Origin of the sequence: Rhizobium sp. Leaf311, assembly GCF_001423445.1 — a bacterium.
Lineage (GTDB): Bacteria > Pseudomonadota > Alphaproteobacteria > Rhizobiales > Rhizobiaceae > Agrobacterium.
Genome location: NZ_LMNZ01000024.1, coordinates 131562 through 246661 on the forward strand (window position 1 = coordinate 131562; position 115100 = coordinate 246661).

General features: G+C 55.5%; 107 protein-coding genes and 5 pseudogenes (1 of these 112 only partly in view). 57 read left to right on the forward strand and 55 right to left on the reverse strand.

Annotated elements, in window-relative coordinates:
* On the forward strand, positions 1-224 hold a 224-nt coding region (locus tag ASF69_RS22955; RefSeq protein WP_244475562.1), incomplete at its 5' end, for a LysR substrate-binding domain-containing protein.
* A 44-nt stretch (positions 225-268) separates the two neighbouring features.
* Here ASF69_RS22955 and ASF69_RS21975 read toward each other — a convergent pair.
* The 8 genes and pseudogenes from ASF69_RS21975 to ASF69_RS22010 form a co-directional block, all read right to left on the reverse strand.
* The gene (locus tag ASF69_RS21975) at positions 269-688 is read right to left on the reverse strand and encodes a type II toxin-antitoxin system VapC family toxin (protein ID WP_062590661.1); all 420 of its coding nucleotides are present in this window, start codon (positions 686-688) and stop codon (positions 269-271) included.
* A complete protein-coding gene (locus ASF69_RS21980; RefSeq protein WP_062590663.1) occupies positions 685-939 on the reverse strand; it encodes a hypothetical protein in 255 nt (84 codons plus the stop codon). Before ASF69_RS21980 ends, ASF69_RS21975 begins: the two co-directional genes overlap by 4 nt.
* 355 nt (positions 940-1294) lie before the next feature.
* Positions 1295-2209, reverse strand: coding sequence for a fructose bisphosphate aldolase (locus ASF69_RS21985; RefSeq protein WP_062590665.1), 915 nt, complete (start codon positions 2207-2209; stop codon positions 1295-1297).
* 107 nt (positions 2210-2316) lie between these two features.
* Entirely contained in the window at positions 2317-3132 is an 816-nt protein-coding gene (locus ASF69_RS21990) for a GNAT family N-acetyltransferase (RefSeq protein WP_082469831.1), read from the reverse strand.
* 39 nt (positions 3133-3171) lie between these two features.
* Positions 3172-3634, reverse strand: a pseudogene (locus tag ASF69_RS21995) (DUF1348 family protein).
* The gene (locus tag ASF69_RS22000) at positions 3631-4254 is read right to left on the reverse strand and encodes a pyridoxamine 5'-phosphate oxidase family protein (RefSeq protein ID WP_062590667.1); all 624 of its coding nucleotides are present in this window, start codon (positions 4252-4254) and stop codon (positions 3631-3633) included. The pseudogene ASF69_RS21995 and the gene ASF69_RS22000 overlap by 4 nt, the downstream one beginning before the upstream one ends.
* Positions 4255-4340: 86 nt before the next feature.
* Complete coding sequence (locus ASF69_RS22005; protein WP_062590668.1) at positions 4341-5327, reverse strand: MBL fold metallo-hydrolase; 987 nt, start codon at positions 5325-5327, stop codon at positions 4341-4343.
* Positions 5328-5449: 122 nt separating this feature from the next.
* Complete coding sequence (locus ASF69_RS22010) at positions 5450-6169, reverse strand: alpha/beta hydrolase (protein WP_062590670.1); 720 nt, start codon at positions 6167-6169, stop codon at positions 5450-5452.
* A 324-nt stretch (positions 6170-6493) separates the two neighbouring features.
* Between ASF69_RS22010 and ASF69_RS22015 the strand changes: the two genes are divergently transcribed.
* Both ASF69_RS22015 and ASF69_RS22020 read left to right on the forward strand, forming a co-directional pair.
* Positions 6494-8386, forward strand: a complete 1893-nt coding sequence (locus ASF69_RS22015) for a PAS domain S-box protein (RefSeq protein ID WP_280136394.1) — start codon at positions 6494-6496, stop codon at positions 8384-8386.
* Positions 8383-9021, forward strand: a complete 639-nt coding sequence (locus ASF69_RS22020; RefSeq protein WP_062590673.1) for a response regulator — start codon at positions 8383-8385, stop codon at positions 9019-9021. Before ASF69_RS22015 ends, ASF69_RS22020 begins: the two co-directional genes overlap by 4 nt.
* A 111-nt stretch (positions 9022-9132) precedes the next feature.
* On the opposite strand, the gene ASF69_RS22025 is transcribed toward ASF69_RS22020, so the two are convergent.
* The 3 genes from ASF69_RS22025 to ASF69_RS22035 form a co-directional block, all read right to left on the reverse strand.
* Positions 9133-10395 carry a type II toxin-antitoxin system HipA family toxin gene (locus tag ASF69_RS22025; RefSeq protein WP_062590675.1) on the reverse strand — a complete coding sequence of 421 codons (1263 nt, stop codon included), beginning with the start codon at positions 10393-10395 and terminating at the stop codon, positions 9133-9135.
* Positions 10392-10619, reverse strand: coding sequence for a helix-turn-helix domain-containing protein (locus ASF69_RS22030; RefSeq protein ID WP_062590678.1), 228 nt, complete (start codon positions 10617-10619; stop codon positions 10392-10394). The genes ASF69_RS22025 and ASF69_RS22030 overlap by 4 nt, the downstream gene beginning before the upstream one ends.
* A gap of 149 nt (positions 10620-10768) precedes the next feature.
* Positions 10769-11680 (reverse strand): HNH endonuclease, encoded by a 912-nt coding sequence (locus tag ASF69_RS22035; RefSeq protein WP_062590680.1) that lies wholly within the window; start codon positions 11678-11680, stop codon positions 10769-10771.
* A 159-nt stretch (positions 11681-11839) separates the two neighbouring features.
* Here ASF69_RS22035 and ASF69_RS22040 point away from each other — a divergent pair, with 159 nt between their 5' ends.
* Complete coding sequence (locus ASF69_RS22040; RefSeq protein ID WP_062590682.1) at positions 11840-14188, forward strand: hypothetical protein; 2349 nt, start codon at positions 11840-11842, stop codon at positions 14186-14188.
* A gap of 151 nt (positions 14189-14339) precedes the next feature.
* On the opposite strand, the gene ASF69_RS22045 is transcribed toward ASF69_RS22040, so the two are convergent.
* On the reverse strand, positions 14340-15275 hold the full coding sequence (locus ASF69_RS22045; RefSeq protein ID WP_062590683.1) for a LysR family transcriptional regulator: 936 nt from the start codon (positions 15273-15275) through the stop codon (positions 14340-14342).
* Between the two features lie 107 nt (positions 15276-15382).
* On the opposite strand from ASF69_RS22045, the gene ASF69_RS22050 reads away from it, so the two are divergent.
* The 3 genes from ASF69_RS22050 (at position 15383) to ASF69_RS22060 (ending at position 18161) form a co-directional block, all read left to right on the forward strand.
* Complete coding sequence (locus ASF69_RS22050; RefSeq protein ID WP_113260194.1) at positions 15383-15805, forward strand: hypothetical protein; 423 nt, start codon at positions 15383-15385, stop codon at positions 15803-15805.
* 43 nt (positions 15806-15848) lie between these two features.
* Positions 15849-16871 (forward strand): alpha/beta hydrolase, encoded by a 1023-nt coding sequence (locus ASF69_RS22055; RefSeq protein WP_062590687.1) that lies wholly within the window; start codon positions 15849-15851, stop codon positions 16869-16871.
* Between the two features lie 480 nt (positions 16872-17351).
* Positions 17352-18161: a LysR substrate-binding domain-containing protein gene (locus ASF69_RS22060; protein ID WP_156462154.1), complete on the forward strand. Its 810-nt coding sequence runs from the start codon at positions 17352-17354 to the stop codon at positions 18159-18161.
* Here the strand turns inward: ASF69_RS22060 and ASF69_RS22065 are convergent.
* Positions 18050-18978 (reverse strand): annotated as a pseudogene (locus ASF69_RS22065) (XdhC family protein). The gene ASF69_RS22060 and the pseudogene ASF69_RS22065 overlap by 112 nt on opposite strands.
* A 136-nt stretch (positions 18979-19114) precedes the next feature.
* The gene (locus ASF69_RS22070) at positions 19115-19972 is read right to left on the reverse strand and encodes an enoyl-CoA hydratase/isomerase family protein (protein ID WP_062590689.1); all 858 of its coding nucleotides are present in this window, start codon (positions 19970-19972) and stop codon (positions 19115-19117) included.
* 173 nt (positions 19973-20145) lie between these two features.
* Between ASF69_RS22070 and ASF69_RS22075 the strand changes: the two genes are divergently transcribed.
* The 15 genes from ASF69_RS22075 to ASF69_RS22145 all read left to right on the forward strand — a co-directional run bounded on the left by ASF69_RS22075 (position 20146) and on the right by ASF69_RS22145 (position 36766).
* The gene (locus tag ASF69_RS22075) at positions 20146-20466 is read left to right on the forward strand and encodes a helix-turn-helix domain-containing protein (RefSeq protein ID WP_280136395.1); all 321 of its coding nucleotides are present in this window, start codon (positions 20146-20148) and stop codon (positions 20464-20466) included.
* A gap of 155 nt (positions 20467-20621) precedes the next feature.
* The gene (locus tag ASF69_RS22080) at positions 20622-21536 is read left to right on the forward strand and encodes a LysR family transcriptional regulator (RefSeq protein ID WP_062590693.1); all 915 of its coding nucleotides are present in this window, start codon (positions 20622-20624) and stop codon (positions 21534-21536) included.
* Between the two features lie 289 nt (positions 21537-21825).
* Positions 21826-24039, forward strand: coding sequence for a xanthine dehydrogenase family protein molybdopterin-binding subunit (locus tag ASF69_RS22085; protein ID WP_082469832.1), 2214 nt, complete (start codon positions 21826-21828; stop codon positions 24037-24039).
* A gap of 3 nt (positions 24040-24042) precedes the next feature.
* The gene (locus tag ASF69_RS22090) at positions 24043-24351 is read left to right on the forward strand and encodes a YciI-like protein (RefSeq protein WP_062590696.1); all 309 of its coding nucleotides are present in this window, start codon (positions 24043-24045) and stop codon (positions 24349-24351) included.
* Between the two features lie 8 nt (positions 24352-24359).
* Positions 24360-24896, forward strand: coding sequence for a 2Fe-2S iron-sulfur cluster-binding protein (locus ASF69_RS22095; RefSeq protein WP_082469833.1), 537 nt, complete (start codon positions 24360-24362; stop codon positions 24894-24896).
* Positions 24893-25879, forward strand: coding sequence for a xanthine dehydrogenase family protein subunit M (locus tag ASF69_RS22100; protein ID WP_062590698.1), 987 nt, complete (start codon positions 24893-24895; stop codon positions 25877-25879). The genes ASF69_RS22095 and ASF69_RS22100 overlap by 4 nt, the downstream gene beginning before the upstream one ends.
* Before the next feature lie 183 nt (positions 25880-26062).
* Positions 26063-26833, forward strand: coding sequence for an alpha/beta hydrolase (locus tag ASF69_RS22105; RefSeq protein WP_062590700.1), 771 nt, complete (start codon positions 26063-26065; stop codon positions 26831-26833).
* A 100-nt stretch (positions 26834-26933) separates the two neighbouring features.
* The gene (locus tag ASF69_RS22110) at positions 26934-27626 is read left to right on the forward strand and encodes a DJ-1/PfpI family protein (protein WP_062590701.1); all 693 of its coding nucleotides are present in this window, start codon (positions 26934-26936) and stop codon (positions 27624-27626) included.
* A gap of 156 nt (positions 27627-27782) precedes the next feature.
* Positions 27783-28637 (forward strand): helix-turn-helix domain-containing protein, encoded by an 855-nt coding sequence (locus ASF69_RS22115; protein WP_162238106.1) that lies wholly within the window; start codon positions 27783-27785, stop codon positions 28635-28637.
* A 210-nt stretch (positions 28638-28847) separates the two neighbouring features.
* Positions 28848-29792, forward strand: a complete 945-nt coding sequence (locus ASF69_RS23695) for an alpha/beta hydrolase (protein WP_062590856.1) — start codon at positions 28848-28850, stop codon at positions 29790-29792.
* A gap of 120 nt (positions 29793-29912) precedes the next feature.
* On the forward strand, positions 29913-30542 hold the full coding sequence (locus tag ASF69_RS22125) for a (2Fe-2S)-binding protein (RefSeq protein ID WP_244475564.1): 630 nt from the start codon (positions 29913-29915) through the stop codon (positions 30540-30542).
* 2 nt (positions 30543-30544) lie between these two features.
* Positions 30545-31528, forward strand: coding sequence for a xanthine dehydrogenase family protein subunit M (locus ASF69_RS22130; protein WP_062590704.1), 984 nt, complete (start codon positions 30545-30547; stop codon positions 31526-31528).
* Between the two features lie 3 nt (positions 31529-31531).
* The gene (locus ASF69_RS22135; RefSeq protein WP_062590705.1) at positions 31532-33709 is read left to right on the forward strand and encodes a xanthine dehydrogenase family protein molybdopterin-binding subunit; all 2178 of its coding nucleotides are present in this window, start codon (positions 31532-31534) and stop codon (positions 33707-33709) included.
* A 197-nt stretch (positions 33710-33906) separates the two neighbouring features.
* The gene (locus ASF69_RS22140) at positions 33907-35562 is read left to right on the forward strand and encodes a thiamine pyrophosphate-dependent enzyme (RefSeq protein ID WP_062590707.1); all 1656 of its coding nucleotides are present in this window, start codon (positions 33907-33909) and stop codon (positions 35560-35562) included.
* A 64-nt stretch (positions 35563-35626) separates the two neighbouring features.
* A complete protein-coding gene (locus ASF69_RS22145) occupies positions 35627-36766 on the forward strand; it encodes an FAD-dependent monooxygenase (RefSeq protein ID WP_062590708.1) in 1140 nt (379 codons plus the stop codon).
* Positions 36767-36779: 13 nt separating this feature from the next.
* On the opposite strand, the gene ASF69_RS22150 is transcribed toward ASF69_RS22145, so the two are convergent.
* A complete protein-coding gene (locus ASF69_RS22150) occupies positions 36780-38321 on the reverse strand; it encodes a cation:proton antiporter (RefSeq protein ID WP_062590860.1) in 1542 nt (513 codons plus the stop codon).
* Positions 38322-38420: 99 nt separating this feature from the next.
* Between ASF69_RS22150 and ASF69_RS22155 the strand changes: the two genes are divergently transcribed.
* Positions 38421-39650, forward strand: coding sequence for an NAD(P)/FAD-dependent oxidoreductase (locus ASF69_RS22155; protein WP_062590862.1), 1230 nt, complete (start codon positions 38421-38423; stop codon positions 39648-39650).
* Between the two features lie 31 nt (positions 39651-39681).
* Positions 39682-40566 (forward strand): AraC family transcriptional regulator, encoded by an 885-nt coding sequence (locus ASF69_RS22160; protein WP_062590710.1) that lies wholly within the window; start codon positions 39682-39684, stop codon positions 40564-40566.
* 8 nt (positions 40567-40574) lie between these two features.
* On the opposite strand, the gene ASF69_RS22165 is transcribed toward ASF69_RS22160, so the two are convergent.
* Positions 40575-41558, reverse strand: coding sequence for a LysR family transcriptional regulator (locus ASF69_RS22165; protein WP_082469834.1), 984 nt, complete (start codon positions 41556-41558; stop codon positions 40575-40577).
* Positions 41559-41962: 404 nt separating this feature from the next.
* On the opposite strand from ASF69_RS22165, the gene ASF69_RS22170 reads away from it, so the two are divergent.
* The 5 genes from ASF69_RS22170 to ASF69_RS23785 all read left to right on the forward strand — a co-directional run bounded on the left by ASF69_RS22170 (position 41963) and on the right by ASF69_RS23785 (position 47251).
* Positions 41963-42526 (forward strand): 2Fe-2S iron-sulfur cluster-binding protein, encoded by a 564-nt coding sequence (locus ASF69_RS22170; protein WP_062590712.1) that lies wholly within the window; start codon positions 41963-41965, stop codon positions 42524-42526.
* A complete protein-coding gene (locus tag ASF69_RS22175) occupies positions 42523-43500 on the forward strand; it encodes a xanthine dehydrogenase family protein subunit M (RefSeq protein ID WP_062590713.1) in 978 nt (325 codons plus the stop codon). Before ASF69_RS22170 ends, ASF69_RS22175 begins: the two co-directional genes overlap by 4 nt.
* Positions 43500-45665 (forward strand): xanthine dehydrogenase family protein molybdopterin-binding subunit, encoded by a 2166-nt coding sequence (locus tag ASF69_RS22180; RefSeq protein ID WP_062590714.1) that lies wholly within the window; start codon positions 43500-43502, stop codon positions 45663-45665. The genes ASF69_RS22175 and ASF69_RS22180 overlap by 1 nt, the downstream gene beginning before the upstream one ends.
* A 46-nt stretch (positions 45666-45711) precedes the next feature.
* Positions 45712-46434 (forward strand): hypothetical protein, encoded by a 723-nt coding sequence (locus ASF69_RS22185; protein ID WP_156462155.1) that lies wholly within the window; start codon positions 45712-45714, stop codon positions 46432-46434.
* Positions 46435-46675: 241 nt separating this feature from the next.
* A complete protein-coding gene (locus ASF69_RS23785) occupies positions 46676-47251 on the forward strand; it encodes an acyltransferase (RefSeq protein ID WP_082469835.1) in 576 nt (191 codons plus the stop codon).
* Positions 47252-47328: 77 nt separating this feature from the next.
* On the opposite strand, the gene ASF69_RS22195 is transcribed toward ASF69_RS23785, so the two are convergent.
* Positions 47329-48156, reverse strand: coding sequence for an oxidoreductase (locus ASF69_RS22195; protein ID WP_062590717.1), 828 nt, complete (start codon positions 48154-48156; stop codon positions 47329-47331).
* Positions 48157-48235: 79 nt separating this feature from the next.
* Between ASF69_RS22195 and ASF69_RS22200 the strand changes: the two genes are divergently transcribed.
* Positions 48236-49162, forward strand: a complete 927-nt coding sequence (locus tag ASF69_RS22200; RefSeq protein ID WP_062590866.1) for an AraC family transcriptional regulator — start codon at positions 48236-48238, stop codon at positions 49160-49162.
* Between the two features lie 140 nt (positions 49163-49302).
* On the opposite strand, the gene ASF69_RS22205 is transcribed toward ASF69_RS22200, so the two are convergent.
* Together ASF69_RS22205 and ASF69_RS22210 are read right to left on the reverse strand one after the other, a co-directional pair.
* Entirely contained in the window at positions 49303-49719 is a 417-nt protein-coding gene (locus ASF69_RS22205; RefSeq protein WP_162238107.1) for a nuclear transport factor 2 family protein, read from the reverse strand.
* A gap of 243 nt (positions 49720-49962) precedes the next feature.
* The gene (locus ASF69_RS22210; protein WP_062590721.1) at positions 49963-50373 is read right to left on the reverse strand and encodes a hypothetical protein; all 411 of its coding nucleotides are present in this window, start codon (positions 50371-50373) and stop codon (positions 49963-49965) included.
* A 73-nt stretch (positions 50374-50446) separates the two neighbouring features.
* Here ASF69_RS22210 and ASF69_RS22215 point away from each other — a divergent pair, with 73 nt between their 5' ends.
* From ASF69_RS22215 to ASF69_RS22235, 3 genes and pseudogenes are all read left to right on the forward strand, one after another.
* Positions 50447-51007, forward strand: a complete 561-nt coding sequence (locus ASF69_RS22215; protein ID WP_062590723.1) for a TetR/AcrR family transcriptional regulator — start codon at positions 50447-50449, stop codon at positions 51005-51007.
* Positions 51008-51470: 463 nt separating this feature from the next.
* Complete coding sequence (locus ASF69_RS22220) at positions 51471-51800, forward strand: putative quinol monooxygenase (protein WP_062590867.1); 330 nt, start codon at positions 51471-51473, stop codon at positions 51798-51800.
* Between the two features lie 803 nt (positions 51801-52603).
* A pseudogene (locus ASF69_RS22235) lies at positions 52604-53440 on the forward strand (Abi family protein).
* Between the two features lie 575 nt (positions 53441-54015).
* Here the strand turns inward: ASF69_RS22235 and ASF69_RS22240 are convergent.
* The 7 genes from ASF69_RS22240 to ASF69_RS22270 all read right to left on the reverse strand — a co-directional run bounded on the left by ASF69_RS22240 (position 54016) and on the right by ASF69_RS22270 (position 59394).
* Entirely contained in the window at positions 54016-54351 is a 336-nt protein-coding gene (locus ASF69_RS22240; protein WP_062590729.1) for a hypothetical protein, read from the reverse strand.
* A gap of 118 nt (positions 54352-54469) precedes the next feature.
* Positions 54470-54685: a hypothetical protein gene (locus ASF69_RS22245; protein ID WP_062590730.1), complete on the reverse strand. Its 216-nt coding sequence runs from the start codon at positions 54683-54685 to the stop codon at positions 54470-54472.
* 317 nt (positions 54686-55002) lie between these two features.
* Positions 55003-55392, reverse strand: coding sequence for a BBE domain-containing protein (locus ASF69_RS22250; RefSeq protein WP_156462156.1), 390 nt, complete (start codon positions 55390-55392; stop codon positions 55003-55005).
* 860 nt (positions 55393-56252) lie between these two features.
* Entirely contained in the window at positions 56253-56777 is a 525-nt protein-coding gene (locus tag ASF69_RS23705; protein WP_062590734.1) for an isoprenylcysteine carboxylmethyltransferase family protein, read from the reverse strand.
* 183 nt (positions 56778-56960) lie between these two features.
* Positions 56961-57803 carry an alpha/beta hydrolase gene (locus tag ASF69_RS22260; RefSeq protein WP_062590736.1) on the reverse strand — a complete coding sequence of 281 codons (843 nt, stop codon included), beginning with the start codon at positions 57801-57803 and terminating at the stop codon, positions 56961-56963.
* Positions 57804-58070: 267 nt separating this feature from the next.
* Complete coding sequence (locus ASF69_RS22265) at positions 58071-58844, reverse strand: alpha/beta hydrolase (RefSeq protein ID WP_062590738.1); 774 nt, start codon at positions 58842-58844, stop codon at positions 58071-58073.
* Positions 58845-58959: 115 nt separating this feature from the next.
* A complete protein-coding gene (locus tag ASF69_RS22270; protein WP_062590739.1) occupies positions 58960-59394 on the reverse strand; it encodes a RidA family protein in 435 nt (144 codons plus the stop codon).
* 156 nt (positions 59395-59550) lie between these two features.
* Here ASF69_RS22270 and ASF69_RS22275 point away from each other — a divergent pair, with 156 nt between their 5' ends.
* The gene (locus tag ASF69_RS22275; protein WP_062590741.1) at positions 59551-60468 is read left to right on the forward strand and encodes a LysR substrate-binding domain-containing protein; all 918 of its coding nucleotides are present in this window, start codon (positions 59551-59553) and stop codon (positions 60466-60468) included.
* 113 nt (positions 60469-60581) lie between these two features.
* On the opposite strand, the gene ASF69_RS22280 is transcribed toward ASF69_RS22275, so the two are convergent.
* The 3 genes from ASF69_RS22280 to ASF69_RS22290 form a co-directional block, all read right to left on the reverse strand.
* Positions 60582-60950, reverse strand: coding sequence for a DUF1330 domain-containing protein (locus ASF69_RS22280; protein ID WP_062590743.1), 369 nt, complete (start codon positions 60948-60950; stop codon positions 60582-60584).
* A gap of 46 nt (positions 60951-60996) precedes the next feature.
* Entirely contained in the window at positions 60997-61716 is a 720-nt protein-coding gene (locus ASF69_RS22285; protein ID WP_062590745.1) for a YafY family protein, read from the reverse strand.
* 68 nt (positions 61717-61784) lie between these two features.
* A complete protein-coding gene (locus ASF69_RS22290) occupies positions 61785-62198 on the reverse strand; it encodes a helix-turn-helix domain-containing protein (protein WP_062590747.1) in 414 nt (137 codons plus the stop codon).
* Positions 62199-62325: 127 nt separating this feature from the next.
* On the opposite strand from ASF69_RS22290, the gene ASF69_RS22295 reads away from it, so the two are divergent.
* Entirely contained in the window at positions 62326-63237 is a 912-nt protein-coding gene (locus tag ASF69_RS22295; protein ID WP_062590749.1) for an NmrA/HSCARG family protein, read from the forward strand.
* A 362-nt stretch (positions 63238-63599) separates the two neighbouring features.
* Here ASF69_RS22295 and ASF69_RS22300 read toward each other — a convergent pair whose 3' ends face one another.
* The 9 genes from ASF69_RS22300 to ASF69_RS22340 form a co-directional block, all read right to left on the reverse strand.
* Positions 63600-64361: an SDR family oxidoreductase gene (locus ASF69_RS22300; RefSeq protein ID WP_062451861.1), complete on the reverse strand. Its 762-nt coding sequence runs from the start codon at positions 64359-64361 to the stop codon at positions 63600-63602.
* A gap of 4 nt (positions 64362-64365) precedes the next feature.
* Positions 64366-66048 carry an SMP-30/gluconolactonase/LRE family protein gene (locus ASF69_RS22305; RefSeq protein ID WP_062590869.1) on the reverse strand — a complete coding sequence of 561 codons (1683 nt, stop codon included), beginning with the start codon at positions 66046-66048 and terminating at the stop codon, positions 64366-64368.
* Complete coding sequence (locus tag ASF69_RS22310; RefSeq protein ID WP_062590751.1) at positions 66045-67028, reverse strand: NAD(P)-dependent oxidoreductase; 984 nt, start codon at positions 67026-67028, stop codon at positions 66045-66047. Before ASF69_RS22310 ends, ASF69_RS22305 begins: the two co-directional genes overlap by 4 nt.
* On the reverse strand, positions 67025-68107 hold the full coding sequence (gene ugpC / locus ASF69_RS22315) for a sn-glycerol-3-phosphate ABC transporter ATP-binding protein UgpC (RefSeq protein WP_062451858.1): 1083 nt from the start codon (positions 68105-68107) through the stop codon (positions 67025-67027). The genes ASF69_RS22310 and ugpC overlap by 4 nt, the downstream gene beginning before the upstream one ends.
* Positions 68108-68109: 2 nt before the next feature.
* A complete protein-coding gene (locus ASF69_RS22320) occupies positions 68110-68940 on the reverse strand; it encodes a carbohydrate ABC transporter permease (RefSeq protein WP_062451857.1) in 831 nt (276 codons plus the stop codon).
* A gap of 10 nt (positions 68941-68950) precedes the next feature.
* Positions 68951-69877 carry a sugar ABC transporter permease gene (locus ASF69_RS22325; RefSeq protein WP_062590753.1) on the reverse strand — a complete coding sequence of 309 codons (927 nt, stop codon included), beginning with the start codon at positions 69875-69877 and terminating at the stop codon, positions 68951-68953.
* A 69-nt stretch (positions 69878-69946) separates the two neighbouring features.
* Positions 69947-71218 (reverse strand): sugar ABC transporter substrate-binding protein, encoded by a 1272-nt coding sequence (locus ASF69_RS22330; RefSeq protein ID WP_062451855.1) that lies wholly within the window; start codon positions 71216-71218, stop codon positions 69947-69949.
* Positions 71219-71242: 24 nt separating this feature from the next.
* Positions 71243-72409, reverse strand: a complete 1167-nt coding sequence (locus tag ASF69_RS22335; RefSeq protein ID WP_062590754.1) for a mandelate racemase/muconate lactonizing enzyme family protein — start codon at positions 72407-72409, stop codon at positions 71243-71245.
* Positions 72406-73314 (reverse strand): dihydrodipicolinate synthase family protein, encoded by a 909-nt coding sequence (locus tag ASF69_RS22340; protein ID WP_062451853.1) that lies wholly within the window; start codon positions 73312-73314, stop codon positions 72406-72408. The genes ASF69_RS22335 and ASF69_RS22340 overlap by 4 nt, the downstream gene beginning before the upstream one ends.
* Positions 73315-73427: 113 nt before the next feature.
* Between ASF69_RS22340 and ASF69_RS22345 the strand changes: the two genes are divergently transcribed.
* From ASF69_RS22345 to ASF69_RS22965, 3 genes are all read left to right on the forward strand, one after another.
* Positions 73428-74339, forward strand: a complete 912-nt coding sequence (locus tag ASF69_RS22345; protein WP_062590756.1) for a 2-dehydro-3-deoxygalactonokinase — start codon at positions 73428-73430, stop codon at positions 74337-74339.
* A gap of 66 nt (positions 74340-74405) precedes the next feature.
* Positions 74406-75032, forward strand: a complete 627-nt coding sequence (locus ASF69_RS22350; protein ID WP_062451851.1) for a GDSL-type esterase/lipase family protein — start codon at positions 74406-74408, stop codon at positions 75030-75032.
* A 304-nt stretch (positions 75033-75336) separates the two neighbouring features.
* A protein-coding gene (locus ASF69_RS22965; protein ID WP_156462157.1) for an IS5 family transposase occupies positions 75337-76091 on the forward strand; the annotation gives its coding sequence in 2 pieces (ribosomal slippage) (positions 75337-75670 and positions 75670-76091; 756 coding nt in all).
* Positions 76092-76197: 106 nt separating this feature from the next.
* On the opposite strand, the gene ASF69_RS22365 is transcribed toward ASF69_RS22965, so the two are convergent.
* A complete protein-coding gene (locus tag ASF69_RS22365) occupies positions 76198-77031 on the reverse strand; it encodes a universal stress protein (protein WP_062590760.1) in 834 nt (277 codons plus the stop codon).
* A 229-nt stretch (positions 77032-77260) separates the two neighbouring features.
* On the opposite strand from ASF69_RS22365, the gene ASF69_RS22370 reads away from it, so the two are divergent.
* Together ASF69_RS22370 and ASF69_RS22375 are read left to right on the forward strand one after the other, a co-directional pair.
* Positions 77261-77584, forward strand: a complete 324-nt coding sequence (locus tag ASF69_RS22370; protein WP_062590762.1) for a TraR/DksA family transcriptional regulator — start codon at positions 77261-77263, stop codon at positions 77582-77584.
* Positions 77585-77596: 12 nt separating this feature from the next.
* Positions 77597-79453, forward strand: a complete 1857-nt coding sequence (locus tag ASF69_RS22375; protein WP_082469837.1) for a heavy metal translocating P-type ATPase — start codon at positions 77597-77599, stop codon at positions 79451-79453.
* On the opposite strand, the gene ASF69_RS22380 is transcribed toward ASF69_RS22375, so the two are convergent.
* Positions 79450-80271: a universal stress protein gene (locus ASF69_RS22380; RefSeq protein WP_062590875.1), complete on the reverse strand. Its 822-nt coding sequence runs from the start codon at positions 80269-80271 to the stop codon at positions 79450-79452. The genes ASF69_RS22375 and ASF69_RS22380 overlap by 4 nt on opposite strands.
* 123 nt (positions 80272-80394) lie before the next feature.
* Between ASF69_RS22380 and ASF69_RS22385 the strand changes: the two genes are divergently transcribed.
* Positions 80395-80853, forward strand: a complete 459-nt coding sequence (locus ASF69_RS22385; RefSeq protein ID WP_062590763.1) for a pyridoxamine 5'-phosphate oxidase family protein — start codon at positions 80395-80397, stop codon at positions 80851-80853.
* A gap of 612 nt (positions 80854-81465) precedes the next feature.
* Positions 81466-81705 (forward strand): annotated as a pseudogene (locus ASF69_RS23710) (redoxin domain-containing protein); the annotation flags it as partial.
* Positions 81706-82161: 456 nt separating this feature from the next.
* Here ASF69_RS23710 and ASF69_RS22390 read toward each other — a convergent pair.
* From ASF69_RS22390 to ASF69_RS22420, 7 genes are all read right to left on the reverse strand, one after another.
* Entirely contained in the window at positions 82162-84186 is a 2025-nt protein-coding gene (locus ASF69_RS22390; protein WP_062590765.1) for an SUMF1/EgtB/PvdO family nonheme iron enzyme, read from the reverse strand.
* A complete protein-coding gene (locus tag ASF69_RS22395) occupies positions 84183-84566 on the reverse strand; it encodes a glyoxalase/bleomycin resistance/extradiol dioxygenase family protein (RefSeq protein ID WP_062590767.1) in 384 nt (127 codons plus the stop codon). The genes ASF69_RS22390 and ASF69_RS22395 overlap by 4 nt, the downstream gene beginning before the upstream one ends.
* A 17-nt stretch (positions 84567-84583) precedes the next feature.
* Positions 84584-85969 carry an ABC transporter substrate-binding protein gene (locus ASF69_RS22400; RefSeq protein ID WP_062590769.1) on the reverse strand — a complete coding sequence of 462 codons (1386 nt, stop codon included), beginning with the start codon at positions 85967-85969 and terminating at the stop codon, positions 84584-84586.
* 8 nt (positions 85970-85977) lie between these two features.
* Positions 85978-86817, reverse strand: a complete 840-nt coding sequence (locus tag ASF69_RS22405; RefSeq protein ID WP_062590771.1) for an ABC transporter permease — start codon at positions 86815-86817, stop codon at positions 85978-85980.
* Between the two features lie 5 nt (positions 86818-86822).
* Complete coding sequence (locus tag ASF69_RS22410; RefSeq protein WP_062590772.1) at positions 86823-87833, reverse strand: ABC transporter permease; 1011 nt, start codon at positions 87831-87833, stop codon at positions 86823-86825.
* 93 nt (positions 87834-87926) lie between these two features.
* On the reverse strand, positions 87927-89492 hold the full coding sequence (locus ASF69_RS22415; protein WP_062590774.1) for an ABC transporter substrate-binding protein: 1566 nt from the start codon (positions 89490-89492) through the stop codon (positions 87927-87929).
* Positions 89493-89733: 241 nt separating this feature from the next.
* On the reverse strand, positions 89734-90591 hold the full coding sequence (locus tag ASF69_RS22420; RefSeq protein ID WP_162238108.1) for a rhodanese-like domain-containing protein: 858 nt from the start codon (positions 90589-90591) through the stop codon (positions 89734-89736).
* Between the two features lie 179 nt (positions 90592-90770).
* On the opposite strand from ASF69_RS22420, the gene ASF69_RS22425 reads away from it, so the two are divergent.
* A complete protein-coding gene (locus tag ASF69_RS22425; RefSeq protein ID WP_062590778.1) occupies positions 90771-92573 on the forward strand; it encodes an ABC transporter ATP-binding protein in 1803 nt (600 codons plus the stop codon).
* A gap of 41 nt (positions 92574-92614) precedes the next feature.
* Here ASF69_RS22425 and ASF69_RS22430 read toward each other — a convergent pair whose 3' ends face one another.
* Positions 92615-93307, reverse strand: coding sequence for a GntR family transcriptional regulator (locus ASF69_RS22430; protein ID WP_062590877.1), 693 nt, complete (start codon positions 93305-93307; stop codon positions 92615-92617).
* 201 nt (positions 93308-93508) lie between these two features.
* Here ASF69_RS22430 and ASF69_RS22435 point away from each other — a divergent pair, with 201 nt between their 5' ends.
* Genes ASF69_RS22435 through ASF69_RS22455 form a run of 5 tightly spaced genes read left to right on the forward strand, consistent with a single transcriptional unit; the run spans position 93509 to position 98388 of the window.
* A complete protein-coding gene (locus ASF69_RS22435) occupies positions 93509-94171 on the forward strand; it encodes an aspartate/glutamate racemase family protein (RefSeq protein WP_062590879.1) in 663 nt (220 codons plus the stop codon).
* On the forward strand, positions 94168-95535 hold the full coding sequence (locus ASF69_RS22440) for an amidohydrolase family protein (protein WP_062590780.1): 1368 nt from the start codon (positions 94168-94170) through the stop codon (positions 95533-95535). Before ASF69_RS22435 ends, ASF69_RS22440 begins: the two co-directional genes overlap by 4 nt.
* Before the next feature lie 11 nt (positions 95536-95546).
* A complete protein-coding gene (locus ASF69_RS22445; RefSeq protein WP_062590782.1) occupies positions 95547-96473 on the forward strand; it encodes a dihydrodipicolinate synthase family protein in 927 nt (308 codons plus the stop codon).
* The gene (locus ASF69_RS22450; RefSeq protein ID WP_062590784.1) at positions 96473-97231 is read left to right on the forward strand and encodes an SDR family oxidoreductase; all 759 of its coding nucleotides are present in this window, start codon (positions 96473-96475) and stop codon (positions 97229-97231) included. Before ASF69_RS22445 ends, ASF69_RS22450 begins: the two co-directional genes overlap by 1 nt.
* Before the next feature lie 5 nt (positions 97232-97236).
* Positions 97237-98388, forward strand: a complete 1152-nt coding sequence (locus ASF69_RS22455) for a MalY/PatB family protein (protein WP_062590786.1) — start codon at positions 97237-97239, stop codon at positions 98386-98388.
* 197 nt (positions 98389-98585) lie between these two features.
* Here the strand turns inward: ASF69_RS22455 and ASF69_RS22460 are convergent, their stop codons facing one another.
* Positions 98586-99482 carry a LysR family transcriptional regulator gene (locus ASF69_RS22460; protein WP_062590787.1) on the reverse strand — a complete coding sequence of 299 codons (897 nt, stop codon included), beginning with the start codon at positions 99480-99482 and terminating at the stop codon, positions 98586-98588.
* Between the two features lie 104 nt (positions 99483-99586).
* On the opposite strand from ASF69_RS22460, the gene ASF69_RS22465 reads away from it, so the two are divergent.
* The 7 genes from ASF69_RS22465 (at position 99587) to ASF69_RS22495 (ending at position 107498) form a co-directional block, all read left to right on the forward strand.
* Positions 99587-100669, forward strand: a complete 1083-nt coding sequence (locus tag ASF69_RS22465; protein WP_062590789.1) for a 4-oxalomesaconate tautomerase — start codon at positions 99587-99589, stop codon at positions 100667-100669.
* 48 nt (positions 100670-100717) lie between these two features.
* A complete protein-coding gene (locus ASF69_RS22470) occupies positions 100718-101719 on the forward strand; it encodes an ABC transporter substrate-binding protein (RefSeq protein WP_062590791.1) in 1002 nt (333 codons plus the stop codon).
* A gap of 64 nt (positions 101720-101783) precedes the next feature.
* Positions 101784-102551 carry an ABC transporter ATP-binding protein gene (locus ASF69_RS22475; RefSeq protein ID WP_062590881.1) on the forward strand — a complete coding sequence of 256 codons (768 nt, stop codon included), beginning with the start codon at positions 101784-101786 and terminating at the stop codon, positions 102549-102551.
* Complete coding sequence (locus ASF69_RS22480) at positions 102538-103314, forward strand: ABC transporter permease (protein WP_062590792.1); 777 nt, start codon at positions 102538-102540, stop codon at positions 103312-103314. The genes ASF69_RS22475 and ASF69_RS22480 overlap by 14 nt, the downstream gene beginning before the upstream one ends.
* A gap of 246 nt (positions 103315-103560) precedes the next feature.
* Positions 103561-105210 (forward strand): tannase/feruloyl esterase family alpha/beta hydrolase, encoded by a 1650-nt coding sequence (locus ASF69_RS22485; protein ID WP_062590883.1) that lies wholly within the window; start codon positions 103561-103563, stop codon positions 105208-105210.
* A gap of 31 nt (positions 105211-105241) precedes the next feature.
* Positions 105242-106369 (forward strand): serine hydrolase, encoded by a 1128-nt coding sequence (locus ASF69_RS22490; protein WP_062590794.1) that lies wholly within the window; start codon positions 105242-105244, stop codon positions 106367-106369.
* Positions 106370-106562: 193 nt separating this feature from the next.
* Positions 106563-107498: a LysR family transcriptional regulator gene (locus ASF69_RS22495; RefSeq protein ID WP_082469847.1), complete on the forward strand. Its 936-nt coding sequence runs from the start codon at positions 106563-106565 to the stop codon at positions 107496-107498.
* A gap of 42 nt (positions 107499-107540) precedes the next feature.
* Here the strand turns inward: ASF69_RS22495 and ASF69_RS22500 are convergent, their stop codons facing one another.
* The 6 genes from ASF69_RS22500 to ASF69_RS22525 form a co-directional block, all read right to left on the reverse strand.
* Complete coding sequence (locus tag ASF69_RS22500; protein ID WP_062590799.1) at positions 107541-108620, reverse strand: serine hydrolase; 1080 nt, start codon at positions 108618-108620, stop codon at positions 107541-107543.
* Between the two features lie 41 nt (positions 108621-108661).
* Positions 108662-109651, reverse strand: coding sequence for an ABC transporter ATP-binding protein (locus ASF69_RS22505; RefSeq protein WP_082469840.1), 990 nt, complete (start codon positions 109649-109651; stop codon positions 108662-108664).
* Positions 109648-110622, reverse strand: coding sequence for an ABC transporter ATP-binding protein (locus ASF69_RS22510; protein ID WP_062590802.1), 975 nt, complete (start codon positions 110620-110622; stop codon positions 109648-109650). Before ASF69_RS22510 ends, ASF69_RS22505 begins: the two co-directional genes overlap by 4 nt.
* Positions 110619-111506: an ABC transporter permease gene (locus tag ASF69_RS22515; protein ID WP_062590885.1), complete on the reverse strand. Its 888-nt coding sequence runs from the start codon at positions 111504-111506 to the stop codon at positions 110619-110621. The genes ASF69_RS22510 and ASF69_RS22515 overlap by 4 nt, the downstream gene beginning before the upstream one ends.
* A gap of 13 nt (positions 111507-111519) precedes the next feature.
* On the reverse strand, positions 111520-112491 hold the full coding sequence (locus tag ASF69_RS22520; protein WP_062590804.1) for an ABC transporter permease: 972 nt from the start codon (positions 112489-112491) through the stop codon (positions 111520-111522).
* Between the two features lie 157 nt (positions 112492-112648).
* On the reverse strand, positions 112649-114205 hold the full coding sequence (locus ASF69_RS22525; RefSeq protein WP_062590806.1) for an ABC transporter substrate-binding protein: 1557 nt from the start codon (positions 114203-114205) through the stop codon (positions 112649-112651).
* A gap of 447 nt (positions 114206-114652) precedes the next feature.
* Between ASF69_RS22525 and ASF69_RS22530 the strand changes: the two are divergent.
* Both ASF69_RS22530 and ASF69_RS22535 read left to right on the forward strand, forming a co-directional pair.
* A pseudogene (locus ASF69_RS22530) lies at positions 114653-114949 on the forward strand (ABC transporter ATP-binding protein); the annotation flags it as partial.
* A gap of 59 nt (positions 114950-115008) precedes the next feature.
* Positions 115009-115100, forward strand: partial view of a DMT family transporter gene (locus tag ASF69_RS22535; RefSeq protein ID WP_244475566.1) — the beginning only. It continues 379 nt past the right edge of the window; the window shows 92 of its 471 coding nt (coding positions 1-92); the start codon lies at positions 115009-115011; its stop codon lies off the right edge, out of view.

Genomic DNA, 115100 nt, shown 5'->3' on the forward strand with positions numbered 1-115100 from the left:
ACCAGTCCCGGCTTGTTCTTGCGGCCGCGCTCGACGGTCGCGGCCTTGCGTACGTGACGCGGTGGATGGCGGCTGACGCACTTGCCGACGGGAGACTCCGGCAGGTGCTAGCCGAATGGACGCCGCCCTATCCTGGCCTCTGCCTTTACTATCCGAGACACCGTCACATAGGGGCGGGAATGCGCGCGTTTCTCGACTTTCTGAGATCGCAGCCGTCGAATTAGAACCCTTGTAGAGATATGAACCGGCGACCTGTAATTCTAAAGACTTAGGCCGACCAGGGATTGATGACTACCAATCCGGCTGCTTCGAATGGGCTTGTATCTCGCGTTGCGACCACGAGATGGTTTTCTGCAGCCGTAGCAGCAATGTATCCATCAGCCTTCCCGATCGCCTTTCCAGATGTTCGGCTGCTGGCCATCAGGTCCGCATAGAATTGGGAGGTACCTACATCAAAGGGCAGGATGCGCCCGTCGAAAATTGGTAGAACTTCACCTTCAAGGCGATCGTGGAGAATTGTCTTACGCTTCCCCGATGGCATTGAGGCAATCCCGAAACGTAGTTCGGCAATTGAGATAGCAGAAATGAATAGCGTCTCGATGGCCTGTGCATCCAACCAAGTCAGCACAGCACTATCAGGAGCTGGCTTCCAAGGCTCAGATATTACATTAGTGTCTAGCAAGATCATTCGAAAGTCATCGGTACTGCCGGGGTCCCGTCGCGCTGTTGTTGCAGCGCTTCGACATCATTGTTTGACATTTCGGCGTCACGACCAATGGCCGCGAGAAGCGAGCCGAGCTTCACGCGCCCAGAAGGACGAACAGCGGCTTCGAGAATGTCACGAATTTCGGCCTCGGTACTACGACCGTGGCAAGCTGCTCTCGCGCGTAACGCCCGATGAGTTTCATCAGAGAGGTTTCGTATGGTCACCGCCGCCATTTATTCCATCCTATATATATTTTGGTTGTGATATCATTAGCACATAAATGATAGCACTTTCAAGTCGTACTATGAGCCGGAAATGGGCAATGGCCGCGTTCTTTCGCCTTGGACGGATTCGAACGCTCGGCACGTTCTTTGTCTTTACAATCGTGAATTCGTTCAGCTCCTTGGCCCTATAAGCTGAACTGATTGTACTGCCTGGTAAGCAAACCCGCCGACGTTTACCATATTTGAACTCACTTCTCGCCCTTCTGGTGACGGGCGTTGCATCACGGCAAGATGTCGTGGATGCAACAGTGAAGGGACTCCGCAGTTTGCCTTTGTTTTCAATCGCGCTCTCGGGTGCACCGCATCACGCGCTCTCGCCTGTCTGCTTACTAGCTACATATATCTCTCCGATGTTTTTCGAGAGTTTGCGGTTGAATTCGGCGTCTGGCATGGAAACACGTAAATTCTCAACCAGAGCTCGCGAGAAGCTTCCAATCACCCTGGGGTTCTCTTTGAGTTTCTCGCAGGCGACCTTTAGTCTGTAGCCTCCGGACAAGGCAAAAACTCGAGCAACTCTGGGATGCTCTACAAGTCCTGCGTAGAGATCCGGCTGATTTGGCAGGATAAGCTTCAATATGACCTGCGTTCCATGCGCAAGCTCCGAAAGATTCCTCAGGATTTCCTTGACCAAAGTGGTTTCGGCCATTGCCTTATCCGGGCTCCTGACGAGAACCTCAGGCTCGATAATCGGGATCAATCCGTTCTTTAGGATAGTCGATGCCACCTCAAATTGCTGCGCGACAGCGGCAGAAATCCCATTTTCAGACGCTGAATTTATAACCGAGCGCATTTTTGTCCCAAGGACGCCTTTCTCTAATGCGCGCTCGAGCAAATTGCTGAGATTTGGTATGGGCTTCATCAACTGAACGCCGTCGTGGTCGGCTTCTCGACCGCTGTCGACCTTGAGAAAGGAGAAGATTCCGCGATCTTCCCAAAGGTATGCCGGTATTGATTTTGTGCCGATGGAATGATCCATAGTTTGCTCGAATAAGATGGTGCCAATCACTCTCTCGCTCGAAAATCCGGGTGCAGTCATTATCCTCATGCGCATTTCATGGATAAGCTTCAACATCTCCGCGTCACCCTGATAGGCGGTATCGGATATGCCGTATGAGCGTAAGGCGTCTGGGGTGGACCCTCCGCTTTGATCTAGTGCCGCAATGATTCCCGATGCTGAAGTCAGCCGGGCGGCCATTTCTATGCGGGTTTCCGTATTCATTCGTACTTCCCTTCTTTAGATCATTCAGAGATTTCGAGGAGTGACTCAAGCGAGGAGGGATCCTACGTCCTTCCACCAGGGCTCACCCGCGGGGGCAGATCGCTATCTCACAACTTAAAGTTCTTGCGGTGATACGCGTGCCGGAAGCCTACTTTCCTAAGGTTATCAAAAGAAATATTGGGTTCTCCGACTGCAGGTGCCAATGTCTCGACGGCAAATGTCGACACGTTGTTGCCGAGCCCATGTTCGATACGACTTTTGATGAGCGCCTTTTGAATACCGCGATTTCGAAATTCTGGAAGTGTGGTGCCGCCGCCTAGCCATGCGTAGGTTCCAGACTGGTACATGGTGGCAGTGCCGACGGGATTTTCACCATCCAAGGCGAAAAAACACGACCAGCCTACCTTTCCGACGATCGCTGACCACAACCTCGTCAGGGTCGATGGAAAGTTAAAGCCTTTGCACACCATCGTCCCAAAGAGCACGGCTTCCTCGACATGAACGAGTCGCGTTCGGATCGAGTTGGGCTCCGAAAGGTTCGCTGATGGGCCGTCGTAGACAAGCTTCGCCCAGCCGACACCATATTCAAGCAGACCCTTGGCGAGGATCCAGTCTTTAGTTCCGGCTGGAGCGCGGTCCATATTTACCTGAAGAAACCGGTTTCCGCTCTTCCCGTTCATCCACCCATAGGCTTCCTCAAGATCGTTCACAGAGTTTAGCCCGAGTACACGGTTCAGACCCATGGCTGGCGCGCTTGGCAGCCATATTGCGCATCCACCGTTGATGGGCAGGCATTCAAAATGCTCTTCAGATTTGAGCGTTGCCGGTGAGACATTGTAAAGATCCACGAAGGCTTTGACCTCGATAGCCTCTTCGTCTGTCGGAGATGAACGTTGTGAAAAGTGCGAATTCAAAATGACCATGTGGCTGTCTTCGACTGATGGAAATGGAAACGAGGCCGATCAGAAACCAAATTCGCTGAGCCCCGGGTGATCGTCGGACCAACGACCGAGCGGCCAGTGAAAGCGACGGTCTTCAACGCGGATGGGCAGGTCGTTAATGCAGGCATATCAGGCCACTATCGTTGAACTCCCAGTTCTCGTTGCCGAAAGAGCGGAACCAATTGCCGATGTCGTCATGCCACTCATACGCAAACCTGACGGCAATCCTGTCGCCGCCGAACGTCCACAGCTCCTTGATCAGACGGTAGTCGAGCTCCCGCCGCCACTTTCCTGCAAGGAGAGCGATGAAAGCCTCCCGGCAACTAACGAACTCGGCGCGGTTACGCCACTGACTATCAGCCGCGTACGCCAACGCAACCTTGCCCGGGTCCCGGCTGTTCCGGCCATCTTCGGCAAGCCGCACCGTGTCGGCAGTAGTCTGCGATTTAAACGGTGGTAGAGGCGGTCTTTGAGCGTTGGTCATTCGGATTTACCTTCTAATCTTGCCCGCAACGCTGCATTTTCAGCTTCGAGCTGTTGCAGCTTCTGACGTAGTGGCGCGACTGCTTGCTCAACTTGCTGTTCGGTGTAGCGGGGGATGATGTGCTGGGGGCAGTTCCAGTCGTATGCTTCGAGCCGAAGCTTGAATATCCGCTCTGCACGCCCCCTATACGTCGGATCGGATACGAGGTCCGTTAGCGATGGATTGGCGTCGAGCGTCAGCCGCTCGACGTGTGCATAGACTTTGAGCCGGGTCCGTCGGACATAGTCCATGAGAAACAGACAGGCGCGGTCGTTGGCTGCGAAATTCCCTGCGCTGATGTATTGGCGGTTCCCGCGATAGTCGGCAAATGCCATTGTTTGGGGATCAACGACCTTGAGGAAACCGGTTTTCCCTCCGCGATGTTGAACATATGGCCAACCGGTCTCTGACACAGATGCGATATAGAAGCTGTCGCGCGTGGCGATGAAAGCGATCTCGTTCTCCGTCAAAGTATCCGATGGCCGATCGTTCTCGCCCAGCCATATCTGGTCCACCCCCATATCCGCCTGCGCGGCTCGGACGCTTGGCGTGACGGCGACTTCCAGAAAGTGGTACGGCATACCTCGTCTCCATACTTGAGTAGGCCCGCATCAGCGAACAATGCTGGCCTTGATCTATCGCAGCTACCTAAATCCCGGCTACAGCATCAGTCTTGCAAAGCCCAGTCGGCGACTTCCCAGCGCATTTGACCACGATCGGACACCACACGACCAAGACCTGGGAACGGCATGTGTGTCGCAGCAATCAGGGCGCCCTCCGAGGCGGCTTGTGGGAAGAAGCGATCGCGCATTGCTTTCGCAGCAGCTTGATCCTGTTCGAACAGGAAGAAGACGTCTGTTGCAGCAGGATGGACGACCGGGAAAATCATGTCGGATACCATGATCAGGCTCTTGCCGCCGCCCTCGATTCGAACTCCTATATGGCCAGGTGTATGGCCGGTTAGGTCGACAATCGAAACCCCGGGAACGATTTCACGCTCTCCGTCAATCGATTGCAGCTTCGGATAGAGACGCACCACCTCTTCCGCCATCTTGAAGCTGGGCTGTAGGAAATCAGGCGCGCCATTGCTCTTGGCCCGGTCAGTCCAGTGCTTGACGTCGCGACGGTCTACATAGACCTCGGCATTCGGATAATTCTCCTTACCGCCGAGAACCAGACCGCCCATATGGTCCTGGTGCATATGCGTCACGATAACCGCATCGATATCGCTTGGCTTCAGACCGAGCGTGGCCAGCGCCTGCGGGAGATGTCCGGTTTCCCCGATAGAACCTGCAGCGCCGGCATCGATCAGGATGCGTTGCTTACCGTCTTCAACGAGGTATTGATTGAACAGAAAACGAACCCCGCCGGATCTGCCCGTAAATTGGGCGTTTGCGGCCTTTTCCACCTCGGGAGCCGAGCGTCCCGGGAAGTAGTTGTAGGGCATATCAGCATAGCCATCCGTCAGGGCAGTTACCGTGAAACGGCCGATATGTATCTGTGCAAACGGCGTTGTTACGACCGGTGTCCCAGTAGCTTTGGATGTAGCAGCCTGGGCGGTCAAGTCGCCGAGCAGGCTTCCGCCGAAAAGAGTTCCTCCAACGAGACCAAGAGGCAGAGCGCTCGCAAAAGCGCGGCGTGACAGCTGAGGCATGCCACTCTCCTCAAGTTTAGTCAGTGATATTTGTGATGTCCGTGAGCGTTTCGGCATAAGAAAGTTGCGCATAGTATTCCCCCAGTCGGTGATTGATGTTGGACAGCAGCTGACGCTCAGCATCAGTTAGACTGGTTTTGCTTAGCTGCGGTTCTGATGAGCGCTGCGACTTCTTCAGGCTGGGACAGCATTACTGCATGGCTGCTGCTGACCTCTACGACCATGGCTCCTGCGCGTTCGGCCATCGCTGCCTGCGCTTGAGCGGGTATCATTCGATCTTGCGTTGCGAGGAGGTAAAAAGATGGCTTGGATTTCCATGCCGCAGAGGTGATATTGCCCTGGACGGCTTCAAGGCCCCACGGCCTTTGGGCGTCAGCCATAAACTTCGCTTCGGCGGGATCTATGTCTGCCGAGAATGCGTCAACAAACTTCCGTGGATCAATTTTGATGAAGCCATCCTTCGGCGGAAGGAGTGGGGCTTTCTCCGCACCAGGAACCTCTTGCGAGGCCAAGTCGAATACGGATTCCCCTGTATCCGGAACGAAAGCTGCCAGATAAACGAGACCCCGAACCTTTTCGTCGGTCCCGGCTTCCGTGATCACGGCACCACCGTACGAATGCCCGACGAGCACAACAGGGTGGGCAGCTTCTGCGATAATGCCTTTTGTGCGCTCTACATCTTGGCCAAACGTGACTGCAGAATTTTGCACGACAAGAACTTCATATCCGTCTCGCGACAGCATCTCGTAAACTTTCCGCCATCCGGAAGCGTCGACAAATGCCCCATGGACGAGCACAACGGACATTGGTTCGGATGAAAGGTTGTTAGGCTTCAGAGTCATTACGCGAGCTCCAAGGTGGCCACCATTTGACTGCACTGCCCGTGATAAGCTGAACAACGTCAAACTCTGTGACGGACATAGCATTGCCATCGGTGAGTGTGCTGTTGCACTGCCAAGGCAGCGATAGCCCCACTCGATTAATTGATTAACTGATCGGTAGGTTTAGGCCTGATGAGGCCAACCCTCAATTGAGACATTGGTCCGCTCCGACTAGACCAAGGGACTGCGGAAATAGACCTTAGTCGATAAATCTCAGCTAACGTAAACGCGCGTACCGGAGTATTCTCAAACACATGCTAACGTTACGAGCATCCGGGGATCGAATTGGAACACCATATAAATACTGACGAGATCATTGACATGATCCCGGCGATGGCTTGGTCCACGACAGCTGACGGAATGCTGGACTTCGCCAATCAGCACTTTTTGGAATATGTCGGCTTGCCGCTTTCGGACATCGCCGGCGAAAACTTTTACCGCCTTTTCCACCCCGAAGACCTCGAACGACTGGGCACTGAGTGGCGGAACATTATGACCTCGAGAACGGCCAAGGAAGTCGAGGGACGGCTCAGACGCGCGGATGGGGATTTTAGATGGTGTAGTCTCCGGCAAAAGCCACGACACGATTCAGAAGGAAAGGTCGTCAGATGGTATGGCGTGGTTCTCGATATCGAGGACCGCAAACAAGCCGAGGATGCGCTCAAGGAGACCAAAGCCGCGCTCGCAGCAAGCGAGCACAATCTCCGGCTTATTATCGACTCACTTCCTGTCCTCGTATGGTCAGCGCGACCTGATGGCAGCGCGGACTTTGTCAACAAAAGCTGGTTGGATTATGCCGGGCTAACGCCTGAGCGCATCCTGGATTGGGGCTTCCTGGATCTGTACCACCCCGATGACATCCCCGAAATGGTCGAGATCTGGAAGAGAGACCTTGAGAATTCGGACCATACTCAGTTGAAGGGACGCATCCGGGGGGGAGATGGAAAGTACCGTTGGTTTTACTTTTCCGGCCGCAAGCTCACAGACGCAAACGGTGTAGTCCGCTGGTTTGGTGTCAACATCGATATCGATAATTTGCAATGTGCAGAGACCGCCCTACGCAAAAGTGAAGCCGCCCTCAGGGAAAGCGAGCACAAGCTCAGCCTCATCATAAATACCATCCCTGCCATGGCCTGGTCTTGCACGCCCGACGGACAGCTGGAGTACTGGAACAAGAACCTTATTGATTTTGTCGGCCTTCCCTTTCAGGAAATCGTCGGATTGGGCTTCTATCGCATGTTTCATCCAGAAGATGTCGAACGCATGCGTCTCAGTTGGGACGAGGTCGTTGCGACAAAGCAGCCTAAACCGGTCGACGCGCGCATCAGAAGGTTCGACGGCGAGTACCGGTGGTTTAATCTTCGGCAAAATCCACTGCTTGATGCGCAGGGCGAGGTCGTTCGGTGGTACGGCGTCGTGGTCGATATCGAGGACCGCAAACGAGCAGAGGAGTCCCTTCGTCAAAGCCAAAGCGACCTTGCTCACGTGACGCGTCTGACGACGATTGGGGAGTTGGCAGTCTCGATCGCACATGAAGTCAATCAACCGCTTATGGCCATCGTCACCAATGCTGGAACTTGCGTTCGCTGGCTTCAGCCTGGTCAGACAGATCTGGAACAGGCCCGGTTCGCCGCGGAGCGGGTTGTGCGTGATGGGCACCGTGCAGGCGACATCGTTTCCAGCATCCGTGCCATGGCTCAGAGGTCTCAGGTACGTATGGAAAGAACAGACATCAACCAAGCACTTCGTGATGTGCTGTTTCTTTTGGAGGGCGAGCTGCAGTCCAGGGGCCTCCAAACCGTCACAAATCTCCCACCTGATCCGTACTACTTCATTGGTGACCCCACCCAGGTGCAACAGGTCCTTCTAAATCTTATAATGAATAGCGCCGAGGCTAGCTCTAGCGATGGAGAGGGAACTATTTACGTTGGGTGTTCGCAAAACGCGAATAGTGAAATCGAGGTCACCGTGTCCGACACGGGAAAAGGTATCCCTCCTGAATTGGTCGACCGGGTATTTGATGCATTCTACACGACAAAACCAGACGGGATCGGCATGGGACTCACGATTTGCTGCTCCATCGTTGAAGCGCACGGCGGACGTATCTGGGCCGCTACCAATCAGCCGCGAGGCACGTCGTTCAGCTTCACTCTACCACTTCAAGGAACCAACCGTTGATCGAAGAGAAAAAGAACAGGCGTCCAACAGTTATCGTCATCGACGATGACGAAAGCGTCCGCGAGGCACTCAAAGGTCTCTTCGAATCTGTAGGACTTATCGCTGAAACACATGGATCCGTTAAGGAATTTGTAGCCGCCGACGATCCCGAAAAGGCTGGCTGTATTGTGTTAGATATTCGTCTTCCAGGCCAAAGCGGGCTGGAGTTTCAGGAAGCGTTGGCTCAAAGCGACCTGCCCAGGTCTGTCGTGTTGATAAGCGCTCACGTTGATGTGGCAATGGCTGTGCGTGCAATGAAAGCTGGTGCTATCGACGTGCTGACCAAACCTGTTCGTGAACAGGATTTGCTTGAAGCTGTAAACCGCGCGATCGCGAATGATGCAATCCGCAGGCTGGAAAGAACGACAAAGGCAACCATCCAAACCAGCTACACGTCGCTAACCGAACGCGAGCGCCAAATAATGGCATTGGTCATAGCTGGAAAGCTTAATAAGCAAATCGCGGCAGAGCTACAGCTTGCCGAACCCACCGTGAAGCTCCATCGAGGCCATATGATGCAAAAGATGAAGGCTACCTCTGTCGCTCATCTGGTTAAAATGGCTGAAGGTCTGAAGGGCTGTCGAGGTCTCAGCTAACAGTGAATATAAGGAAAGCTGCAGTTTGTCTTATACGCTCTTGAAGGGATACGAACCGCCGGCCCGTTGGTCGAAGGACAAAGCGCTAGATATCCGCGACCATTCAAACACTTAAGATACCTGCTGCGTGACTCTCTGCAATGAACCAGCCCGGCTTGAGATGACCTTGCGAATTCCGCTCAGGATGGGATGATTGATCCCCTCGTCTGCCAACTCTGCAAGAAGGATATCAGCCTCGCTCACAATCCTTTCCGCCATTTGGGCAAGGTCGCGAACAAGGATGCGCTGAGAAGATTTGGTTTCGGGCACAAGTGTCGCCCAATGCTTCAGCTGGATCGTGTCGGGCACATCGCGGCCGCCAATCTTCATGGCGAGCCTCTTTGACAAGCGAGGATAAACGGCCGTGCAAACGACATCGTAGATCGGTGCCAGATCCGGTTCATCGGAGCCATAAAGCAGGGCGTAGTTCTTGCCGTGGGCATCGGCGTTGCCGACGAGATAATGGAAGATCAGCATGCGGATGAATTGCAACCGATCCGCGACAGGTCTAGCGCAGGCCTGGTCGATCAGCCCGAGAGCATGTCCTGTCCCCGGTCCGCCCTCGGCCTCATACTTCAGCTCCGGCGGGACGCTAAGGGCCTGGCAAAAGTCTTCCTGGTGTAAGCGCTCAATGATACCGTCTGCAGCTTTCGTCCGATCATAACGCTCAACCAGGAGAAAGGCAGTCGCCCGGGCTAGGCGTATCTCGACATGGGGTACCGGCAGCTTGAGGCGAGCCGCCAGCCGCATACAAAAATACTCGTTCTCCACCGTGCCTTCCAAAGCCTGGATGACTGGTTTCAAGATATGGGTCGTTGGTCTGCCGTCTTTTGCCAAGGCAATGGAATCTCCATCGACAATGACCGCCAGTTTATCCTGCGCGCCGGCGAGCGATAGGCGAATGCCCTCGTCTCCGCCAAGCAAAGGCCGGGTCCGCAGCCTGCTGAGAATTTCATCCAGGCGTTCCGAAGTGAGAATTTCGGCTTGGGACTGGCCGGGAGGTTCGGGCACCGTGCCGGTCGGATAGAGTGACAAGGCACCTGCGCATTCGCCCCCGATAACTTCCAGTAGTCCGAAGGCATTGCCTGCCGAAAGGCCGAGCGCCCCAGCGAGGCGTTGCCGCGCGCCTTCGTCAGGCAAGAGACCGGAGAAAAACGGGCGCACCACCTGATCACCGAAGGCTTCTTCCTGCAGGGGCATCGAGAACGAGATCGCACGCGATCGTTGGTCCAGGAGATACGCGCCATCGTAGGCAAAAGTCAGCAGGCCGTCGTCAAGCCGGCCGAGTACGCCCGCCTTGGTGTCGCGAAAATAGACGTCCAATACCCGGGTCATGATCGCGGGCCCTGGCGACGCCCGACCGAAACAAGAAGGCCAAGACCGGCCAAGACTTGCATCGCACGGCCAATCTGGCAGCTCTCTTTGCCGGCCTCGAGTTCACGCAGAAAACGTACCCCCACACCAATCACCCCGGCGAGTTGCTCCTGGGTTAACCCTTGCTGTTTGCGCTCCTGACGGATTAGCATGCCGAGGCTTTTCGTATCTTTGATCTTTTCCATAATCACCCCTATCGGGATGATTATATCATCAGATGGTGCAAAAGGAAGACAAAAGAACCGATCGGGATGATTTTAGGATTACTGGCGCCAACTGACTGAAATAGAACCGATCGGGATGAATCCACATCACCGCAGGACTACCCAAATGTTTACTGCTTGAAACAGTTCTCACGGTGCCATCTCAGGAACTGGGGATGTGGCCTCTCGAAAACCCTGCTAGGCACGATCGCCTTCCCGGTCTTGTTGAGGAGTCCTTGAATGCTGTCAGGATCATTCGCCTGACGCGATATCAGGATATCAAGATCGTCCGAAAGGCCAATCAGACCGCGGTCAAACATCCAGTGTGCGGTGCCCGAAAGAGCAATTCCGTTGGAAAGAATGTCAGGCCCGCTCGCTTCCACCGGCCGGATATGTGCGGCGTCGACCTCTGCCCGGCCACCACCGTTGATGAGCTTCAATCCCGTGATGGCGCATCGTTTGTCATAAGCGTGAAGAACGAGGCGGCGAAACAGCCGATTTCGAACGATCCGCGACGAGAGTTGCGTAACCCGGTCGCGCTCCTGCTCGAACATGAACGGCGCTTGAGCTTCATCTGCAAATCCATCGACCGCATGCGTCACCCCCGGCTCATCCAGCCGAGGCAGTTCAGGCTCATGCTCGTCTATGCCAATAGATACGATGCGGTTGAAATCTGCTGCGGATATCGGCCGGACTGCGGCCTGTGCTCTGCCCGAAATGCGGCCCTCTTCATTCAGCACGCCTCGCTCTATGACACCGTCTGGTCCGCTGAACGGAACGGGATTGATGAAGTCGAGACAGCTGCCTTGTTCGATCAGCGCCAGATACATGCCGGGGGCCTTCGGATCAGGAATAACCCGTTCAACCTTGGCGACAGCAAAATAGCCGCGGGTCGCTGCGACTTTCCGAGGCTCGTAGTAGACGATCCAGTCACCTACACAGGCCTGGACACGACCGAGATACTGACCCGGGAACTGGTATTGTTCAGCCGGGCTATCGTCGTAAATCGAATCTGACCGGTGAATGAAAACCCCGAATCCCATCTGCAACCTTTAGCATGAGGCTCATGATGCTTCATTTGAAATCTGGGAACCTGAGCCTAGCCCCAAAAGCTCGCCGCTGCGGCAATACCATTTGTTAAACGTCCACTCCTATTCCCGCCCGCCCTCGACACCGGTATTCGAGAGATATGGAATAAGAGCATGGCAACACACGATCTTTCAATTCATCACTTTCAACGAAAAATCTCGGATTTCTGCGAGGTGCGCATCGCGCCAATCGCCTCACAGCGAGTTCTGGAAAGCATTCGGCCCTATCTCGTTGGTCTTGTCATCCACCGCCGGCCACCACCGATCGTTAGTGGCCGTATGGATTGGACGGCCATTGGCGAGGCATGCGGGATCGAAAACCAATTGACAGCCGATTTGAAGAAGGCGCTCCGTCCGGGACTGGACGCGATTATCCGCTGGCTCGGAGAACCGCCTGCCGCCGATGACATACAGTCGACGAAAACACGCACGAAATCGCGCAATACCGTTCGGCGCAAGGTGGAAACTGCGACGCGTTTCAGACCGCGACAGATCCTCTCCGACAAGACCCCGGCTACCTCTTCGTCAGTGCAGAGGGGACCACAACCGAAACCAATTAGTCCATTCCCTGAGCCATTGTTCGAGGCGACCGATGATCCGGCGAGCTTTAACGATGCGCTCGTTTATCACATGCGCCGGTTCGGCGAGAGCTACTGGCAACTCTACCGCGCCGTCGTTCGCCTGGGCGAGACGTTCGATGACAAGACTTTGCTGTCGTGGGTTCAGGGCGAGCGCGTGCCGCGATCTTTGACGAGCTTCGAGATCCTGTCCCGTATAGAGCGGCGCTACCGACTGGGACAGGGGTATTTCAAAGGGAAGCTGCCGCACCAATCCCGCTCCCTATACGGCCATGATATGGGCGACATCAGCGCTGCGGAGCGGCGACGACTTGCATGGCATCTTCCGGATAATTTCAGCAGCTTGCCGTTCTCCAAGCGGGAGGAAATCATCGAATGGGTGCGCCGGTTCATCATCTCGGGCTCAACCGACTATCGTCGCTACCAGGCGGCGGCAATCAAACAGCGTTATGCAATTCGGTTTCCAGGCATCACCTATGGCGTAGGCACCCTGTCTCCACGACCACAAATAAACCCGGACAGCACGAGTCACAATCCCGAGGCCTTTGAAGATCCTGATCTCCTGTCCGGCGTCGTCGATGCGCCGCCGCGGTTGGCTATGGAGATGGCCGATCTGATCCGCTTCAAGACATCGACGCTGACCGCAATCGGCTTCCAACGAAATGGAGTTTGGGGAGAGGAAACCGCATCCCAGAAGGTCGAGCATCTCGGCCTCATGTTCGGTGCCCTCGCTGCCTCACCCGCCAGCGTCGTCAAAGGGCGCGGTGTGCCGCTCCGCCAACTAACCTTTGGCCTGTTGATCTTCCCGGGCGTCTGGGACTGGTACCTCCAATGGCGGGAGCAGCGCCGCGGCTTCTACACCAAGTGGGAAGAAGACATGCTGATGGTGGCGCAAGCTCTCACGCGGGCGGAGGCGGGCTGGATCCGCCAGCATCCGGAGCTCCTGAAGAAGGTTCAGCCAATCGAAGGGCTGATCGCGCCGGAGGAGATAGAATTTGCGAGGCGTGACTGGCACGGCGCCTGCGATGCGTTCCACCGGCACGCTGCCAATCGCTCGAAGGAAATCCAGCGTGTCATGCGCGTGCATCGCGATCCGTTCGAGCCGATCATGGTGATCCTTGAGGCAGACAGCCCATTGTCGGAGTACCGCAAGATTACAGATGAAATCCTAAAGCGCATGCCGGATGAAGATCGCTATCCTCGAGCAGCAGCCGAAGCGGTCCGCTCTTTCCTTTTGCTTCGCCTGGGTCTTCATCTTGGGCTTCGACAAAAGAACCTTCGCCAGCTTCGTTTGTGCCCGCGTGGGCATTTTCCGACATCAGAGCGGCGGCTGGAGGATATGAAATGCGGTGAATTGCGCTGGAGCGATCGGGAAAACGGATGGGAGGTCCTCATCCCATCAATCGCCTTCAAGAACTCAGGCTCATCATTCTTCGGACAAAAGCCGTTTCGCCTGATCCTGCCGGATTTGCTCGACCTCTACAAATATCTTGAGGCCTATATCGATTGCCATCGCGGTGTGCTGCTCGGTTCAGCGAAAGATCCCGGCACCTTTTTCGTCAAGACGGTGAAGACGACCAGTCTGGACGCGGCATACGATTCCACCAAATTCTATGAAGCATGGCGGACAGTGATCCAACGCTACGGCATCTACAATCCCTATACCGGCCGCGGAGCCATCAAGGGCCTGCTGCCGCACGGACCGCATAATCTTCGGGATATTCTGGCAACCCATATCCTAAAGCAGACCGGGTCATACGAGCAGGCGAGTTATGCCATCCAGGACACACCGGATGTCGTTCAGCAACACTACGGTCGCTTCCTGCCGCAGGACAAAGCGGCACTTGCGGCGAAAATCCTCAATCAGGTTTGGGAAGCTGCATAGCCACTCGGATGAATGGCTGATCCACATCGCCCATGCAGATGCAAACCAAGCCCCGCATCTGCATGGGCCCTGCCGGTCGTCTCTGCCTTGAATGGAATCGAACCGCCGACCTGTACCCTTACGCTTTAAGCCATTTAAAATGTTTATGATGTCATGAGTAATCCCAGCTCTTCGCCCGCAGAGCTAGCAAGTCGATCAGATCTCGTGTTCTCTGCGGTACCTGCTTGCGGTCCAATTGTACTGCGTAGACAGGCGTCTCCGGTAAACGCCAATCTTTCAAAACCTCAACTGCGCGACCCGAACTGATGTCCTTAGAGCCACACCAAGCCGGCAACCAGCTCACCCCAAGCCCTCTTAGCGTCATAGCCCAGGCGACGGTCATGTCCTCAACCACAAACCGGTTTCGCGGAACCATCCTTGTCACAGCGCCTGTTCCGGAATTGTCGCAAAACAGCCACGGTGACAGTTGCCCGTTTGACGCATCGCGATATCCGATCTGATGGTGACTTTCGAGATCGGCAGGTGATTTAGGCCTGCCCATGAACTCGAGATATTTTGGTGTTGCAGCAATAATATATGGAAACGCCCCCAAGCGCTTTGCGATCAGCCCCGGCTGTCCAGAGAGGTCTCCAAAGCGGATGGCAACATCAATCCCCTCTGCGGCAAGGTCTAGACCAGTATCATCAACCTTGATCTCAAGTTCAAGGTTCGGGTTCGCCTTCAATATAGCTGGAAGCATGGGTGCGATGCAGGCTCTTAAAAATGGTCCGGGAGCGGCAAGCCGGACCCGTCCTGCAGAGCTGCCTGCTGCGGTTTCTCCGATGTATGCCTCAAGTCGTTCGGCCTGCCTTAACAGGTTGCGCGCACCATCGAGTAGCTTTTCGCCGTCGTGCGTCAGCGAGATGGAATGGGTTGTTCGATGCAGCAGCTTTACGCCGTGAAGCGCCTCAAACCTGCTTACGGCTTTCGACATTGCGGACGTAGACGTCCCGGCACGCCTTGCCGCCTCCGCGAATGATCCCGCATCTACAATCCGGACGAACTGTAAAAGGTTCAGAAGGCTGCTTTGTGCGCTTGGTATTGCCATGGTGGCATTATAGCAATGACATTTCCATTACTACAATGCCTTGCAATATCGCGATATCTCGAAGGCCACCGGGCAAAAGGATTATGTCTCAAAAAGGAGTTATCGTCATGACTGCGACCGACAATCTGCTAGCAATACTTGACAGGGCAGAAAGCCAACTTCCCGCAGCCGAGCCAATCTTTATGCTCAATCTGCTGCGCTACAGGAACGAAGCGATTTATGAAAGCGACGAGACATATGCACCGTGTACCGGCCGGGAAGCTTATTTCACACGCTACATACCTGCCTTCGCCAATGCCACGGAGGGATATGGAATTGAGCCATTCTGGATCGGAAAGGTCGGCAGCCTGCTTGTCGCGCCGGCCGACGAGCTTTGGGACGATATTGCACTCATTCGATACCCGGACTTCGCGACATTCAGACACATGGTGGACAGCAAAGAATATCATCGTGACGCTGAGCCTCATCGGCTCGCGGCATTGGCGGACTGGCGACTGGTTGCATTGACGCGGATGCCCAACCCGCACTGATCGGCGATTCTTACCGCCGCCCCAATGAAGTGGAGATTAGCCAATGCAAGACCCTAAAAGCTTCCGGACGAGCTCTCATATAACCGCGCGACATCGCACAGCCTGGATCGAATCGGGTCCGGTCGATGGCCCATTGATCTTTTTCCTCCACGGCTGGCCGGAACTCGGAGTAATCTGGCATCGGCAGCTCGAACATTTTGCGCGCCTTGGCTGGCGCACGGTCGCGCCCGACATGCGTGGCTATGGCCGCTCGTCCGTGCCGACAGATATCTGCAGCTACACGATACGAGAGATCGTCATCGACATGGTCGAGCTTCATGATAATCTCGGTGGAGCGCCAGCCATATGGGTAGGACACGATTGGGGCGCGCCGATTGCATGGAGCATGGCGAGCCATCACGAGTACCGCTGCCGCGGCGTCGTCGGTCTCTCTGTCCCATACATGGCACGAGGTCATGCATTTGCCAATCTTGTCAGTCTCGTCGACCGTGACATTTATCCGCGGGCTCGTTATCCGGTCGGGCAATGGGACTACTGGCTGTTCTACCGTGAGCAGTTTGGCAAAGCAGCTGCGCAAATGGACGCAGACGTCGCCCGGACCCTTTCGGCGCTGTATAAACCATCACGGAAGGAGGCTTTCGGAAAGCCCGCGATCACTGCCGACGTCCGCTCCAGGGGCGGCTGGTTCTCAGAGCCGCTTCCGCCTCCCGATCCGTCGTCGTCGATCCTGACAGATTACGAATTTTCGGCTTTTGTTTCCGCGTTCACTGCCACCGGATTTTCCGGTGCGAATGCCTGGTATATGAATGACACGGCAAATATGATTTTCGCCGACGAGGCACCACACTTCGGACGAATTTCGCTGCCCGCGCTGTTCCTTCACGGTGAGTGGGACGCTGTCTGTCAGACCGTAAGCGGCCATTTTGCTGATCCGATGAGAAGCGACTGCGCTGATCTGACTGAGGAAATCATCAAGGCGGGACACATGCTAATGGTTGAGCAGCCAGAAGCCGTGAGTGGCGCCATCGAACGTTGGTTATCAGCGAACCGTCTCTTTCACCAATAATCTCATACCTGCGTGCCATCCTACAGTCGCATGGCAAGAGATTAGGCATTGTTTCTGGTATTCCGGGTGACAATGGACAGGTTACCATATAAATTTTGTTGTCGTCCCGATCTCCGAAGACAATGGAACATCGCCGATGCCCGACTGACATCTTCGTAGACTTGAAGGTAACATTACTTGCGAGCGTCAACGGCGGTTTTTGAAAAAGAGTAACGGGATGTACTCACGGCGTAGCGACGTATGTTGCGACCATTGGGGCCGTGCAAATGGCCTGGAGTTGAACGGAGTCAGACATCTAATTGACTTCAACGTCCCATCGAATGGTGCAAATTTATTCCCCTTTTGCAAAAATCTGTATTTGCTCCTCGCTGACGAGGTATAGATGAAAATACCTCCAACTGCCTGCCGGGTTCCCTGTGGATCAAATTCTCGCCATACGTCAGGGTCGCAGAAGCTGGCTCCTTCGCCAAGGCTGCTGATATGATGAACTTGCCCCGGTCCTCCGTCAGCAAGCTAGTAAAGGATCTTGAGGCGCATCTGGGGACAAAGCTGGTGGAGCGCACCACGCGGTCTGTCACAATTACCACCGAGGGCGTCTCCTATCATGAGCGAGCGCTGAAGCTCCTTGCCGACCTCGGAGACATGGACGGCACTGTTAGCGGCTCACGGAGCGCGCCCAAGGGAAAGCTGCGCGTGGACATCGGCTCCGTACTGGCAAATCAGATCCTCATTCCTGCGCTCTCAGACTTCCAGCACCAATACCCGGACATCGAGCTCATGCTCGGCATCAGCGATCGCGCTGCCGATCTCATCAGTGAGGGAATCGATTGCGTCATCCGCGGTGGAGCGCTGATTGACTCTTCTATGAAGGCGCGCAAGCTGTGCGAACTGGATTACGTCATATGTGCATCGCCTGCCTATCTGGAGGGACTGCGATTACCGGAACAGCCGGAAGATATACGGGCTCATCGGATCGTCAGCTACTTCTCCGCGTCATCTGGAAAGAGGTTTCCTCTGCAGTCCCACCGCGGCGATGAGCGGAGCGGTTATCTTCCGATCTCCATCGGCATTTCGGTCAACGAGAGCACCGCACACCTAAACGCGCTGCTATCGGGACTGGGGATCGGCCAGAGCTTCGGCTTCCTCGCAAGACCTCATTTCGAGAGCGGCGCACTACGTTATCCGAAAATCGTAAGACGAGTTGCCGCGATATCGGCCAGAATGGACAGCGAAAGTGAGATAGAATCACGCGTGGGACCAAAGATGCCGATGGGTGCTTTGATTCTTTGAATGTCCCCCGGTCCAAAACCTCGCCCCGTCAGATAATCGACCCGCCTTTTATGCGTGCGACTGCTCCCGAGTGCTCCGATATAAAAAGCCTCGGAATGAAGGGCCTGCTCAAGCACAGGCGCCTCGGCGTCGAGGTCGTGATGGACGAGGACGACTGCTGTAAAGCGGTCTATAATTTCTTTATTTCTTGCGGCGTCTGCAGAACAGACGAGTTGAACGACATCATAGGAAGAAGCTTCTGCCAGTCGAGCAACCGCTTGAGACTCGCCCGTTTGACCGAAAACGACGACCCGGGTCCGCGGGCGATAAGCGGTCGAGAACTCATCTGTAATCCACCCGGACCGTTCAACCTCTTCTGTTAGTCGAAGTGCTTGAGCACGCGGCGAGTAGCACAGGGAACGGGAGTCCTGCCTTCAATACGGTTCAGGAGAGTGTGCAGAGTGCGCCGGTCCCGTAAAAGATGGATAGCGACCGTGATTCCGCCTCCACACGGCAAAACAATATCCAGGAACGGCGAACCATCCCCGAATTTGACCACACGATCACGCCCCTCGGCTATAGCGAGTAAGGCTTCAGCTGCGATCGCCGATTCTACGCACCCGCCAGATACGTAACCATAGAAGCGTCCGTCAGCCGTCACCACAAGGTTAGAGCCGAGACTTCTCGCTGCGCCGCCGCGAATTTCGACAAGCGTAGCGAGCGCCACAGGTCCCACAGTCGATGCCTCGATGGCGAAAAGTAGGAGTTTCTGAGGATCGTCGGTTGTCGACGCCCGCATGGGAGCTTGCTGCAAGGCAGAATCAGGCATTTCCAACATTCCAAATCTCCTCCGGAAAAATGGCCGTTACCACAAATGACATCAGGCGGGTCGTGGCAAGGGATAAACAAACAAACGCGGCATCATGGAATCAAGCTCTAAAATGTCCGCCTTCGAACTGGCTTCCAGTTGCCTGTCAATTGTTACGGACGGTCGCATCAACAGAGCTATAGCCATTGAGACCTCTTAGCAACGCCTCCAAATCTAGCTCCCCATCACGTGTTTGCGCCCCGGCTGCGAGGCCACCCCGAATGAGCGTTGCAGCCGCTGGCTTTGCGAACAGACCTGCCCAGGCCTCGTGCTCCCGAAGGAAGCCAGCACCAAGATCAGGCACAGGCATTGCCAACTTCGCAGCAGCAATCACACCTTTGGGCAAGGCCGCGATATTGTTCGCCAACCGACTGATAAAGCTGTCTAGCTGCTCCAAAGGTATGGCTCGGTTTATCCAGCCATACCTTTCTGCGGTTTCGGCATCAATCAGATCTGCTCCAAGAATAATTTCAAGCGCGCGAGCCCTTGTCATGCAGCTTGCCAGATACTGTGTGCCGCCGCCTCCTGGAATGATACCCATGAGCGCCTCGCATTGCGCGAGACCCGCCTTGCCTTCCGCCGCAAATACCATATCGGCGGCAGTAACGAATTCCGCGCCGCCGCCCCGCGCTATTCCTGCGAGCTTTGCGATGGTGACCTGAGGCTGTTCCCGGATCAACTCACCAAGCGCCTGGAATGGATTCAGTCCTTCGGGTGCTTCGCGAGCAATATCGTCGAATGCATGCGGCTCATCGATGAGTGTCATATCGACATGCGCAATGAAAAAATCAGGATTGGCGTTCTCGAACACCAGCACGCGAATGTCGGAGCGATCGCGCATCGTCAAAAGCACATGGCGCAGTTCTTTCATCAACGCGACATCGAGAACGTTCACCGGTGGATTGTGAATCGTGATCGTTGCCACACCTTTTTCAGAGAACAAATTGAGACGTTCTAACTTCATTTTTCCATCCCTGGCTGTACTGAAAATGAGCCCGCGCAGCGGACTTGCCTGCTCGATACAAGATGGTATTCGTTATATTAGTCGTCAATTACGCACTTGAAACATACCTAGGATGATGGAGAATACCGATTAGCGACGTAGAGATTGTTTATCGAGCGGACTGTCCAAGCCGCGTGATTCTTGATCAAATTGCTGATAAATGGTCGATGATGGTGCGGGAGGTTTTAAACGAGCCGAAACGCTTCAACGCCATCAAGCGGCAGTTGGACGGCGTCACACAAAGGGTTTTGACACAGACGTTACGCAAGCTGGAACGCAATGGCATGATCACGCGTCGGGTTTTGCCCGGACGCGTGCTTGGTGTAGAATATGCCTTGAGTCCGCTTGGTCAGTCACTGAAAGAGCCCTTTTCGACGCTCTTTCAGTGGACTTTGGCCAACATCGACACCATAGAAGACTGCCAGCGGAAGTTTGACACGCAGCATTCTCACTGACCAAAAGTCGCAGGCGGCCAGACATTTACGGTTCGCGTTCTAGCAAATCAGCTAGGAAAAAAATCTACAGCGTCTGAAACTTAAATGAGCATGTGCGTCTGACCGTTACCGCTTATTTTCTTTCCGAACCATGACCCTGCAAACGGAGGACGCCCTTGATATTCGACGGCAGAATAATCGCGGGCATTACTGTGTTCGTTGCTGTTGCCAAAACAGGCAGCTATGCGAAGGCAGGCGAACAGCTTGGCTTGTCGAGGTCGGGGATTGGAAAAGCGATCGGCCGGCTCGAAGACCGAACCGGCATGCGGCTGTTCGACCGCAACTCACGCGCGATCAAACTGACCGATCAGGGACGAACTTTTCTGGATGAGACAACTCCGTTGCTCGAGGCACTGGGACGGACTGCAAGACCCGCTTCGGCAACGAATGTCAGGGGGCGATTGCGCGTATCGACAGACGGTGCGTTGGGTCCCTATCTCCTGATCCCGATCCTGCCTGATTTTCTCGCGGACAACCCTCAGGTAAAGGTCGATTTGTTTGTACGAGACCGGATCGACAATCTACTTTCAGAAGGTGTCGATGCCGCAATCCGGTTCGGAGAGCCCAAATCCAACGATCTCGACAAGCAGCTCCTGCTGACAAGCCGCGTGGTCACCTGCGCAAGTTCGGCCTATATTGAGCGGTTCGGCAGACCGTCTGCTCCTGGCGACATTCTGGGCAATCATCGCTGTATTCGTATGATCGACGCGACAACCGGCAAGCCTTACGCATGGGATTTTGTCAATGCGACAGGGGAACGGCAGTCGATTTCCCCAGATTGTGGCCTAACCCTGAATGATGCGCCGTCGCTTGTCGCGGCGGCTCTGAATGGTTACGGCATCGTTCGCCTGCTCGACTTCGTTGCGAAAGAACTCATTCTCAAAGGGGAATTGGTAGAGGTGATGCCGGAGTGGAACCATTTTTACTGGCCCGCTTTCATTTACACGTCTGTCGATGAATACAAATCTCCAGCAGTCGAGGCTTTTAAGCAGTTTGCGCTGTCGCGCTTAAAGCGGCCAGCCGCTAAGTGAGCCGGACCAGCACCAAGAACGTCTGATTCCGCTGCCACAGGGCACGACCGCCCCCTGTTGGCCAAGACTGTCCATGCCACTTGCTAGGGCGAGGCGGCGCGAAAACGCGACGCACCAAGCGTCCCATGTTTGGTGCTTCGATACTGGCCGTCCGCAATCTTTCTCGCCTTTCTGTCCGCGTTGCAGCGACAAATTGGCGCGAAACATTCCAAGCCGTTGAGCTATTTCTATCCCCGCACGGCAAGACCTTCGATCCGCATGCCGACGGAGCGAACTACGGAGTTATTGGATGGGATCAAACTTTTCGCACGCATCGTTACCCGAGAGTTCAGCAGCGCCGCACTTCTCGTCATTGGTACGCACTGATGCGCCTTTCAAAGTGGTCGGTGCGGCAAAATATACCGCCGACCACAAGGTGGACAATCTCACCCATGCCGCCCTCGTATGTAGCCCGATCGCCCGCGGACGCGTCGTCTCAATTGATCTCGACACTGCAATGCAATGCCAAGGTGTCCTGGGTGTTGTCTCACATCTGAACGCAGCGGAACTGCGCGGTGATGCTGCACCCACTTGGCCAACGACGCCTGAAGAAATACTGCGCCGACCAGATCATGGCGCAAGCCTCACGCTGGCGGATTCGACCATTCGCTATGCAGGCCAGCCAGTCGCAGCCGTCATCGCAGATTCGCTTGAAAACGCAGTCTATGCCGCACACGCGCTCAAGATCGAATATTTTGAAGATCATCTCCAGGTGGGGTTGGAGGCGCATGCGCACCAAGCACGCGAACCGCAGACCGGACAAATTCCAGGCGGTGAACCGGCGACGTCCCAGCGGGGCAACGTGGATGATGCGCTCAAAGCCGCATCTGTCATCGTAAGCGAGACTTATAGATCACCTGCCGCCCATCATAATCCAATAGAAGCGCCCGCAACGCTTGCCATGTGGGAAGATAGAAAACTGATCGTCTATGACGCCAATCAGGGTCCTCACATCGTCGCCGCTGCCCTCGCAAGCGCATTCGGCCTGGAAAAAGAAAAAGTGCGGGTTGTTTCAAAATTTGTAGGCGGCGCCTTCGGCTGCAAGCTTCAGCTTTGGCCTCACGGATATATCGCGGCGCTGGCATCGCGCCTCGTAGAGCGACCCGTAAAATTGGTTCTGACCCGACCGCAGATGTTCACGGGTGTTGGGCACCGTCCGGAACTGGTTCAGCACGTCACATTAGGGGCCGATGAGAAAGGCCAGCTTCTGGCCATAAAACACGAGGCTTTCGTTCAAAGCGGAATGGTCGATGAATATGTCGAAGGCTGTGTCGGCAGGACGCGTAGCCGCTATGCCTGTACCAATGTTTCCGTCACGACGAAATTGGTACACCTTAATTTCCCCGCTGGCACCTCCATGCGCGCACCGGGAAAAAGTACCGGGTCGTTCGCACTCGAAACCGCTATGGACGAGCTTGCTGTCAGACTGCAGATCGACCCTGTCGATCTTCGCCTGCGAAACTTCGCGTCCGAAGACCCGGATTCGGGTAAACCCTGGTCAAGCACGGCATTGAAGCAGTGCTACGAGGTCGGAGCATCGCGGTTTGGTTGGCGAGCAGGCGCAGAACGTCGCGGTAGACGTGAGGGGCGGCTTCTCATTGGCCATGGAATGGCATGCGGAAGTTACCCACGATACGCGTCTGCCGCAACCGCGCGGGTTGTGCTTTATCCCTCCGGGCATGCCGTCATTGCCACCGGACTTTCGGAGATTGGCACGGGAAATACGACGGTGATGCCGCGGATTGTCTCGGAGGCACTAGGGATACCAGCCGAAAACGTGGAACTACAGTTTGGGGATACCGACCTGCCCTTCGCCCCGCAAGCCGGGGGGTCACGTATCGTCGCAAGCGTTGGACGAGCAATTTTGCTGGCGTGTGAAGACCTGAAGGCAAAGCTACGGTCTCTCACATCATCCTCGCCGGATGTCGGTAACGACCAACTTCTGGGGGCTCTGTCGAAAACCGACACCGGATCCATTGAAGGATTTGGAAGTTTTTCCCCTGATGGCGCTCTGCCGGTGAGCGTCGAAAGCAATGCGGCACATTTTTGCGAGGTGGTTGTCGATCCGGATTTCGGCTCTATTCGGGTCCGACGTTTTGTCAGCGCAATTGATGTCGGTCAGGTCCTCAGCCCGGTGACGGCGAAATCCCAGATCATAGGGGCGGCCACGATGGGGATCGGTCAGGCACTTTGGGAAGCAACGCATATCGACGACCGGTTCGGCCGATACATCAACACTGACCTTGGCGAATATCTTGTTCCTGTAAACGCCGACATTCCCGACATCGATGTCGCATTTGTTGGGCTCCCCGATCCCGGCACCGGCGTTCTGGGCGCAAAAAGCGCCGGTGAGATCGGGATCGTCGGCGTTGCCGCTGCCATTGCAAATGCCGTTTACGACGCAACGGGCTGCCGGGCGCGCGCCCTTCCTATTCAGTTCGATAAGCTCAACTACGAGGGATGATCAATGAAGCATTATATTCTCTTTATGGAATTCGGTGAGAGCTATGAAGCACGCAGACCCGAGTTTCGGAACGCTCATCTTGAAAAGGCCTGGGCCGCTGTCGACAGGGGCGAACTCATTCTTGCGGGTGCTCTCACGGATCCGCTCGATACCGGCGTCATCCTTTTCAAGGCAGACAGCATCGACGTCGTTGAGAAATTCGCCAAGAAAGACCCCTACATCAACAATGGACTTGTACGCAGCTGGCGCATACGGGAATGGGCGACAGTTGTCGGACCCGAAGCATCGTCCATCATTCGGCCTGATGAGTGAGGTTCCGCATGAACCAGGGTTCAAAGTCTGCATCGGATAAGATGGATGTAAGCCTTACCGTGAATGGTGTCGACGTTCTACTGCACGTCGATCCTCGAATGACGTTGCTGGACGCGCTGCGAGATATTGTTGGTTTGACCGGCACAAAGAAGGGTTGCGATCAGGGGCAGTGCGGAGCCTGCACCGTACTTGTCGGAGGCCGACGCATAAACAGTTGTCTATCCTTCGTCGTGATGCATGAGGGCGATGACATTACGACGATCGAGGGACTGGGCTCCTTGAATGACCTGCATCCGATGCAGGCGGCATTCGTGAAGCACGATGGTCTTCAATGCGGCTATTGCACACCCGGTCAAATCTGTTCGGCGGTCGGGGCACTCAAAGAACTGCAGCGAGGCGTCCCGAGCCATGTCACGCAGGACATCAACCATCCTGACGGCTCTGACGAGGAAATCCGTGAGCGTATGAGCGGCAACATCTGTCGATGCGCCGCCTACCCCAACATCGTCGCAGCGATCCGGGAAGTTTTGGAGACGGAACCATGAAATATTTCACCTATGAGCGGGTGTCGAATCCTGCTCAAGCAGTCGAGGCGTTCGCGCGAACACCCGGAGCAAGATATATTGCGGGAGGCACAAATCTCATCGATTTGATGAAGCTCAATATAGAAGCGCCTCCACACCTGATCGATGTAAACCGCGTCGGTCTTGAACGTATAGAGGATACGGAAGAAGGCGGATTGCGGATTGGCGCTCTTGTTCGCAATACCGATGTCGCCACCGACGAGCGCGTCCGCACTGGCTATCCCGTTCTAGCGCGCGCTCTGGTATCGGGCGCATCGGGCCAATTGCGAAACAAGGCAACTGTTGGCGGAAATCTGCTCCAACGCACACGATGCATGTATTTCTATTCCGCCGATCTTCCTTGCAACAAGCGGCAGCCAGGGTCCGGATGCGCCGCGCTGGAAGGACTTTCGCGTAATCTTGCCGTCATTGGTGGGAGCGATTCCTGTATTGCGACACATCCTTCCGATATGGCGGTCGCTCTCAGAGCACTGGATGCGGTTGTCGAGACTTTGAACCCCGACGGTAACGCAAGGGAAATACCCATTGCGGAGCTGCATGTTCTTCCGGGGCAGACACCTCACATTGAGACCGGATTGCGGCCAGGTGAACTGATCACCGCCGTGAAGCTTCCGAAGCCTGTTGGAGGAACTCAGCGTTATCTCAAGCTTCGAGATCGGGCGTCATACGCATTCGCAAATGTGTCGATCGCATTGGTTGCGCATTTCGAAGGATCGAAGCTCACGGCGAGCCGTGTCGCTTTCGGAGGCGTGGCCCCCAAACCGTGGCGCGTTGAAATGGCAGAAAACGATATCTCAGCAAGCCCGAACCCAGCCGATCATGTCGCCGATATCGCGTTTAACGGGGCCATGCCGACGAAACACAACGCATTCAAGTTGCCGCTCGCACGTCGCGCTCTCTCAGTTCTTTTCAGAGAAATGCAGCCTCATCCTGACGGGGTTTAAAAAGGCGTTACTGAACACCGCATGTCGCGGCGCCTGTAGGATTGCTTACACCAGCTGAAACCATACCGGCAGTTGTTGTATGATGAATATGCCTCGATAAGACGGGTATCGCCGTACGCGAATACTGTCCGCCTTCACGTTCACTTTTTCATGACTCTATGATTCCAAAACGTAGGAGAGACTATGTATAAGATTGCTTTGGCTTGGATCGCCGCTGCCCTTGTATTTTCTTCACCCGTTCAGGCAGCAGACACCGACAAACCGACCATTGTTCTCGTTCACGGCGCTTTCGCCGATGGCGGCAGTTGGAATGGTGTCATCAAGTCTTTGACGAAAGACGGTTTTCGCACAGTGGCCGTCGCAAACCCCTTGCGCGGTGTGAAATCTGACGCCGGATACCTTTCCTCGATTATCGACAGCATCAAAACGCCTGTGGTGCTGGTCGGCCATTCCTACGGCGGCTCGGTCATTTCCGTAGCGGCCGCAGGTCATACAAATGTAAAATCTCTCGTATTTGTTTCGGCCTTTGCACCCGACACCGGCGAGTCAGCCGCAACACTTTCCGGCAAGTACCCCGGGAGTTCCCTGGCATCGGCTCTGGCCGAGCCTGTTGGATTGGCCGGGGGAGGATCGGATCTTTATATCGATCAGAAGAAGTTTCATCAGCAGTTCGCACACGACGTTTCCCGCAACGAAGCGGCGCTGATGGCCGCAACGCAGCGACCTGTAACGAACGCCGCTCTCGACGAGCCATCAGGCGAGCCTGCCTGGAAAACAATTCCCTCATGGTTCATCTATGGAAGTGGCGACAAGAACATTCCACCAGCGAGCATGAAGTTCATGGCTGATCGCGCCGGTTCCAAACAGACGGTTGTCATCCCCGACGCATCCCACGTTGTGATGGTTTCTCATCCGAAAGCGGTTGCAGACCTGATCAAAAAAGCTGCGAAGTAACAATTGCATCGGGACGCGCGAGGCAATCGTGTGTCCCGATATCTCTAAGAACCAGCGTCGTACGCATGCACGAAGCGCGAATTATTGGAAGGTTCTTTACATGACCACAAAAAACGCACTCTCGGTTGGATTTCTTCTTTTCCCGCAATTGACCCAGCTCGACCTTACCGGACCTTACGAGGTCTTTGCGCGAGCTCCAGATATGACCGTTCATCTCATTTGGAAAAATCGTGAACCCGTTTTGTCGGACTCAAATTTGGCGATTGTGCCCACCACGACATTTGCCGAATGCCCACCCATCGACATCATATGCGTGCCCGGTGGACCGGGCCAGGTCGATCTGATGGAAGACCAGGAAACATTGGCTTTCCTGAAGCGCGTTGCGAGCACCGCAAAACTCGTAACGTCCGTCTGCACAGGCTCACTGATCCTTGGCGCTGCCGGGCTGTTGAAAGGCTATCGTGCAACATCGCACTGGTCTTCGATTGATCAGCTATCGCTGCTGGGTGCGGAGCCTGTACACGAGCGCGTCGTATGGGACAGAAACCGCGTCACTGGCGCCGGGGTTACGTCAGGCATAGATTTCGCCTTGACCGTCGTCGCGGATCTTTACGGCAGCGATATTGCACAGGGGATTCAGCTCGCGCTCGAGTATGATCCAAAGCCGCCATTCAAGACAGGATCGCCTGCCGAGGCACCCGAAGCTTTGGTAGAGGCCGCCAGAAGCGCCATGGTGGCGCCGCTTGCCAGAAGACGCGCTGTCACAGAACGGGCAGCAAAAGGCCTGCTTTGAGCAGGTGAGCGAAAACCCGAAAAACCAGCAAGTGCTTTGCAAAGCAAACACCTGGAATTTGGCACATCTGCGAAAGAGTTGAATCTGATGGAAACCCGGCAGCCTCGCTTCGATCCAGAGAGTTTGCTCTCATCCGAGTCCCAGCCATGTAGCCTGATGCAGTCCAGCAGAACACTGGATTGGTCCGACCTGTTGCTCGATGTCCAGCGAGGGTATGGGCAGTCGAGCATCTTCGAGACACACAGCACCGGCGACATCTCACTGGTGGTCAAGCTTAAAGGTTGCTCGTCCGTGAAGGTTCTGACGAATGGACGATGGCAGCATGCATTTTACGAGGTCGGATGCGGCGGTCTCACGGCCAGACACCAGACCAATCGGCTACAATTTGAGGTTCAAAAAAGTGACCCTTTCGCGGAAACGGCTCACCTCTATCTCGCTCAAGTGGTCCTTGACGAGGTTGCAGAAGATTATCGCCGCATCGGTGCTCGCGACATCGATAGACACCTGAATGCATTGGTGTTCTCCGACGAAACGATTTTTCATACGACCTTGGCACTCACGCGCGCCCTTACCGCTGGTGCGCCAAGCCTTTATGCCGAACAAACCGTCAGTTTTCTGAGTGCCCATCTGCTTTCGCAGCATGCCGCGTGGTGGAACCCTGACAATGATGGCCGTACGAGCCACCAGCTTACGGACCGTCGTCTAAGACGGGCAGTGGAATACATGTCCGTCTCATTGGACTTGCCACTAACGCTTCACGACATCGCGGCCGAGGCGGGTCTGAGTAAACATCACTTCCTGCGTGAGTTCCGCGCGGTGACAGGTTCGACACCGTTCAAATACCTCCAAAAATTGCGACTGGAGACGGCGCGACGGCTGCTGCGGACGTCGCAGCTTCCTGTCGCCGAAATCGGTTATCGATGCGGGTTCACGCGTGCCAGCAATTTCTCAACGGTCTTCACCAATCATTTTGGAGCGACGCCGACCGTCTACAGATCGACCGCAGGATAGACCGTGAGAAGCGCCTCTCCGGTGCGCGGCAAACACTGACCGGATTGTAAGTTTGCGCAATCCAACAACCTTAAACCCACAGCAGTTGGGGACTTTCGTCATATTGCTAATTGATTTCGCAGGATCGGCAAATAGCAGAAACAGACTGGAAGACCAGACGGTCGCAGATAATGATGGGAAGTTCGCAGTCATATTCTTTGGAGCTCAATGATGGCCCGTGCACAACACCAGCTAAAGCCCGATGAAGACGCTTCGCAAAATGCTCTTCAGGGAATAGCGGACAGTTTCATTGAATGGCCACGGGCGCCGACTCTTCGGTATCCGGATGCGTGTGGACTTGAATTCGAGCATATTTGGTTTCCGTCCGAGGACGGACTTCCGCTTCAAGGTTGGTTCATTCCCGCCTCAGGATCCAGAAAGATCATTATCGCCAACCATCCACGTTGGCTGGACCGCGCTGACTTACCGCCTCATTTGATACCCTTGTTCGGCAGCCGGACGGCTAAAGGCCCTGAGAGCGATTTCATTGCGGACTATAAAATTCTGACCGACGCCGGATACAATATCCTTGCCTACGATTTGCGAAATTTCGGGCCAGTCGGTGCAGTCAATGGCAGCGTCTTTTCTGGTGGCCGCCATGAATCGCGAGACGTGATCGGAGCGCTACGTTATGTCCGCAGCCACCACGATTTGCGTCACATGTCGATCGGACTGTTCAGTCGCTGTGTCGGTGCAAACGCAACACTCTTTGCTATGACGCGCAGACCCGATGTGTTTGTGGACGTTCGTTTTATGGTTTGCGCTCAGCCATTTTTCGTCGAGGCGGTGCTGAACCGGGCGTTCGAGAGGCTAGGCATTCCGCATTGCTGTCTCGATGATCTTGATAACCGGGTCTTTCTGAATACCGGTTTTAAAATTGCGCAATTCAGCCCAATCCCGTGGGCGAAAAGCGTGGCTATTCCCACATTACTCTATCAGGCAACGCGCGATTGCAGCAGAAACCCGGACGACATCCACACTGCTTACGACGCCATACCCTGCCCCCAAAAAAAGCTGGTCCGCATTGATGGCAAGAACGGCTCTTCGGACGGATACGCCTACTTCCAAAGACAGCCAAACGAGATTCTGTCGTGGTGTGAGGAACACATGACCTGACGTCACCTGAGGAGATCGTCACCAGATGCCCACTCGAAGTTCCGGGTCGGATCTGAAGATACGACGATCGCAAGCAATTTATTCGCTGAGTTCGTCAAGACACATCAGGAGAAGCCAATCGTGCCACAGAATATAGAAGCAGACGGAAATCAGGAGTTTGGTTTCACCCGCAGGGAAGTTGTGATCGGGGCGGTTGGCTTCGGCGTTTCCGAATTCACATGGGGATCGATTTCTACAGCGGCGGCGCAACAACCGACCACTGGAACAATCGATTATCTTGATCGGGTGCCGGTTTCAATGAGGGTCAACGGTCAGGAGGTGGCCGAAACACTCGATCCCCGGACCTCGTTGCTGGATTTTCTGCGCGAAACAAGAGGTCTCTTTGGCACAAAGAAAGGCTGCGACCACGGCCAGTGCGGGGCCTGTACGGTTCACGTCGATGGCGCACGCGTCGCATCTTGCCTCACACCCGTCGTGCAATGCGAGAAACGCTTGGTTGAGACAATCGAAAGCATCGCACGCGAGGGCCAATTGCATGCGATGCAGCAGGCTTTCATCGATCATGACGCCATGCAGTGCGGCTATTGTACACCGGGTCAGATCATGGCTGCCATAGCATGTGTGCGGGAGGGCCACGCCGCATCTCGCGCGGAAATCAAGGAATTCATGAGCGGCAATCTCTGTCGATGCGGTGCGTATGAAAACATCGTGAGCGCAATCGAAGATGCTCGCACGAAGATGGAGAGCTGAACATGCATCCTTTCTCCTATTTTCGGGCCAGCGGTGCTGATGATGTCAATAAGGCGCTTCGCGATGAGGGAACACGCATCCTCGCAGGCGGCACCACCCTCTACGACTTGATGAAATTGGATGTCGAAAATCCTGTGAGGGTTGTCGATATCAGCGGACTTGCCCCCCAGCCGATCCGCGTCGAAAACGACACGCTGATACTGGATTCACTGCTCCGTATGAGCCAGGCCGCCGAAAACGAGACGCTTCGTCTGCGGTCCCCTGCCCTGCGAGAAGCACTCATGCTGGCAGCCTCGCAGCAGCTGCGGAATATGGCAACCCTCGGCGGCAATCTGCTCCAAAGAACCCGCTGTAGCTACTTTCGCCATGGTGAACCTTATGCGTGCAACAAGCGCCAGCCAGCATCTGGTTGCGCAGCGCTTGAGGGTCTGAATAGAAACCACGCGCTTTTCGGTGGATCGAATGCATGTATAGCCGTTTATCCCGGTGACTTCGCAACGGCACTGGCCGCTTTCGACGCGAGGGTCGAAATTACAGGTCCATCTGGCGCAAGGGAGCTGGATCTTGTCGATCTTCACCGGGAGCCCGGCGAAACTCCCCATCTGGAGACCCATCTGCGCCCGGACGAATTCATCAAGGCCATACATATACCGCTGACGAAAGCCGCCCGCTCGTCCACTTACGTCAAAATCCGTGATCGCGAGTCCTATGCCTTCGCCCTCGTTTCGGCAGCGGTAGGCATCGAAATGGAGGGAGAGATTGTTCGGGATGTGCGCATAGCGCTGGGAGGCGTGGCTACCCGACCATGGCGATCGGCAGCCGCGGAACAAGCACTCATCGGTCGTCCCCTGAATGACGATACAGCACAGGCAGCCGGTCGTGCAGCATTCGTCGGCGCCTCAACCACCCGCCACAACGCCTTCAAGACCGAGCTTGGGGCGCGGGTCGTTGCCGATGCCCTCATGATTGCAAAGACAAGGATCTGAAACATGGCAGACACGCAGTTTCCCAATATCGTTCGCGTCGATGCACATGCCAAAGTCATGGGCGCTCCGATCTACGCTGCCGACATGCGAAGCGAGGGGCAGCTGCATGCCGTCTTCGCAGTTGCAACCGTTGCCAAGGGTAAGATCTCCGAGATCGACGTTTCAGCGGCCCGCGCTCTGGCACGCGTGAAGATGGTGGTCACGCACGAGGATGTTCAGGGCCTGAAGCCCGCTGGCTTTCTCCTGGGTGGTGGCTATGCCTTCCAGAGCCTCAATCCCTTGGCGAGCGAAGTGATCGCGCATCGTGGCCAGCCGATCGCCATGGTGGTAGCCGAAACGCTGGAGGTTGCTCTGCATGCACGCACTCTGATCCGCGTCGTGTACGAGAAGGAGCCGTTCGCTGCGTCAATCTCGAGCAGTGGAACAAACACCATTGCGCAGGCAGAGTCTCCGCTGCCGCAACAACTCTTTGCCGATACTGTTGCCGGAGATGCCGTGACCGCCCTGGCAAGCGCTGTTGAAGTTGTCGATGCGAGCTTCTACAGCCCCCCTCAACATCAAAATCCCATAGAGCTGGTTGCAACTGTTGCGACCTGGGAAGATGACAAGCTCATCATTCATGAAGGCACGCAAAATGCTGGCGCGATAAAATTCGGCGTGGCGCAAAGCCTCGGGATTCCTCCGGAGAACGTAACGGTCATTTCTCCACATGCCGGCGGAGGATTTGGACAGAAGAACTCCATGCAGATGCAGACGACCCTTGTGGCATGGGCCGCACGGCAGCTTGGCGCATCGGTGAAAATGGTGGTTCCCCGTGCCCAGCTTTTTACCAATGCGAGCTTCCGTCCTGAATCACGTCACAGAGTTCGGCTCGGTGCGGATAAGGATGGCCGCATTACATCGGCTCTCTACGATGTCGATGCCCAAAGCTCACGGCATGACCTTTTTCCGTTGGACTATACGAGCGCAGCGGCACGGCTCTACGGGATACCGAATTTCAAGGGCTTCCAGAGGATCGTGCAGACGGATGTGCAAACGCCGGGATATATGCGGGCACCATATGAGCACTTCGCATCCTTTGCTCTCGACACAGCCGTCGATGAGATGGCGGCGCGGTTCGAACGTGATCCGGTGGAATACAGGCTATCGCTGGATACGGACAAAGATCCGGTTTCCGGCCTGCCTCTCTCCTCACGTTTCCTCAACGAATGCCTTACACGTGGAGCACAACGGTTCGGATGGTCATCGCGCAACCCGAAGCCAGGCTCCATGAAAGCGGAAAACGGTGATCTGATCGGCATGGGTGTGGGGTGCGGGTGTTATAAGGCCGCCACCGCGGCTGCGGTGGCAACACTGAAAATGTCGCGGGATGGCGACGTCACAGTCTCGGTCGGTGTGCACGAGATGGGTCAGGGCATTCGAACCGCCTTGGCAAATGCAGTTGCCCGGAAACTTGGCATCGATCCTGCCAAGGTGGATGCCGTCATTGGCGACACGCGTGGCGCGCCCCAGCATCTGACCGCAGGTTCGTGGGGAACGGCGACGGCAGTTCCAGCGGCTGAGCAAGCAGCCGAAAAGCTTCTTGTGGAACTCGGACCCAATCCGCAATCGGCCATCGCAAAACAGGGCTTGGACAGCTATGAAGTCCGCATCGAAAGGCGCGCACCGGGGCAGCCCGCACAACTCGCCGAAGCGCTTCACTCCGGACGTCCTGCACCATGGGGGCCGATCTACCGTGAGTTCATAAGCTATAGTTACATCGCCCATTTCGTTGAAGTTCGCGTCGAGCCGACAACGCGGCGGATCCGCGTTGCGCGTGTCGTAAGCGTGGCCGATTGCGGTCGCGTGATAAGCCCGCGCACTGCCGAGAGCCAGGTCAAAGGGGGCGTTGTCTGGGGCATCGGAGCCGCGTTACGGGAAGCAACTGAAGTTGATCCGCGTTATGGCGGTTTCCTTAACACCGATATCGCCGAATACATCGTTCCCGTAAACGCTGACATCGGTCGCACGGAAGTCGAGTTCATTGACCGCCCAGATCCCCTTATCAACAGCACTGGTATCAAAGGTCTCGGCGAGGTCGTCATGACAGGCGTGGCTGCTGCAATTGCCAACGCGGTCTGGCACGCAACGGGACGTCGGCTCCGCACATTACCGATCAGAGTGGAAGACGTCCTTGCATAGCAGCGCCTGTGAAAGCATGGCCTGCCATATGGGATAACTGATCAAAACCCCTCCAGGGCGCACGATGCTCTTTCATTGGATGCGCCCAATACCCGAAAATCTATCGCCAAGAAAATTTGGTGACAACAGGTCAGAGCATGGACGCCAGCCCACAGGCCGACGCCATGCTGCTGAAGTAAGACTGTCCAGGAGTGAATATGACTACAGGTGCAGAGCGCCTTTTACAGGTGCTTTCAGACTCAGGCGTCAAATATATATTTGGCAATCCTGGAACGACAGAAATGCCCATCATGAATGCCCTTCGGCAGTTTCCCGAAATGACATATGTTCTTGGGCTTCAAGAAACGGCGGTCGTTGCCATGGCGGACGGATACGCCAAATCGAGTGGTAGCGCAGCATTCGTCAATCTTCATACGGCGGGTGGCCTCGGGCATGCCATGGGCGCTCTTCTTCATTCTCAAATCGCCAAGACGCCTATGGTCGTCACGGTTGGCCAGCAGGATACCAGACACAGCTTCAGCGATCCCCTTCTCTATGGCAACGCGGTCGGGATGGCGGCTCCCGTCGTGAAATGGGCACGGGAAGTGCTCCATCCGCATCAAATTGCGCCTCTTCTCCGGCGAGGGCTGGAAGCGACAATGACGCCGCCTCTTGGCCCCGTATTTCTCTCTCTACCTATTGACGTGCTGACGGGAGAGACGACTGATCTTGTAGAAAAGCCTTCCACCGTAAACCGAACCGCGGCTGCCGGTGGCTTGAAAGATCTGGCTCTTGCTTTGATGGAGATACAGCCGGAACGCCTGGGGATTATTGCGACAGACGAAGTGAATGCCGGTGACGCGATCGCGGAACTTGTCAACGTCGTCGATCTTCTTGGCGCGCGAGTCCATGGCCCGTCATGGCCAGGTGGAATGTCATTTCCTGCCTCACACCCCTTATGGAAGGGCAACCTTCCAACGACGGCTTCGGAAATGCGCTCCGTGCTCTCCGACCTAGACGCCGTTTTTGTTATCGGCGACAATCCGTTCATATCCTATCTCTACAGCGATGGTCCGGCCCTGCCGCAGCGCTGCCGTCTCTATCAGATCACCCATGATGGAAACGAGGCGGGTCGCACGTACCCGACGGAACTTGCATGTGTCGGTAACCTGAAAACATCGCTGCACGCTCTCGGTCTTCTGCTTGTCGATGCAAACGGCCATCATGAGCAAGCCCGTGCAACCCACCGATCGCTTGCTTCGGCCGAGAGAGAAGTGCGATTGTCTTGTCTGGAGGCACAGCTTGAAGAGCAAAAGCAACGAACGCCGATCAGTCCCTTCGTGGCCGCTGGCGAGGTGTTAAACGCGCTGAACACGGACGTGATCGTCGTCGATGAAGCGCCAGCGACCATGCTGCACGTGAGGTCGTTTCTCGAAAAAATCAATGTGCGCCGATACTTGTTCATGCGAAGTGCCATTCTCGGATGGGGTCTTCCAGCCGCCGTGGGAGCGGCTCTGGGATCGCCCGGCTCGCCTGTCGTTGCCCTCCTGGGAGACGGTTCGGCTCTCTATGCGCCACAGGCTCTGTGGACTGCAGCCAGACTGGGCGTGCCCGTCACATTCGTCATTATGAACAACGCGGAATACAATATTCTCAAACGATACTCTGTCGCTCAAGGCTATGAGACAGGAGGAAATTCCACGATCGCAGGCATGGAGCTTGATACGCCATACATAGACTTTCAAGCGCTTGCGACGGCTTTCGGCATCACTGCCCGCCGGGTGTATCGAGCAGATGAAATTCACTCAGCAATCCAAGAGGGCGTGTCATCGGGTCGACCGAACCTGATTGAAATCGTGATTTCGACATCTTGATCGAACCTCATTACCAACCTTCAACCAGTGTTCGAACCGGACTGACAATAAAAAGATCGATACCATGATGAAAAATGAAAATGACGCGCCGGATCCGTTTGACGTAATCGTCGTCGGTGCTGGCATTGCCGGGCTCGCACTGACCCGTGAACTGTATCGGCGCGATATCAAAGTCGTAGCGCTTGAACGCCGTATGGATCTGGTCGACTCCGGACTAGCCATTAATCTTCCCGGCAACGCTATCGCTGCGCTCAACAGGCTTGGTCTCGGGAATGACCTGAAGCAGGTTGGAAATCCCATTACGCGTCGCGAGTATCGATCTTCCGGCGGACGCCTGCTCTTCAAAGTAGACGAAGTCGACTTCTGGGGATCTGATAATGCCCCACGCTGCATGCGACGGTCAGACCTAGCCGCGCTGTTGATGAAAGACGTTCCGGCATATCTGACCCGTTATCAAAGCGCCGTTACATCAGCGACTGCCTCCGGCAACTCCGCGACAGTCACAACATCGGACGGTCAAAGGCTCGAAGCCAGTTACCTTGTAGGAGCAGATGGCGTTCACTCCATTGTTCGCAAGTTATGTTTTCAAGGGGGTTCAGCCTCATTCTCGCAACTGGCACAAAGGAGCTGGCGGTTCATCGGCCCTAACCCTGGCGTAGATTGCTGGACCGTGTGGATGGGACAGCACGCGATCGTGTTGCTCATTCCGCTCGGGCCTGATGAAGTTTATGGCTGGGCGACTGTCACACATGATAAGAGTTCTGCCCAAGATCCCAGGATTTTGCTGCAGCATATGGCCGGCTTCGCTAGCGAACCGCGGCGGGCCGTCGAAGAAGCACTGTCGACGCCGGATCGACTGTTCACATCACCTTTGCACGAAATCCGCCTTTCGGATTGGAGTTGCAACCGGGCGATCCTCATCGGCGATGCTGCGCATGCGACTGCTCCCGTTTGGGCGCAGGGTGCGGCCTTGGCACTGGAAGATAGTATCGTGCTTGCGGATCTCATATCAGGCAATGCCGATCCGCAAAGCCTGGGAGAACAGTTTACGCGTCAAAGACGCGATCGAGTGCGGCACGTGCAAGCCATGACAGACCGTGCCGCCAAAGTATCTCGGTTGCCAGCACCTTTCCGAAATCTTCTCATGCCGCTACTCGGACCTTTGAGCTACAAGAACACGTACGGGCCTCTCAGGACGACATAACGCAGCAAACGTATCATCCTTCCATGATGCGTTTGCTTTCGTCAGAGCCTACAGAAAGCTGTTTCCAGTCAAGGTCTTCTTGCAATTCAAGATATTGCGTTGGGCCGATCTGGTCCGTCTTGTGCAACTCGGCAAGGTGCTCTCGTTGCGCGATGATCGCAGCTTTGATCATTTTTCGCCGTCTCGACAACGGCGAACCCTCTAGCAAATCTGGCGTTGCTTTCCGGTGCTCGAGATAAATAGCGCGAATGGCTTCTGCCTCTGGCCCCTTTTCATTCTCCAAGCGACGGAATGCCGCTTCCGCCAGCGACCTTCGGGCAGTTTCGAGTTCCTCTCGGGCCTCCTTCTCCCTGCCAAGCTTAAGAAGGGAAATCATCGGTGCCAAGGTTGCGCCCTGAATGACAAGTGTTGAGAGGACCACAGCGAAGGCTGTGAGCACCAGCAAATCACGCTCGGGAAAATCTGCCGGTAGCGCAAATGCAGTCGCCAGCGTGACCAGTCCACGCATGCCCGACCAGCCGACCAATAGGGTTTCGCCTGCCGTAAACGGTGCCGAACGCTTCCCCTGCCGGTTAGGGAAGGCAGAAGCAGCATGCAGCAGGAAGGCGATAGCAAGACGCGTTACGATAACGGCGGCAACAACGACTGCGGCAAAATACACGGCGCGTTCCAGTTGCTCGGATGGCATTGCCTGGACGATGCGGCGAGCCTGCAGGCCCATCAAAAGAAAAGCGACCACATTCAAAAGAAAGACGACTGTCGTCCAGACTGCGAAGGAATGAACGCGCATGCGCGGCGAGTTATCGACCTTCTCAAGCGCGGCAATCGTCATGGCGCTCGCCACCGTTGCCAGAACGGCAGACAGATGTAGATGCTCGGCAATGAGCCAGGTCGAGAAGGCATAAACAAACTGTAACAGAGTGCCGCCCACAGTGTTCTCCGTCAGTGGCCTGAGCCGGGATACCAGAAGCCCGAAGACGATGCCGAAGACAATTCCGCCCGGCACCGCCAGACCAAGTTGAACCGCGACTGCGCCATTTATCCCTCCCTGTGCTTGCATCGTCAGCGCCGCGCCAAAGAGCAAGAGAGCCGTCGCATCATTGAAAAGGCTTTCGCCTTTCAGGAGCGTGTCGACGCGTCTAGACACCGGAAGGCTGGAAAGAACCGCCGTTGCTGCCGCTGCATCCGGCGGAGCGACGATGGCACCCAGCGTGAATGCCACCGCCAATGGAAGACCGCCCATTTCAACGCCGACCAACGTTACGACGCAGGTGGTAATGAGAACAGCGAAGATCGCGTAGAAGATCAGCGGTAGCAGCATTCGGCGCGCCGCGCCCACGGGAAAATCATAGGCTGAATCGATCAAGACAGGCGCGATGAAGAGAGCCAGTGCCGTGGGCGGGTCGATGGGGATCGTAGGCGCTCCGGGCAGGAGAGCCACAGCCACACCGGCAGCGGCGAGAATGCCGGGATAAGGCAAGTGCATTCGCCGCGTGACTTGAAGAAGCAACATAGCAATCGCCAGCAATGCAATAATGGTCTCAAAGAAAGTCATCGCCATGACACTCCAATGCTTTCGAGCGCGTTGAAAGAGCTAGATGCTGCATGTAAAGGTGTTTAACATGAAGGATAAGCGTGAGAAATAATCATGGCGCTGGATTATGACGTTGCTGTTATCGGTGCGGGAGCGGCCGGTATCGCAGCGGCTCGAAAACTGACGAGCGCCGGACGTTCTGTCGTTATTCTCGAAGCCAGCAATCGCATTGGTGGGCGCGCATGGACGATCGGCCTGTGCGGAATGCCGCTGGATCTCGGTTGTGGCTGGCTCCATTCCGCGAAACGCAATCCGTTTTCACAGCTCGGTCGCGAGGCAGGATTTTCCATCGAACGCACGATATCCGCCTGGCAGAGCCAATGGCACGAACTTGGCTTCTCCAAGGCTGAACGATCTGCCGCGCGATCAGTGTGGGAAGCGTTCAATGAGCGGATCAGACGCGATCCCCCTGAGACGGACCGGGCTTCGGATGCACTCGATCCTGACGGCGAGTGGAACCAATATTGCCAGTCGCTCAGTGCTTATCTCAACGGCGCGCCTTTAGAGCAACTCTCGATCCGCGATTTTCTCGCTTATGACGACGCAGCCACTGATGATAACTGGCGTGTGAAGGAAGGATATGGGAGCCTGATTACAAGCTGCCTCCCAACGGATGCCGCCGTGCAATTGTCGACGCCAATTCGACGCGTGGCGCTGACTGGGGACGGTGTGCGTGTCGAGACAGATCGCAACGCGTTGTTGGCAAGCGCGGTGATTGTCACGGCATCCACCAATGTGCTCGCGCGAGGCATGATCTCATTTGATCGAGAAGTGGATGACCATTTGCAGGCGGCGACCCAATTGCCGCTTGGGCTTGCAGACAAATTGTTCATCAGGCTTGAGGGTCACCATGGTCTGGAACCGGAGACCCATCTGCTGGGCAACCCTCGCGACTCGTCAACTGGCAGCTATTATATCAGGCCAATGGGTCGACAGCTGATTGAAGGCTTTTATGGGGGCGAAGGCGCTGCGCGTCTGGAGACCGCAGGTCTCATGGATGCTTTTGCATTCGCATCAGACGAGCTTGCATCGCTCATCGGAAATCGCATCAGATCTCATTTGAAGCCTTTGATCGCCTCCACCTGGTGCGCGATGGACTGGATACACGGCTCCTACAGCCATGCAGTTCCCGGTGCCTCGCAAGCGCGTATTTTACTTGCGCAACCAGTGGAAGACCGGTTGTTTTTCGCCGGCGAAGCGACACATCCTCAGGACTTCTCCACGGCTCATGGTGCGTGGGACAGTGGACTGCGTGCCGCCGGTGAGGTTCTTGCGGTCATGACATCTTAGCAAATAAAGGGCAAACGGCAGTATTTTGGTAATGACAGACAAGCAACATATCGAAGCAATCATTAAACGACATGCTCCATGCGACGGCACGTTCGAAACCAAGCTGCCGGGTCTGAGGCTGATACGCTGTTCCACGCCGACGCTTCCAATGCCTGTCATTTATGAACCGGCACTTTGCCTCGTCGCACAGGGACGAAAGCGGGCAACACTTGGAACAAGAAGCTTCGTCTATGACAGCGCCAATTATCTTATCGCTTCGGTCGATCTTCCAGTCATGGGAGCGGTTATAGAGGCTTCTCCGGAAAAACCTTATCTTTCAATGCAGCTTGACCTCGATACCGCTGAACTGGCTGACCTGGCGGTTCGGTATCCTTCGAATGAGCGACCGTCAGGACGCAACCCGGCGGGACTTCTGCTCAATGAGGTTGATCCAGGCATCATTGATGCCGCAACGCGTCTTTTGAAGTTACTAGACACTCCTCAGGACATTGACGCCCTTGCACCGCTGGCAAAACGCGAAATTCTCTATCGGCTTATCACAGGCGCTTCAGGTCATGACGTGCGCCGGATCGCGCATGCGGGCACGCATCTTACGCAGATAGCGAGAGCGATCCTGTGGATCCGCGAACACTACCGGGAGCAATGTCCGGTGGAAACCGCCGCTGAAGTCGCCGGGATGAGTCGCTCGACCTTTTATACCCACTTTAAAGCGATCACCAATATGAGCCCACTGGAATTCAGAACCCAGTTGCGGCTCCAGGAAGCGCGCCGACTTATGCTCAGTGACGGGCTCGACGCAGCGACTGCTGGATTTCAGGTTGGTTATGGCAGCCCATCGCAATTCTCCAGAGAATATACGAGGGTCTTCGGCACGCCGCCCGCAACACACATCAATAGTCTGCGGCAGTTGCCTTAACCCCAGTTTTACAATTCCTCTGGAACACTGAGCGACGCAGCGGCATCGTGACCTATCATATCTGCCGCAATGAATGGATTGGCGGATGGTCTGGATGCTGGCCGTCCAAGAAGTTGGTAACGCTGAAACGACTTCACGAAATGGTCGAAGGCGGCTCGGATGCGGCCAACCTTCAGAAGATTCTCGTGTGCGACGATCCAGACGTCAAGTTTGTGAATATCGACATCCGGCAATATTCTGATCAAGTTGGAATCCGTTTCTCCCAGAGGCGTCTGCAGCACTCCAATTCCGATCCCCTGTCTAAGTGCGGCGACTTGCGCGGGATGGCTGTCGCTCTTGAAGACGAAGTTGCTGGAGGTTGACGTCAGACCAAGAGACACCGCGAGAGCCCAATCTGCGCGGTTTCGGTCTGGACCGATAAGGTCGTGATCTCCAAGTTCCATAAGGTTCTTTGGCACGCCGTGTCTGTGGACATAAGACGTGGATGCGTAGAGCCCAAGAGGAATATTCGCCGCCTTACGTGCAACCAGAGCGCCTTGCGTTGGAGTATAGGTGCGAATTGCGAGATCAACTTCTCGTGTCAACAAATCGGCAGACACGTCGCTCAGTACCAGCTCGATCCGGAGATCTGGATGTTCGATCCTTAGATCAGCGAGCATCTTCGGAAGCACTTCAGTACCCATGATTTCCGGTACGCTCATCCGGACGACGCCGGAAACCCCGCCGCTCGAAGCTGCCTCCCGACGGAAGGAGTGAGACGCATGGGCCATCGCCGTGACCGGTCTTCTAAGGCTTTCTGCCAGTTCCGTGGGGATTAGGCCCGTCGTAGAGCGAACAAACAAGACCGCACCAAGAGCGCTCTCCAGCACCTCTATTCTGGACCGAACCGTTGGATGAGAAACCGCCAGTTTACGCGCGGCCGCTGCAAAGCTGCCAGCCTCCAGAACAGCCAGAAAAACGCGTTGATCATCCCAGGAAATTTCATCGCTCATAAAGTTTTCTACAGCTCCTGAAGGAAAAACGGAATTCTCATCCGCCCCGGTATCTTTAGATTTTTGCTGTGATCCACACACAGCATCACGGTTTGCCACCTACGCCACCGACCTGGTCCGTGAAAGTCATCGTTGGAAATTTCGGAGGATTCGCCAAGTTTCCCGGACAATCATTTTATCGATCGGCTCGGGGTTGTGACTACTGTTGATTGCGGGAAGGTGAACATTGCAAGCACTAACCAAAAGTTGTGCTTGATGCATATGCAACATTTTAGTTGGCCGGCTTAGATCGCCGGATGCAATCATGAAGGGAGATACATGTGACAGATACTGAGGACCAGGCACCCGGCCTTACTCGTCGGCAATTTCATCAAGTTGTCGGGACAGGCGTGGCGGCAACATGGATGACGTTTGTCACCCCCTTGGAGTCGGACGCTGCACAACCGGCATCAAAAACCCGGAATTTGGTGAGCCTGACTGTCAACGGTCAGAAGCATGATCTCCAGCTTGATCCTCGTACAACGCTTCTCGATATGCTTCGAGAGCACCTCGCATTGACCGGGACGAAGAAGGGTTGCGATCATGGCCAGTGTGGCGCCTGCACAGCGATTGTGGATGGTCGGCGCATCAATTCGTGCCTGAGCCTGGCAGCTATGCACGACGGCAGTGAGATAGTCACGATTGAAGGCCTGGCATCGGCAGACAGTCTGCATCCAATGCAGAGCGCATTCATCGAGCATGATGGCTTCCAGTGCGGCTACTGTACGCCCGGCCAGATATTGTCAGCCGTTGGAGTGCTCAACGAACTGGCTGCCGGTTTCCCCAGCGCGGTCACGGCGGATCTGAATGCCGCACCCGATGGAAGCGCGATGGAAATCCGTGAGCGGATGAGCGGCAATATCTGTCGTTGCGCGGCTTACCCCAACATCATTGCGGCAATTCTCGATGCAAAAGGAACACGCGCATGAGGGACTTCATCTATCACCGTGCCCGTTCAATCGATGATGCCATGTCTCTTCTAGGCACAAATCCAGACGCAAAATTACTGGCGGGCGGCACAAATTTGCTGGACCTCATGAAGCTTCAGATCGAAACGCCGCCCCACCTCATTGACGTCAATCACCTTGGTCTGGATGAAATCGAGGTCACCGAGGCTGGTGGACTCTCGATCGGTGCGACAGTCCGTAATGCCGACCTTGCCTCTCATCCCGCTGTACGGAGTGATTACGGTGTCCTGACGCGGGCACTGGTTTCAGGGGCCTCGGGCCAACTGCGCAATCGAGCGACGACAGCAGGTAATTTGATGCAGCGTACACGCTGTCCCTATTTCTACGGCACGACCATGGCCTGCAACAAGAGAGAACCCGGCTCAGGATGTGATGCGATCAACGGACTGTCAGCCAACCTTGCCATTCTCGGCACGAGTGCATCATGCATCGCAACGCACCCCTCGGACATGGCCGTTGCCTTGCGCGCGCTGGATGCGTCAGTCGTCGTGACGGGACCAGACGGCGAACGCAAAATTGCGATCAGCGAGTTTCACAGACTGCCCGATGAGACACCACATATTGAGACAAATCTGAAGGCCAGGGAGATCATAACCAAAGTCGAGCTTCCCGCCCCCATCGGCGGCAAACACGTCTATCGCAAGGTACGCGAGCGAGCCAGTTACGCATTTGCGACCGTATCCGTCGCACTGATCGCGCAGATCAACGGCAAAGAAGTTGCCATCGAACGTCTGGCATTCGGCGGCCTGGCTGCAAAGCCATGGCGTGTAGAAGCCGCCGAAAACCAAGGGTTCGGCCGCCCTGAAGATGTCGCCCGGGACGCCGCGTCCGCGGCTCTCGAAGGGGCAAATCCAACGGAGCATAACAGATACAAGATTGAGCTGGCGCAGCGTGCTCTGCACTCCGCCTTGATTGATGCACAGGAGCAGAAATAATGATCCGTCTCGATACTGATAGCACGGACACGCGCATCGTCGGCAAACCCGTCAGCCGATTGGACGGCGTAAAAAAGGTAACAGGCGCTGCAACTTACGCTTATGAGCACGCCCCGGCCCTAAAGGCTTTGGTTGGCGTCTTTGCGACTTCCAGCATAGGACAAGGCGAAATCCTGGACATTGACGTGACGGCGGCTGAAAAGATGGAAGGGGTTCGCCGGATCATCACCTATAAAAACTGTATACCACAGGGTAAGCTGGATACATCAAACGCCAATTTTACGACCCGGGCACGGCCCATCCTTTCGAGCACCACGATAAACCATTATGGTGAACCCGTCGCTCTGGTGGTTGCAGACACCTTCGAACAGGCGAGAGATGCGGCCCGCGCCGTAAAGCCCTTGTATAAGCCTGGCCAAGGGAATTTCGCCTACTCTCCAGAGAGCGAAATTGTCGATGAGGAAATGGCTGCGGCCGGCTTTGTCGGCACGACCAGAGTTGGTGATTTCGACACCGGCTTCGCAGGGTCCACTGTACAGGTCGATGCGAGCTTTGAAACCGCGATGCAACTGTCGCAACCCATGGAGCCGCATGCGACGCTGGCGTGGTGGGACGGCGAGACTCTCAATCTCGTCACCAGTCATCAGACGATAACCAATATTCAGACATCCCTGGAGGCTGCTTTCGGATTGTCGAAAGAGCGGCTGGTCATCTCCGCGCCGTTCGTCGGGGGTGGGTTTGGTTCGAAACTTGCCGTACACGCTGACCTGATGGGTGCTGCCGTTGCCGCCAAAATGTCAGGACACCCGGTGAAGGTTTCGTTGACCCGGCAACAGATGTTCGGCCTCACAGGTCTTCGCCCGTGGCAACAGCAACGGGTTCGGCTGGGTGCGAGCGCCGATGGTCGCCTCGCGGCAATAGGCCATGAGGCACTGATTTACTCCAATCGTAACGATCCGTTTGTCGAGCAGACCGCGACCGTGACACGATCTCTCTATGCTGCCCCTCATCGCTTGACACGTCATCAATCGTTTCATCTCGATCTGCCGAATGGCGAGGCTGTTCGCGCGCCCGGCGAAATGACAGGTTTGCTCGCTGTTGAAATAGCGATGGATGAGCTTGCCGAAAAACTGTCGATCGATCCGGTCGAATTGCGCGTTCTGAACGATACGACATCCGATCCGGAGACGGGCGTCCCACTGACCGGGCGCGACCTTGGCGAATGTCTCCGTACCGGCGCGGAACGGTTTGGTTGGTCGGAGCGTGGCGCGAAACCGGGTGAGCGGCGTGATGGCCAGTGGCTGATTGGAATGGGCGTCGCTTCGGCCATTCGCTTTCACTTTCAGGGGTCAGCAGAAGTCGAGGTCGCCATAAGGCCAAACGGCAGGATAGAGGTCAGGTCAGACCTGACCGACATCGGCACGGGCAGCTACACGATTCTTGCCCAGATCGCTGCCGAACTTCTTGGGCAGCAGGTTGAGGACATTGACGTTACCTTGGCACATTCGAGCCTGCCACCCGGCGGAGGTTCGGGAGGATCATGGGGTGCACCAAACACGGCGACAGCCCTGCATCGTGCATGTCTCTCCCTTCTGGAGCGCGCAGGGGTTTCACCAAGCCCGAATTTTATAGCAGATGTTTTGAAGGCAAATCCTTCAGGACTGATGGCAACAGGCACAATTGCATCTTCTGCCAACACCGCAGACTGGGAAGCAAAGTCGCGTCACACATACGGTGCCCACTTTATCGAGGTCGGCGTTCATTCTTTAACAGGCGAAGTCCGGATTCGACGTATGCTCGGTGTGTTCTCCGCTGGCCGTATTCTTAATCCTAAAACAGCCAAATCTCAGCTTTTGGGAGGGATGATATGGGGCGTTTCGGCAGCCATTCGTGAAGCTGCCGAAATTGATGCACGTTACGGAAACATCGTGAATGGAGATTTGGCGGAATATCTGGTGCCGGTCCACGCGGATATTCCCGACATTGATGTCATCCTGATCGACAGACCGGACCTGGACGCAAATCCGGTGGGCGTTAAAGGCGTAGGAGAACTGGGGAATTGCGGCTCATCCGCTGCCCTTGCCAACGCTATTTATAACGCCTGTGGCGCCAGAGTTCACAAATTTCCAATCCGGCTGGCAAGCCTGCTGCCCGCGCTTCATTAGCATTGATATCGCCGTAGGGAATATAGCCATGGCATGACAGCATGCCATGGCTAGAAGAAACTCGTTTTACATTTTGTACAAAGGGCACGCCGCGACTCCATCAGATGCCGTGGGCGACTTCATGAAACGACGGATGAAAGAGTGCATTTTGCGGAAAACACCCACACTGTTTGAAATTCTAAAATACCATCGGGAAACCGCTTTCGTGCTGGCAGCGAGCTTTGTGGCACTTTTCATAGCTGGCATCGCTTCGACGCTCGTCATACCGGAACTCCGACCAGGTGGGCTCGGAGCACTTCGAAATGGCGGCGAATCCGGCAGTCTCGGTTGGCTCATATCGTCGGCATATTCCGAAGGGAATATTCCGTATGCCATGGCTGTAACATTCCTCGTCAATCTGATGTGGGCCGGCTTCTTACAGACGACTTTACCGACCTTTGTCGTGCCCTATCTCGGTGTCGTGGTCACGGGCCTTCGCTTTCTGCTTTGGGGAATTCTCTTCACGCTTGTCGGTGCGAATGATCAATCAATCTTCATTCATTACATCACGCTTTTTCTGGAAGGATTTGCGTACGCACTCGCGGCTTTGGCGGCCTGGATCCATAGCAGAATGTTTCTCAGACCCGGTCTCTATGGACTGCGAAGTCGTATTCAGGGTTACAAAGCGGGCTTAGTGGCAACCGCCAAGATTTACATCATCATTATTCCCGCCTTGATCATGGCAGCAGCATACGAGGCGATATCTGTTATCGGGTTCATAGCGCAATGATGGCTCAGTCTGCCGCAGCTAACCGCAATCTACCACAGCTACATCCCGCAGTCGCGGTGTCGCAGGCGATACAAAATGATAGGAGCGCAATCTGACATAAGCTTTAGGCTTTAAACCATAACTGCATTCCTTCGCTTTGTGCTAAACAAGCACTCGAACGGATAACGGCAGATGGGACTTCCCCTTTTATCCCTCGCTGCGTTCCCCGAAATGTGCGTCTCTCCCAGAGTTCGGATTTCACATGGCAAATCTATTTCGCATCATCACAAGGCGCGGCGCAAACAAGTCAATCAGACTGGTCAATCGGGGTACAGCCCATGTTGAAGGACAAGTAACAGGCGCTGGCGAGATATGCCTTGGTCAAGCTTGGAAAGGTCTTCCGGCCGAGCCTACGCAGCTCATTATAAAACCCGACGGACAGCTCCATCTCAATGGTCGCTTTGATGTCTATAGCGGCTGCACGATCGGCATTCAAAGCGGGGCGAAGCTTACACTGGGAAGTGGTTTTGCTAATCGTAGCAGCTGGATATCCTGCGGCCATGAAATAACGATTGGCGAGCAGGTCTTCATCGCCGATCAGGTTATAATCCGCGATTGGGATGGCCACACAATCGTTGGACGCCCTAACGCCGCACCCATTACAATCGGAAATCACGTCTGGATCGGGATGCGCTCCATGATCCTCAAAGGGGTCACCATCGGCGACGGCGCTGTGATAGCTGCCGGAGCGGTCGTGGTGAAAGATGTTCCGGCGGGTTCCGTCGTTGCAGGCAACCCCGCGAAAGTCGTCAAAAACGATGTCTCTTGGGTACCGTAAGGGCCAGCGGGCACATCCGCACCACTGTTCAATATCCGACGCCGTGCGACGATCGCGGCGTGGCTTATTCCGATTCATCACCCGTCAGTCGAAACAGTGAGAGCTTTCCAGTCCTCAATTTCCTGCTGCAACCGGTCGATCCGCGCCGTTACGTGCTTGAGAGCATCGCTTCCCAGAAGAAGTTGCGGCGGAGGGCTGTCGGCTTCGATGAGGGTGAGTAGGGCGGCGGCCAGCTTTTCAGGATCACCAAGTTGGTTACCACTCACGGCCTGTCTGGCCTCGCGGATCGGATCAAATAGACTGTCGTAATCTGCAATCGACCTCTCCGTTCGTATCATCGAGCGCCCTGCCCAGTCCGTTCGGAAGGAACCGGGGCAAAGTGTCGTAACGTGAACACCAAAAGGTGCCATTTCAGAGCGCATGACTTCGGAAATACCTTGGAGTGCGAATTTGCTGCCGCAGTAATACGCGATGCCCGGCATGGTGATCATGCCGCCCATCGATGTGACGTTGACGATAAAGCCACGGCGGCGCTCCCGGAACCTGGGAAGAAACGCTTTGGCCACCGCAACCGCCCCAAAAACATTGACGTCAAACTGACGTCGCATCTCATCGATCGGCGACTCTTCGAGGACACCCTCGTGACCGTAACCGGCATTGTTTATCAGCACGTCGACGGGTCCGTACTTGTCCTCGGCTTGCCTGACGACCTCTGGAATACGATCGAATTCGGTCACGTCGCAAATGACCGTGTGCAGTGCCGGAAGGGACTTTGCCATCGCTTCACGAGAGCTTTGGGAGCGGACTGTCCCAATGACTTCGTGACCGGCCTGGACTGCGGCGGTAGCGATCGCCAATCCGAAGCCTGAATTTGCTCCAGTGATGAAGAATGTCCTGGCTATCATTGTTTGAAACTCCTTGATTGCTTGTGGACGTGACAGATAATATGAGAACCTTGGAAGAACGATCTTGGAAACTATCAAGTTGTTGCCAAATCCTATTTATGACGACAGAAGAGCGTCCATGAAGAACCAGCTTGTCGAATTGGCCGGACAACTTGCTCCTCGCCACGGGTACAACCCGACATCTCTTCCTACGGTCCGTATTCTGAGAACCGAGACTGTGCTTCGCGACATTTCGGTGCTCTATAATCCAGGGGCCGTATTCGTCTTACAGGGAAGCAAGCAAGGCCTCCTTGAAGGAGATATCTACCTCTATGATGAGGACCACTATCTTGCCGTATCGGTGCCAGTTCCCTTTCGGATGACGTCGACTGCCAGTCCGCAGCGGCCTTTGCTGGCGATCTATCTGGAGTTCGATATGCAAATGGCGGCCGAAATCGCCATGCAGATTGAAAAACACGCAGGTCCGGCAACGACACTGCCCAATGGCCTCACATCGAGCAGAATGGGCGATGACATCGAGGATGTCCTGTTACGCCTGTTAATTGCACTCGGCAGCGCGGTTGATATCGCAGTGCTTGGAGCCTCAATCCTGCGCGAACTGCATTATCGGGTCATGGTTGGACCGCAAGGCGCTGCAGTCGTTGCAGCCCTTCAGCGAAAAGGCACGCCTGGAAAATTGGTCCAGAGCCTTGTGTGGATACGCGCGAACTACGGTTCCGACATCGCTGTAGCGGACCTGGCAAAAGACGTGGGTATGAGCGTTCCCTCCTATCACATGCATTTCAAGAAGCTGACCGGATCGAGCCCGATTCAATATTTGAAAGCATTGCGGCTTCATGAGGCAAGACTGATGATCGCTCGTCAAAGCGGGACAATCGCGCAAGTGGCTATATCGGTCGGTTACGTAAGTCCGGCGCAGTTCAGCCGTGACTTCAAACGGCATTTCGGGCGAACAGCATCGGAAGAGGTGAAGTGGGTTCGGCATCACCTCGGAGAGCAGCCCTGAAGACGCTGAGACAAGATATAGGTGGCGCAGCGTCATCAACCGGTCAGTACGGATCGTTTCAAGGTCATTACGCCACAGGCGACTTCGGAGTTCCCTACAGAGCCAGCTTTCGCACAACTTGCAGCGCAGCTATTCCCTATTCAGAGTTTGACGCGGTCTATGATTTCGTAATAAGCGTGGAAATCGAGCCATTCGATGCCAGAAACAACCCGGCCGTCGCGCATGTCCATGATGTACATGTATTCGTTGCGGTAAGGAACGCCATCAATAGCGGTTGTGGCACTCTTGATGCGGGCAAACACCTTGTCGCCATCTGCCCACGTTCCTACGACCGTGATGGTTAGCGGTGACGCAAACCGCGCAAAAAGTGCCTCTTCCGCTTTCGAGAAAAGTTCTTCTTTGCTGTGATACGTTCCTGCGATCGGACCGTGGCCTGCCAGTGTCCACTCTACGTCGTCTACAAAAATCTCGAAAAATTTCGCAAAGTCATGAGACGAACCCGCAAGAGCGTTGTTCACGATGTTCAAGTTCGATTGCTCGGTCTGTGAATAAGGCATGTTCATCCTTTCTTGACTTAGGATCATGGAGCGCCTTGAAGGACAACCGTCCAAAATGGCGTCATGTGTGGGCTGCTTAGGCTGGAAACATTTCATTTCCTCGTTTGCATCAATGCAAGCCTGCTTCGGCGGTCTCGAATAAACTTTGGTTGATCAAAAGGGCGCTAAACCGTGCGGATCGCTAAAAATACTTAAATGTTCAAACCGGATACGCGTGCTAGCGTGTTGAGGTCGACAAGGTCTTCAAGGCCGAGTGGCAATAAACCGCCAGTCTGAAACAGCAGCCAGACGATGAGGCTCTGCGCGTATTGAGTAATCTCGACTGTCTACGATTGATCGCAGATCGGCAAAGCTTCTATACCGAACGGCTACGATGTCGTCCCATTGCTCTTGTTCTCGTGGAAACACTGTCTTGAGCTGCTTGCCGGCATAGACAAGTTCCACGGGTATATCCAAGCTGGCTGCGATGTCGCGGAATGCACCCGCGTAGCCTTCATAATATGCGGCCCGGGCCGTTGCCCTCTTGTCTTGGAAGTCATCGGGATAAGAAGGGTGAGCCCTGAAAGAAAGCAGATTTATCATCACAACGGGTTCATCTCCGATCACGCGACTAGCCTCAGCCAAGCCATCAGGCGAAAATTCAAGCTCATTCATAATTCAAACTTTCTGACATTATTTGTAATTTTGTCAGATTTTGACATTTTTTGTCGAGATGTCAAGATACGTTATGCGTAACAGAATCGATAAGACAGATGACATTCTGCGAGGGGCAGAAGACGTATTCGTTCGGTATGGCTTCGCTCGCACCACAATGAGCGACATCGCCATAGCCGCCGGTATCTCCCGGCCCGCACTCTACCTTTTGTTTCCAGACAAGGAGGCAATATTCGGCAGGGTTATCGAACAAATGGATGAGCGTTCGCTGGGCCGGATAAGAGCTGCCGTGGCCGAGATTGAGCCCATAGACCAGAAGCTGTTACACGCCTGTCTGGTGTGGGGAGCGCATGGTGTCGAACTCGCGGAAGCATTTCCCGACGCCGCGGATCTCTTTGACCTTCGCTTCCCTGCCGTGCGTCTAGTCTACTCACGATTCCAGATGTTGATTGTTGATATCCTCAGCGCGAGCGCGGACCCATGGCGGTTGCCTATCAGCCGCCAAGACTACGCATTGACACTCACCTACGGAATGCGAGGCCTCCGCTACGCTGCTGAAGATGTCGAGGACATGAGGCGTCTTATTGAAGCACACGTCACGATCTATAGCATGCCGCTCAGGGATTATACCTAGGGCCGAGACAACTTTGCACATCAAAGCAAAATATCCGACATCAGCTTCAATGAATGACCCATATCCAGTGTGAATCGATTTCAACTGGTGCACCATTTTGCAGACCTGACGACGCTCTGTTCGCACGCGATACTGTTTTACAAAATTGTGACGTGGAACATACTATGAGTTGTTTTCCAAACAACTGCTGAAAGAAAATCGATATTGTTATTTTAGAACAGTGATTTAGAGCTTTTCGTCTAAAAACGACAGTCCCATCTTCCATCTTAAAAATAGTTGAGGCGCAATTTCTAGGCACTTACCTCCTCTCTGCTCGGTCACCGGTCTGGCTTTTACTCAGCGTACGAAGTGAATCGTGATCGGTGATCTATAACTGCAATCTGCTGGCAGGACAGTCGTAGTCAGAATTTCCATTAATACTGTGTCTCTCATTAAGGTAATACGAGACCAACAGGAGGACATCATGTTCAACCGCGAAAATATCACGAATACCACTGTGGTTCTCTGGGAGGGTCGCGCGAAACCGGGGCGCGAAGAAGACTTGAGAAACTTTATACGAAGCGCTGTAACCGCCTCGAGAAATGATACTGGCTGCGTCGACTACGAAGCTCATGAAGTTGAGGGACAAGTGGGTACCTTTATCATCTATGAACGCTGGACCAGCAAAGAAGCGCTTGATGCACATCTGAACGCTGCAAGGATGCGAGAACTTGCCCCGCAATTTTCAGAGATGATTGAAGGTTCGATTGAGACAGGTATTAGATTCCTAAGTCCGCTTAGACCATCAAATTAAATGCATCTGCGAACGATAAAAGTAGGCAGTATGCGCGCCAAAAGTTTCCACTCGACGAGAGTAACATGGCTTTTGGCAATTATGATCTGCTTTAGAACACGCAATCGCCCATACTGATTCAGGCCGTTTACAATCAGTATTAGAATTCTAATAAAGGTACAGGCTCCAACCGCGCTCATTTTGAGCGTCTTCGGCGTCTAGGCGTTTGAGAGGATGCCCGTGGCTTCTCAACGCGCATTTCCTCACACTCAAAGGCCCACGCCTTGAGGGGACTCGAACCGCAGACCTCGTTGATGCAACCTTCGCTCATCGAGAACGAGTGCTTGAAAAAAAGATAATTGCCGGGATTGTCCTGATTGTCGGCTTTCACCTCACACAGCTTTGTCTTGCCGATGATGATGGCGCCAACCGCCCTAAGGTGTGCCAGGCAGACCGCTTCTCGCCTACAACTGTACATCGAACGATTGGCAGCCACCTGTCGTCGGCCAGCCCTTGAGGATACGCTCGATTTTTAGTCTTCGCTCTTTGAAAGAAATCTTGATTCCGCATCAATAACTTGGCCTGCAACTCACATAGATGGGTGCATTTTTTACCCTTCCATTGTTGCTTTCTTAATAGGATTGCTCCGTATCATTGCTCAACAACACCCGCCACGCCTCGGACGGAACCTCGGTTCCGAAACTGCGCACCCCGGCGGGTTTTTTTGTTTTATAGGTATCCGAATCCCCGTATGAGATGGCATGAAGTTTGAAAAGCCCTCCGTCTCCATCCCCGACCAAATCGCCCTGCTGGAAGCACGGGGAATGGCTGTCCCAGATCATTCCCACGCTGCCCATTGCCTCCAGCATATAAGCTATTATCGGCTACGGGCCTACTGGTTGCCATTCGAGAACGCGCTACAGGCTAGTGGTAAGCATGGGTTTCAAGATGGAACCTCCTTCGACCAAGTCTTGGAGCTATACATTTTTGATAGGAAGCTGCGCCTCCTCGTGATGGATGCGATCGAAAGGATTGAAGTATCCTTGCGAGGTAGCTAGGCACATTACCTTGCCATGAAATACGGGCCACACGGCTATCTCGATCCTGGTCTCTATCACCGGCCAGATCGATATGCCCAAGCCTTCGCCAAATTGATCGAGGATCTGGCAAGGTCGAAAGATACCTTCATACTTCACTACAGGAATAAATACGACGATCCAGAGCACCCACCTATCTGGATGACCGCCGAAGTGATATCGTTAGGGCAACTCTCAATGTGGTATAATAATCTCAAGAGTCGGCCCGATCGACAGGCAATAGCCAAGGTTTACGGATTGGATGAATCGGTTTTGGTATCGCTCGCTCATCACCTGACATATATCCGCAACATCTGTGCCCATCACGGCCGACTTTGGAACAAGCAAGTGACGGTAAAGATGATCGTGCCGACGTCTCCTGCGAGCTTAAAGCTGGCTATGAATGGAAATGCGCAGGGGCGAGTCTATAACACCATTGCAGCTCTCGGCTATCTTATGGATATAGTTGCACCTAACAACCAATGGCGCGAACAGATTGTATGTCTGACGGATTCATGCCCGCTGGCAGACCAGTCCGCAATGGGCTTCCCGGCCAACTGGAAGAATCTTCCTGCCTGGAATTGACTAGCTAGGAGTGTCGGATGGACTTTTACCATTTGATCTCTGAGCATGCTCTTGAACGTATGGGACCTGTTAATTAGACCCTCTAAGTCACTAAGGCGTCGGTTACTAACCTAATACGGATCGAACCCCCCGGGTTTGCGGGAGGTTATTCGTTTAGGTCATATGGAGCGTCGCGAGGACACCGACGGCGAGATTCTGAAAATAGTTATTGCCGGCAAACTGCTTGGTTTGGTTTAAGAGTTATACTACGGGCCTGAGTTCCATTAACTTCAGGTACCTTCAAGCCAATACTTGCCTCATTCCCTCCAAAAACGCCCGATCCATCTCGACTTGACGATGGGAATCACAAATGCTCCTTCCACGGTGTGTCATCCGGCTTCCAAGGTTAACCCCTTTCGGCGCGGAAAGGTGACCCATATGCTACGCAGTATGATCGTGAAGTGTATCAATTTTTACTGTCCAGCGGGGGTCATCCTTCGGTGCCCGTGCCAGGTCAAACGGCTCACCGAAACACACGGCCAGGCTCAAAAAAGCCGCGCGGATATCACTATCTGCGCGGCATTCCTATTTGACAATCAAGTGAGATCGTCAGACTTTTTCAGTGGTTGCAAGACGATATCGACGAGCGCTGATTTCCCAACCTGGAACGCGATCTGATACTCAGAATCTTCAACCAGGAGCACGGCGTCCCACATCTGTGCCATGCCATCGGTCAGGATGGGTAGACCATCACCGCGGAATAGTATCTTCGCGCCGAAGCGAGCCAGTATTGGTTCAGCCATTTTCAGATATTCAAGATGCCTTTCGCGGCCACCATTGGGATCGAACCGCAGGAGGTTCAACATAACGATGTCTGTGTCGTCGTTTGCGGCTAAAAACTCGGCAAATGCGGTCGGTGAAAACGCAACCATTAGATTTTCCTCTTATGTGGTGCGGGGGAAAAGCCGTCAGATAGGACGGTGCGAGCCACGGCGCTGAAATCAGCACCGTGAAATGTGATGTGTTCTATGCGTTCTATGTGCTCGATGTTCAGGCTACGCTTTGCAGCGGCTCCAGGGCTTCAACGTCGGTTGAGACAGCGATTGCCTTTTGAGCATCCAGGGCGGCGAGGCGACTGACGAGCACACCACGGATAGTAGAATAGGCATCGCTTCCCAGAGCTAGCCGCAGGGGTGCAGGGTTTGCGTAGACAGAGTCGATCATGGCGTTCGTCATCTTGATGGGATCGCCATTGTTCGGAACCATACAGATCCCACAAAATGGCCCGATCACTCTTGAGGTAATATTGTGGTTTTGCCGCATCGGAGACGTTAGCAAGCTCGGTCAGGTCGACATAGAGATTAGAGCTTTCCGAAGAGACGTTCTCCAGAATCATATCGACGGCGATAGCTTTTTTGCGTGGTGGCATTTTCCCGCTATTCGGCATGGTCGTAACAATGGAGCTGGCGGTGGCCGCGCGCCAAGCCCATCTGGTTTCTAAGAGTTCGTGTTAGATTCCCGCGTCGTTAATCGCTGATCCTTGGAAGTCAAAGCTACAAGGATCAGCGCGAGGCTCCGATAATTCAGGTTGCGATCCGTCCTGTTCCCAACCGGAACAGATCGTGAGGATCAACCCTGCTTTTGATCGCCTTCAGGCGCTCCGCAGAGCCTCCGAAAAACTGCCGCGCCCGTTCACCTTCCTGTGGGGAAAGGAGGTTCGAATAGCCGCCGGTGAGAGCGATGGCTCCCAAAGATGTAGATACGGTGTCTGACCAAGCAACGTGACCTGACGCCTGTTCGTTCGTCGCTCCATCCCACGCGGAAATAATCTCGATAACAAAATGCGGCGTTCGAAGAGCAAAGGCCGTTGCCATTGGATAGGTATTCGTGGCCACTCCGTGAAAATCATGAACCACCATTGCCGAAAACGGCGACGTAAAATTGTGAGCGGCAGAGATGAATATGTCGGCCACGTCTCGATCAAGTCGCTCGACCGTTTGGGTGAGCAAGCTGTAGTTGCGCCCTTTTGGCCAGACATTGGCGTACCGTTTTCTGCAGCGGTCCGTACGACGGAGGACAGGTGTCTCTTGTCTCGAATTTTGACAATCGCCATCGCCTGTGCGTCGACGGCGGCGTTGAAGAGCAGCCCGTTCGTGTCGAAACTTAAGTCTTCGCCGCGCGCTGCTAGCTCCCGCAGTAGCGGATTCTGGTATGTAAGCATTTTATTCTCGTTGTTGTTTGACGACCCGATTGCCCCTCGCCCAGCGGCCGAATGCATAGGCGTTTAATCGAGAATAGGATTGTAGATTTATGCACGCCCTTCAGCGGCCAGCCCGTTCGGAGGACCATGTTTGCGGGTGCCGACCTCGGCTCAAACTGAGTTGCCGCTTCCGGGATGCTTAGCGTTAGTGACCTCTTAGAAATATTCCATAATCGCGTTAAGGCGGGGCGTTTAGCCAATTTGCAAGAACTTCTCTGAGATGGCCGGATTGGAGTCCGGTGGAGACCTGCGAGCGAACTAGAATGCGAGACCCAGCCCGTCGATGAAGGCTGACCGGATCGCTTTTCCATCAATGTCAAACTTCTAAGACTGTTCTCACGAAGTTATATGAGCGCAATCTCTGCGTGCACAAGCGCGCGTTGTGTTTTTCATCTAAGGGGAATTAGGCCTGATGATTTCTCCCGAGCTTCGATAAAATTTCATGGGTCAGTCCGTAGGTCCTACGCATCCAGCTCGACATGTGACTTTGATCCACAAAGCCCGCAGCGAAAGCTGCCTCAGCTAATGAGCATCCATACTCCGGTGAATATGGAAAGGGTAGGATTTCTATGCTCACCGATAGCCCGTTACAATAGCTCTCATTACGCGCTCTTCCTCACGGATCCGTAGGAAGAGTGGAATTGCATACATCGGAAGCCCGATGCACATCGTCCAGTAAGCGCTTGTCGCAAGTGCTAGCCCCAAAAGCTCAGGGACAATGCTGACGAAGTAGTTAGGGTGTCGCACGAAACTAAACAGGCCGGTGCGAACGACCTGATGGTGTGGAGCGATAATGGGTTTGATTGTCCATAGGGAGCCAAGCGACCGGATTACAGATATGAGAGCCAGAGCTGAAAATACGTACACGGCTATGCCGACATATGAAGTCGTCGTCTCGACTGTTTGGCGCATGCTCGCCTCAGCCACAGCAGCGATGTAGAACACTACGTGAAACCCGGCCAGCAGCATGCTCACAGGGGTGCTGTACTCTCGAGCTCCATTAGCCTTTAGCGCTCGTTCATTTCGGGCTGAAATCGCAACTGTGGTCAGACGCCATGCGAATGCCGCCAGTAGGAATACAATAAGGTAAGTCGGCATTGATGGCTCCAGCTGTGGTCAACAGTTGAGAGTAATCAGGCGCGCGGTCTAGATCAGCGCAATAATTACATCTCAATTGGGGGCAGGCTGCCCCGGAGGCGGCGCTACAGTTCGGTTACGATTTTGTAGATTTGTAAGCAGGAACGGCAGGCCGAAAGTTTCGCCCTGCCCTGCATCCCAAGATCAACTCTTTACGAAGGCTAACAAATCAGCGTTCAGCACGTCTGCGTTCACGGTGAGCATTCCATGCGATAGCCCTGGGTAAGTCTTGAGCTTGCTGTGCTGAAGAAGTTTCGCCGACTTAAGGGCTGATTGTGCAATCGGAACAAGTTGGTCATCTTCGCCATGCAAAACCAGAGTCGGTACAGTAATAGCCTTGAGATCTTCCGTTTGGTCAGTTTCTGAAAAGGCCTTGATGCCATCGTAGTGAGCCTTTGCGCTACCCATCATGCCCTGGCGCCACCAATTCTGGATCACGCCTTCGTTGGCCGTGACGCCCTCGCGGTTGAAGCCGTAGAATGGCCCGGATGGGACATCATGGAAGAACTGCGCGCGGTTCGCGGCAAGAGAGGTGCGGAACCCGTCGAACAGGTCGATCGGCAAGCCGTCAGGGTTTGCGTCCGTCTTCAGCATCAGCGGCGGTACGGCAGAAACGAGAACGGCCTTCGCCACACGACCTGCCGGCTGACCATGCTTGGAGACATAGCGGGCAACCTCGCCGCCACCTGTTGAATGACCGATATGGACCGCGTTCCTGAGATTAAGGGTTTCCACAACTGCGAACGCGTCTGCGGCGTATTGGTCCATAGTGTGACCATCGGCAACTTGTGAAGAGCGGCCATGGCCGCGACGGTCGTGGGCAACGACGCGGTAACCGTTTGCGAGGAAGAACAGCATCTGAGCGTCCCAGTCATCCGAAGACAGCGGCCACCCGTGATGGAACACGATCGGTTGCGCGTCCTTTGGACCCCAGTCCTTAAAGAAGATTTCAACGCCATCCTTGGTGGTGACAAAGCTGCTAGTCATGTCAAAATTTCCCTGTGTCATGTTTGGGGGTGAAGCTCGGGGTATAGTCGGCAGGTTGAGCGCCGCTACTGATGGCGGCGCCACTAGTGATCAAAATACCTCTTCGGGTGGTCTGGAGAGCGCTCGCCATTGAAGTTAATGTCGTTTCAAATCCATTCGCAGATTGGCCATTTGGATGGTTGCGTCATCGGCTTCTGCGTCTGTTTCGGAGGCAGGGTCGTGCCGTCCACGATGTTGAGAAGCGGCGGCTAGGCGCTGTGTTGAAGGTCAATTTGCAGCTTTCTCAATGATCTCGGTCACCTTATCTGGGTTTGAGACCATCACAACATGGGAGGCGCCTTTGACAACAACGGTGTCTTTTGCATTAGCGCGCTTTGCCATCCATGCGAGTGCTTCTGGGGGGATGTTCTTGTCGGCGTCACCATAGATTGCCCAGGATGGAATGCTCTTCCATCCGGCATTGGACGTCGGTTCGCTGAGAGCGAAATCCGTAACGGGCCTCTGGGTGGCTGCCATGACCTTCGCATCATCTGCCGATACGTCGGCTGCGAATTGGTTGTGGAACTTGTCCTGCTGGATATAGAGGTCCTTCACACCGTCCTTCAATTCCACCGGTTGTGCGAGCGTAGGCGGAAGTGTGCTTCCCGGGAACTTGCCGGTCAGCGACAAAGCTGTTTCGCCGACATCAGGAACGAAGGCCGCGACATAGACGAGTGACCTGATGTTTTCGCCGGTCTTGGCTGCTTCAGTGATGACGGAGCCACCGTAGGAGTGCCCAACAAGAACCACCTCGGTCTTCAGACCGGCAACAATGCGACGGACATACTCGCCATCGCTCTTGACACTGCGCAAAGGGTTGGCAACCGCGACAACAGAATAGCCGTCTTTTTCGAGCCTAGTTAAAACACCGCTCCAACTCGACGCATCGGCGAATGCGCCGTGAACAAGCACAATCGTCGGTTTCTCACCACTAGCAGCATACCCCGTGCTGATTCCAAGGGATGCGGCTAGCAAAGTTAGACCAAAAGCTGACTTCAACATGATCTACTTCCTTTCTTTCGTTATCGAAACTTCAATGCTGAGTGAAGGGAGAATGCTTGCGGGCCTGCGGACGCTGGCGAGGCTAATGCGCGTCTTTAGAGCCAATACCACCTAATTAAACAGGATCACGCCGACGGTCCGTAATTCGTGAAGAAGGATTGTCGGTTCCGCTTGGGATGGCCGCGATCGCTTCGATTTCGATCATGGCCTCCGGATCATAGAGCGCTTTGATCTCGGCGATCGTGTCCGCCGGATAGGGTTCTGAGAAATACTTGCGGCGCAGATCGACTACGTCCTGAAAGTAACCCAAATCTGTGACAAAAATGGTCACTTTAAGGATATCTTTCAGACTTGATCCACCAGCTTCAAGCGCCCTACGTAAGTTGGAGAATGCCTGTTCACCCTGGGCGCGGAACCCCCCAGCGACAATCTTTCCATTGTCGTCAGCCCCGGCTTGACCAGAAATGAAAACCAAATCGCCGAACTTTATGCCTTGCGACAGCAAAAACGGGACATAGTTGTCGGGCTCGGTAAAGACACGTTCGCGCATAATCTCTACTCCTTATTCATAACATCACTTTAGCAGATGACCAAAATGAACTCATATTGGTCATTGCGTTGAGGCCGGGATAGTGCCTATTACTCAAGGCCTCGACAAACTCAGAATCATCACCTATCAGATGAATTAAACTCATGTATTGAGCCCATGCGCCGTCTTCCGCCCCTATCCGCCCTTCGCGCGTTCGAAGCTGCCGCTCGTTACCAAAGCTTCAAAGAGGCCGCGGGGGAATTGAACGTGACGCCCACAGCGATCAGCCACCATATCAAGTCGCTGGAAAGCTACTTGGGCTTGGTACTGTTCGACCGGCAAGTGCGGAAGGTAACCCTGACCGATGTCGGTATGCAGCTCTATCCCGTTTTACGCGATGGCTTTGATGGTTTCGCAGCGGCGCTTGACCGGTTGGATTGCAACAAAAAGCGAGCTCGATTGACTATTTCAGCGACAAGCGCCTTCACCTCGAAGTGGCTCGTGCCGCGCGTAGCCAACTTCCATATCCTGCATCCCGAAATCGATCTGCAACTGCATGCGTCTGACGACGCCGTCCGTCTTGACGAAAACAATGTCGACATCGCCATCCGATACGGCCGCGGCCCTTATCCGGGCCTGGACGTTGAAATCATGTTCGCTGACGACTTTGCACCGGTTATGAATCCAAAGCTGGGCCCTGTGGAATTAAAGGATCTGGAGACTGTCCCACAGATACAGTTCACATGGAGGCGGAGACATCCGCTCAATCCCACCTGGGAGCGCTGGTACGAGGCTGCAGGGCTGACTTCATATCTGCCGATGGGGCAACTGCTCTTCACGGATGAGGCACACGCTATCCAGGCAGCGGTGGCAGGACAGGGTATCGCCTTAGTGAGTCTGGCTCTTGTCCACGACGAAATCGCAGCAGGGCACCTGATCCAGCCTTTCGGTCCGAGCATACCCGGTCACACTTATCATCTGGTAATGACTGCAGGAAAGTCGCGTGACCGAAGCGTGGAGGCGGCCACCCAATGGTTGCGTTCTGAGGTTCGACTATTGGGAACGAGTTTCGCAGGCGTTGAAAAGACCAGGTGAGGCCGAGGTGGCTTATTGAAGGTGGATGGCATTCTCCAGAGGTTTGACACTCCAGCCGACAAATGCGACGCGTAGCGAAGCGGCTTGGACAGCCACGCGCCGCCGTTTGAGCGTCAGAGGTCCTTCGAAATCTTGAGAGGCTGCAGGACTATATCCGCAAGCGCTGACTTACCAATCTGAAATGCGGCTTGATAATTCGGATCGTCCACCATTTCCTTAAAATTAGTTCTTCGCGGGTACTGCACCAACAGGACAGCGTCCCATGTCTTAACATCTCCTGTCGTCAGGATATCTAGACCATCGCCTCGGAAAAGAATCTTCGCGCCGAAACGAGTAAGGATCGGCTCTGCCATCCGTAAGTACTCAAGATGTCGTTCCCGGCCGCCGTCTGGGACGAACTGAAGAAGGTTCAACATAACAACGGGATCATCGTCCTCCGCGGCCAGAAAGTTGGCGAAGACGTCAGGTGAAAAAGCGACCATAAAGTTATCCTTTCCTGAGGGCGCTTCGATGCGCCTACGTAAAACTTTAACATCGTTCTCTGTCAGAAACTGTCAGGAACGAGCGCCAGTCTCGATCCTGCTCGCGCCACCGCTTTATCAACACCGCCCGTCGTTCCGCGTAGCGTTCGTCAAGTACGGTCGCCGTCCGAACGCGATCGACTCGGAAATGCCGAAATGCTGACCTGCTTTCGCACCAAGCAGCCAAAACCCGCACGTCGTCGAAATATACGATGGTGATCGGCCAGATGATCCTCTCCGAAAGAGAGCCAGCTGAATCTTGGTACTCGATCGCCACCTTTCGCAACCTGCGTATTGCATCCCGCAGTGGTGCGACCTGCGTTGAATCAGATCGTTCGGAAATCGAGGCAGCGGTCACGAGAGCCGGCGTGTCGTCACTTCCAGCCGTGAGGTTGTTACGGCTCGAACGTATCTTCGCCAATGCGCTTTCGCTGCTCTGCGCCAGTGCTGGATCAGCTCGTTGCTGCACCCAATTGAGGCCGAGGATCAAAGCGTCCATTTCCTCGCTCGAGAACGCAAGGTTGGGAAGAAAGAAGCCGTCCCTAAGAATGAAGCCAACGCCCGCCTGTCCATCGAGCGGTGCTCCCAACAGACGAAGGGTCTCGACGTCGCGGTAGACGCTTCTCTCGGAGATGCCGAGGATCTGGGCCAGCTCGATTGCAGTCACTGGCTGTCTTCGAGCCCGTAGCACACTCAGCATTTCGAAGAGACGGCTTACTCTCGACATTTGCAATGTCTTCCTGTCATTCGGCTTAACTCAACTGCAGGGCGGCTACACATCGACACCGTGACGGTTTACTTCCCCACTTGCTGCTCTGCGTCAAATTTGTTTCTAGATGCTTCAATGTCCTGCCAGGTATCCCGTATCCAATTGGTGAAACCAGCCAGCGGTTTCAGCATCGACCGTCCGCGGTCCGTCAGCTCGTATTCCACACGGGGCGGCAGCTCAGTGTAATAATGCCGTGCCACAAGGCCATCCCTTTCAAGATTGCGAAGAGTGAGCGTCAGCATTCTCTGCGAGATGTCGGGAATACCTCGTCTAAGCGCTCCGAATCGCATTGGCGCGTCGGGTGAAAGCGAAAGCATCGAAATCACGAGAATCGTCCATTTGTCCCCCAGCCGAGTCAGTACACTTCCTGGAGCGCAGGGTGTCAGTACGGGGCCAGCGGCCGTTTCGATCACAGGTCGACCATTGATTTCGCGCGACATGTATCCCTCTCTGTAACGATTGCTGATGGTTCTCTTTGTGTGACTGAGGACCAAAAATGTGCCGTCTTGCACGGCCTACATAATAGTTCCATATCATAACTGCAAACGGTTACTTTGGAGAACTATCATGTCAAATTCACCTGAATTTCTTGTGTTCGGAGCGACGGGTCAGCAAGGCGGTGTCGTCGCAAGCTCGCTGCGGAAAGCAAGACGGGAGGTTCGTGCCTTCGTTCGCGATCCCAAAAGCGAAAGGGCCAAGGCGCTGGTCAGACAGGGAATAACACTCGCGGTCGGCGATCTGTTTGACCGGGCATCGATTGATCGTGCAATGACCGGGATACAGGGCGTTTTCAGCGTGCAGACCAGCTCACCTTCTGGACTTGTCACGGATGATCAAGAAGTTGCGCAAGGCAAAGCTATTGCCAATAGCGCTGTGGCTGCCGGTGTGGCTCACCTTGTATATTCTTCCGGAGCGGCAGCAGGAAAAGGCCAAACCGGCATGGGTCATTTCGATAGCAAGTCTCGGATCGAAGAACACATTCGCTGTTTGCCAATTGCCACAACAATAACTCGTCCGGCCAGTTTTATGGAGATGATGATGCTCCCTGGAATGGGGTTGAATACCGGCGTCTTCACGTTTTTCATGAAGAGGGATCAGTCGATGCAGATGATAGCGCTTGATGACCTTGGGCGCATTAATGCACGGATACTTTGCAAACCTGAACGCTATGCCGGCCAAGTGCTGGAATTGTCGGGACAGGATCTCACCGGGAAATCTCTAGAAGAGGCGTTCTCGCGAGCGGCAGGCCGCCCTATTCGTTATCAGCGGTTTTCCGAAGAGATGCTGGCAGGGAACGATTTTCTGCGACAGCTTACCATGCTTGTCGATAACGGCGTCGTATCTGGCGTTGCGGACATACCGTCGTTGGAGCATGAGTTCGGACCGATGCTTAAACTGGAAGAATGGCTTCGCGGCACGGCAAAAACCCTATTTGAAAAAGCGCTCAATGCCTCTGAAGCTGATATAGTATTACGGTAATGCCAAATGGCCGGGAAGGACGTGTGCCTCCCGGCAGATACCATCCGTCTTCGCTCCGAGCAAAGCGTCGCCTTGATGTGAATCGAACCGTCGACGACCACAAAACAACCTCTGCAAGCTTAGATCACTGATTGTTTGGCAGGATTTGACTCACTGGTGGTCCAAGTTATCGTCCGCACCCCCACTTTGCCAATCGCGCTGAACCGCGTAAAGCAGCTCAAGCTATTGGTCCGATGAATTACAATGTCGCGCCGAGATAATGATAAGAGCTGCGGCATTTCCTATTCAGGCAATCAAGGCTGGAGCGTCAGCACCCCAATTCCAATAAAACCTCGTGCTTGCTAAGCGTTCGCAGCAACCCTTCAATATCCACCGGTCAAGAGAATGTTCTCTCCTGTCATGAAACTGCACGCCTGAGATGAAAGGAAGATGGCGGCCCCCACCATTTCTTCCGGCTGCCCGGCACGGCCCATCCAGTTTAGCGTACGGACGTAGTTGTCCCAGCCCTCGGGATCCTCGTCACGACGGTGGGCGTTGCGGTCGGTGTCTATGAGGCCGGGAGCGAGCGTATTGAGCAAGACATTGTCACGCGCATAATCCCGCGCCTGGCTCTGAATCAGATTATGCTGGGCAGCCTTGGTCGCGGCATAGGCGGTGACGATGCCCTTCGGTCGCAACTGATTGACCGAGCCGATAGAAACCACCCTGCCCCACTTGCGGGCCGCCATGCGCGGAAGAGCCGCTTGAAGCATATCCACGGTCGAGCCAAGATTGACCGCCAGCTGAAACGCCAGATCGTTCGGCGTCAGTTCTGACAGCACAGCGTTGATCTGTGCGCTGGCATTGATGACAAGAATATCGACCGGGGCAATTGTCTCGGCGCGCTCGATGAGATCGCGGCCGGCACCGGGCTCTGAAAGATCGCCCGCCAGTTCTTGCACTTTGCCACCGCTTGCGACGATCTGGCGCTGAACGGCTGCAGCGGCTCCAGGCTTCACGCCATGCAGAATAACACGGGCCCCTGCGCCCGCTAGCCCCTGCGCGATGGCGGCACCTATGCCGCGGCTGGAACCTGTGACGAGCGCAGTGCGGCCCGTCAGTCCAAACACACTTTCGAGACGCATGCGTTTATCCTTCAAACACAGAAATCCGCGCCCCGCCGGTTCCGGGACGGCAGGAAAACAGGCCGCCCGAGAGCGGCGCCTCGGCAAGCGTGGACGCCGGCAGGCGCGTCCGGGCGCTGGTGATGAACAGCGTCGAAAGATCCGGCCCGCCAAAGGCAATGCTGGACGGGCGCGGCACCGGCATGTCGATGACCTGGTCTAGCTTGCCGTCCGGAAGATAACGGCGCACGCACCAGCCGTCCCAGATTGCACACCAGACCCCTCCCTCCACATCCACGGCTAGGCCATCAGGCCGACCGTCAGCGACGGGAATGCGTGCGAACTCGCGCCGATTGGACAGCGTTCCATTGACAGTGTTGCAATCATAGGCGTGGATGAGACCGGGAACCGTGTCAACGAAGTAGAATGTTTTCCCATCGGGGCTCCAGCCGAGTCCATTGGAAACGATGATGCCACCCTCCTTGCGCTCGAAAGCGCCATTGGCATTGATCCGATAAAGCGCGCCTGTTGGCTTGGATGCATCAATTCTCATCGATCCAACCCATATCGCCCCGTCGGGCCCACATTTGGCATCGTTAAGGCGATTATCGGCGATGCCTGCCTCCGGGCTCACAAAGGGGGTGAGGCGTCCGGACGAAAAATCAAGCCATTCGATCCCATCCTGAGACGCGACGAGCAGACGTCCACCGCGAACCGGAATGACCGCACTGACCAACTTGCCGGTCTCGCAGGTCTCGTTACGCCCTGTCGCCGGATCAAAGCGATGAACGGCGGGGTGAAGGATGTCCACCCAGTAGAGAGCGTTCTCGCCGTCATGCCACACGGGGCTCTCGCCGAGCTGTGCACCCCATGGAAGGATACACGTCAAATCGGCGCTTGGTCGGCCCGTTGCCGATCGCGGCCTTGGTCTGGAACTGATAGCGACGGCCCCGGCGGCACCAGTGATGCGACGCGCGGCGGCAATCAGTTCACGTCCGGCAGGATGAATGATGGAGGTATCAAGCCGTGATGAGGGTCCAAGCGCGACCAGCACGCCCATCGGCGTATTATCACGGCCTATTACAGGGGCCGCAACCGAATTCACGCCCGGCAGATGCTCCTCATAAGATATCGAATAACCACGCGCTCGCGTCAATGTAAGGTCAGCCTGGAGCGCATCGAGCGTCGTGATGGTTTTGGCTGTCTGCGGGTCGAGCGGCAGGCGATCCAGCAGGGCCCGACCGACGGCCGGGTCCTGAAAGGCGAGCAGCGCCTTGCCAGGTGCCGTGCAATGCAGGGGGACGCGGCGCCCTACCTCGACGCGCACGGAAAGACCATTCGGCGAACGCTCGGCCAGATATTGCGTCATCGTGCCGTCAAGCCGACACAGCGCAACTGTCTCGCCCAGCTCGGCCGCCAGCCGCTCGAGCTCCGGGGTCGCCGCCGAGAGGAGATCAAAACTCTCCCAGACCTTGTGGGACATTTCCAGAAAACGCTGGCCAAGAACATAAGTGCCACGGGCCGCATCCTGCCGGACAAGGCCGTAGGCGATAAGGGTGCGCAGGATGCGTGCAAAGGTCGGCTTCGGCAGTCCGGAAGCGCGCAATAACTCAGCAAAACGTGGCGGTTCGGGCGCATCGGCAACCATGTCGAGCAGGGTTAGCCCCTTGGCCAGCGCCGCCGTGCCGCCAGGCGTCTCAGGCTTCATCGCCTCTGCTCCTTCGCGCACCGCCCCCGCCTTGCGGCCGCCGCGTCGTTCAGCATCCGGTCCATCGTCCATTCTGCTTCAAACCCCAATTTGTTTCTGATCCGCTCGTTGGACGTATGGTAATAAACGCCATCGCCGGGAAAATCGACCGTGACGATGGGAAGGCCGGTCAGCGCTGCAATCTTCGGCAGAAGTGCGGCGAAATCGACTGGTTCGTCGGCACCTAGATTGAAGGTACCTCCAGCCGCCTCGGGGTGATCGAGAGCGAGCAGAATGCCTGCCACCATGTCGCGCGTATCGGTGATGTGCATACGGAACGGTCGGCCGTTTTCATTGCGCGCCAGAATGTGCGAGGGCTCATCAATGTCTTTGGACTGAAGCAGTTCGGCGATAGCCGTGTTTCCGAAATTCTGCTGCTGGCGAATGCGCGGCCGTAGGAAAAAGCGAGGACCGGAAAAGAAACTGTCTTCATCCAGAAGTTCCGCCGCATCCTGCGTATGTGAGAACCTCAGGATCACCGTTTCCATGGAGCTAGTCCGTTGATAAAATCCTACCAGCTCTTCGCCCAGCAGCTTCGTCAAACCATAGGGCGAATTGGGACGAAGCGGATGGTCTTCGGTGACCGGCAGGAACTCCGGGCGGTTTTCAGGATACACTTCACCAGAAGATGCAAAGACGAACCGGCGAACTCCAGCCGCCGAGGCCGCGTCCAAAAGCCGACGCGTGCCCTCGACATTGGTAGCGAACATGCGGTCGCGATCAGCGGGTACCCAGGACATGAAGGCTCCCAGATGCAGGACCGCACTCACGCCGACCATGGCTTTGGAAATGGCCTGGGCATCCTCCAGCGACCCGACAGTTTCCTCGCCACCGGTTCCTGACGGCTTCAGATCGAGGCCACTAACGGTGCGGCCACCAGCGCGCAACGCGGCAACCACGGCGCGGCCGACACGGCCTGCCGATCCGGTGACCAGGATCATAGCCGTGCTCCGGTCTTTGCATCAAAGAGATAGAGCTGAGCTGGATCGAAACCGAGCCGCAGCGCCTCATCGCCAGCAAGGCTGCCGGTATGGGAGACGCGGGCGATCAGCCCCTTGGACTTGCCCTCTTCGCCATCGGCCACCCTTGCGCCGCCATCATCGAAATAGACGTATTTCTCCGATCCCAGACTTTCCACCAGCGTCGGACGGACGTTGAACATCACGGGCGCATCGCCCAGCGTCAGATGCTCCGGTCGCAGGCCGACAACGAAATTTCCTTCATGGGCTCGGGCTTTAGGCATCGTTACCGTTTGGCCAAACAGTGTCAGCGCACCGTTGCGCAGTTCCGCATTGAGGAAATTCATGCCCGGCGAGCCGATGAAACCAGCAACGAAAAGATTGGCCGGATTATTGAAGAGCTCGTCCGGTGCAGCGATTTGCTGGATGACGCCACCCTGCATGATAACCACCCGGTCCGCCATGGTCATGGCTTCCACCTGGTCATGCGTTACATAAACGGTGGTGACACCGATACGTTTGTGCAGGGCGCCGATTTCGGCGCGCATATGGACACGCAGCTTGGCGTCGAGGTTGGAAAGCGGCTCATCCATCAGGAAGGCCTGCGGCTGGCGCACGATGGCGCGGCCCAGCGCGACGCGCTGCCGCTGGCCGCCCGACAGATCCTTGGGCTTGCGGTCGAGATAGGGTGTCACTTCTAGGATGCGCGCCGCATCGTTGACCCGGCGGTCGAGCTCGGCCTTGTCGGTGCCGCGCATCTTTAGGCCGAAGCCGATATTCTGGCGAACGGTCAGGTGCGGATAAAGCGCATAGTTCTGGAAGACCATGGCGATGTCGCGGTCACCCGGTGCCAGATCCGTGACCTCATTGTCGCCGATGAATATCTGCCCGTCGCTTGCCGGTTCGAGACCGGCAAGGATTTTCAACATCGTCGACTTGCCGCAGCCGGAAGGCCCGACCAGAACCACGAACTCGCCGTTCTCGATCTCAAGCGAAAAGGGCCTGAGTACATTGAGCGCGCCATAAGATTTGCTGACATTGCGAATGGATATATTGGCCATGCTTATTTCTCCGCGCCAGCGGTGAGGCCGCCGACCAAATAACGTTCCAGGAACAGGTAGATTGCGATGATCGGCAGCGCGATGAACACCGATGCGGCGGATATGTCATTCCAGTAGGTGACGTATTCGCCCTGCATCGTGGTGATGCCGAGATTGGCCGTCCAATTGTCCGGCGAGTTGACGAGGAAGGTGCGCGCATAGGCATAATCTGCCCAGCTGAGCACAAAGGCATAAAGGGCTGTGGCTGCAAGACCGGGTGTGGCGATCGGAAGCACGACGCGCACCATCGCGCCGATCGGCGAGCAACCGTCCACCATGGCGGCCTGTTCCAGTTCTTTGGGAATGGTGTCGAAATAGCCCTTTAGCATCCACGTGGCGAACGGAATGATCATCGTCGAATGCGCCAGCACCAGCGTCCACAGGCTGCCGATCAGGCCGAAGCTGGAAAAGATGGAAAACAGTGGAATGACCAGCAGCGTCGCAGGCAGCATCTTCGCCGTCAGTACGAAGAGACCCATGGTCGCGCCGCCCCTCATGGAGTAGCGCGAGAGCGCATAACCGGCGCTGACCGAAACCAGCATCGACAGCGCCACAGAACCGATGGCCGCCAGCATCGAATTCCAGAGCCAGAGCAGGATCGGTTTTGCCGCCCAGACGCGGGCGAAAATATCCCACTGCGCGTCTTCCGGCCAGAAGGTCGGCGGCAGCCGGTACAGCTCATCGGTGGTGGAAAGTGCTGTGACAAGAAGCCAGTAAACCGGGAAGAGGATCATCACCAGCGTGAAGATGACGGTCGCGTAAAGAGCAAGGCTCTGCAAAAATGTTCGCTTCATCAAAGCCTCCTCAATAGATCGATTTAGAACGCCGGCCGAGCATCAACAGGCTCGCGACGATGCAGATCGCCAGTGTCAGCACGCCGACGGCGGCGGCACGGCCGAAATTGTGGTACTGGAAGGCCTGGTCATAGGTCATGATCGACAATGTCTGGGTCGAACGCAGCGGCCCGCCGCCGGTCAAAACCTTGATGATCGAAAAGTCGCGGAACACCCAAAGCAGCGTCAGCACCAGCGTCACGCCCAGAACCGGCATCAACAGCGGCATAGTGATCCAGCGGAAACGCTGCCAGACACTTGCGCCATCCACCTTTGCGGCCGCGTAATAATCGGCGGGAATGGACTGCAGGCCGGCGAGACACATGATCGACACGAATGGAAAGCCCTTCCACACCATGGTGATGGCAACGGCCCAGAAGGCGGCCGTGGAACTGCTGACCCAGGGTATCATCTGGTCAGTGAAACCGAGCTGGATCGCCAGCCAGCCGAACAGGCCAAAGGAGGTGTCAAACATCCATGCAAAAATGACGACCGCGATGATTTCCGGGACAGCCCAGGGCAGCGCCATTCCCAGCCGCGCGACGGTGCGGCCCTTAAAGCGGTTGTTGGCGAGAAGCGCCGTGCTCAGACCAACGGCAACACTGCCGACGGTGACAACTATAACCAGCTTCAACGTCACCCAGCAGGCCAGCCAGAATTCCGGTGACGAAAACAGCCAGTTGTAATTGGCCAATGAGAATGGTCGGCTGGCGCCACCGAGCCTTGGAATCTTAACCTGCTGGAACGACAGGTCGATGGCCAAAACGAGCGGCCAGACGATGATGGCGGCAACCATCAGGACCGCGGGTGCGATCAGAATATAGCCGAGAAGATGTTGCCGGCTGGGACGCGCAAGATCGAAAAACCTGCGACGCCCAGCCCGAACGGATTCGGTCATGGATAGTCCTCCTGCCGGATGCGGATGATGGCCATGGCCCTTTAAGAGGGCCATGGCGAGACATTGGGATTAACCCTTGATGGCTTCCGCCTTTGCCTGCATGGTCTTCGCCACCTCTGCCGGATCGAGATCCTGTATGATCATCCGCTGGCTTTCTTCCATCACCATCTTGCTGAACTCATTGTAGAAGAGCTCAAGTCCGGTCGGAACGCGGTCGATACCCGCCTCGGATGCCGCCTTCATCGTGGCGATGAGTACGGGAAAATGCGGGATGGTCTTTTCGACACCCGAGACGTCGGCCTTCGGGCTTGGCGGAGTGTTGCCGCCAAGGGTGGCATAGCTGCGCTGGAATTCCGGCGACATCGTCAGCTTGATGAAATCCCAGACCAATGCCTTCTGGTCGTCGGGAATATCAGCCGGCATGGCCAGCACGTTGGACGATCCACCGAGCGGCGGATGAAACGGCGGTGCTGCGTAAACAATGTCATTCTTGGCCGAACCCTTTTCGGTCGTGCCGTACAGCCAGGGCCCATCGAAGCGCATCGCCATTTTGCCGTCGGCAAAGAGCTTGCGTACGTCGCTGGCGCTCATGTCAACCGGGCTAATGCCGCTTTTCATGACGGTTTTCCACCGGCTCAAGCCTTCCGCCATCTGCGGCGTATCGATGGTGATGTTGCCGTCCTTGTCGGTCCAGTAGGCGCCTGCATCAAGGATGTAGTTCAGCATTTCCGTCAGATATTGCCCCGGACCGCCTTTGGTTTCATGGCCGGTGCCAAACTGGTCGATGATGCCATCACCATTGAGATCCTTGGTCGTCGCCTTTGCTGCGGCCAAAAACTCGTCGTAGGTCTTCGGAACCGCGACGCCCGCTTCTTCCAAAATCTTCTTGTTATAGGCCATGACGAAGCCGAAATAGTTGGTCATGATGCAGACAGTTTCGCCGTTCCACTCGCATTTCTGCTGGCCGGCCCAACCGGTCATGTCGATGGTGTCTTTCTTGAGCCACGGGTCGAGAGGTTCGAGCCAGCCGCTATCTGCAAACATCTGAAATTCGAATGACGCCAAATGCACGATCTGCGGCGGCTGGTTGGCCGCGAAAAGCGTTGTCATCGTGTCGGCATAGGAACTACGCTCCGCTTTGGTGAATTCGATTTTCACGCCCGGATGCTGTTTTTCAAAGGTAGCAATGGCAGAGCGCCACCATTCGCCCGTGCCGGCATCGTCCGTTTGCCAGGAGATGAACTTCAGCACAGTATCGGCCATGGCGGGAGCAAACCCGCCCAGCGTCATCAACAATGCGGTCGCTGTGCCAAGCGCCAGAGTTCTCATTCTTTTGGTCATGGGTTCCTCCTCCAAAAAACCAATTCAGATACGTTCAAGAAGGGCGAGCGCCGCCTCCGACGGCTTGACGCCAAGTCCCGGGCCGGCCGGCAGGTAATATCTTCCTTCCCGGCAATCCATGTCACCGGTAAGCAGGCGACGGTTGGGCTCGAAAATCGAGTGCTGGAACTCGTGGCTGTTTAAAGTCGGCAATGTCGATGATGCCTGCAGGCTGGCGGCAAGGAAGATGCCGGCACCGACTGTCGCGTGCGGAATGACGTCAATGCCATGCTCGGCAGCAAGAACGCCGATGCGGATAAAATTGGTGATGCCCTTGTGCCCCATTTCCGGCTGCACGATCGCGATGCGGCAGCGCTCGACGCGGGCGCGCATGTCCCAATGGGTGCGCCACTCCTCGCCAACGGCGATCGGTACATCTGTTCCTTTCGATACCTTTTCCAATCCGGCAATATCCTCCGTCCAGACCGGCGCCTCAGCGAACCACGGATCGAACAATTTCATCTCGGCAATCAGTTCCAGCGCGCGTTCAGGCGTCTGGTTCCAGTGCATGTCGGCGGCAATTTTTGCCTGTGGGCCAAGGACGTGCCGAAGATTGGCGATTTCCGCCGCCGGGCCATCGTCAGCCACCGGCGTTGCGAATTTGAAGGCGTTGAAACCACGGTCCTGCCAGTATTTAGCCAACTCCCCCCGCTCTCTCAACGTCTTTTCCGGCAGCCCGGAAACATAGGCCGAGAAGCTGTCCAGGCCGCCGCCGAGAAGGTCGCGAACCGATTTTCCGGCTTCCTGGCCGGCGATATCCCAGAGCGCAATATCGAGTGCGGCGAGCGCATCAACGTAAAAGCCCCCGGTGTAACCGCGCACGCGCATCATGTCGTAAAGATCGTCATAGATCGCAGAGGGATCGGAGGCGTCGCGGCCGATCACGAAACCGGCCAGCAGATCGTTGATGATTGCCGCCACCGCACCGGGCGCGACGATACCATAGGTCTCGCCCCAGCCGACAACGCCGGCCTTGGTCGTCATCCGCACCAGCACGCTGCGGTCAAAGGTAGGATAGACCGTTCGATTGCCCTTGCGCACGATATAACCGTTTGGATTGACGACCTCGCCTTCCCTGAGTGCGCCAAGATACGGAACCTTACGTGGCTGTGTCAGCGTAAAGACCTCGACGGTTGCGACAGGGCTGTTCATGCGGCCTCCGGGGCCGCAAGGCCCAGCTCAACCAGATTGGCGTCGATATCGGCAATGGCCGCCGCATCAAGCTCGGGTGTCGGCGCACGCACACTCACGCCTTCGATTACGCCACGACGCGCCAGCACATATTTGGTCAACCGCATGCGATAAACCGCCTGTAACACCAGAAGCGGCAAGGTGCGGACATAGATCTTGCGAGCCTCCTCCCGTCGCCCCGCGACAAGTGCCCGGTCGATGGCCACATGTTGCTCAGCGATCTCCAGCGCCGGCATGGCCGCCGTGGCACCACGTGCATATTCGTCGAGAATGTAGCGCGCGCCACCACCGCCGATGACGCCCTTCAGCGTCGCGGGCGCTTGGGCAATGATGTGGCTGATGGCGGGGCCAGCGGGGAGCGTCTCTTCCTTTACATAGGTGACCTTAGGCAAGGCACGCACGATCTCCACGATCGCCTGCGGCGAGAGGTCGGAGCCGCGCGGCGCAGGCGCGTTCTGCAGGATGATTTCAACTTCGGGAAGTGCTTCGACAACCCTGCCAAGGAATTCGGTCAGCGCCGGTACATCCGTGCCGACCGATTTGGGCGGCTGGACCATCAGGTGATGAATGCCAAGCGCCGATGCCGCCCGTCCATGCTCGACCACGTCACGCCAGTCGGCAGCACTGGCACCGGCGACGACCGGCACCCGCCCAGCCGCAGCATCCACGACGATCTTCAGCAGGGTTGCGCGCTCGGCGGCGCTCAAAGTCTCCACTTCGCTAGCGAAACCGGGAAAGACGATTCCATCCACGCCCTTGTCGAGCGCAAAGACCACAAGCCGCTTCATGCCTGCTTCGTCAATGCCGCCATCAGCCAGAAACGGCGTGGGCAGAACCGGCAAAATCCCCCTGAGGTCAACCACCATCTTATCCTCCAAAATTAGTATCATATATTGGCACCTTGAATTCACTAATTGACACTATCTAGTCTTCCGACTTATGACAAGCCCACAAATGAAATGAATGAGGAGGTCAAGACATGGCAGCACTGCCGACATCGATCATCGTTGACTGGGGTACGACATCACTACGAGCGACGCTGGCTGGTGAAGGCGGCGAAGAGCTCGATCATCTTGAAACTGCCGACGGCATTACAAGCCTTGATAAGGGTAAGCATGAGGCGGCGCTGATGGCTGCGCTTGCACCCTGGTTCTCACTTCACGGGGCCTTGCCCGTTGCCGCACTCGGTATGATCACCAGCCGCAATGGCTGGGTAGAGGTCGCTTATGTTCCGTGCCCGGCAGGCCCTGCAGAACTTGCCGCCGGCACGGTGCGAGGCTTGCTGCCGAACGGGTCCGATCTCGTTTTCCTGCCCGGTTTGAACGACCCCGCGCGCCAGCCCTTCCCGGACGTGATGCGCGGTGAGGAAACCCAGATCGTTGGCCACGGCCTTGGCGGAGACGCCACCCTTATCGTCCCCGGCACCCACAGCAAGTGGGCGCGCATTAAGGGGGGACGAATCGATGGCTTTCAGACATTCGTGACTGGTGAAATTTTCAACCTTCTCATCAATCACTCCTTCATTGCGCGAGGTTCCGCGCAGCCGCCGGTCGATGATCCGGAAGCCTATCGCTGGGGTTTGAGAGAGGCAAAGCAATCTGCCGCCATGCTGTCGCTGCTGTTTTCATCGCGAACCGGCGGCCTTGTCGGCCACCTATCGTCGAAGCAGCTGCGTTCCTATGTGCGGGGACTGGTCATCGGGCAGGAGTTTCGGCAAGCCCGAGAAGCCGGATGGTATGCTGAAGGAGAAGACGCAGCTATCGTCGGTAATGACGGGCTCAACGATCTCTACGTGGTTGCCGCAGATATATTCGGTCTCAAGACATCCGTGGCTGTGGATGACACCCTGACGAAAGGGGCGCTGGCTATCCTTAAGCAAACACTATCTTAACCTCGATTTTCCGCCGAGCCCCAGATTGCGTCATTCGTCTTTCAAGCTAGATGTTTCAGGACTGCCATGCACGACTTCCCAGCTAATATCGGCACCAGTCGACACGAAAACGATATCATTGCCATTCTTGCCCGCCTTCAGCGCATCGGTCTTCCAGACAACCCGATCGCCTTGTATGGATCCTCCTCATTTCGGATCTGGAGCTCAGTCGCCGAGGATCTTGGCTCGCTGGATATCGTCAATCTCGGATTTGGCGGCGGCACGTACCTTTCTGCCAGCCACTACCTGCACCAAGTCCTTGTTCCACTGAAGCCAGCCAAAGTGCTGCTTTATTTCGGTGAGAACGATATTGCTAGCGATGGCCTCAAGGCTGAAACAACCCTTCGGCACCTGCAGGATTTGCGTGATCGCATCTCTCAAGCGTTACCACGCGCGGATGTGGTTGTTCTGGCGATCAAGCAAAGTCCAGCGCGCTGGATTTACCGCCATGAATTCGATCTCTTTAACCAAGAGGCGCGCGACTGGTGTAACAGTTGCGAACACACGACGTGGTTTGACCCGAACGTCGGCCTCATCGGGGAAAACGGACTGCCCATGTTCCGTTATTATTTGCCAGATCTGGTTCATCTAAATGGAGCAGGATATGCGGTTTGGTCGGAAGCGCTCAGAACAACCTCGGGTCTGCTGAACTGAGGCAAGCGGCAAACCTCTTGTAGCTCTTGAAAGGGATCGAACCGGCGATCACTAATTCTACACGCACGCTCCGCCATCTCTGATAGTTGTTTTAAAATCAAAAGCCTGAGCCGTTACCACCCTCGGCGAAGCCCGTCCGCGGCTAACACCAAGCGGATGCGTATAGTATAAGGTCCGTTCGTCGATGGTCGTAAACTCGATCCTATCCGCTTTTCTGCAAAAATTTTGTTAGGCTCAGGACCTATTAAATAGCTTGCGCAGGCGTCCCCTTGTTGATTCATTGTGATCGAAAAGAGACGCTGTTATGAGTGATTTGATGCTTCTGTCAGAGGCGCAGATGCGCCGCATTGAGCCGTATTTTCCATTGTCGCACGGCGTGCCACGCGTTGATGATCGGTTGATTTTGAGCGGCATCATTTTCGTTTTGCGCAATGGGCTGAGATGGCGCGATGTGCCAAGAGAGTATGGTCCGCACAAGACGATCTATAACCGCTTCATCCGCTGGAGCAGGCTCGGCGTATTCAATCGGATTTTGGCTGAACTGACTGCCAGACGCGGCAAGCCGGAGCAGTTGATGATCGATGCTACACATTTGAAAGCCCATCGCACCGCAGCCAGTCTGCTAAAAAAGCGGATGTTCCCCGACGTATCGGACGAACCAAGGGCGGCCTGAACTCCAAGCTGCATGCTGTCTGCGATGGTCACGGTCGGCCGATGATCCTGCTTTTGAGCGAGGGGCAGATGAGCGATTACAAAGGTGCCGCACGGATGATCGAAGCCTTTCCAAAGGCCAAGACCTTACTGGCGGACAAGGGTTACGACGCCGATTGGTTTCGAGAGGCTCTGGCGCAGCGCAAGATTACCGCCTGCATTCCTTCAAGAGCAAGCCGCAAGGTCGTTATCCCGCATGATCCCACGCTCTACAAAAAGCGCCACAAGATTGAAAACATGTTCGGCAGGCTCAAAGACTGGCGGCGAATTCACACCAGATACGATCGCTGCGCCCACACTTTTTTCTCAAGCATATGCATCGCAGCCACCCTCATCTTCTGGCTTTGATTTAACGAGTCCTGAGCCTAGAGATTATGAAGTTTGTAATTCTTTTCTGAGAATTGGCCCTAACCCCGAGCGCGAATTTGAAGATGCTGGCTCGCATCTGCGATGTTTAATGCGCGAGCAAAAGAGGAAATGGACACGCGTCAATCATATTGCGCGTCGCTCCGCCCAATATGCTTTGCTGCCATCGAGGATGATTATATGCTCCCATTACGATCAGATCTGCATCAATATCTGTGGCGTGTTGGATCAGAACCTCATCCACCCTTCCGGCGCCGCTTGGTAGTCTGTCGACCTGAACCTTCACACCGTGCCGCGTCAGGAATGTTGCCACATCAGCTCCGGGCTCTTCGCCATTGTAATCCTCTTGAGCGACAGGATCCACCATCGTGACAAACACGTTCTCCGCCGCCTTGATAAGGCTAAGCGCTTCTCGAGCAGCGCGCGCAGCCTCATTGCTTGAATCCCAAGCAAGTACAATTTTCTTCGGAGCAGGCGAAAAGGCACGATTGAGCCGGTTAATGACCAATGGACTGGACGTACCGAACAGGACGCCGTCGAGCACCTGCCTCCTGACCTCTTGATCGCGCATAGCATTTCGACCCAACAGGACCACGTCGGCGTAAAGCGCACGCCGTCCGATTTCTCTTCTAGCTAGGCCTACTTCGGTATGCACTCCAGAAACATCGAACGAAATATCCGAATCGAGGATATGTTTTTTTATGTCCTCGACAGTTCGTCCGAGGTCTTCGACTTCCTGTTGCCGATCTTCAAGCCAGACGGAAGACAATGCATTGTAGTCTCCCATTATGGGGAAGGAGTTCATGCAGACGGGTACAAGACTGAGATGGGCGTCGGCCTTCCTACAGAATTCCAAGGCGACAGCCAGATCTTTGTCGTAGCCCTTAACCGGGAGAATGCACAGCACTGTTCGGATTGCCATCTTTCTAATCTCCGTTGGGTGTCCCGATAATGGATCGAAAGGTTGCTTTCGTCATTGATCTCTATCAAAGCTCGTGAGCGCCTTCGCCGCTTTCAAAGGTCGTTAATTGCGCTAGATCAATGCTAATGAATTTGATTTCTCTAATTTTGACGTCGCAACTTTACTTGGGGCTTCCTGCGGAGAACAAATTCTTCCAGGCGATGACCCATCTTTTCGACGGGGAAAAAGCATGGAACTCAATGCTGCAAAGCTCGAACTACAGGCCCTGAAAGAAATTGTCAGTCGGCGTTTGAAAGCGATCGATACCGACCTCTCTCAGCCATTAGACGCTGATGCGGAGGACCGTGCGCTTCAAGTGGAGAATGACGAGGTTCTTAAATGCATGACCATAGAAGGTCGCAAAGAATTGCAAGCAATAAAAGCAGCGCTCGATAGGGTGGCCAACGGTACCTATGGCCAGTGTGTTCAGTGCGGGGGTTCGATACAGAAGCAACGACTTTTAGCTATTCCATACACGTCTTACTGCATCTCATGCTCCACGTTAAATTCATAATGCGGAGAAGACATGTCAGAAAATACAACATTTGTGATAGGTGCAGAGGAGACGGACGTCGATACCGAAGAGCTTCCAACCGCCTTCTCCTACGGCAAAATTGTGCTGCTGATATCAACTATTGGGTTAGGATGTTCTCTCATCCTGAAGGCCGCTGAGTATGAAACGATCTCTCGCGTCCTGCTTCTCTGCACGACCTGCATTTTGCTCGCCTTTCTCTTGATCGAGATAGTTCGGAAGATCAGCCATGGAGAATATGGGCTAGATCTCGTAGCTGCGTTAGCGATGGGATCGTCGATCGTGTTCGGTGAATACCTTGCAGGGACGATCGTCGGGATCATGTACGCAGGCGGACAGTTCCTGGAGGACTTCGCTTATGGGCGGGCGGAAAAAGGTATGTCGGCCTTATTGCAGCGAGTGCCTCGCAAAGCGCTCCGTTTTAGAGTGGACGGATTGGAGTCCGTACCCATAGAACAGGTTGCGGTCGGTGATAGTGTTCTTGTCAGAAAGGGTGACGTGGTCCCGGCGGATGGCAGATTGGTGAGCGAGTTCGCGGTCATCGACAAGTCCGTTATGACAGGCGAGCCACTCCCTCAGCGAGTGTTGAGAGGCGCTTTCATTCCTAGCGGTGCGAGTAATTCGGGTGAGGCAATTGAACTCAAAGTGCTTAATATCGCATCTGACAGCACTTACTCGGGCATCGTGAGACTTGTCGAGGCCTCCAGAAAATCCAAGGCGAGACTGATGCGCTTTGCGGATCGTTTTGCCGTTTGGTTTCTAGTTCTGACACTTTGCGTTGGTGGTTTTGCTGTCTTCCTCTCTGGCGACATCTCTCGTATTGTCGCAGTTCTCGTTGTTGCCACGCCTTGTCCTCTTATCCTGGCCGTACCCGTGGCGTTCGCTGCGGGCTCATCCAAAGCAGCTAATCTGGGCGTTTTGGTGAAGGGAGCTGGACCTCTCGAGGCACTATCAGAAATTTCTATCGTTGTGATGGACAAGACAGGTACGCTGACGTCAGGGCGGCCGGTAGTATTCAAGATTTACGGTTTGCAGTCAGCCGATCGCATCCTCCAGCTAGCTGCATCTCTCGACCAGGCGTCCAGCCACGTCGTTGGAAGGGCGCTTGTTGACGAGGCCCGAAGTCGGGGAATTGTCCTCTTTCGACCTGAAGACGTCGTTGAGGATGCCGGCGCCGGGATTTCTGGTGGAGTTGATGGCCTTCAGGTTCAAATTGGAGGCTTAAACGATCAGCTCGAGAGCGCTCAGAGACAGAAACCTCAGGAGAATGAACTTACCGTTCAGGTCATGGTAAATGGAAATTGGCTTGGAGACATATTCCTGAAAGATCAGCTCCGGCCGGATGCTGCAGAATTTGTCCAACACCTCCGAAGCATTGGAATCAATCGATTGGTGCTTGCATCCGGAGACGCTGCTCCAGCTTCGCAATTTGTCGGTGATGCGCTCTCGCTGACCGAGGTTCGACCACGGCTTACTCCAGCGGAGAAGGTTCAGACAGTCGTCGCGGAATCCGCCGCGGGCAACGTCCTTATGATTGGCGACGGCGTCAACGACGCGCCTGCTCTTGCAGTTGCGAGCGTCGGCCTAGCCGTTGGTAATCATAATCTTGCGGCTGCCGCCCAGGCGGCCGATGCCGTGCTACTCAAGAACGACTTGAGATTGATTCCGCAAAGCATCGAGATTGCAAGGAGCACCAAGACAATTGCCTTGCAGAGCGTTTATGCGGGCCTAGGCCTATCAATTGTTGCCATGGGCTTTGCTGCTTCTGGCTATCTCCCTCCTGTGACGGGCGCCATTCTTCAAGAGGTCATCGACGTCGCAGTCGTCCTCAATGCTCTGCGTGCGCTTTAGTGAGCCATCAACACGGGCATTCCAGTCATAGTCAGAAGTTCTCGAGTGACCCCTCCGAGCACAAATTCCCGCAGGCGTGAATGACCGAAGCCACCTGCGATGAGCAGGTCTGCACGGTGTTCCAAAGAAACAGTTTGAAGCGCAACGGCCGCCGTTTCGTGTCCGGCTTGCACCGTAATCACTTCCACCTCGAGCCCGGCCCAACGAAGCGAACTCGCGAAAAGCTCGCGGTCTGCAAGATTGATTTCCTTGTCGTCGGTGATGGATATCACGAACACCTTTGTCGCGGCAGCGAGAAGGCTGCCGGAACAGGCTACGGATCGAGCCATTGAAGAACTCCCGTCCCAACCAATAGCAACGGTCTCCACTGGTCTGCTAACTTTACTGGAGGGAAAGAGCACTAAAGGACGGCCGCTATCGAAAAGTAGTGCCTCAGAAAGTTGTCTCGTGATGCTGTTTGCCTCGATCAATGAAAGGTCGAAGCATCTGGCCATCGCTGCTACTGGCTCCAACAAAAAAGGCTGCCGGGCATCGAATTCGTGAATTCGAACGGCAAGGCTGCGTTCCGAAGCATGACGAAAGACGTGCTTTTTCAAGAGGCTCCCTTGATCGTGGCTGTAGTTCTCAGCCTCATTCCGCCATGCGTCGAAGTCTATCGCAGTTGGAAACGGTTGGTTGATCGCGGGTATCCTCACTCGAAGAAGTCCAACGAACAGTTCGGCACCATTCTGATGAGCGAAATCGATCGCGTTGTCGATGATGTTGTAAGAACTCGGATCCGGATAGGTCGACAATGGAAGATGGTATTGCGATTTCATGGCAGTCTCCTTCAGGTTTTCCGAGATCATGGGCTAAAGTCAGCTTCCTCACATTGTTCCTGATCAATGCGCACGACTACGATACGTCTATAATCATGTCATTCAACACGTGGAGTGAAAGCGATGACCATCAAACTTACAGACATAAGCCCTGTAGAGTGCTACCGCATGTTGGCACGTGCTCGCTACGGTCACCTGTCATGTTGCCGCAACGGCCAACCCTATATCGCGTCTGTCTACTTCGCATTCGAGGGAAGCATCGCGTACAGCTTTACGATGCCTGGCAAGAAGCTCGACTGGATGAGAGAAAATAACAGGGTTTGTCTGCATGCCGAGGAGAAGTTTGCCGAGGGCGAATGGACGAGCGTTGTGATCGACGGCAGCTTTGAGGAATTCCCCTATAGTGAATCTCCTGACAGCCAGCGGTTCCACGCATGGTCGCTTCTTCAGAAGCACTCTGACTGGTGGGAAATCGGCGCGAGTAAGCCCTATAAGCTGCCCCTTGTGCGACAATCACCTCATGTCTTCTATGGCGTTCATGTCGAGACAGTCTCAGGCCGTAGGGCGGTGCGCTTGGACTAACGGAGAGATGACCTGGGCGATCTGCATATCGATGGCCGCCGATGCAGTCGGCTACTTCGCGACGGCGATACTGTGGAATTTGGGGACTCGAAGTTGTCGGTCATGTACGCGCCGGACACACCGCAGCATCGATCGTACTGGTGGGGAGCTAGCATTCGTCAATGACACCTTAATCATGCCCGACGTTGGCACCGCCAGAGCAGACTTTCCGGGTGCCAGTGCCCGCGAGCTGTGGCAGACCTTTAGGTCACTTCTCACCTTGCCAGATCATACCCATCCGTTTGTCGGCCACGACTATCCGTCCGAAGTCCAGAGTCCATGCGGCCAGACGAACATTCGAGCTTAAAGCACCAATGTGCACCTAGGTGGTCGAGGAAAAAAAGGGTTCATAGGGCGGCGGAAGGATCGAGATGCTTCACTTCCTCTTCCTAACCTGATGCTGATCGCCCTGCAAATCAACATCAATGGCGGCCGCCTGCCGGTCCAGGACTCACGGGGGCGGAGATTTCTAAATATCCCCATGACAGATGCAATTAGGATGGGCTGAGTTGAAACGGAGCAATAGATCCGCGCAGTTATCGATCCCCGGCCACCAAGCGGAAGGACTATTAAATGTTACAAATTGGTCAAACGGCACCCAATTTTCTTCAGGAAAGTACCGAGGTGCCCATCGAATTTCACAAATGGATTGAGGGATCATGGGCAACCCTGTTCAGTCATCCTCGCAACTTCACACCGGTTTGCACTACCGAACTAGGAGAAGTTGCCCGGCTTCATCTCGAATGGAGCAAGCGAGGAGTCAAGGTCATCGGCCCCTCGGTGCATGAACTTGATCTCCATGACAATTGGGCCTCCCCCAGGCGCTGGATTTCGGACCCGGCACCCATATTCCAGACTTTGGCATCATCGACCGATATGAAACCCGGACGCTCATCGATGCATCGACAGAATTCTTCCGGTGGAGACCCCTGCCCTTCAGGTCGCCGAACACACTGGTTGGCTCTTGGTCATGGTCAAAGAGATGGATCAAAATGAATGGGTTCATGCCAGGTTCCTAAAACAACATTAGGCAAATCCATGCAAAGATCGGCTCGTATCGCTAAGCATTTCCATGTGGCGCAAAACGCTTCTGATGACAGAGACAGCGTGATGATCGCTGATCCTAGGGGACAAGATATTTCGGCTGTGATGTTAGTAGTGGGCCGTCTGATGTGCTTTGACCATAGTATCTCTCAAACGCGCGTGGATTATCCCTTGCTGGCCATTTTGTGGCTGAATCGCCAGATGCACTTTGAAATTGAAACAACGCTACCGCGAGACCACGATCCGAAATCCATTGCCGCGCCAGAAGCCATCGGGTTCGAGGCTTCCCCGGTATGTGCAGCAGGCTTTGAGTTTACCGCTTGAAAAACAGCCCCCACGTAGAACGCGCCGGATCGACGGTGCGGTATCAACCGCTTCACGCCCATCGTTCGAGTAGGGATATTTGAAGTCGGGCGTCGCCATATCGTCGCCCCATAGCGTCGTGCACCATTCCCAGACCTGACCGACCATGTCGTAGCAGCCGTAGGGAGAACGTCCCTTTGGAAACAAGCCAACCGTGCAGGTAGTATTGAACCCTGTTTCCTCGGAATTCGCCGCCTGGTCAATCCACGCATGTCCCCAAGGGTAGCTGAGGACATCCGGCTGTATATCCGGCTGGTCGCCACGCGCAGCGCGCTCCCATTCCGGTTCCGTCGGCAGTCGCACGAATTCGTCTGCCGAAATACGCCCTTGTGCACGCCAGCGATTTGTCAACCAGTCACAATAGGCTCGTGCGTCGTGCCATGTCAGGTCGGTCGCTGGAGCATTGCGTCGGTCATCCGAAAACCCGTCCGGGCTGCGCCACAGCCGGTTCGTGTCGCGCACGAACGCACCATAGGCCCCGTTTGTCACCGGATAAAGGCCGATACGAAAGGCGTCGACTGCAACTGGATGAGGCGGTTCTGAATTGGGATGGCTGAGAGAGCCGAAGGTGAATTCCCCACCTGCAACATCTGCCAATGCATCGAGTTCGCGCGGATCACCCCAGAGCGATAGCTTGCGGCCCGCGATCTCGCGCTCCAGTGCAGACAGCGCTCCGTCGCTCACAATCGTCAGCAAATGCGCAGCAATGCGATCACGCAACGGCCCTGCGTCCGTTACCATGTCTGCCGCGAGCAGCGCACCTCGCAGAACCGCGTCACCCTCGCCCTCGATCAGCGCTGTAATCAAGGCGCTGGCTGCATCCGTGCCGGAAAGGCGCGCAGCAAGGCTTGTCATAACCGGTGCCCAAAGGCTCGGTTTCTTGCGAAAGTGCGAAACGGCCAGATCAGCGGACTTGGAGGCCAGATGTATCGCCGCCAGTAATTGCCTCACGCGGGTGATGGGCATGATAGTAGGGTCATCGACCTCGGCTGTCAGCGCATCGAACGCCAGACCGCAAAAGAGTTCGCTCGTCTGGGCATCACCGGAAATCTTTGCAAGCCAGCTGTCGGTGATGACCTCGGCGCTTTCACCCACATCGCCGCCATGCATGGCCATGACGAACTGCGCGGGATTGGCAGCGGCAGCGCCAAGAGCAATTCCTGTCGCGCCGAGATCGAGGCCAGCCAGTCGCGCAGCCACTTCACTGCGTTGGCTTTTCAGAAGCGGTAACAGATCATAGCGCACATAGCCCGCGGGAAGCACCCAGCTCTTGACGACAGAGACTTCGCCGAGTGCCAGAATCTTCACAGCCGGATGGCGGCTCTGGAACGCCTGCGCATCGGCAAGCAGTTGGCGCCCTGCGTCGCCAGCCACCTCTACGCCATCCACTATCAGTAAAAGCCCACGGTCCGCATGGCGCAAAACATCTAGGGAAGATGCAAGCAACGCATCGAAAGTTTTTGAGGGCTCAGCGGTAAGGTAGAGTGGCACGACGCCTTCCAGCGTCCAGTGTACATCATGCATTGCGCCGAGATCGTTGCGCGGAATGGCGCGCGGCGTAAAGCCACCTTGTGCGAGTGAGAACGCCAGATGCTTCGCAAACGTGGTCTTGCCGCTTCCGGTCTCTCCGGTCAGCACGACGGCCGGATGATCGCGCACCATTTCGAGCGCCGAGAAATAGACGGCGGGTTCCGGCTCTGCCTGATCGGTCAGCTTGCGCAGCCCCTTGGCCGCCTTGTCCTCGAATGTGAAGTTGACGAGTAGCGGAATATAACCCGTCGCCAGATCAACGATCGAGGCATCCGGCAGGGCAAAAAGCTGCGCGGCACCGAACTCGAGTGCCTGCGACATCAGGTTGTCCGCCGCGTCTATATCGTCAATATTCATTGAAAAAGCTTCGCCACATCTGGGTTATGAAATCTCTGGATCTCGATGGCATAGCCGGCAGGATCTTCAAAGAAGAAATGCTCGCAGAACGTCCCGCGCAGCATCTCCGACTGACCGGCAACGCCTGCTTCCTTCAACCGCTTGTGCCAGCCTTCCACATCTTGAGAGACGATGGTCAGCAGCACGGCGCTTTTTTCCTGGTGTTTCAGATGACCGCGATTGCCATCGACAATGCCGAAATAGCAGTTTTCAGCAATGCGGTAGATGCGCGCCATGTTCTGATCGAGCACCAGTTCGAAGCCCAGAACCTCTTCATAGAATGGCACGACCGCGTGGATATCGTCGTAATAGAAGAAGGTTATCGAATAGTCTTTTTTCATTCTGTATATCCTCACGTTCAGGCGATTGTCAGCGTACCCTTGTGATCGATCGAAAGCCCGGGAACTTCCTTGCGCGCCGCGAAAACATCGACTGGATGCACAAGGTAAAGCCAGGGCGGGTTAGCGTTGAGATAGGTCAGGCAGGCGGCATAGGCGCGCTCACGCGCTTCCGGCTCCACTGCCGAATTGGCCGCCGCGATCAACCGTTCGGCTTCAGGATCGTCAAAACCCTGCCACCACACGGCTTTCGTGGCGCTTGATATCTTGTCATTGAGAATGCGGTAGGTGCTGTGCGGTGAGGAATCGAAGATCGCCAGATCACCCATCTCCTTGCGGCCAATCTGGCGGGCATATTCCGGCCGGTCGGTTTCGATCTCGATCTCAACCTCGAAGCAGACTGCCTCAAGTGCCTCGGCGACGAGCCGGCTGATCTCCAGCGCACGCTCCGGCATGAAAGTGGGTGTCCGCAGCGTAATCCTGCGGTCTCCATCGACCTCGGCCAGCAAGGCACGTGCGCGGTCGGGATCGTAAGCGATGGGTAACAGTCCGGCCGTTTTCATACCGAGATGAAAGGGACTGACGATGCTGGAAGATGGCACTGCAAGATCGCCGAATATCTCGTGGCATATGGCCGCGGTATTCACTGCGTGATTGGCGGCACGCCGCGCCTGCGGCGATCGGAAAATGCCCTCGCTGCAATTGAGGTAATACATGACCGACAGCGTATTGACGGCTTTGCCCCATTGAAAGGCATTATCGAACTCTAGCTTGCCCTCGACACGCTCAAGATTGAGCGCGGCATCGACATCGCCTGATTTCAGCATCGCATAACGTTTGTCGGCGGAAGGCTCGCAAAGCGCGATGATGCGTTGCAATTCTGCACTGCCGGAGACACGCGCCAGCTCCGCGCGGAGTTTGGGTTCGAAATTCAGAACGCGGAACGGCCCTGTTCCCAGAACGGGAGTACCATCAGGCGCGAAGCGGCAGATGTAAAACTCCGAGAAGATATCGAGAATATCGGCGATGGGATGCGGGTTGCGCACCACAATTGCTCCCTCACCATCCGCCACAATCCTGGTATCCGCAAGATAACGGGCATAGGACCATTTCCTTCCGAACGTATCCACGGCCTCCAGAATACCATCGATGAAGTCGAGGATATCAGAAGCGACACAGGGCTTGCCGTCATGGAAAACAGCGCCTTTGCGAATGACGAAGCGCCATTCCCGTCCATCCGGGCTGTGCGTCCAGTGCGAAAACAGAGCGGGCAGAACCTGGCCATCATTCCATTTCAGCAGCGGTTCGAAAACCAGATTTTTCAGCGTCAGAACGCTAGTGTCATCCGTCACCCGCGTTGGCGGCAGGAAATCGACTTTTTCGAGGGCTATGGTCAAAGTGGACATGGATGGCCTCAGTCGAGTTCGTTCCGGCGGCGCGGGTTGAACCAGTCAGCAAGAGAATCGCCGATCAGATTGAAGGAGAGCACCGCAAGCAAGATCGCCGTGCCGGGGGACAGCGCAACCCAGGCGGCACTGCGCACGAATTGCAGATTGGCGGATACATCCGCACCCCACTCCGCCATAGGCGGCTGCGCACCAAGCCCTAGAAAACCGAGACTTGCCGTTTGCAGAATGGCACTGCCCAGCGCCAACGTGGATTGCACCAGCAGCGGCCCGAGCCCGTTGACGAAAACATATCGAAACAGGATGCGCGGCATCGGTAGCCCAAGTGAAATTGCTGCCTCGACATAGGGTTTGACGGAAATGCTGAGCGCCTGGCTACGGGCAACGCGGGCAAATTGCGGGGCGAGCGTGATCGCAACGGCCAGCATCGCATTCTCAAGGCTTGGGCCGAAAGCAGCGGCCAGCGCGATGGCCAGCACAAGAGCAGGAAACGCCAGAATGGCATCCACGATACGCATGACGATACTATCGAACCAGCCACCAAGAAAACCTGCCAGCATGCCGATAGTCACGCCAACGACAAAAGCGATGGCCACAACGCCCACGCCAATGGCCAAGGTGGCGCGACCGCCATACATGATGCGGGTGAAGATATCGCGCCCAAAGGCATCTGTGCCAAGCCAATGCTCGAAGCTCGGCGCGGCCAGCTTGTGGAGCACATCCAGCTTGGTTGGCGAATAGGGCGAAATCATCGGCCCGAACACGATGACGCAGATGAGCAGTAACAGGATGATACTGCCGGCCAGAGCCAGCGTATTTTTGCGCAGGAAGTTGAAAAACTCTGACATCGGGCTCACTTCATCTTCTTGCGGACACGCGGGTCCAGAACGCCGTAGAGAACATCGACCACGATGGAGGTGAAGACGAACAGCAGCGCAAACACTAAAGTCGTGCCCTGAATGACAGGATAATCCCGGTTCTTGATCGCCTCGAACATGTAACGGCCAATGCCGGGCCATGCGAAAATCGTTTCGGTCAGGATCGCGCCGCCAAGCATTTCCGCAAATTTCAGACCGACGACAGTGATGGCCGGCAGCAGGGAATTGCGCAATCCGTGGCCCAAAATGACATCGGCCCGGCGCAGACCCTTGGCTTTGGCCGTGCGAATGAAATCCTCGCCCATCACTTCCAGCATGGTGTTGCGCACGAAGCGACCAAGCGTAGCCCCGAGAAAGGCAGCCAGCACGGCGGTGGGCAGGATGAGGTGTTGCAGGGCGCTCCAGGCGGCGGCCCAATTGCCGGTGACGATGCCATCCAGAATGGCAAATCCCGTCACCGGTTCAGCAACAATGAAGGAACTCATGCGGCCCGAGACCGGCAGCCAACCGAGATAGGTGGCGAACAAAAGTTGCAGGATCAACGCCAGAAGAAAGGCAGGCATCGAAACGCCCACCAGTGACACGACGCGGGTGATGTGGTCGAATGTAGAATTTGGGCGCGTGGCGGATAAAACGCCAATGGGAATGCCGATGATGATGGCAACGATGACGGCCAGGACCGAAAGCTCGATCGTGGCAGGCAGGCGTGTGATAATTTCATGCGCCACCGGCTGTCCGGTTTTTAAGGATACGCCGAAATCGCCCTGCAACAGCCCCGTGACATAGTTGAAAAACTGAACGGGAAAAGCCTGATCCAGATCCAGCTGCGCCCGCAGCGCATCGATTTGCTCCTGCGTCGCACCGGGACCGAGCAGGGTCACCGCCGGATCGCCGGGAATGAACCGTACCAGCGAGAACACGATGACCAGCACGATACACATGACGGGTATCAAGGCGATCAACCGGCGTAGAATAAAACTGGCCATTCCCTGCCTACTCATATCATCGAAAAATGATCTGCACCGGTTCCCCGCTGCAGATCGGATCAAAGGGCGCGCTGGATGCGCGCCCGGAAAGACTTACTTCTTGAAAACGCCCCAATATTCATTGAGCGGCGGTGCACTGTTGACGACGAGACCTTCGACATTGGCACGCTGAAATACGATGAGCTTGGGACTGAAGAGATAGACACCGGGAACGCGCTTGACGATTTCTTCCTGCACCTGATGATACAGAGCCGTGCGGGCCGGTACATCCACAGTCTGCTGCGCCTTGAGGATCAGATCGTCCAGCACCTTGTCTTCCGGCATACGGAACGTCATGGCAGAGTTGGCAAGCGACGACAGATAACCGATCGTGATATGCGCATCCGGATCGTTGTACCATGGCTGGCGGCCGTCAAGTGCTGCATCGAACTGGCCAGCGGTCTGAAGAGCGCGGTAGGCCGGAAACTCTGTCTGTTCGATGGTTGCATTGATGCCGATATCGGCCAGATTGGCCTGCACATAGGTGGCAACTGCTGCCCAGAGCGGACCCTGGAAGCTGTAGAGCTTCAGCTGGATTGTTGAGGGATCGACTTTTGCTTCCGCAAGCAGCTTTTTCGATGTTTCAGGATCATAGTTCGGCGCCAGATCCTTGATCTTAGGATCGAAAGCCCAGCTGTTGGTGGTCAATGGACCATAGACACGTTCTGCGGTTCCGCCGAAGACACCGTTCAACAGTCCATCATAATCAATGGCATGAGCCACGGCCTGACGCACACGGATATCCGCAAACGGGCCGTCTTTCTTTCTGTTGTTGAATTCCAGCTGGCGAATGATCTGGCTGGGAGCCTCAAGGATCTTCACATCGGCATTGGACTTGAGTGCCGCGATGTCTTCAGCCGCAATGGCGGAAAGCTGGCCTTGCTGCTGCACGACATCCACGCCACCGCTTTCTAGCTCGAGACGACGGGTCGAGGCTTCCGGGATGACACGGTAGATGATGCGTGAAAGCTTTGGCGCGCCACGGAAATAATCCGGGTTGGCCTCCAACACCACATTGGTGTCCGCCTGCGCGCTCTTGAACGAAAACGGCCCAGTGCCGACCGGATTAGAAGCGAATTTGTCACCGAACTTCTCGACGGCAGCAGGGCTGACAATGGCCGATTGCGGCTGCGCCAGAATGGAAAGAAACGCGGGATAAGGCTCTGTGAGACTGATCTTGACTTCCGTGGGTGAAATGACCGCAATGTCCTTGATCAGACCGAAGGTTGCCTTAACATAAGAGTTGGTGGCCTTGGTGCGCTCCAGCGAGAATTTTACCGCAGCAGCATCAAAGGACGTGCCGTCCTGAAACTTGACGCCTTCTCGGATTTTGAAATCGAACTCCTTGCCGTCAGCAGACACGGTCCAGCTTGACGCCAATCGGCCTTCCAGCTCCTTAAAGTCCGGCGCCGTCCAGGCAACCAGCGTATCGAAAACATTGAGAATGATCTCGCTGCCAACAGGCTCGGCCTTGTTGGTGCCTGGCTCCAGACTAACGGGATCGGATGGAACGGCGATGACGAGTGTTTTCAACTGGTCATCGTTTTGCGCGTTGACCGCGCCTGCAAATAGCGGAACAGCAACGAAAGCTGCGGCGGCTAGTCCTTTAAAGAGTTTCATGGGCACGACCCTTTCGCGGTGTGATCGAGGCGTTGGGCAGCCTCAGCTCGGCTTCATGCTGTCAATATAATCGCGGCTAGCGCCTCTGATATTCCACGAAATATATCATCGCTTGTGAGACTGTAAAGGTGATCTGCAAGCAATTTGAACAAATAGCTATTATTGCTTATTCTTTGTGCAAAAGAGGAAAATTTATATTATCTGCGGAGGGTTTTGAGCAAAATCTGAGCGTCAAATCTCCTCAGACCGGATCTGCACCGGTGACGACAGGTCGCGTGGGATCGCTGACCCAGGCCGACCATGATCCGGGATACATCGCGGCACCGATGCCAATGGAGGCGAGCGCGAGGACCGTATGTGCCGCAGACATTCCCGCGCCGCAATAGACCCCGACAGGCTTCCTGCCATCGGCGCCCAGCGCCCGATACATTTCCCGCAAGGTTTCTCCATCAGTGAAGTTTCCGTAGTCCGTCACATTGTCCAGCGCTGGTGCGCTCAATGCATGGGGAATATGCCCGCGTGGCGGCTGGCCTGGCGCGACTTTCCCGCCAATGTAATTTGGCCGGATGCGCGCATCGAGAAGAACCCCATCGATCGCCAGCTTCAATGCATCGTCGGCACCAAGCTCGACCATATGTCCCGGCGACAGAACGATGTCGCTCGGCGCTGGTGTCGTAATCTCATCTGTCACCGGCATATCCGCAGCAATCCACGCCGGAAAACCGCCATCCAGCACCCGCACATCCGGCAGGCCTGCCCAACGCAAGACCCACCACGCACGTGCCGCCGTCATGCTGCGGTCAGCATCGTAGATGACGATCGTACTGGCAGGCCGTAGACCCCAGCTGCGTGCCTTGGCCTGAAGCTCTGCAATGTCTGGCAGGGGTCTCTGCCCGCCTTCTACGCTCGCGGGGGACTGAAAATCAGTATAGGCTTGCGTATCTATCGCGCCTTTGATCCGCTGCCCGTTGAACGAGTTCTGGCCCGTATAGGGGTTGATGGAATGCACGGAGATGACAGTAACATCCGCACCAGAGGACAACATGTCCTGCAACTGAACTGGCGTCAAAAGAACCGAGATGCGCGTTGTGTCAGTCATGGTGATCTCCAGATATACGGGCGGGAAGAGGTGTTCCTCTCTTGTCATGGTAAAATCAACCATCTCATAACCGATGACAAGCAATAAATATCTCACGTAATATTCTACGAGATATTTTTTATTGACATTCACCCCTCCGCAGGCTGCAATGCGGTTCTCAAGAGCCGGAGTATCGAAAATTGACAGTTCTTTCGGTCGAAAATCTGACAACCGCATTTCGCCGACACGGCACCTGGAACTCCGTGGTCAACAATGTAAGTTTCAGCATCGACGCTGGAGAAACGGTGGCGATTGTCGGCGAGTCCGGTTCCGGCAAAAGCGTCACGGCTATGTCGATCATGCGGCTATTGCCGGAGCGCACATCGCGCGTGACCGGCACCGTCAGGCTGGGCGAAACCGAGCTGCTGTCGCTTCCTGAACAGCAGATGCAGGACTTTCGCGGCAATGACATTGCCATGATTTTCCAGGAGCCGATGACCTCGCTCAACCCCGTCCTCTCCGTAGGCCGCCAGATTGCCGAATCGATCATCCGGCATCGCGGCATCTCTAAGACCGAGGCGCGGGCGGAGACGGTGAGGCTTCTCGAGCGGGTGCGCATACCCGCCGCATCCAGCCGTTTCGATGAATATCCACACCAGCTTTCCGGCGGCATGCTTCAGCGCATCATGATTGCCATGGCGCTCGCCTGTCGTCCGAAACTGCTCATCGCCGATGAGCCGACCACGGCGCTCGACGTCACTGTTCAAGCCGAAATCCTGCAACTGATCAAATCCTTGCAGGATGAGGAAAACATGGCCGTCCTCTTCATCACCCATGACATGGGTGTTGTGGCCGAGATTGCCGACAGGACCGTGGTTATGTTCCGCTCCCGCGCGCTCGAAACCGGCAAGACCGAACAGATTTTCGCCGAACCCGCCAATGTCTATACCAAGGCTCTGCTCTCTGCCGTGCCAAGGCTGGGTTCGATGGAAGGCCACGACTGTCCGGCCACATTTGCGCTGACCAATACGGATACCGGCGTTTCCGCTGCGGAGCGCGAGATCGCGGGAACAATACCGGCAGGAAAGTCACCCATCCTGGAAGTGCGAAACCTAATCACCCGGTTCGATATCAAATCCGGTGTCTTCGGGCGCGTCAGCGGGCGGGTGCATGCGGTCGAGAATATATCGTTTGATCTGCATGAGGGTGAAACGCTGGCGCTCGTCGGCGAATCCGGCTGCGGCAAGTCCACCACCGGGCGGTCTGTGCTCCGTCTGGTTGAGCCGGTCAGTGGTTCCATCCGCATCAATGGACAGGATGTTCACTCCCTCACGCCAGCGGCTTTATCCAAGCAACGCCAACATATGCAGATGATTTTTCAGGACCCCTTCTCCAGTCTCAATCCGCGGATGCGCGTGGGTGAGGCCATAATGGAACCGCTGTTGTCGCATGGTTTGGCTTCGCCAAAGGATGCACGAGACAGGGCCACGGACCTGCTCGTCCGCGTAGGCTTGCAGGCGGATATGGCAAAGCGCTTTCCACATGAATTCTCCGGCGGACAGAGACAGCGCATCAGCATCGCGCGCGCACTAACGCTCAATCCGCGTCTCATCGTTGCGGACGAAGCCGTCTCCGCGCTTGATGTTTCGATCAAGGCGCAGGTTGTGAACCTGATGATGGAACTGCAAGAGCAGCTGAAAATCGCCTACCTCTTCATCAGCCATGACATGGCCGTGGTAGAGCGCGTCAGCCATCGGGTCGCAGTCATGTATCTGGGTGAGATCGTCGAGATCGGCACCCGCGCGCAGATATTCGGCAATCCGCAGCATCCCTATACGAAGAGACTGCTCAGTGCCGTTCCGATTGCCGATCCCGCAAGGCGCCATTTGCGGAAAGTGGCGGAGGGCGGGGAGATCGGCAGCGCTGTGCGCCCGGTGGATTACGTGCCGGTGGCCGCGCGCTATGCGGAGCCAGCGCCCGGCCATCTGGTCAAGGTTGCCTGAGAGGTCAGCGCATGCGCCAGGAACTGCGTGAGAGCGGAGACTTAAAGCGTCAACCCGCCCTGCCCGGTCGCGATCAGTGCACCGAGGATGCCGCTGCGGGTATTCTCGTTGTGCTCCACAATGACCTGCCGCGCCAGATCAGAATCACGCTTTCGCAAGGCCGCCACGATCCGGTGATGATCGACATTGGTTTCCGGGTTGATGTCGCGAACGCGCGCGCCCATGTAGAAAAGCCGCGCACATTCCTCCAGATGGCTCATCACCAGCGAATACAGGCGAGGATTGCGGGAACCACGGGCAATGGCGGAATGGAATTCCTGGTTGGAATCCACGAAGGTTTTCGTGCTGATCTCCTCGCCGATCACGTAGCTGACATCCGCCAGCTGATCGAGCGCATCGAGGTCTTCACTGGAAAGGTTCTTGGCCGCAAGCGCTGCCGCGGTCCCTTCCAGCATGCCACGAATGGCGAAGAGGTCGTTCATATCCTTCACGGTGACAGGCGTGACACGGTAGCCTCGGCGCGGATAGGCTTCCATAAAACCCTCGACGCAAAGCCGTGCCAACGCTTCGCGCACCGGCGTCTTGCTGACCGAAAGCTGCTCGGCAAGCTCCGGCTCGGACACATCCATGCCCGGCGCCAGTTCTCCGGTGATGATGCGCTCCCGCAAGATGGCGTAAGCCTTCTCCGTCAGAGACTTGCTGCGCTTATCCCCCGATCCATCCGCTTTGTTCAAAGCCAATCTCCAGTTTTGCGTCTACGCCATGCGCTTATGCCCGCAGGGTCAACATAGGTCAGTCGTCCGGGCATTGCTATGCACCGATTGCGCCATGGCCTAATCACCAACAGAACTTTGACAACCGGCGACGCACTGATATACTACGTAATATATTTTACAGATACAATCCTCGCATCCGTCCACGCCGCAGGTATCGCCTTGTCAGAAATTCTGGTCATCAATCCCAATAGTTCCGTCTCCGTCACGAGCTCCATGGAGGCCTGCCTCGGTCTCGTCCGCGACGCCACCCGCCACAGCATCCGCTGTACGGAACTCGCCAAATCCCCGCCCGGTATCGAGACGGACGCACATGTCGGTGAGGTCATCCCCAACATTATCGAAGCCGTGAGCGAGGCATCAGCGGATGCCTTCGTGCTCGCCTGTTTCTCGGACCCCGGCATTGCAACGGTCAGAAAGGCGACGACACGACCCGTGGTCGGCATTGCCGAAGCGGCTTACCTTGCAGCCCTTGGTCTTGGAGAGCGCTTCGGCATCATCTCGCTCGGTCAATCCTCTATTGACCGGCATCTGCGCTATCTGAAACATCTCGGCTTTGACGGTCGCCTTGCTGGAGACCGCTCCATCGACAAGACGGTGATGGAGTTGATGGCAGGAAACGTTGTGGACATCGTCTCACGCACAGCGAAAGTATTGCAGGCTGAGGACGGTGCCGATGTCATCATCCTCGGCTGTGCGGGCCTCGGCGGATATCGCCGCGCGCTCGAAGAGACACTCGGGCTTCCCGTCATCGATCCGGTTCAGGCAGGCGTGGCACTGGCATGTACAACACTGGACCTGCAATATGGAAGGCATGCATCATGAGCTATGATATCGTGATAACCGGCACCGTGGTTCTGCCGGATGGTCCGCTGGAAAACGGCTGGATTGCCATAAGTGGTGGAAAGATTGCCGCCATCGGCAGCGGTGATCTTCCAGACGCAGGCGAGAGGTTCGACGCAGGCCAAGACCTGATCATTCCCGGCGTCATAGATGGCCAGACCCATGCTTGCAGCTATGGCGGCCTGCCCGGCATCGCATCGACAACGCGCTCGGCGGTGGCTGGCGGTATCACCACCATCGTGGATATGCCCTATGACAATCCCGATCCGCTGAATTCTGTCGCAAGACTGAATGCCAAGATCGACGCAATCAATAAACATGCCCATTCCAACGTCGCGCTTTACGCCACGGTTACGCCCGACCAGTCCACCGAAGAAATCGAGGGTCTGATTGCACGGGGCGTGGTGGCGTTTAAAATCTCGACCTTCGAAAGCAGCCCGACGCGCTTCCCCCGCATCTCCTCCAACCAAACCTTGGAAATCTTCTCAGCCCTCGCCGATACGGATATTCCGCTTGGCGTGCACAATGAAGATCAGGAAATCGTGCGCGCACACATCGCCGCCTCCAAGGCCGCCGGTCGCGATGGCATCGAGGCGCATTCCGAAAGCAGGCCGCCAGCGGCTGAAATGGCGGCGACGGCACAGTTTCTGGAACTGGGTGCCGCCGCAGGCGCGCATGCGCATATCGTCCACCTCACGACCACGCGCGGCTTCGACATCGTGGAAAACTACCTGCTGGACGGCTTCCGAGCCACGGGTGAGCTCTGCGTGCACTATCTGTGGCTAGACCCTGAAATCGACGGGCCAAAGCTTGGCGCGAAGATGAAGGTCAACCCACCCATCCGCCCCGGGCAGATCGAGGCGCTGTGGGAAGACGTGGCGGATGGTCGTGTCGCCTTCGTCAGTTCCGACCACTCCAGCTGGCCGGTCGATAACAAATTCACCCCGTCCATTTTCGAGGCGGGCGCCGGTGTGCCGGGTCTCGAAACCCTGCTTCCGGCTTTCTATACCGGCGCGGAAATACGCGGTTACGATGCTGCAATGATGACGATCGAGCACCTCTGCGAACGGCCCGCCAAATTCTTCGGCCTCTGGCCCGAGAAAGGCTCGCTACGAGTCGGAGCCGATGCTGACATCACCATTCTGAAGGCTGAACGGCAGATCTGGGACTCGTCGAAAGCCCATGATGAACTGTGCTGGAGCCCCTTCGACGGACGCGAATTTTCGGTTGGCGTCGTGCGCACCTATGTCGGCGGCAAGCTGGCTTGGGATGGTGCCGACATCGTCAATGCAGCCGGTGACGGGCAGTACGTCTCTCGCGGCACATCCAGCTGGTTTGAAGCTTAAAGGAGAACGAGATGCCATTGATCAACAACCAGACATCGGGCGTTTTCGTCATTGCCTGCACCCCCTTTACCGATGACGGAGCAATCGATGTGACCAGCATCGATAGCATGGTGGATTTCTATTACGACAAGGGCGCGGACGGTCTTACGATCCTTGGCATGATGGGCGAAGCCCCGAAGCTGACGCAAGCCGAGTCCATCGCCATCACCCGCCAGACGCTGGCACGCTCGGGCGAAAAGCCCGTGGTCGTCGGTGTCTCCGCAACAGGTCTGGCTGCCATTGGCGAATTGACGAAGGCCGTTATGGACATGGGCGCCGCCGGCGTCATGGTCGCACCGCCATCCAGCCTGCGCACCGATGAGCAGATTATCGGCTATTACCGCAACGTCGTTGAGACAGTAGGCACCGACGTTCCGGTCGTCCTGCAGGATTTCCCGCTCGTTACTGGCGTGCAGATTTCCTCGAAAACGCTCGGCACCATCTTCGAAGCGCATCCCAGCATCGTCATGCTCAAGCACGAGGATTGGCCGGGCCTGCAAAAGATCACCGATCTGCGCAATGCCGAAGCCACGGGTCGCCGCCGGACCTCGATCCTGTGTGGCAATGCCGGTGTGTTCCTGCCGGAAGAGATGCAGCGCGGAGCCGATGGCGCAATGACCGGCTTTGCCTATCCCGAAATGATGGTAGAGGTCTGCCGCCTGAGCAATGAGGGGCGCTATGACGCTGCACAGGACCTGTTCGACGCCTATCTACCGCTGATGCGTTATGAACAACAACCGGGCCTGGGCCTCGCCATCCGCAAATATGTACTGGCCAAGCGCGGCGCAATTGCCAGCGCTGCCCAGCGCCGTCCGGGCTCAACTCTCAACGCACAGGCAATCACTGAGGTCGAACGACTGATCGAGCGCCAGACCCTTAAACTCGAGGCTTTGAAATAATGGATTTTTTGATTTCCGGCAAAACCGCCCTCGTTCTGGGTGCAAGCCGCGGCCTGGGTGCCGCCATCGCTAAGGGATTGGCCGCAGAAGGTGTCAAGGTTTTCGCCGCTGCGCGTAACGTGGGCACAATAGAAAAAACCGAAAACATCACGCCACTCACCGTCGATCTTTCGGACGCGACATCCGTCGCTGCGATGATCGCAACCGTGATGGCAGCGGGTGGCGTCGATATTCTGGTCAACAACTCCGGTGGCCCCAAGGCCGGTCCAGCCGCCGGTCAATCGAAAGAAAGCTGGGCCAGCGCCTTCGACAGCATGGCAACATCCATCTTTACAGTGACCGACGCCATGCTGGAAGGAATGATCGCTCGCAAATGGGGTCGCATCATCACCATTGGCTCCTCCGGTGTCGTACAGCCTATTCCCAATCTAGCCCTTTCCAACGGCATTCGCTCGGCAGTATCCGGCTGGTCGAAAACACTGGCTGGCGAGGTTGCGTGCCATGGCATCACCGTCAACATGATCCTGCCCGGGCGGATCGATACCGACCGCGTGCGTGAACTAGATGCAGGCAAGGCCGAGAAAACATCAAAGACGGTTGAAGCCGTGCAGGAAGCCTCTCGCGCCGAAATCCCGGCGGGCCGTTACGGAAAGCCGGAAGAATTTGCTGCAGTCGCGGTCTTTCTTGCCAGCGCGCAGGCCAGCTATGTAACAGGTTCGGCCATCCGGGTGGACGGCGGCATGATCAAGGGGTTCTGATCAGAATGGTAGACTTCGACAAAGTTGTTGAGCGTCGCGAGACCGGAAGCTCCAAATGGAGCAAATACGGACCGGATATCCTGCCCATGTGGGTGGCCGACATGGATTTTCCATCTGCCCATGAAATTGTCGATGCCATTAAATCCCGCTTGGAACATCCTTGTCTCGGTTACGGCATTGCGCGTGACGAGTTACGCGCCTGCATCGTGGCCGATCTGCAAACCAAATATGATTGGACGATCACGCCTGACGACATCGTCTTCCTGCCGGGCGTAGAGCCAGGCTTCAATATGGCGCTGAAGGCCATGCTTTCGCCGGGCGATGGCGTGCTGGTGCAGACACCAGTGTATCGCCCGATCCTCAACGCACCCGGCCATTGGGACATGAAGCGAATTGATGCGCCGCTGGTCGCCACCGACGGTGGTTACAAGATCGATCTGGACGATTTTTCCGCCAAGCTCAAGCGGTCCAAAGCCTTCTTGTTTTGCAATCCGCAGAACCCCACGGGCAAAGCCTTCACGCGTGATGAAATAGAAGCAATTGCCCGGCTTTGCGAAAGCAGTGGCACAGTGATCATCTCCGACGAAATTCATTGCGATCTGCTTTTTGACGGGAGGAAGCATGTTCCCGTCGCATCCCTTTCGTCCGATGCAGCAAGCCGGACGATCACGCTCATGTCAGCAGCGAAGACTTATAATATCGCTGGCTTGAAGACTGCCTTTGCCATCGTTCAAAATAGAGAGATGCGCGAAAAATACGTGCAATATCGCCTGGGCATGGTCGACAGCGTCAACATACTCGGCCTCGAGGCTACCTTGGCAGCCTATCGTCACGCGGATGTCTGGAAAACGGAAATGTTGGCCTATATCGAGGCCAACCGCGATTTCCTCTCGCGAGAAATAGCCACACGCTTCCCACAGATTCGGATGATCGAGCCTGAGGCGACTTTTTTGGCCTGGCTCGACTGCTCTGCACTCAACCTCCCGACCGATCCACAAAGCTTTTACCTGGAACACGGCAAAGTCGGCTTCAGTGCAGGGTCCGAATTCGGAGCGAATTATTCCGACCACCTGCGAGTCAATTTCGGCTGCCCCCGTGCGCTGCTTGAAGAGGCTATCAGTAGGATGGCGCGGGCATCGGCAATTCTTGAAAAATGATCGATATTTAAACTCTATGTCCAGCAGAGAGATGACGCCGCGATGAACGGGGCGGCTGTCGGACATCGGCTGCTCAGACCACAGAAGACGATGCCAGATCCAGAGACAGAGCTGTAGGCTGACAAAATAAACAGGCGTTTCGTGTCAGCGTCATATATGCTCTTGAAAGGGGTCAGCATACGAAGTTTAAACTTACGCTAAGGCGTTTTCCAGGTTTTCAACAGCATCGCAACGAATTTTTCAGCCGCCGGGGATAGAACGCTGCTTCTTCTTTGGACAATTCCTATGGTTCTCGAGACAACCGGCTCAACGATCGGGCGTGATACCAGAAAAGGGTGATCCTCTTGCGGAGTTGCCAATCGGGGCAATACTGATATTCCTAGTCCCGCCTCTACAAGTCCAAGGGATGTATTGAGATGGGTTACTTCATAGGACCAATTCAGCTTTAGATTGTGTCTCGCGAGAGCGCCATCGAGAAGCGTCCTGTTCCCGCTAGATCGATCTACGACCACAAGCGGGTATTCCTCCAACTGGTTCCACTGGATCGTTTCGAATTGGGCGAGCGGATGATCTTTCCTCATGGCGAGAACGAATGGGTCATCGATGAGTGGCTCGAAGGAAAGATCTGGGTCTGAGTTCCCCATGAGGTTAATGCCAAACTCCACCTCACCCCGTGCCACTGCTTGAAGACCTTCGTTCGCGGTAAGGTCACGAATTCGAAGGCGAATGTGAGGATATTGTTCGCTGAAAATCCTTATGACGATTGGAAGAAAATAGAAAGCTGCCGTTGGGACACAGGCCATGGTGATCAGCCCGCGCCTTTGCGTGCCATCCTTCATAGCAAACAACGAGCCATCGAACTCTTCGAGCATTCGCCGGACGAGCGGCATGACTTCCTGACCCATAGCTGTCGGAGCGACATGACGCGTGGTCCGCTCCAGCAAGGGTGCCCCGATGGACTGTTCAAGTTTTTGGATGCGCCGGGTTAGTGCGGGCTGTGAAATGTGTAGAGCATCAGCGGCTCTGTGGAAACTTTCCAACTCAACCACCGCTTGAAAAGCACGTAAATCAAGAATTTCACAATTGATGCTCATATCGCAATAAACCTCCAAAACATTGCATTTAACAAATAACGCTGTCTTGCCCATATTGCAACAACTCGATGGATTGATCCATCAAATGCAAGATTGGGGCGAATATGAACGACCTTCAAAAGATACCTTGTGTGCTAATGCGCGGCGGAACATCGCGCGGACCGTTTTTTTTGGCATCGGATCTTCCGCGTGACCAAGCTGAGAAAGATGCCGCCCTTTTATCGATTATGGGTTCCGGACATCCCCTTCAAATTGATGGCATAGGCGGCGGAAATCCGGTCACCTCGAAGGTCGCGATCATTGGCCCCTCCAAGGTGAAGGGAGCCGACATCGACTACCTTTTTGCCCAAGTCCGCACAGACCGGCAATATGTCGACTACTCACCTAACTGCGGCAACATGCTTGCTGCCGTAGGACCCTTTGCAATCGAAGCCGGGCTCGTTCAGGGACAGGGAAACGATACCCTAGTCCGTATCCACAATGTGAACACGGGGAAATTGATTGAAGCCAAGGTTCCGACACATGGAAATGATGTCATCTATCTCGGTGATGCGTCGATCGATGGCGTCCCTGGTTTGGCTGCTCCGATTGCGCTGACGTTCATGGATGCTTCCGGCGCCAAAACCGGCAAGTTGTTGCCCACCGGTAAGCCTGTCGACATCATTGATGGCGTTGCCGTGACGGCAATAGACTGCGCGATGCCCATGGTGCTCATGCGCGCTGCAGATCTGGGCTTGACGGGCTATGAAGATCCTGAAGCGCTGACCGCAAACCATGAGTTAATCGAACGCTTGACCCGCATACGCGTCAAGGCAGGTGAACTCATGGGCATGGGTGATGTGACCGACATGGTCATCCCCAAGCCGGTTCTGATATCCCCCGCCCGCAAAGGCGGAACTCTGTCGGTGCGGTACTTCATGCCCAACGAATGCCACCCGGCATTGGCGACCACCGGCGCTGTTGGCATCGCCACGGCAGCGGTGACGGATGGAACCGTCGTATTCGAAGACACGGGCAAACGCGCTGTACCGACCCAGGTCCAGATCGAGCATCCGGCAGGCCGTCTCGATGTTCAACTGGAGATGAGAAATGGTGCGATAACGGCCGGTCTCGTGAGGACCGCCCGCCGACTTTTCGAAGGATACGTTTTCGCAAAACCCACGACGTCGATTGAAAACGCAGCTTAGAAGACGCCACATTGGCAAAACAATGAAGATAACCGGGAGGAGACCCATATGCGTAAATACTTACTAGCAGCGACAGCGCTTTGTGCACTTGCAGCATCCGCGAATGCCGAGTCCGTCAGAATGAGTGTCGGATCGTATAACCTGAACAACCTGCCCTTCCCAGTGGCTGCAAGCCTCGGTTACTACAAGGACGAAGGTCTGGACGTAACGACCGAGAACTTTGCCCAGGGCGGCTCCAAGGTGCTTCAGGCACTTGTTGCCGGTTCAACGGATGTCGCCGTCGGCTTCTACGACCACACAATCCAGATGCAGTCGCAGAACAAGCACGTCGTCGGCTTCGTGATGCTGGCGCGCAACTCCGGACTGGTTCTTGCTGGAACCAACGATACGGACTTCGACCCAGCAAAGCCTGAGACGATCAAGGGTAAGAAAGTCGGCATCACCTCACCCGGCTCGTCGTCGGACTTTTTTATTCGCTATTATCTGAAACAACACAATCTGAGTGAAGAAGACATTTCCATCATTGGCGTTGGGTCGGGTGCTGCAGCCGTAGCCGCTTTGCAGCAGGGGAAAATCGACCTTCTGGTCAACTATGATCCAGCGGCTACGATTGTCGTTGAGCGTGGATTGGGTAAGATTCTGATCGATGCGCGCAGCGACCAAGGTGCCAAGGACGTCTACGGCGGCATCTATCCAACGTCCGTTCTCTATGCCACGCAAGAGTACATCGACGCACATCCCGAGGTAATTCAGAAAGTGACCAACGCCACCGTCAAGGCTTTGCACTGGATGAAGGCGCATTCAGCCGAAGAGATTGTCGAGAAGCTCCCTGACGACTTCGTATCTGGCGACAAGCAAACTTACATCAAAGCTGTGGAAGCGGCAAAGGCGATCTTCTCCGAAAATGGCAAGTTTGTCCCAGGTGATCTGGAAACTCCATTGGCGGTTCTGAAGAGCTTCAACGAGGCGGTCGCGAAGGCCACAATCGATCTCAACACCACCTATACCAACAAGTTCGTCGAGGCCACGGCTTCGAAGCCTGCACAGTGAGGGCTTGCCTATGTCTTCGACAATCAGAAAGTTAACGCCCGTGGCAGATGTTCAAGCCAAGCCGATGGTAACAATTGATGACGTCACGATGGCGTTTGGTTCTTTTGTTGCCGTTCAGGACGTCAATCTTAACGTCGGCGATGGAGAGTTTCTCTCCATTGTCGGGCCGACCGGCTGCGGCAAATCGACGATCCTCAACGCTATAGCCGGTTTGTTGAAGCCAGCGAAAGGCGCCGTTGCTATTGACGGCGTTGCTGTCAACGGCGTTCAGAACAACATCGGCTACCTGTTCCAGCAGGACGCTCTTCTTCCGTGGAAAACTGCGTATCAAAATGTCGAGTTAGGCCTCATGTTCAGGGGCGTGCCAGAGGCAGAGCGACGCGGCAAGGTGCTGACGTGGCTTGAAAAAGTTGGCCTGAAAGGTTTCGAGGCACGCTTCCCTCACCAGCTATCAGGTGGTCAGCGCAAGCGTGTGCAGATGGCGCAGGCGCTTATCACTGAGCCCAAGGTCATCTTAATGGACGAGCCGTTCTCGGCGCTCGACATCCACACCAGACACCTCATGCAAAACGAACTTTTGAGGCTTTGGCAGGAAGACCGCAGAGCAGTCGTCATGATCACGCATGATCTCGAAGAGGCCATTGCTCTGGGCGATCGTGTCGTCGTGCTCGCAGCCGGTCCGAAAAGCCGTGTTATCGAGAGCTTCCCCGTCGATCTGGAGCGTCCGCGCAACGTGGCGGAAATCAAACTCGACCCAAAATTCATGACTCTGTACCGCGATATTTGGGCATCCTTGCGCGGCGAAGTGGAGAAAAGCTATGCACGCCATTAATATCCGCCTCATTCAGATAGCACTTCTCGTTGTCATCCTTGGTGGTTGGCAACTCGGCGTTTCCACGGGCGTGATCGATCGCTTTTTCTTCCCCGCCCCATTCGACATCGTCAAACAAGTCGTCACATGGATAGCTGACGCTGGTTTCTACAAGCACGTCGGCATTACGTTGAGCGAGACGGTTCTCGGCTATCTCATTGGCACAGGCCTCGGCGTCGCGGCAGGCGTATGGCTTGGACTAAGCCCATTCGTCGCACGCGTGCTGGATCCCTTCATTAAAGCGGTCAATGCGATTCCACGCGTTGTTCTTGCTCCGATTTTCGTTCTCTGGTTGGGATTGGGCCTCTGGTCGAAGGTGGCTCTCGCCGTTACGCTCGTATTCTTCGTCACCTTCTTCAATGCCATGCAGGGTGTAAAGGAAGTGAACCCCGTCGTTCTATCAAACGCTCGTATTCTGGGCGCGAAACGTTCCGACCTTCTGCGCCACGTCTACTTCCCTGCTGCCGCAAGCTGGATCTTGTCCTCGCTTCGCACATCGGTTGGTTTTGCCGTCGTCGGCGCGATCATAGGTGAATATCTCGGCGCTTCCGCTGGCCTCGGCTACCTGATCGCTCGCTCTGAAGGCAACTTCGATGCGGTGGGCGTATTTGCAGGTATCATTATCCTGGCAATGTTTGTCCTCGTCATCGATCTCGTGCTCGATTTTGTCGAGAAGAAATTGATCACCTGGCGACCCAATGCGGGGGAAGAGCGGCCTGCATAAGTAAGCGATATTGGCATTTCAAAGGGGCGGTCGATTGATCGCCCCTTTTCATATCGGCGTCCTTGTTACACCTCGAGAACGATATTCAACACCTCGCCGCATTTATTAGAACCGCAACAGCGGTCATGCGTCGATCGCAATAATCGGTCTATTATTTGCATTTCACATAATGGCGTTTCTTCCGCTACTGTCCTCAAAGAGGATATTCCGCTGGCCTTGGAATGGCTGAGCGGTTGGGAGGAAAACATGACATTTCTGCATAAGGCAGCATCACTTGGCGTGATGTCGATCTCGCTCGCCTATACTTGCTGTTCACCTGCGAGAGCGGTCGAGCAAGAAGCGTCTGCATGGTGTTCCGCGTTGGAGAAAGTAGATATTTCGGCATCCAAAATCACACTCCCGACTGCGGGCGCGGAAGTGATGTCTACCATTCTGATCAAAGCTTCAGATGAATCCAATCAAAACGGTGAATATTGCAAGATCATTGGAAAGACAAATCCGGTCGATCCAAAAGCACCTGCTATCGTCTGGCAGGTCAATCTCCCAACCGCTTGGAATGGCAAGCTGCTGCAATATGGGGGCGGCGGATATAATGGCAGCGTGCCGCCAACCACGGACAAGACAACACTTGGCCTCGACGTTGCGCCCACTCCGCTGGCGCAAGGATACGTCACATTCGGAAGCGATTCAGGACATCAGGCACCCAATGCGGATGATGCTTCATTTGCCAAAAATGACGAAGCCATGTTGAATTACGGCTATATGCACATCAAAAAGACGCTCGATGTCGCCAAAGTTCTCGTCCAAAAAAGATACAATAAACCGATATCCAGAGTATATTTCCAAGGCGGCTCTACAGGTGGTCGCGAAGGGTTGACGGCAGCATCCCGCTGGCCGGATGCCTACGATGGTATTCTCACAAATTATCCCACCGCCAACTTTGTCGGTCTCAGACTATGGGGCGCAGGACTTGCGCGTGCGGTCTATGATGATAGTTCAGCCGGATGGATCCCACCAAAGCTGGTAGAGGCGATTTCAAAAGAGGCCTTAAAGTCTTGTGATGGGCTGGATGGTGTCGAAGACGGCTTGATCAGCAACATGCAAGCATGCCGCGCTCAGTCTAAAGCCTTAGTCGAGCGCCTCTCTTGCCAAGGTGACACAGTTGGAAAGCCCGAAGACTGCCTCACGAAAGCGCAGATCGACCGTACGCTGAATATCTATCACGAAGGCTACTCGCTGCCCTACAAGCTGGCTGATGGCATCGATACCTATTCCGGCTATAACAGCTTGGAAGGCATTATGATGCAACTGGGGTCGGAGCCTCAAATCCGTAATCCTCCGGTGTCCGGTCCGAATGCCCATCATTCCAGCCGCTCCTTCGAATTTCTGCAAAATTTCGTTTCGCGTGACCAGCCACTCCATCTCTTATCTTTCGATATTCGCGAGCCGGGTAAGCTCCAGGAAAGGATCGTCGAACTTTCGGACATTATCGGCGCAACACGTACCGACTGGTCTGCTTTCAGCGCCCGCGGTGGCAAAATCATCTGGCTTCAGGGCGATGACGATCCGAGCGTAAGTCCCCTCGGCAATGCCAAACTATTCGAGTCGATCGTCGCAAAAATGGGCAAGGAAAAAGTAAGCGAATTCCTGCGCTTCTACCTTGTTCCCGGTCTTGCCCATGGAGGCGGTCGCTTCTCACCAACCTGGGACAATCTGACGGCTTTGGATAACTGGGTGGAAAATGACGTTCCGCCTGTGCGTCCACTCGTTCTGGACGCCACCAAATCCTCCACAAAGGGACGCACCCGTCCGCTTTGCGAATATCCGTCTTGGCCGAAATATAAGGGCGAAGGTGACGTTGCGATGGCCTCCAGCTTTACTTGCGCAACCAACTGACAATCAATTAATACCCTGCGGGAGGATATCAATGGCTTTTGGTCCCAAACTATCGAGACGCTCTGTTCTTGCAGCATCGGCAGTCTCTACTTTCACCGCTGTCGGCCTGATCAAACAGACAGCATCAGCAGCAGATCCAATCTCATGTGCTGGTCCTGCATCGGACAAACCATGGAAGACCGTCAAGGACGTTGAATCGGCTGGTTGGTCGCGAGAGAAACTTGCGCAGATGGAAGCGGAACTCTACCCGCTACCCACCACATCGATGATGGTCTTGCAGGGCGGTGAGATCGTCTATCGTTACGGGAATATTTCCGATGTCAGCTACCTTGCATCAGCCAGAAAAAGCGTCTTGTCGATGCTGTTCGGACGTTATGTGGCCGAGGGCAAGATCGACCTGAACATGACGATAGGAGATGTCGGTATCGAGGAGGATGACGGTCTTCTGCCTTTGGAAAAAACCGCAAGAGTCAAGGATCTGCTGACATCGAGTTCCGGCGTCTATCATGCGGCGGGTAGTCCCGGTGGTAACGAGAACACGCCGGAACGAGGCAAGACCGAACCTGGCTCCGTCTTTCTATACAACAATTGGGATTTCAATGTTCTCGGTGCCGTTTTCGAAAAACGGACCAGCAAAACAGTTTTCCAGGCGCTAAAGGAAGATATCGCCGAACCGCTGGGCTTTGAGGATTTCGAAATAGATAGACAGCGAATGATGGGCTATGAAAACCAGTCTCGTTACCTCGCCTACCACTTGTTCCTCTCCGCTCGCGACATGGCGCGCCTGGGGCAACTAATGCTCCAAGGCGGAAAGTGGGGCGGTAAGACGATCGTGCCGGAGACTTGGATCACCGAGAGCACCAAAATGCGGTTTACGCCGGAACAGACCAAGAGCAAGGAAGGCCTTGGATACGGTTATCTCTGGTGGATACCAACATCCAGCGATCCTGCATTCAAAGGCTCCTACCTGATGAATGGCAATTTTGGGCAGTTCGTTCTGTGCCTTCCTGCCATCGATACGGTCATCGTCCACCGCCGCGCCGTCACGGACGAATTTGCAGTCGCGCGAAATCTGGGTAAGACCACCTACGAGCCGACGAAGGTCACAGCTGGCGATTTTCTTAAAATCGCCGAAACTGTCGTCGCTGCCAGAACATAGCATAAGCTGCGGCCTCCGGACTTTGTTGGATTCGCTCACGAGTTACGCGTGCGCATTCCGGGTGCCTGTTTCGTCTCCCTGCCGCAGCAAGTTCCGCTTAAGTATTGTGCTTGCAGGCGAGTTCCTATCTTTTCGGAGTGACGTCCGTGCCATTATGATCACGGTAGGCTTCAAGGAAGTAGGCAGGGTTCGCATGCAGCGGTTTCAATTGGGGTCGATAGATCTCAACCTTCTAAAGGTTATCTATGCCTTGGTCGTGAAGGGCAATATGACAGCCGCCGGCCAATATATCGGTCTCTCCCAGCCAGCAATGAGCCATGCGCTGAAACGCGTCCGCGCCATAACCGGCGACGATCTTTTCAAGAAAACGTCGGGTGGCTTCGTGATGACCCGTTATTGTACGGAGATATTTCCGGCGGTCCGGCGCATAATCGAAGACACGGAAGCGGTTATGTTATCGAAACAGAGCTTTGATCCCACAACGTCCCATCATGCATTCAGGATCGGGATGAACGATTACTTCTCCGTGGTTCTAATGCCGCGTCTCGTGGAGCGCGTTCGCTCTGCGGCAGAACATTGCGTTTTGGAAGTCATTCACATGCCACGCACAGGGGTCGCCAACAATCGCAGTTTCCTGCCCGTCGTTCAGGAACAGCTTGATGAGGGCACGATTGATGTCGCCGTCATGACGGCAGACAATTTTCCGGCTCGCTATCGCTGCACGTCACTGTTTACCGAGCGAAGAGTGTGCATCATGTCCGCGCAGAACCCGGCGGCAAGGAAACCGCTGACACTGGATGCATTGCTGTCTCTCGGCCATGTAAAAGTCACGTCTGCGCCGAGCCGTCGCGGCTGGATCGATGAGCGTCTGGATGCGATGGGTCTCGAGCGCCGGGTCGTGGCTGTGGTCCCACATTTCTCCGCTGCGGTCGCTATCGTCTCACGCAGCGATCTCGTCGCCATCATGCCGGAAAGCGTTGCAAAACTTTTCGAGCGCTCACACGAGCTATTGTTGCTGGAATCGCCTTTTGCGGAGGAAAAACAATCTACCAGCATGATCTGGCTTGCCGAAAAGGAGCGTGATCCGGCAAGCTTCTGGTTGCGAGAGCAGATTTCGGCCTGTTTTTAGAGACGATCTCTCATAACAGGCATGGCTGCCTAAACGGTTGGGTTATCGGGCCCTAAGTTTCGCCGCGATAAATTGATCGGCGACGCAAAGGAAATTTTCCATAGTGACCGACGACAATTCTTCCTTGAAGCTTCCATCGTTGCGCGCGATTGCAAGATCGTCAGGAATGGAGCGCCGGTTCACAAACACCATATCCAGCGCAGGCAGGCACAGAATAAACTGCCCGAAATGCCCCGCCGCGACACAAGCGCCTTCCCATTCAGGCGTGTCCTTGGTAACGACTGGTATCCACCACAGGTAACTGTAGCCGGCAATCCGGGATTTTTCACTCTCGTTCATCTTGCCTGCAGGGACATGGATGCGCGTGCTTTCCGCTACCCAACTGGCCGGTACGATTTGCTCGTCACGCCAACGCCCGTTCCGCACCATCGTCAGACCAACCCTTGCCATGTCCCTTGCCGACAGGAAGAAGTGATAGGCGAGATAGCGGGAGGCCCCTTCATAACCCATCATACGCTGGCGCGAGGGATCGAAATCCTGCATGCCCATCGGACCAGCGAAATCTTCCTTGAACGCCGTGAATACGCTGCGACCGGTCAACTGCTCGAAAGCCGCACCCAGGACGTTGAAGTCCCAGTTATTATAATGAAAATGGTCACCGGGCTTTTTCGAGCCACGCTCGGGAATGTTCTTCATATTGCTGCCGGGGCTGCCTGGCCGGTGATAGACACCTGAACTGCTGATCAAAAGATCGCGAAGCGTCGCCGTCTTTTCGATCGGGAGGAGGCCGTGGTCCTCATCGATATTCAGATCCGCCATGGTCAGATCGAGATCGATTTTCCCTTCAGCGACAGCGCTGCCGAAGAGCATGGAGAGAATGCTTTTTCTGGTCGAAGCGAGATAGCTGACTTCGGAGACATCGCCATAGGAGTAAAGGGTCCGCCCACCAGCGACCACCATGAAAGAGGTGGTGGGCAGGGCATCGAGCATGGCGCCGACATTTTCTCGAACGTCGGTGGAGAGACCGTGCTCTTCAGGAGAGCCGACCATCGCCCACTCCTTGGCGGGAAACTCGTTGCTGACAGGTTGAGGCTGGCGTTCCAGAGGTGCTGAAACAGACATGTTGCATCCTTTTAACGTTCAGGTTTATCGATTGTGGGAGGTCAATCGTTCAGATGGCAGGCACTTTTGTGCCCTGAGCCGATGGCCCGAAGCTCCGGTCTTTCGACACGACAACGCTCCATCGCAGAAGGACAGCGAGGATGGAAATGACATCCCGGTGGCGGCGACAGGGGGCTTGGGATTTCTCCTTCGATCGCTGAAAAGCGCCGCTGGACGGGATCGAGGCTCGGTCGCTCCTGAAGAAGCGCGCGCGTGTAAGGGTGGTTTGGGTGCGAAAAGACTTCGCCGACGGGCGCTTCCTCCACCACACGTCCCAGATACATGACCACGACGCGGTCGGATATGTGTTCGACCACCGAGAGATCGTGACTGATGAAAAGGTAGGTGAGATTCAGTTGCTCTCTCAGATCAAGAAAAAGATTGAGGATCTGCGCTTGTATGGAGACATCAAGCGCTGCAACGGATTCGTCGCAGATCAACATATCGGGCTGGACCGCAAGTGCGCGCGCTATACCGATGCGTTGACGCTGCCCTCCGCTGAACTGATGCGGAAAACGGTTGACCATTGATGGATCGAGCCCCGAGCGCTCCATCTGCTGGCTGACATAGTCATCCAGTTCACGGGCCGTGGTCATTCCATGATGAAGGGGAGCTGCCCCGATAATCTCGCGAACACGCTGGCGCGGGTTAAGCGACGACGACGGATCCTGAAAGATCATCTGGACTCTTAGACGCGCCTGCTCCGCTTCGTTGCCCGGCAACTCTGCCAGTTGCTTTCCGCGAAACAGGACGGAGCCTTCGGAAGCCTGCAAAAGACCGGCCACCACGCGGCCCAGGGTCGATTTTCCACAGCCCGATTCTCCTACGATACCAACGACCTCACGTTCGGCCACGGTAAAGCTGACGTCATCGAGAGCGCGGACGACGGGATTTGGGGCCTTGAGTCCCATCATTTCGGCACCGCGTTCTAAGATACCGGATTTGCGGCTGAATCTCTTGCTGACATTGTGAACTTCTAATCGATTGCTCACGATGGCGCTCCTTCCATCACGGGGTAAAAACAGCGGAGCAGACGCTGCCCGACTGGCTCAAGTGCTGGATGCATAAGACAAATCTCCGTCGCCGACGAACAGCGCGGATGGAATGCACATCCCTTGGGCATATTGGCGACAGACGGGGTCGTACCGGATATCTGCTTCAATCTCAGGCCACGCTGGTTATGCGCAGGCAGGCTTGCAATCAGGCCGTTGGTGTAAGGATGCAAAGGCCGTCTGAGCAACTCAGGTGTAGAGCCCTGCTCTACGACCCGTCCGGCATACATAACCGACAGTCTTTCGGCCAACCCGGCAACGACTGAGAGGTCATGCGTGACCCAGATCAGCGCAGTGCCTTTCTCGCGTGCAAGTTTCTGAACGATCGAAAGTATTTGCGCCTGAATCGTGACGTCGAGTGCAGTCGTCGGCTCGTCTGCAATGATGAGGTCGGGTGACATGAGAAGCGCGATAGCGATTGCCACTCTCTGCCTCATGCCGCCGGAGAACTGGTGTGGATAAGCACTCAGGCGTTCTTCGGGGCTCGGAATGCCGACCATGCCCAAAGCATCGCGAGCCCGCTCCCATGCTGCCTTCTTGCTGACGGACTCGTGGGCGTGCACGACCTCCATCATCTGCGTATCCACCCGCAAAACCGGGTTAAGCGTCGACATCGGATCCTGGAAGATCATAGCAATACGATTGCCGCGAATGGATCGAAGCTCTTTTTGCGAGGACTTACGCAGGTCTTGCCCTTTGAACAGAATTTGTCCGGCGGTCACCTCTACGGGCTTGTCAAGCAGCCCCATGATAGAAAGCCCCGTCACGGATTTACCGGATCCGGACTCCCCGACTAGACCCATGACTTCGCCAGCGGCAAGGCTCAGATTGATGTCCTCGATGAGAGTGAGGTTGCCGTGTTCGGTGACGACCTCGGTTTTCAAGCCTTTGATTTCAAGCATAGGACTCATCTCCGTGATGCTTTCGGGTCAAACAATTGGCGCAGGCGATCGCCAACAAGGTTTATGGCAAAGATCGTAACCAAGAGCGCGATGCCGGGAAACAACGCGATCCAGTAGGTACCCGACAGCATGAACTCGTATCCGCTGGCGATCAGAAGCCCCAACGACGGCTCGGTTACAGGGACCCCCAGGCCAAGGAAGCTCAGCGTTGCCTCAAGCGTAATGGCGCGTGCGACTTGCATCGTCAGCAGCACGACAAGCGGCGATAGACAGTTCGGCAGCAACTGGTGAAACAGGATGTTGCGATGCGGCAGGCGAAGCGACCGTGCGGCCTCGACATATTCCCGACGAAGTTCGGTCAAGGCAGCACCACGGGCCGTGCGGGCGTACGTCGCCCATTCCACCAGAACGATGGCAAACACCACATTGCCAACGCTTTTGCCAAGAAGCGCGAGGATCAGCAGCGCTGAAAGGATCGTCGGAAAGGAAAGTTGGAGATCGACAAGCCGCATCATTGCGTTTTCGATCCGTCCACCTACATAGGCAGCCGTCAGGCCAAATGCTGTACCAATGATAAAAGCGAGGGCGGCCGAACCTAGTCCCACGATCAGGCTTATTCGCAAGCCATAGAGAATGGCCGATAGCATGTCCCGGCCCTGATCGTCTGAGCCGAACAGGAACGTGAAGCCTGTCGCGGATTCCGAACCCGGCGCCATTCGCCCATCCATGATGTCCAGCTGCATCAGGTCGTAAGGATTCTGCGGGGAAAGATATGGCGCAAACACGGCCATAAGAACGATCAGAGTGATCAGCACTAGACCGATGACGGCAAGGGGCGAGCGTGAAAACTGCCGTGCAAACTGCAGGCCCGTCCGAATTTTCGAGGATTTCATGACCGCTTGCACGTCATTCTCCCTGCAGCCGGATGCGTGGATCGAGCAGCCTGTAAATGATATCCACGACGAGGTTGATGATGACGAACATGATCACCACCAGCATGAGGTAGGCCACGATGACGGGACGATCGAGCGCAGCAATGCTGTCGATGATGATCTTGCCGACGCCTGGCCAGGCGAAAATGGTTTCGGTAACCACAGAAAATGCAATCGTCTGACCAATATCTAGACCCACCACGGTGACGACGGGGATCATCACATTTTTCAGCACATGGACACCAAGGATACGCCGTGGCGACAGGCCTTTCGCTCGGGCAAATCGTACATATTCGCTGGACATGGCCTCACGCACACCCGCTTCGGTCAAACGCGTCACCATCGAGATGTTGAAGAGAGAGAGGCTGACCGCCGGCAAAAGCATGTGACGAAGCCCATCGACGGTCACGAAAGACCATGGTATCCCAAACAGGATTTCCGTTGCTCCTCGCCCCGAACTTGGAAGCCAGCCAAGCTGAACGCTAAAGATCATGATGAGCAGGATCGCGATCCAGAAAATCGGCAGACTGAAGCCGAAGATGGAGCCAATCATGACCACCCGAGCGAAAACACTGTCCGGCTGCCATCCTGCGGCCAATCCGAGCGGCACACCAACGATTAATGAGAGTAAAACCGCCGCGAATGCCAGTTCCAGCGTTGCCGGCAACCGGGACATGATCAGTTCAACCGCCGGCTCTTTATAGACGTAACTGACACCAAGATTACCCTGTAAAAGCCCCTTGAGGAACAGAAAGAACTGCTCATAAAGGGGTCTATCGAGACCGAGATCCGCTATCAATCTGAGGCGGTCCTCATGGGTTGCCTCAGGAGGCAGCAGCGTTTCGATCGGACTGCCGATCAAGTGAAGTCCGATGAAGACGATCAGGGCCATTGCCAGAGCAACGAGAACCGCTTGCGACAGACGCTGGATAATCCATAGGGGCATGATACCCTCGTGTTATTGCTGATGAAGAGCTGGTCACGCCGGTTACGAGCGTAATCCTAGGAAGCGCATTGTAACCAGCGCCTCGGTGAGATGCGTCGCCGACCAGCTTAAGAAGAGAGCGGCTGTGGCCGATGCCCCCCTGCTGCTCGGCCCTACACTATTCCGAGATATCCTTGGCAAGGGTACGCTCGTCGATGCGCGGCGCATAAGAAAGACCTTTGCGCATGACCCAGGCATTGCTCTGCTGATAAAGAGGAATGATCGCTCCATCATTCACTGCGACCTTCACCGCCTCGACGAGGGCTGCATCACGCGCCTTGTCATCATAGATCGTCATTGCCTTGGAAACGAGGTCATCAAGCGCCGGATTGGAATAACCACTGTCATTGGCAGCACCCAGTCCGCGCTTGGGATCGACAGTTCCCAGTACGTTGACCAGCATGGAGCTGGCATCATAGGTGGCATTGCCAAGGCCCAGCAGCTTCATGGCGAATTCCGACTTGCGTGACGAAAACGTCGTCCAGGGAAGAGCTTCAACATTCGTCTTCACGCCAATTCTTGTCCACATCTGCGCAACAGCCTGCACCACGGCGGGGGCATTTGGATAACGGTCGTTTGGCACGTGAACCGTCAGTTGAAACCCTTCTGGATATCCGGCCTCCGCCAGCAACTTCTTTGCACCCGCAGCATCTGGCTTCGGTACTTCAATATCGGACGCATAGGAGAAAGCGCCCTTTGGAAGCCATTGGCCAGACGCCGTTGCTGTAGCTTCCATGATCTTGTCGACAATGCCCTCACGATTGATTGCCTCGGAGAGCGCGTTGCGGACGCGTGGATCAGCAAGAGGATTTGTCTCTAACGCTTCTCCCTTGGGTCCCTTGACGTTCGCTTTCCACGCGTCGCCGGAGGTCGACGGCGCAAGATAGATAACCCGCAGGCCCGGGGTACTGACGAAGGAAAGGCTGGCTGTGGTTTGAAAGCGCTTGATATCTGTCGCTGCCGGCGCGTCGATAACATCGACGTCACCTGCCAGAGCCGCTGTGGTCCGGGCGCTCGCGCTCGAAATCATGCGGTAGGTCGCGTGATCCCAGGCAACCTTTTTTCCCCACCAATCGACATTGCGCTCCAGCGCGACCTCAATACCCTGTTTGAACGCCGCAAACCGAAAAGCGCCAGTGCCGATCGCCGCCTTGCCGGAATTATAGTCGGCGGTGTCAGCACCCTCGCCCGCATGGCGCGACACGATTGCGATGTTTGCAAGCTCGCCCGGAAGCGTCGGTGCGGGCGCCTTGGTATTTATAATGACGGCGGTGTCGCCGTCTGCTTCGACGCTCGCAATATTACGCATGAAACCGCCGAAACCGCCCGGACTGTTCGCCACGTTTCCGGCGCGCCCCAGCGTGAAAACCACATCATCTGATGTGAAGGGTTTGCCATCGTGCCACTTCACACCCTCGCGAAGCGTAAAGCGCCATTTGGTCTCAGAGACAGATTCCCATTTCGTCGCAAGACCCTCGACCAGCTGTCCGTCGGCAGTGCGCTCAGTCAGCCTGTCGAAAATCTGCATCGCAATCGAGTTGTTGGGCGAAGCGTTGTAAAAATGCGGATCGATTGACGTGACAGTGCCGCTAAGGCCAATCGTGAGATCCTTCGCAAGGACCGGGTAAGCGACGGCGCTGGCAATGGCAGCTAGAACAATTACTTGTTTTATCATTTGTTCAGTTCCCTTTTTTTTGACGAAACGTCGTCATGTTTGTTTTTTGATTATCGACGGCCAGTAAAATTTAACAAATGAATGTTTTTTGTAATCTTCATTCTCGGAATGAATAATGCTGCGTAATATCGGGTCGTCGATACTTACCCAGGTTGCCGATTCTTACCCAGGTTGCCGCCGTCCGGACAGACGTGGTGGTCAGAGAGAGCGGGATCTCTAGCGTGAGCCTCTTATCTCGGGGGACGATCTCAGCAAACCGAGATTTTTGATCGAGGTGCTATCAGACCGGCACTACGGCATCCTGACCTAGAAAAATGATTTCCAGGCTCTCAAAGGGATCGGAATAGACGGCGCGGTCCAGTGCACGTTTGGTTCCCATTGCTCAGCACATTTACAACTTTGACGGGCGTGTGAAAAAGTCAAGAACACCGCTAAACATGATAGTAGTCGCCTAAGGAACTGATCCTCGACGAGCCGACAAACCATCTCGACATCCACCACCAGATCAACTTGATGCGATTGGTCTCAACCTTGCCAATCACAAGCATCATCGCTCTGCATGACCTCAATCACGCAGCAATGTTCTGCGACGAACTGATTGTCATGGAGTCTGGAAGAATTATTGCCTCAGGCTCGCTGGAAACCGTGATAACACAGTCCTTGCTGCGGGAGGTGTTTTCGGTCGATGCGAGGGTTGAGAACTCGGCCTACCATTCCAAGCCACATATACACTTTTTGAAATAATGCGCCTGCCTGACCGGACTACCGCCAGTTTGTGGGACATCGTGGCCCCAGAGAAAGCAATGATCGAAAATCCAAGAACTGGAATATTGCTGCGGATCCTCTCCAGAATTCTGTTCGCAGGAATGTCAATTTGCATCAAGTCGGTTGCAGC

What these genes read in the sequence shown, in the direction of transcription:
- ASF69_RS22485 (WP_062590883.1), top strand. Translation starts at nt 103,561, where the DNA reads ATGACATTTCTGCATAAGGCAGCATCACTTGGCGTGATGTCGATCTCG.
- ASF69_RS22030 (WP_062590678.1), bottom strand. Translation starts at nt 10,619, where the DNA reads ATGGAAAAGATCAAAGATACGAAAAGCCTCGGCATGCTAATCCGTCAG.
- ASF69_RS22275 (WP_062590741.1), top strand. Translation starts at nt 59,551, where the DNA reads ATGCGCCGTCTTCCGCCCCTATCCGCCCTTCGCGCGTTCGAAGCTGCC.
- ASF69_RS22040 (WP_062590682.1), top strand. Translation starts at nt 11,840, where the DNA reads ATGGCAACACACGATCTTTCAATTCATCACTTTCAACGAAAAATCTCG.
- ASF69_RS22260 (WP_062590736.1), bottom strand. Translation starts at nt 57,803, where the DNA reads ATGACTAGCAGCTTTGTCACCACCAAGGATGGCGTTGAAATCTTCTTT.
- ASF69_RS22090 (WP_062590696.1), top strand. Translation starts at nt 24,043, where the DNA reads ATGAAGCATTATATTCTCTTTATGGAATTCGGTGAGAGCTATGAAGCA.
- ASF69_RS22115 (WP_162238106.1), top strand. Translation starts at nt 27,783, where the DNA reads ATGCAGTCCAGCAGAACACTGGATTGGTCCGACCTGTTGCTCGATGTC.
- ASF69_RS22240 (WP_062590729.1), bottom strand. Translation starts at nt 54,351, where the DNA reads ATGGTTGCGTTTTCACCGACCGCATTTGCCGAGTTTTTAGCCGCAAAC.
- ASF69_RS22055 (WP_062590687.1), top strand. Translation starts at nt 15,849, where the DNA reads ATGCAAGACCCTAAAAGCTTCCGGACGAGCTCTCATATAACCGCGCGA.
- ugpC (WP_062451858.1), bottom strand. Translation starts at nt 68,107, where the DNA reads ATGGCCAATATATCCATTCGCAATGTCAGCAAATCTTATGGCGCGCTC.
- ASF69_RS22170 (WP_062590712.1), top strand. Translation starts at nt 41,963, where the DNA reads ATGACGTTTGTCACCCCCTTGGAGTCGGACGCTGCACAACCGGCATCA.
- ASF69_RS22370 (WP_062590762.1), top strand. Translation starts at nt 77,261, where the DNA reads ATGGAACTCAATGCTGCAAAGCTCGAACTACAGGCCCTGAAAGAAATT.
- ASF69_RS22380 (WP_062590875.1), bottom strand. Translation starts at nt 80,271, where the DNA reads ATGAAATCGCAATACCATCTTCCATTGTCGACCTATCCGGATCCGAGT.
- ASF69_RS22100 (WP_062590698.1), top strand. Translation starts at nt 24,893, where the DNA reads ATGAAATATTTCACCTATGAGCGGGTGTCGAATCCTGCTCAAGCAGTC.
- ASF69_RS22515 (WP_062590885.1), bottom strand. Translation starts at nt 111,506, where the DNA reads ATGAAATCCTCGAAAATTCGGACGGGCCTGCAGTTTGCACGGCAGTTT.
- ASF69_RS22130 (WP_062590704.1), top strand. Translation starts at nt 30,545, where the DNA reads ATGCATCCTTTCTCCTATTTTCGGGCCAGCGGTGCTGATGATGTCAAT.
- ASF69_RS22320 (WP_062451857.1), bottom strand. Translation starts at nt 68,940, where the DNA reads ATGAAGCGAACATTTTTGCAGAGCCTTGCTCTTTACGCGACCGTCATC.
- ASF69_RS22280 (WP_062590743.1), bottom strand. Translation starts at nt 60,950, where the DNA reads ATGGTCGCTTTTTCACCTGACGTCTTCGCCAACTTTCTGGCCGCGGAG.
- ASF69_RS22270 (WP_062590739.1), bottom strand. Translation starts at nt 59,394, where the DNA reads ATGCGCGAACGTGTCTTTACCGAGCCCGACAACTATGTCCCGTTTTTG.
- ASF69_RS22045 (WP_062590683.1), bottom strand. Translation starts at nt 15,275, where the DNA reads ATGGCAATACCAAGCGCACAAAGCAGCCTTCTGAACCTTTTACAGTTC.
- ASF69_RS22025 (WP_062590675.1), bottom strand. Translation starts at nt 10,395, where the DNA reads ATGACCCGGGTATTGGACGTCTATTTTCGCGACACCAAGGCGGGCGTA.
- ASF69_RS22410 (WP_062590772.1), bottom strand. Translation starts at nt 87,833, where the DNA reads ATGGCCAGTTTTATTCTACGCCGGTTGATCGCCTTGATACCCGTCATG.
- ASF69_RS22395 (WP_062590767.1), bottom strand. Translation starts at nt 84,566, where the DNA reads ATGAAAAAAGACTATTCGATAACCTTCTTCTATTACGACGATATCCAC.
- ASF69_RS21975 (WP_062590661.1), bottom strand. Translation starts at nt 688, where the DNA reads ATGATCTTGCTAGACACTAATGTAATATCTGAGCCTTGGAAGCCAGCT.
- ASF69_RS22365 (WP_062590760.1), bottom strand. Translation starts at nt 77,031, where the DNA reads ATGGCAATCCGAACAGTGCTGTGCATTCTCCCGGTTAAGGGCTACGAC.
- ASF69_RS22400 (WP_062590769.1), bottom strand. Translation starts at nt 85,969, where the DNA reads ATGTCCACTTTGACCATAGCCCTCGAAAAAGTCGATTTCCTGCCGCCA.
- ASF69_RS22085 (WP_082469832.1), top strand. Translation starts at nt 21,826, where the DNA reads ATGGGATCAAACTTTTCGCACGCATCGTTACCCGAGAGTTCAGCAGCG.
- ASF69_RS22335 (WP_062590754.1), bottom strand. Translation starts at nt 72,409, where the DNA reads ATGAACAGCCCTGTCGCAACCGTCGAGGTCTTTACGCTGACACAGCCA.
- ASF69_RS22350 (WP_062451851.1), top strand. Translation starts at nt 74,406, where the DNA reads ATGCACGACTTCCCAGCTAATATCGGCACCAGTCGACACGAAAACGAT.
- ASF69_RS22185 (WP_156462155.1), top strand. Translation starts at nt 45,712, where the DNA reads ATGGCTAGAAGAAACTCGTTTTACATTTTGTACAAAGGGCACGCCGCG.
- ASF69_RS22140 (WP_062590707.1), top strand. Translation starts at nt 33,907, where the DNA reads ATGACTACAGGTGCAGAGCGCCTTTTACAGGTGCTTTCAGACTCAGGC.
- ASF69_RS22520 (WP_062590804.1), bottom strand. Translation starts at nt 112,491, where the DNA reads ATGCCCCTATGGATTATCCAGCGTCTGTCGCAAGCGGTTCTCGTTGCT.
- ASF69_RS23705 (WP_062590734.1), bottom strand. Translation starts at nt 56,777, where the DNA reads ATGCCGACTTACCTTATTGTATTCCTACTGGCGGCATTCGCATGGCGT.
- ASF69_RS22390 (WP_062590765.1), bottom strand. Translation starts at nt 84,186, where the DNA reads ATGAATATTGACGATATAGACGCGGCGGACAACCTGATGTCGCAGGCA.
- ASF69_RS22000 (WP_062590667.1), bottom strand. Translation starts at nt 4,254, where the DNA reads ATGCCGTACCACTTTCTGGAAGTCGCCGTCACGCCAAGCGTCCGAGCC.
- ASF69_RS22010 (WP_062590670.1), bottom strand. Translation starts at nt 6,169, where the DNA reads ATGACTCTGAAGCCTAACAACCTTTCATCCGAACCAATGTCCGTTGTG.
- ASF69_RS22490 (WP_062590794.1), top strand. Translation starts at nt 105,242, where the DNA reads ATGGCTTTTGGTCCCAAACTATCGAGACGCTCTGTTCTTGCAGCATCG.
- ASF69_RS22165 (WP_082469834.1), bottom strand. Translation starts at nt 41,558, where the DNA reads ATGAGCGATGAAATTTCCTGGGATGATCAACGCGTTTTTCTGGCTGTT.
- ASF69_RS23695 (WP_062590856.1), top strand. Translation starts at nt 28,848, where the DNA reads ATGGCCCGTGCACAACACCAGCTAAAGCCCGATGAAGACGCTTCGCAA.
- ASF69_RS21990 (WP_082469831.1), bottom strand. Translation starts at nt 3,132, where the DNA reads ATGGTCATTTTGAATTCGCACTTTTCACAACGTTCATCTCCGACAGAC.
- ASF69_RS22205 (WP_162238107.1), bottom strand. Translation starts at nt 49,719, where the DNA reads ATGCCTTATTCACAGACCGAGCAATCGAACTTGAACATCGTGAACAAC.
- ASF69_RS22475 (WP_062590881.1), top strand. Translation starts at nt 101,784, where the DNA reads ATGGTAACAATTGATGACGTCACGATGGCGTTTGGTTCTTTTGTTGCC.
- ASF69_RS22375 (WP_082469837.1), top strand. Translation starts at nt 77,597, where the DNA reads ATGTCAGAAAATACAACATTTGTGATAGGTGCAGAGGAGACGGACGTC.
- ASF69_RS22160 (WP_062590710.1), top strand. Translation starts at nt 39,682, where the DNA reads ATGACAGACAAGCAACATATCGAAGCAATCATTAAACGACATGCTCCA.
- ASF69_RS22070 (WP_062590689.1), bottom strand. Translation starts at nt 19,972, where the DNA reads ATGAAGTTAGAACGTCTCAATTTGTTCTCTGAAAAAGGTGTGGCAACG.
- ASF69_RS22265 (WP_062590738.1), bottom strand. Translation starts at nt 58,844, where the DNA reads ATGTTGAAGTCAGCTTTTGGTCTAACTTTGCTAGCCGCATCCCTTGGA.
- ASF69_RS22145 (WP_062590708.1), top strand. Translation starts at nt 35,627, where the DNA reads ATGATGAAAAATGAAAATGACGCGCCGGATCCGTTTGACGTAATCGTC.
- ASF69_RS22095 (WP_082469833.1), top strand. Translation starts at nt 24,360, where the DNA reads ATGAACCAGGGTTCAAAGTCTGCATCGGATAAGATGGATGTAAGCCTT.
- ASF69_RS22460 (WP_062590787.1), bottom strand. Translation starts at nt 99,482, where the DNA reads ATGAGCATCAATTGTGAAATTCTTGATTTACGTGCTTTTCAAGCGGTG.
- ASF69_RS22465 (WP_062590789.1), top strand. Translation starts at nt 99,587, where the DNA reads ATGAACGACCTTCAAAAGATACCTTGTGTGCTAATGCGCGGCGGAACA.
- ASF69_RS22340 (WP_062451853.1), bottom strand. Translation starts at nt 73,314, where the DNA reads ATGGTGGTTGACCTCAGGGGGATTTTGCCGGTTCTGCCCACGCCGTTT.
- ASF69_RS22215 (WP_062590723.1), top strand. Translation starts at nt 50,447, where the DNA reads ATGCGTAACAGAATCGATAAGACAGATGACATTCTGCGAGGGGCAGAA.
- ASF69_RS22330 (WP_062451855.1), bottom strand. Translation starts at nt 71,218, where the DNA reads ATGACCAAAAGAATGAGAACTCTGGCGCTTGGCACAGCGACCGCATTG.
- ASF69_RS22510 (WP_062590802.1), bottom strand. Translation starts at nt 110,622, where the DNA reads ATGAGTCCTATGCTTGAAATCAAAGGCTTGAAAACCGAGGTCGTCACC.
- ASF69_RS22500 (WP_062590799.1), bottom strand. Translation starts at nt 108,620, where the DNA reads ATGTCTGTTTCAGCACCTCTGGAACGCCAGCCTCAACCTGTCAGCAAC.
- ASF69_RS22415 (WP_062590774.1), bottom strand. Translation starts at nt 89,492, where the DNA reads ATGAAACTCTTTAAAGGACTAGCCGCCGCAGCTTTCGTTGCTGTTCCG.
- ASF69_RS22135 (WP_062590705.1), top strand. Translation starts at nt 31,532, where the DNA reads ATGGCAGACACGCAGTTTCCCAATATCGTTCGCGTCGATGCACATGCC.
- ASF69_RS22005 (WP_062590668.1), bottom strand. Translation starts at nt 5,327, where the DNA reads ATGCCTCAGCTGTCACGCCGCGCTTTTGCGAGCGCTCTGCCTCTTGGT.
- ASF69_RS22385 (WP_062590763.1), top strand. Translation starts at nt 80,395, where the DNA reads ATGACCATCAAACTTACAGACATAAGCCCTGTAGAGTGCTACCGCATG.
- ASF69_RS22455 (WP_062590786.1), top strand. Translation starts at nt 97,237, where the DNA reads ATGGTAGACTTCGACAAAGTTGTTGAGCGTCGCGAGACCGGAAGCTCC.
- ASF69_RS23785 (WP_082469835.1), top strand. Translation starts at nt 46,676, where the DNA reads ATGGCAAATCTATTTCGCATCATCACAAGGCGCGGCGCAAACAAGTCA.
- ASF69_RS22405 (WP_062590771.1), bottom strand. Translation starts at nt 86,817, where the DNA reads ATGTCAGAGTTTTTCAACTTCCTGCGCAAAAATACGCTGGCTCTGGCC.
- ASF69_RS22325 (WP_062590753.1), bottom strand. Translation starts at nt 69,877, where the DNA reads ATGACCGAATCCGTTCGGGCTGGGCGTCGCAGGTTTTTCGATCTTGCG.
- ASF69_RS22450 (WP_062590784.1), top strand. Translation starts at nt 96,473, where the DNA reads ATGGATTTTTTGATTTCCGGCAAAACCGCCCTCGTTCTGGGTGCAAGC.
- ASF69_RS22305 (WP_062590869.1), bottom strand. Translation starts at nt 66,048, where the DNA reads ATGAAGCCTGAGACGCCTGGCGGCACGGCGGCGCTGGCCAAGGGGCTA.
- ASF69_RS22290 (WP_062590747.1), bottom strand. Translation starts at nt 62,198, where the DNA reads ATGTCGCGCGAAATCAATGGTCGACCTGTGATCGAAACGGCCGCTGGC.
- ASF69_RS22175 (WP_062590713.1), top strand. Translation starts at nt 42,523, where the DNA reads ATGAGGGACTTCATCTATCACCGTGCCCGTTCAATCGATGATGCCATG.
- ASF69_RS22525 (WP_062590806.1), bottom strand. Translation starts at nt 114,205, where the DNA reads ATGATAAAACAAGTAATTGTTCTAGCTGCCATTGCCAGCGCCGTCGCT.
- ASF69_RS22220 (WP_062590867.1), top strand. Translation starts at nt 51,471, where the DNA reads ATGTTCAACCGCGAAAATATCACGAATACCACTGTGGTTCTCTGGGAG.
- ASF69_RS22245 (WP_062590730.1), bottom strand. Translation starts at nt 54,685, where the DNA reads ATGGTTCCGAACAATGGCGATCCCATCAAGATGACGAACGCCATGATC.
- ASF69_RS22310 (WP_062590751.1), bottom strand. Translation starts at nt 67,028, where the DNA reads ATGATCCTGGTCACCGGATCGGCAGGCCGTGTCGGCCGCGCCGTGGTT.
- ASF69_RS22445 (WP_062590782.1), top strand. Translation starts at nt 95,547, where the DNA reads ATGCCATTGATCAACAACCAGACATCGGGCGTTTTCGTCATTGCCTGC.
- ASF69_RS22470 (WP_062590791.1), top strand. Translation starts at nt 100,718, where the DNA reads ATGCGTAAATACTTACTAGCAGCGACAGCGCTTTGTGCACTTGCAGCA.
- ASF69_RS22150 (WP_062590860.1), bottom strand. Translation starts at nt 38,321, where the DNA reads ATGACTTTCTTTGAGACCATTATTGCATTGCTGGCGATTGCTATGTTG.
- ASF69_RS22420 (WP_162238108.1), bottom strand. Translation starts at nt 90,591, where the DNA reads ATGACTGACACAACGCGCATCTCGGTTCTTTTGACGCCAGTTCAGTTG.
- ASF69_RS21980 (WP_062590663.1), bottom strand. Translation starts at nt 939, where the DNA reads ATGGCGGCGGTGACCATACGAAACCTCTCTGATGAAACTCATCGGGCG.
- ASF69_RS22440 (WP_062590780.1), top strand. Translation starts at nt 94,168, where the DNA reads ATGAGCTATGATATCGTGATAACCGGCACCGTGGTTCTGCCGGATGGT.
- ASF69_RS22050 (WP_113260194.1), top strand. Translation starts at nt 15,383, where the DNA reads ATGACTGCGACCGACAATCTGCTAGCAATACTTGACAGGGCAGAAAGC.
- ASF69_RS22060 (WP_156462154.1), top strand. Translation starts at nt 17,352, where the DNA reads ATGATGAACTTGCCCCGGTCCTCCGTCAGCAAGCTAGTAAAGGATCTT.
- ASF69_RS22285 (WP_062590745.1), bottom strand. Translation starts at nt 61,716, where the DNA reads ATGTCGAGAGTAAGCCGTCTCTTCGAAATGCTGAGTGTGCTACGGGCT.
- ASF69_RS22195 (WP_062590717.1), bottom strand. Translation starts at nt 48,156, where the DNA reads ATGATAGCCAGGACATTCTTCATCACTGGAGCAAATTCAGGCTTCGGA.
- ASF69_RS22480 (WP_062590792.1), top strand. Translation starts at nt 102,538, where the DNA reads ATGCACGCCATTAATATCCGCCTCATTCAGATAGCACTTCTCGTTGTC.
- ASF69_RS22300 (WP_062451861.1), bottom strand. Translation starts at nt 64,361, where the DNA reads ATGCGTCTCGAAAGTGTGTTTGGACTGACGGGCCGCACTGCGCTCGTC.
- ASF69_RS22495 (WP_082469847.1), top strand. Translation starts at nt 106,563, where the DNA reads ATGCAGCGGTTTCAATTGGGGTCGATAGATCTCAACCTTCTAAAGGTT.
- ASF69_RS22295 (WP_062590749.1), top strand. Translation starts at nt 62,326, where the DNA reads ATGTCAAATTCACCTGAATTTCTTGTGTTCGGAGCGACGGGTCAGCAA.
- ASF69_RS22210 (WP_062590721.1), bottom strand. Translation starts at nt 50,373, where the DNA reads ATGAATGAGCTTGAATTTTCGCCTGATGGCTTGGCTGAGGCTAGTCGC.
- ASF69_RS22105 (WP_062590700.1), top strand. Translation starts at nt 26,063, where the DNA reads ATGTATAAGATTGCTTTGGCTTGGATCGCCGCTGCCCTTGTATTTTCT.
- ASF69_RS22110 (WP_062590701.1), top strand. Translation starts at nt 26,934, where the DNA reads ATGACCACAAAAAACGCACTCTCGGTTGGATTTCTTCTTTTCCCGCAA.
- ASF69_RS21985 (WP_062590665.1), bottom strand. Translation starts at nt 2,209, where the DNA reads ATGAATACGGAAACCCGCATAGAAATGGCCGCCCGGCTGACTTCAGCA.
- ASF69_RS22035 (WP_062590680.1), bottom strand. Translation starts at nt 11,680, where the DNA reads ATGGGATTCGGGGTTTTCATTCACCGGTCAGATTCGATTTACGACGAT.
- ASF69_RS22345 (WP_062590756.1), top strand. Translation starts at nt 73,428, where the DNA reads ATGGCAGCACTGCCGACATCGATCATCGTTGACTGGGGTACGACATCA.
- ASF69_RS22180 (WP_062590714.1), top strand. Translation starts at nt 43,500, where the DNA reads ATGATCCGTCTCGATACTGATAGCACGGACACGCGCATCGTCGGCAAA.